General features: G+C 38.6%; 115 protein-coding genes, 3 pseudogenes and 1 riboswitch (1 of these 119 running past the window's edge). Of the genes and pseudogenes, 27 read left to right on the forward strand and 91 right to left on the reverse strand.

Annotation, left to right across the window (positions count from 1 at the left end):
* Nucleotides 1-121: 121 nt before the first annotated feature.
* Nucleotides 122-1,516, reverse strand: coding sequence for a branched-chain amino acid transporter BcaP (gene bcaP / locus ACIQXU_RS11625; protein ID WP_402989426.1), 1,395 nt, complete (start codon nucleotides 1,514-1,516; stop codon nucleotides 122-124).
* A gap of 457 nt (nucleotides 1,517-1,973) precedes the next feature.
* Here bcaP and ACIQXU_RS11630 point away from each other — a divergent pair, with 457 nt between their 5' ends.
* Both ACIQXU_RS11630 and ACIQXU_RS11635 read left to right on the forward strand, forming a co-directional pair.
* The gene (locus ACIQXU_RS11630) at nucleotides 1,974-3,047 is read left to right on the forward strand and encodes a DUF3900 domain-containing protein (protein ID WP_402989429.1); all 1,074 of its coding nucleotides are present in this window, start codon (nucleotides 1,974-1,976) and stop codon (nucleotides 3,045-3,047) included.
* Nucleotides 3,048-3,464: 417 nt separating this feature from the next.
* Entirely contained in the window at nucleotides 3,465-3,710 is a 246-nt protein-coding gene (locus tag ACIQXU_RS11635; RefSeq protein WP_402989432.1) for a hypothetical protein, read from the forward strand.
* 490 nt (nucleotides 3,711-4,200) lie between these two features.
* On the opposite strand, the gene ACIQXU_RS11640 is transcribed toward ACIQXU_RS11635, so the two are convergent.
* Nucleotides 4,201-4,449 carry a hypothetical protein gene (locus ACIQXU_RS11640; RefSeq protein ID WP_402959074.1) on the reverse strand — a complete coding sequence of 83 codons (249 nt, stop codon included), beginning with the start codon at nucleotides 4,447-4,449 and terminating at the stop codon, nucleotides 4,201-4,203.
* A 223-nt stretch (nucleotides 4,450-4,672) separates the two neighbouring features.
* Here ACIQXU_RS11640 and ACIQXU_RS11645 point away from each other — a divergent pair, with 223 nt between their 5' ends.
* Nucleotides 4,673-5,083, forward strand: coding sequence for a hypothetical protein (locus ACIQXU_RS11645; RefSeq protein ID WP_402959076.1), 411 nt, complete (start codon nucleotides 4,673-4,675; stop codon nucleotides 5,081-5,083).
* A gap of 709 nt (nucleotides 5,084-5,792) precedes the next feature.
* On the opposite strand, the gene ACIQXU_RS11650 is transcribed toward ACIQXU_RS11645, so the two are convergent.
* The 40 genes and pseudogenes from ACIQXU_RS11650 to ACIQXU_RS11845 form a co-directional block, all read right to left on the reverse strand.
* Nucleotides 5,793-6,080, reverse strand: a complete 288-nt coding sequence (locus tag ACIQXU_RS11650; RefSeq protein WP_402989435.1) for a hypothetical protein — start codon at nucleotides 6,078-6,080, stop codon at nucleotides 5,793-5,795.
* 205 nt (nucleotides 6,081-6,285) lie between these two features.
* On the reverse strand, nucleotides 6,286-6,834 hold the full coding sequence (locus ACIQXU_RS11655) for a hypothetical protein (protein ID WP_402989438.1): 549 nt from the start codon (nucleotides 6,832-6,834) through the stop codon (nucleotides 6,286-6,288).
* A gap of 121 nt (nucleotides 6,835-6,955) precedes the next feature.
* Nucleotides 6,956-7,243 (reverse strand): annotated as a pseudogene (locus ACIQXU_RS11660) (IS3 family transposase); the annotation flags it as partial.
* A gap of 138 nt (nucleotides 7,244-7,381) precedes the next feature.
* The gene (locus ACIQXU_RS11665; RefSeq protein ID WP_402989440.1) at nucleotides 7,382-8,233 is read right to left on the reverse strand and encodes a methyl-accepting chemotaxis protein; all 852 of its coding nucleotides are present in this window, start codon (nucleotides 8,231-8,233) and stop codon (nucleotides 7,382-7,384) included.
* 382 nt (nucleotides 8,234-8,615) lie between these two features.
* Nucleotides 8,616-8,753, reverse strand: coding sequence for a hypothetical protein (locus ACIQXU_RS11670; protein ID WP_402989443.1), 138 nt, complete (start codon nucleotides 8,751-8,753; stop codon nucleotides 8,616-8,618).
* A 735-nt stretch (nucleotides 8,754-9,488) separates the two neighbouring features.
* Complete coding sequence (nadE, locus tag ACIQXU_RS11675) at nucleotides 9,489-10,319, reverse strand: ammonia-dependent NAD(+) synthetase (RefSeq protein WP_402989446.1); 831 nt, start codon at nucleotides 10,317-10,319, stop codon at nucleotides 9,489-9,491.
* Between the two features lie 29 nt (nucleotides 10,320-10,348).
* On the reverse strand, nucleotides 10,349-11,818 hold the full coding sequence (locus tag ACIQXU_RS11680) for a nicotinate phosphoribosyltransferase (RefSeq protein WP_402989449.1): 1,470 nt from the start codon (nucleotides 11,816-11,818) through the stop codon (nucleotides 10,349-10,351).
* A 49-nt stretch (nucleotides 11,819-11,867) separates the two neighbouring features.
* A complete protein-coding gene (locus tag ACIQXU_RS11685; protein WP_402989452.1) occupies nucleotides 11,868-12,422 on the reverse strand; it encodes a cysteine hydrolase family protein in 555 nt (184 codons plus the stop codon).
* A 13-nt stretch (nucleotides 12,423-12,435) separates the two neighbouring features.
* Nucleotides 12,436-13,200, reverse strand: coding sequence for an NUDIX domain-containing protein (locus tag ACIQXU_RS11690; RefSeq protein WP_402989455.1), 765 nt, complete (start codon nucleotides 13,198-13,200; stop codon nucleotides 12,436-12,438).
* Between the two features lie 238 nt (nucleotides 13,201-13,438).
* Complete coding sequence (locus ACIQXU_RS11695) at nucleotides 13,439-15,184, reverse strand: methyl-accepting chemotaxis protein (RefSeq protein WP_402989458.1); 1,746 nt, start codon at nucleotides 15,182-15,184, stop codon at nucleotides 13,439-13,441.
* Between the two features lie 264 nt (nucleotides 15,185-15,448).
* Complete coding sequence (locus ACIQXU_RS11700; protein ID WP_402989461.1) at nucleotides 15,449-16,978, reverse strand: acyl-CoA carboxylase subunit beta; 1,530 nt, start codon at nucleotides 16,976-16,978, stop codon at nucleotides 15,449-15,451.
* Nucleotides 16,979-17,001: 23 nt separating this feature from the next.
* Nucleotides 17,002-17,784 carry an enoyl-CoA hydratase gene (locus ACIQXU_RS11705; RefSeq protein WP_402989464.1) on the reverse strand — a complete coding sequence of 261 codons (783 nt, stop codon included), beginning with the start codon at nucleotides 17,782-17,784 and terminating at the stop codon, nucleotides 17,002-17,004.
* Nucleotides 17,785-17,803: 19 nt separating this feature from the next.
* Complete coding sequence (locus ACIQXU_RS11710) at nucleotides 17,804-18,703, reverse strand: hydroxymethylglutaryl-CoA lyase (protein ID WP_402989468.1); 900 nt, start codon at nucleotides 18,701-18,703, stop codon at nucleotides 17,804-17,806.
* A 17-nt stretch (nucleotides 18,704-18,720) separates the two neighbouring features.
* Nucleotides 18,721-18,933: an acetyl-CoA carboxylase biotin carboxyl carrier protein subunit gene (locus ACIQXU_RS11715; RefSeq protein WP_402872747.1), complete on the reverse strand. Its 213-nt coding sequence runs from the start codon at nucleotides 18,931-18,933 to the stop codon at nucleotides 18,721-18,723.
* 57 nt (nucleotides 18,934-18,990) lie between these two features.
* Complete coding sequence (locus ACIQXU_RS11720) at nucleotides 18,991-20,340, reverse strand: acetyl-CoA carboxylase biotin carboxylase subunit (protein ID WP_402989471.1); 1,350 nt, start codon at nucleotides 20,338-20,340, stop codon at nucleotides 18,991-18,993.
* A 12-nt stretch (nucleotides 20,341-20,352) separates the two neighbouring features.
* Entirely contained in the window at nucleotides 20,353-21,990 is a 1,638-nt protein-coding gene (locus ACIQXU_RS11725; RefSeq protein WP_402989800.1) for an AMP-binding protein, read from the reverse strand.
* A gap of 110 nt (nucleotides 21,991-22,100) precedes the next feature.
* Nucleotides 22,101-23,243, reverse strand: coding sequence for an acyl-CoA dehydrogenase (locus ACIQXU_RS11730; protein WP_402872737.1), 1,143 nt, complete (start codon nucleotides 23,241-23,243; stop codon nucleotides 22,101-22,103).
* Between the two features lie 65 nt (nucleotides 23,244-23,308).
* On the reverse strand, nucleotides 23,309-23,986 hold the full coding sequence (locus ACIQXU_RS11735) for a TetR/AcrR family transcriptional regulator (protein ID WP_402872735.1): 678 nt from the start codon (nucleotides 23,984-23,986) through the stop codon (nucleotides 23,309-23,311).
* Nucleotides 23,987-24,135: 149 nt separating this feature from the next.
* Entirely contained in the window at nucleotides 24,136-24,594 is a 459-nt protein-coding gene (locus tag ACIQXU_RS11740) for a staygreen family protein (protein WP_402872733.1), read from the reverse strand.
* A gap of 70 nt (nucleotides 24,595-24,664) precedes the next feature.
* Nucleotides 24,665-25,417, reverse strand: a complete 753-nt coding sequence (locus tag ACIQXU_RS11745) for a hypothetical protein (protein ID WP_402989474.1) — start codon at nucleotides 25,415-25,417, stop codon at nucleotides 24,665-24,667.
* A gap of 28 nt (nucleotides 25,418-25,445) precedes the next feature.
* On the reverse strand, nucleotides 25,446-26,492 hold the full coding sequence (locus ACIQXU_RS11750; protein WP_402959104.1) for a cytochrome d ubiquinol oxidase subunit II: 1,047 nt from the start codon (nucleotides 26,490-26,492) through the stop codon (nucleotides 25,446-25,448).
* 16 nt (nucleotides 26,493-26,508) lie between these two features.
* On the reverse strand, nucleotides 26,509-27,870 hold the full coding sequence (locus ACIQXU_RS11755; protein WP_402959106.1) for a cytochrome ubiquinol oxidase subunit I: 1,362 nt from the start codon (nucleotides 27,868-27,870) through the stop codon (nucleotides 26,509-26,511).
* Between the two features lie 650 nt (nucleotides 27,871-28,520).
* A complete protein-coding gene (locus tag ACIQXU_RS11760; RefSeq protein WP_402989477.1) occupies nucleotides 28,521-29,030 on the reverse strand; it encodes a hypothetical protein in 510 nt (169 codons plus the stop codon).
* A 98-nt stretch (nucleotides 29,031-29,128) separates the two neighbouring features.
* On the reverse strand, nucleotides 29,129-29,782 hold the full coding sequence (gene sigH / locus ACIQXU_RS11765) for an RNA polymerase sporulation sigma factor SigH (protein WP_402989480.1): 654 nt from the start codon (nucleotides 29,780-29,782) through the stop codon (nucleotides 29,129-29,131).
* A 342-nt stretch (nucleotides 29,783-30,124) separates the two neighbouring features.
* Nucleotides 30,125-31,561, reverse strand: coding sequence for an alanine/glycine:cation symporter family protein (locus ACIQXU_RS11770; protein ID WP_402989483.1), 1,437 nt, complete (start codon nucleotides 31,559-31,561; stop codon nucleotides 30,125-30,127).
* Between the two features lie 284 nt (nucleotides 31,562-31,845).
* The gene (locus ACIQXU_RS11775) at nucleotides 31,846-33,138 is read right to left on the reverse strand and encodes a Na+/H+ antiporter NhaC family protein (RefSeq protein WP_402989486.1); all 1,293 of its coding nucleotides are present in this window, start codon (nucleotides 33,136-33,138) and stop codon (nucleotides 31,846-31,848) included.
* Nucleotides 33,139-33,338: 200 nt separating this feature from the next.
* Nucleotides 33,339-33,443, reverse strand: a riboswitch (SAM riboswitch).
* Between the two features lie 155 nt (nucleotides 33,444-33,598).
* Entirely contained in the window at nucleotides 33,599-34,792 is a 1,194-nt protein-coding gene (locus ACIQXU_RS11780; protein WP_402989489.1) for an ABC transporter substrate-binding protein, read from the reverse strand.
* Between the two features lie 27 nt (nucleotides 34,793-34,819).
* A complete protein-coding gene (locus tag ACIQXU_RS11785; protein ID WP_402959114.1) occupies nucleotides 34,820-35,527 on the reverse strand; it encodes an ABC transporter ATP-binding protein in 708 nt (235 codons plus the stop codon).
* Nucleotides 35,520-36,284 (reverse strand): ABC transporter ATP-binding protein, encoded by a 765-nt coding sequence (locus ACIQXU_RS11790; protein ID WP_402989492.1) that lies wholly within the window; start codon nucleotides 36,282-36,284, stop codon nucleotides 35,520-35,522. Before ACIQXU_RS11790 ends, ACIQXU_RS11785 begins: the two co-directional genes overlap by 8 nt.
* Nucleotides 36,285-36,286: 2 nt before the next feature.
* Nucleotides 36,287-37,282 carry a branched-chain amino acid ABC transporter permease gene (locus ACIQXU_RS11795; protein WP_402872698.1) on the reverse strand — a complete coding sequence of 332 codons (996 nt, stop codon included), beginning with the start codon at nucleotides 37,280-37,282 and terminating at the stop codon, nucleotides 36,287-36,289.
* A 1-nt stretch (nucleotide 37,283) separates the two neighbouring features.
* The gene (locus tag ACIQXU_RS11800) at nucleotides 37,284-38,147 is read right to left on the reverse strand and encodes a branched-chain amino acid ABC transporter permease (protein WP_402959118.1); all 864 of its coding nucleotides are present in this window, start codon (nucleotides 38,145-38,147) and stop codon (nucleotides 37,284-37,286) included.
* A 595-nt stretch (nucleotides 38,148-38,742) separates the two neighbouring features.
* Entirely contained in the window at nucleotides 38,743-40,437 is a 1,695-nt protein-coding gene (locus tag ACIQXU_RS11805; protein WP_402989495.1) for a sigma-54 interaction domain-containing protein, read from the reverse strand.
* A gap of 122 nt (nucleotides 40,438-40,559) precedes the next feature.
* Nucleotides 40,560-40,961 carry a MaoC/PaaZ C-terminal domain-containing protein gene (locus tag ACIQXU_RS11810; protein ID WP_402989497.1) on the reverse strand — a complete coding sequence of 134 codons (402 nt, stop codon included), beginning with the start codon at nucleotides 40,959-40,961 and terminating at the stop codon, nucleotides 40,560-40,562.
* The gene (locus ACIQXU_RS11815) at nucleotides 40,958-41,410 is read right to left on the reverse strand and encodes a MaoC family dehydratase N-terminal domain-containing protein (RefSeq protein ID WP_402872688.1); all 453 of its coding nucleotides are present in this window, start codon (nucleotides 41,408-41,410) and stop codon (nucleotides 40,958-40,960) included. Before ACIQXU_RS11815 ends, ACIQXU_RS11810 begins: the two co-directional genes overlap by 4 nt.
* A 19-nt stretch (nucleotides 41,411-41,429) precedes the next feature.
* Complete coding sequence (locus ACIQXU_RS11820) at nucleotides 41,430-42,194, reverse strand: SDR family oxidoreductase (RefSeq protein ID WP_402872686.1); 765 nt, start codon at nucleotides 42,192-42,194, stop codon at nucleotides 41,430-41,432.
* Between the two features lie 19 nt (nucleotides 42,195-42,213).
* The gene (locus tag ACIQXU_RS11825; protein ID WP_402872684.1) at nucleotides 42,214-43,389 is read right to left on the reverse strand and encodes an acyl-CoA dehydrogenase family protein; all 1,176 of its coding nucleotides are present in this window, start codon (nucleotides 43,387-43,389) and stop codon (nucleotides 42,214-42,216) included.
* 26 nt (nucleotides 43,390-43,415) lie between these two features.
* A complete protein-coding gene (locus tag ACIQXU_RS11830; protein WP_402872681.1) occupies nucleotides 43,416-44,567 on the reverse strand; it encodes an acyl-CoA dehydrogenase family protein in 1,152 nt (383 codons plus the stop codon).
* A gap of 597 nt (nucleotides 44,568-45,164) precedes the next feature.
* The gene (gene parC, locus ACIQXU_RS11835; RefSeq protein WP_402872678.1) at nucleotides 45,165-47,609 is read right to left on the reverse strand and encodes a DNA topoisomerase IV subunit A; all 2,445 of its coding nucleotides are present in this window, start codon (nucleotides 47,607-47,609) and stop codon (nucleotides 45,165-45,167) included.
* On the reverse strand, nucleotides 47,599-49,584 hold the full coding sequence (gene parE, locus ACIQXU_RS11840) for a DNA topoisomerase IV subunit B (protein ID WP_402872675.1): 1,986 nt from the start codon (nucleotides 49,582-49,584) through the stop codon (nucleotides 47,599-47,601). The genes parC and parE overlap by 11 nt, the downstream gene beginning before the upstream one ends.
* A gap of 404 nt (nucleotides 49,585-49,988) precedes the next feature.
* Complete coding sequence (locus tag ACIQXU_RS11845; RefSeq protein WP_402873203.1) at nucleotides 49,989-50,372, reverse strand: CoA-binding protein; 384 nt, start codon at nucleotides 50,370-50,372, stop codon at nucleotides 49,989-49,991.
* Nucleotides 50,373-50,840: 468 nt separating this feature from the next.
* Between ACIQXU_RS11845 and plsY the strand changes: the two genes are divergently transcribed.
* Entirely contained in the window at nucleotides 50,841-51,428 is a 588-nt protein-coding gene (gene plsY, locus ACIQXU_RS11850) for a glycerol-3-phosphate 1-O-acyltransferase PlsY (protein ID WP_402989500.1), read from the forward strand.
* An 84-nt stretch (nucleotides 51,429-51,512) separates the two neighbouring features.
* On the forward strand, nucleotides 51,513-51,656 hold the full coding sequence (locus tag ACIQXU_RS11855) for a YycC family protein (RefSeq protein WP_402872669.1): 144 nt from the start codon (nucleotides 51,513-51,515) through the stop codon (nucleotides 51,654-51,656).
* A gap of 256 nt (nucleotides 51,657-51,912) precedes the next feature.
* Here the strand turns inward: ACIQXU_RS11855 and ACIQXU_RS11860 are convergent, their stop codons facing one another.
* Complete coding sequence (locus ACIQXU_RS11860; RefSeq protein ID WP_402989503.1) at nucleotides 51,913-52,398, reverse strand: NUDIX hydrolase; 486 nt, start codon at nucleotides 52,396-52,398, stop codon at nucleotides 51,913-51,915.
* 92 nt (nucleotides 52,399-52,490) lie between these two features.
* Between ACIQXU_RS11860 and ACIQXU_RS11865 the strand changes: the two genes are divergently transcribed.
* The gene (locus ACIQXU_RS11865; RefSeq protein WP_402872660.1) at nucleotides 52,491-52,787 is read left to right on the forward strand and encodes a HesB/YadR/YfhF family protein; all 297 of its coding nucleotides are present in this window, start codon (nucleotides 52,491-52,493) and stop codon (nucleotides 52,785-52,787) included.
* Nucleotides 52,788-52,835: 48 nt separating this feature from the next.
* Here the strand turns inward: ACIQXU_RS11865 and ACIQXU_RS11870 are convergent, their stop codons facing one another.
* The 6 genes from ACIQXU_RS11870 to acnA form a co-directional block, all read right to left on the reverse strand.
* A complete protein-coding gene (locus ACIQXU_RS11870) occupies nucleotides 52,836-53,129 on the reverse strand; it encodes a hypothetical protein (protein ID WP_402989803.1) in 294 nt (97 codons plus the stop codon).
* Between the two features lie 25 nt (nucleotides 53,130-53,154).
* Nucleotides 53,155-53,571, reverse strand: coding sequence for an acyl-CoA thioesterase (locus ACIQXU_RS11875; protein ID WP_402872658.1), 417 nt, complete (start codon nucleotides 53,569-53,571; stop codon nucleotides 53,155-53,157).
* A 164-nt stretch (nucleotides 53,572-53,735) separates the two neighbouring features.
* Nucleotides 53,736-53,879 (reverse strand): acid-soluble spore protein N, encoded by a 144-nt coding sequence (locus ACIQXU_RS11880; protein WP_402872655.1) that lies wholly within the window; start codon nucleotides 53,877-53,879, stop codon nucleotides 53,736-53,738.
* 163 nt (nucleotides 53,880-54,042) lie between these two features.
* Entirely contained in the window at nucleotides 54,043-54,171 is a 129-nt protein-coding gene (locus tag ACIQXU_RS11885; protein WP_402872652.1) for an FbpB family small basic protein, read from the reverse strand.
* A gap of 265 nt (nucleotides 54,172-54,436) precedes the next feature.
* On the reverse strand, nucleotides 54,437-54,970 hold the full coding sequence (locus ACIQXU_RS11890; protein ID WP_402872649.1) for a TlpA disulfide reductase family protein: 534 nt from the start codon (nucleotides 54,968-54,970) through the stop codon (nucleotides 54,437-54,439).
* 209 nt (nucleotides 54,971-55,179) lie between these two features.
* Nucleotides 55,180-57,891: an aconitate hydratase AcnA gene (acnA, locus tag ACIQXU_RS11895; protein WP_402959126.1), complete on the reverse strand. Its 2,712-nt coding sequence runs from the start codon at nucleotides 57,889-57,891 to the stop codon at nucleotides 55,180-55,182.
* Between the two features lie 384 nt (nucleotides 57,892-58,275).
* Here acnA and sspO point away from each other — a divergent pair, with 384 nt between their 5' ends.
* Complete coding sequence (sspO, locus tag ACIQXU_RS11900; protein WP_402872644.1) at nucleotides 58,276-58,428, forward strand: small acid-soluble spore protein O; 153 nt, start codon at nucleotides 58,276-58,278, stop codon at nucleotides 58,426-58,428.
* Nucleotides 58,429-58,533: 105 nt separating this feature from the next.
* On the opposite strand, the gene ACIQXU_RS11905 is transcribed toward sspO, so the two are convergent.
* On the reverse strand, nucleotides 58,534-58,797 hold the full coding sequence (locus ACIQXU_RS11905) for a hypothetical protein (protein ID WP_402872642.1): 264 nt from the start codon (nucleotides 58,795-58,797) through the stop codon (nucleotides 58,534-58,536).
* A 114-nt stretch (nucleotides 58,798-58,911) separates the two neighbouring features.
* Between ACIQXU_RS11905 and ACIQXU_RS11910 the strand changes: the two genes are divergently transcribed.
* The gene (locus ACIQXU_RS11910; protein WP_402872640.1) at nucleotides 58,912-59,049 is read left to right on the forward strand and encodes a small acid-soluble spore protein P; all 138 of its coding nucleotides are present in this window, start codon (nucleotides 58,912-58,914) and stop codon (nucleotides 59,047-59,049) included.
* Between the two features lie 61 nt (nucleotides 59,050-59,110).
* Here the strand turns inward: ACIQXU_RS11910 and ACIQXU_RS11915 are convergent, their stop codons facing one another.
* The 3 genes from ACIQXU_RS11915 to ACIQXU_RS11925 form a co-directional block, all read right to left on the reverse strand.
* The gene (locus ACIQXU_RS11915; protein WP_402872638.1) at nucleotides 59,111-59,851 is read right to left on the reverse strand and encodes a hypothetical protein; all 741 of its coding nucleotides are present in this window, start codon (nucleotides 59,849-59,851) and stop codon (nucleotides 59,111-59,113) included.
* 213 nt (nucleotides 59,852-60,064) lie between these two features.
* On the reverse strand, nucleotides 60,065-61,123 hold the full coding sequence (locus ACIQXU_RS11920; RefSeq protein WP_402872636.1) for an acyl-CoA dehydrogenase family protein: 1,059 nt from the start codon (nucleotides 61,121-61,123) through the stop codon (nucleotides 60,065-60,067).
* 282 nt (nucleotides 61,124-61,405) lie between these two features.
* Nucleotides 61,406-61,942: a DUF4242 domain-containing protein gene (locus ACIQXU_RS11925; protein ID WP_402989506.1), complete on the reverse strand. Its 537-nt coding sequence runs from the start codon at nucleotides 61,940-61,942 to the stop codon at nucleotides 61,406-61,408.
* Between the two features lie 134 nt (nucleotides 61,943-62,076).
* Here ACIQXU_RS11925 and ACIQXU_RS11930 point away from each other — a divergent pair, with 134 nt between their 5' ends.
* On the forward strand, nucleotides 62,077-62,517 hold the full coding sequence (locus ACIQXU_RS11930; protein ID WP_402872632.1) for a winged helix-turn-helix transcriptional regulator: 441 nt from the start codon (nucleotides 62,077-62,079) through the stop codon (nucleotides 62,515-62,517).
* A gap of 228 nt (nucleotides 62,518-62,745) precedes the next feature.
* Here the strand turns inward: ACIQXU_RS11930 and ACIQXU_RS11935 are convergent, their stop codons facing one another.
* On the reverse strand, nucleotides 62,746-63,555 hold the full coding sequence (locus ACIQXU_RS11935; RefSeq protein WP_402989509.1) for a helix-turn-helix domain-containing protein: 810 nt from the start codon (nucleotides 63,553-63,555) through the stop codon (nucleotides 62,746-62,748).
* 177 nt (nucleotides 63,556-63,732) lie between these two features.
* Here ACIQXU_RS11935 and ACIQXU_RS11940 point away from each other — a divergent pair, with 177 nt between their 5' ends.
* Nucleotides 63,733-65,691, forward strand: coding sequence for a primary-amine oxidase (locus ACIQXU_RS11940; RefSeq protein WP_402959134.1), 1,959 nt, complete (start codon nucleotides 63,733-63,735; stop codon nucleotides 65,689-65,691).
* Between the two features lie 168 nt (nucleotides 65,692-65,859).
* Entirely contained in the window at nucleotides 65,860-66,282 is a 423-nt protein-coding gene (locus ACIQXU_RS11945; RefSeq protein ID WP_402989512.1) for a hypothetical protein, read from the forward strand.
* 81 nt (nucleotides 66,283-66,363) lie between these two features.
* On the opposite strand, the gene ACIQXU_RS11950 is transcribed toward ACIQXU_RS11945, so the two are convergent.
* The 6 genes from ACIQXU_RS11950 to ACIQXU_RS11975 form a co-directional block, all read right to left on the reverse strand.
* Nucleotides 66,364-67,128 (reverse strand): ABC transporter permease, encoded by a 765-nt coding sequence (locus ACIQXU_RS11950; RefSeq protein WP_402989806.1) that lies wholly within the window; start codon nucleotides 67,126-67,128, stop codon nucleotides 66,364-66,366.
* An 8-nt stretch (nucleotides 67,129-67,136) separates the two neighbouring features.
* Nucleotides 67,137-68,093 carry an ABC transporter substrate-binding protein gene (locus ACIQXU_RS11955; protein WP_402989515.1) on the reverse strand — a complete coding sequence of 319 codons (957 nt, stop codon included), beginning with the start codon at nucleotides 68,091-68,093 and terminating at the stop codon, nucleotides 67,137-67,139.
* A gap of 14 nt (nucleotides 68,094-68,107) precedes the next feature.
* Nucleotides 68,108-68,890: an ABC transporter ATP-binding protein gene (locus tag ACIQXU_RS11960; protein WP_402872623.1), complete on the reverse strand. Its 783-nt coding sequence runs from the start codon at nucleotides 68,888-68,890 to the stop codon at nucleotides 68,108-68,110.
* Between the two features lie 235 nt (nucleotides 68,891-69,125).
* Nucleotides 69,126-70,847 carry an ABC transporter ATP-binding protein gene (locus tag ACIQXU_RS11965; protein WP_402872621.1) on the reverse strand — a complete coding sequence of 574 codons (1,722 nt, stop codon included), beginning with the start codon at nucleotides 70,845-70,847 and terminating at the stop codon, nucleotides 69,126-69,128.
* A gap of 9 nt (nucleotides 70,848-70,856) precedes the next feature.
* The gene (locus tag ACIQXU_RS11970; protein WP_402873187.1) at nucleotides 70,857-71,648 is read right to left on the reverse strand and encodes an ABC transporter ATP-binding protein; all 792 of its coding nucleotides are present in this window, start codon (nucleotides 71,646-71,648) and stop codon (nucleotides 70,857-70,859) included.
* 113 nt (nucleotides 71,649-71,761) lie between these two features.
* Nucleotides 71,762-72,754 carry an ABC transporter substrate-binding protein gene (locus ACIQXU_RS11975; protein WP_402959140.1) on the reverse strand — a complete coding sequence of 331 codons (993 nt, stop codon included), beginning with the start codon at nucleotides 72,752-72,754 and terminating at the stop codon, nucleotides 71,762-71,764.
* Nucleotides 72,755-72,872: 118 nt separating this feature from the next.
* Here ACIQXU_RS11975 and ACIQXU_RS11980 point away from each other — a divergent pair, with 118 nt between their 5' ends.
* The 3 genes from ACIQXU_RS11980 to tnpA all read left to right on the forward strand — a co-directional run bounded on the left by ACIQXU_RS11980 (nucleotide 72,873) and on the right by tnpA (nucleotide 75,634).
* Nucleotides 72,873-73,913 carry a FecCD family ABC transporter permease gene (locus ACIQXU_RS11980; RefSeq protein ID WP_402872618.1) on the forward strand — a complete coding sequence of 347 codons (1,041 nt, stop codon included), beginning with the start codon at nucleotides 72,873-72,875 and terminating at the stop codon, nucleotides 73,911-73,913.
* Nucleotides 73,913-74,926, forward strand: a complete 1,014-nt coding sequence (locus ACIQXU_RS11985; RefSeq protein ID WP_402872616.1) for a FecCD family ABC transporter permease — start codon at nucleotides 73,913-73,915, stop codon at nucleotides 74,924-74,926. The genes ACIQXU_RS11980 and ACIQXU_RS11985 overlap by 1 nt, the downstream gene beginning before the upstream one ends.
* 225 nt (nucleotides 74,927-75,151) lie before the next feature.
* On the forward strand, nucleotides 75,152-75,634 hold the full coding sequence (gene tnpA / locus ACIQXU_RS11990) for an IS200/IS605 family transposase (protein ID WP_402872613.1): 483 nt from the start codon (nucleotides 75,152-75,154) through the stop codon (nucleotides 75,632-75,634).
* A 205-nt stretch (nucleotides 75,635-75,839) separates the two neighbouring features.
* Here tnpA and ACIQXU_RS11995 read toward each other — a convergent pair whose 3' ends face one another.
* The 11 genes from ACIQXU_RS11995 to fbpA all read right to left on the reverse strand — a co-directional run bounded on the left by ACIQXU_RS11995 (nucleotide 75,840) and on the right by fbpA (nucleotide 85,498).
* A complete protein-coding gene (locus tag ACIQXU_RS11995) occupies nucleotides 75,840-76,589 on the reverse strand; it encodes an SDR family NAD(P)-dependent oxidoreductase (protein WP_402989518.1) in 750 nt (249 codons plus the stop codon).
* A gap of 4 nt (nucleotides 76,590-76,593) precedes the next feature.
* Nucleotides 76,594-77,772, reverse strand: coding sequence for an acyl-CoA dehydrogenase family protein (locus ACIQXU_RS12000; protein WP_402989521.1), 1,179 nt, complete (start codon nucleotides 77,770-77,772; stop codon nucleotides 76,594-76,596).
* A gap of 114 nt (nucleotides 77,773-77,886) precedes the next feature.
* Complete coding sequence (locus ACIQXU_RS12005) at nucleotides 77,887-78,633, reverse strand: SDR family NAD(P)-dependent oxidoreductase (RefSeq protein WP_402989524.1); 747 nt, start codon at nucleotides 78,631-78,633, stop codon at nucleotides 77,887-77,889.
* Between the two features lie 36 nt (nucleotides 78,634-78,669).
* Complete coding sequence (locus tag ACIQXU_RS12010; RefSeq protein ID WP_402989527.1) at nucleotides 78,670-80,322, reverse strand: AMP-binding protein; 1,653 nt, start codon at nucleotides 80,320-80,322, stop codon at nucleotides 78,670-78,672.
* A gap of 18 nt (nucleotides 80,323-80,340) precedes the next feature.
* Nucleotides 80,341-81,141 carry a 1,4-dihydroxy-2-naphthoyl-CoA synthase gene (menB, locus tag ACIQXU_RS12015; protein WP_402989529.1) on the reverse strand — a complete coding sequence of 267 codons (801 nt, stop codon included), beginning with the start codon at nucleotides 81,139-81,141 and terminating at the stop codon, nucleotides 80,341-80,343.
* Nucleotides 81,132-81,560 (reverse strand): hotdog family protein, encoded by a 429-nt coding sequence (locus ACIQXU_RS12020; RefSeq protein ID WP_402989531.1) that lies wholly within the window; start codon nucleotides 81,558-81,560, stop codon nucleotides 81,132-81,134. Before ACIQXU_RS12020 ends, menB begins: the two co-directional genes overlap by 10 nt.
* Before the next feature lie 16 nt (nucleotides 81,561-81,576).
* The gene (locus ACIQXU_RS12025) at nucleotides 81,577-82,731 is read right to left on the reverse strand and encodes an acyl-CoA dehydrogenase family protein (RefSeq protein ID WP_402989534.1); all 1,155 of its coding nucleotides are present in this window, start codon (nucleotides 82,729-82,731) and stop codon (nucleotides 81,577-81,579) included.
* 387 nt (nucleotides 82,732-83,118) lie between these two features.
* Nucleotides 83,119-84,456 carry a sigma-54 interaction domain-containing protein gene (locus ACIQXU_RS12030; protein ID WP_402989537.1) on the reverse strand — a complete coding sequence of 446 codons (1,338 nt, stop codon included), beginning with the start codon at nucleotides 84,454-84,456 and terminating at the stop codon, nucleotides 83,119-83,121.
* Nucleotides 84,456-84,887: a hotdog family protein gene (locus ACIQXU_RS12035; protein ID WP_402989540.1), complete on the reverse strand. Its 432-nt coding sequence runs from the start codon at nucleotides 84,885-84,887 to the stop codon at nucleotides 84,456-84,458. Before ACIQXU_RS12035 ends, ACIQXU_RS12030 begins: the two co-directional genes overlap by 1 nt.
* A gap of 187 nt (nucleotides 84,888-85,074) precedes the next feature.
* A complete protein-coding gene (locus ACIQXU_RS12040; RefSeq protein WP_402989542.1) occupies nucleotides 85,075-85,275 on the reverse strand; it encodes a Fur-regulated basic protein FbpA in 201 nt (66 codons plus the stop codon).
* Between the two features lie 61 nt (nucleotides 85,276-85,336).
* On the reverse strand, nucleotides 85,337-85,498 hold the full coding sequence (gene fbpA / locus ACIQXU_RS12045; RefSeq protein ID WP_402872581.1) for a Fur-regulated basic protein FbpA: 162 nt from the start codon (nucleotides 85,496-85,498) through the stop codon (nucleotides 85,337-85,339).
* A 331-nt stretch (nucleotides 85,499-85,829) separates the two neighbouring features.
* Between fbpA and ACIQXU_RS12050 the strand changes: the two are divergent.
* Both ACIQXU_RS12050 and ACIQXU_RS20950 read left to right on the forward strand, forming a co-directional pair.
* A pseudogene (locus ACIQXU_RS12050) lies at nucleotides 85,830-86,150 on the forward strand (glycosyltransferase family 2 protein); the annotation flags it as partial.
* A gap of 228 nt (nucleotides 86,151-86,378) precedes the next feature.
* Entirely contained in the window at nucleotides 86,379-86,573 is a 195-nt protein-coding gene (locus tag ACIQXU_RS20950; RefSeq protein WP_483878351.1) for a hypothetical protein, read from the forward strand.
* 34 nt (nucleotides 86,574-86,607) lie between these two features.
* Here the strand turns inward: ACIQXU_RS20950 and ACIQXU_RS12060 are convergent, their stop codons facing one another.
* Nucleotides 86,608-86,838, reverse strand: coding sequence for a GDP-mannose 4,6-dehydratase (locus ACIQXU_RS12060; protein ID WP_402872577.1), 231 nt, complete (start codon nucleotides 86,836-86,838; stop codon nucleotides 86,608-86,610).
* 201 nt (nucleotides 86,839-87,039) lie between these two features.
* A pseudogene (locus ACIQXU_RS12065) lies at nucleotides 87,040-88,258 on the reverse strand (sugar phosphate nucleotidyltransferase); the annotation flags it as partial.
* A gap of 670 nt (nucleotides 88,259-88,928) precedes the next feature.
* On the opposite strand from ACIQXU_RS12065, the gene ACIQXU_RS12070 reads away from it, so the two are divergent.
* Nucleotides 88,929-89,129: a cold-shock protein gene (locus ACIQXU_RS12070; protein WP_402872572.1), complete on the forward strand. Its 201-nt coding sequence runs from the start codon at nucleotides 88,929-88,931 to the stop codon at nucleotides 89,127-89,129.
* Between the two features lie 140 nt (nucleotides 89,130-89,269).
* Here ACIQXU_RS12070 and ACIQXU_RS12075 read toward each other — a convergent pair whose 3' ends face one another.
* Nucleotides 89,270-89,542 (reverse strand): HU family DNA-binding protein, encoded by a 273-nt coding sequence (locus ACIQXU_RS12075; RefSeq protein ID WP_402872569.1) that lies wholly within the window; start codon nucleotides 89,540-89,542, stop codon nucleotides 89,270-89,272.
* A 233-nt stretch (nucleotides 89,543-89,775) separates the two neighbouring features.
* Between ACIQXU_RS12075 and ACIQXU_RS12080 the strand changes: the two genes are divergently transcribed.
* Nucleotides 89,776-89,937, forward strand: coding sequence for a Spo0E family sporulation regulatory protein-aspartic acid phosphatase (locus ACIQXU_RS12080; RefSeq protein WP_402989809.1), 162 nt, complete (start codon nucleotides 89,776-89,778; stop codon nucleotides 89,935-89,937).
* A 126-nt stretch (nucleotides 89,938-90,063) separates the two neighbouring features.
* Here ACIQXU_RS12080 and ACIQXU_RS12085 read toward each other — a convergent pair whose 3' ends face one another.
* The 7 genes from ACIQXU_RS12085 to ACIQXU_RS12115 form a co-directional block, all read right to left on the reverse strand.
* Complete coding sequence (locus tag ACIQXU_RS12085; RefSeq protein WP_402989545.1) at nucleotides 90,064-90,396, reverse strand: hypothetical protein; 333 nt, start codon at nucleotides 90,394-90,396, stop codon at nucleotides 90,064-90,066.
* Nucleotides 90,397-90,724: 328 nt separating this feature from the next.
* On the reverse strand, nucleotides 90,725-91,393 hold the full coding sequence (locus ACIQXU_RS12090) for an SOS response-associated peptidase (RefSeq protein ID WP_402989547.1): 669 nt from the start codon (nucleotides 91,391-91,393) through the stop codon (nucleotides 90,725-90,727).
* Between the two features lie 23 nt (nucleotides 91,394-91,416).
* Nucleotides 91,417-91,572 (reverse strand): hypothetical protein, encoded by a 156-nt coding sequence (locus ACIQXU_RS12095; protein WP_402989550.1) that lies wholly within the window; start codon nucleotides 91,570-91,572, stop codon nucleotides 91,417-91,419.
* Nucleotides 91,573-91,793: 221 nt separating this feature from the next.
* Complete coding sequence (gene ggt, locus ACIQXU_RS12100; RefSeq protein ID WP_402989553.1) at nucleotides 91,794-93,866, reverse strand: gamma-glutamyltransferase; 2,073 nt, start codon at nucleotides 93,864-93,866, stop codon at nucleotides 91,794-91,796.
* A 264-nt stretch (nucleotides 93,867-94,130) separates the two neighbouring features.
* A complete protein-coding gene (locus tag ACIQXU_RS12105; protein ID WP_402872552.1) occupies nucleotides 94,131-96,119 on the reverse strand; it encodes a TRAP transporter permease in 1,989 nt (662 codons plus the stop codon).
* Nucleotides 96,112-96,633 (reverse strand): DUF1850 domain-containing protein, encoded by a 522-nt coding sequence (locus tag ACIQXU_RS12110; RefSeq protein WP_402989556.1) that lies wholly within the window; start codon nucleotides 96,631-96,633, stop codon nucleotides 96,112-96,114. The genes ACIQXU_RS12105 and ACIQXU_RS12110 overlap by 8 nt, the downstream gene beginning before the upstream one ends.
* Before the next feature lie 61 nt (nucleotides 96,634-96,694).
* Nucleotides 96,695-97,666, reverse strand: coding sequence for a TAXI family TRAP transporter solute-binding subunit (locus tag ACIQXU_RS12115; RefSeq protein WP_402989559.1), 972 nt, complete (start codon nucleotides 97,664-97,666; stop codon nucleotides 96,695-96,697).
* Nucleotides 97,667-97,981: 315 nt separating this feature from the next.
* Between ACIQXU_RS12115 and ACIQXU_RS12120 the strand changes: the two genes are divergently transcribed.
* Nucleotides 97,982-98,887 carry a LysR family transcriptional regulator gene (locus ACIQXU_RS12120; RefSeq protein ID WP_402989814.1) on the forward strand — a complete coding sequence of 302 codons (906 nt, stop codon included), beginning with the start codon at nucleotides 97,982-97,984 and terminating at the stop codon, nucleotides 98,885-98,887.
* Between the two features lie 143 nt (nucleotides 98,888-99,030).
* Entirely contained in the window at nucleotides 99,031-100,053 is a 1,023-nt protein-coding gene (locus tag ACIQXU_RS12125; protein ID WP_402989562.1) for an NAD(P)H-dependent amine dehydrogenase family protein, read from the forward strand.
* Nucleotides 100,054-100,330: 277 nt separating this feature from the next.
* On the opposite strand, the gene ACIQXU_RS12130 is transcribed toward ACIQXU_RS12125, so the two are convergent.
* The 6 genes from ACIQXU_RS12130 to ACIQXU_RS12155 form a co-directional block, all read right to left on the reverse strand.
* On the reverse strand, nucleotides 100,331-101,629 hold the full coding sequence (locus ACIQXU_RS12130; RefSeq protein ID WP_402959171.1) for a hypothetical protein: 1,299 nt from the start codon (nucleotides 101,627-101,629) through the stop codon (nucleotides 100,331-100,333).
* A 193-nt stretch (nucleotides 101,630-101,822) separates the two neighbouring features.
* Complete coding sequence (locus ACIQXU_RS12135; protein WP_402989565.1) at nucleotides 101,823-102,584, reverse strand: class II aldolase/adducin family protein; 762 nt, start codon at nucleotides 102,582-102,584, stop codon at nucleotides 101,823-101,825.
* Between the two features lie 84 nt (nucleotides 102,585-102,668).
* Nucleotides 102,669-103,328, reverse strand: coding sequence for a hypothetical protein (locus ACIQXU_RS12140; protein WP_402989568.1), 660 nt, complete (start codon nucleotides 103,326-103,328; stop codon nucleotides 102,669-102,671).
* 15 nt (nucleotides 103,329-103,343) lie between these two features.
* Nucleotides 103,344-104,138 carry an ABC transporter ATP-binding protein gene (locus tag ACIQXU_RS12145; RefSeq protein WP_402989571.1) on the reverse strand — a complete coding sequence of 265 codons (795 nt, stop codon included), beginning with the start codon at nucleotides 104,136-104,138 and terminating at the stop codon, nucleotides 103,344-103,346.
* A gap of 8 nt (nucleotides 104,139-104,146) precedes the next feature.
* The gene (locus tag ACIQXU_RS12150) at nucleotides 104,147-105,013 is read right to left on the reverse strand and encodes an ABC transporter permease (protein WP_402959180.1); all 867 of its coding nucleotides are present in this window, start codon (nucleotides 105,011-105,013) and stop codon (nucleotides 104,147-104,149) included.
* A gap of 14 nt (nucleotides 105,014-105,027) precedes the next feature.
* Nucleotides 105,028-106,035, reverse strand: a complete 1,008-nt coding sequence (locus ACIQXU_RS12155) for an ABC transporter substrate-binding protein (protein ID WP_402989574.1) — start codon at nucleotides 106,033-106,035, stop codon at nucleotides 105,028-105,030.
* Nucleotides 106,036-106,542: 507 nt separating this feature from the next.
* On the opposite strand from ACIQXU_RS12155, the gene ACIQXU_RS12160 reads away from it, so the two are divergent.
* The 7 genes from ACIQXU_RS12160 to ACIQXU_RS12190 all read left to right on the forward strand — a co-directional run bounded on the left by ACIQXU_RS12160 (nucleotide 106,543) and on the right by ACIQXU_RS12190 (nucleotide 112,113).
* Nucleotides 106,543-107,076, forward strand: a complete 534-nt coding sequence (locus ACIQXU_RS12160) for a flavin reductase family protein (RefSeq protein ID WP_402989577.1) — start codon at nucleotides 106,543-106,545, stop codon at nucleotides 107,074-107,076.
* Complete coding sequence (locus ACIQXU_RS12165; RefSeq protein ID WP_402989580.1) at nucleotides 107,073-108,536, forward strand: 4-hydroxyphenylacetate 3-hydroxylase family protein; 1,464 nt, start codon at nucleotides 107,073-107,075, stop codon at nucleotides 108,534-108,536. The genes ACIQXU_RS12160 and ACIQXU_RS12165 overlap by 4 nt, the downstream gene beginning before the upstream one ends.
* A 34-nt stretch (nucleotides 108,537-108,570) precedes the next feature.
* Nucleotides 108,571-109,116 carry an FAD synthetase gene (locus tag ACIQXU_RS12170; protein WP_402959190.1) on the forward strand — a complete coding sequence of 182 codons (546 nt, stop codon included), beginning with the start codon at nucleotides 108,571-108,573 and terminating at the stop codon, nucleotides 109,114-109,116.
* A 38-nt stretch (nucleotides 109,117-109,154) separates the two neighbouring features.
* Nucleotides 109,155-109,586 (forward strand): RidA family protein, encoded by a 432-nt coding sequence (locus ACIQXU_RS12175; RefSeq protein WP_402959192.1) that lies wholly within the window; start codon nucleotides 109,155-109,157, stop codon nucleotides 109,584-109,586.
* Nucleotides 109,587-109,665: 79 nt separating this feature from the next.
* On the forward strand, nucleotides 109,666-110,355 hold the full coding sequence (locus ACIQXU_RS12180) for a DUF1028 domain-containing protein (protein WP_402989583.1): 690 nt from the start codon (nucleotides 109,666-109,668) through the stop codon (nucleotides 110,353-110,355).
* Nucleotides 110,356-110,371: 16 nt separating this feature from the next.
* Complete coding sequence (locus ACIQXU_RS12185) at nucleotides 110,372-111,649, forward strand: Zn-dependent hydrolase (protein WP_402989586.1); 1,278 nt, start codon at nucleotides 110,372-110,374, stop codon at nucleotides 111,647-111,649.
* A 38-nt stretch (nucleotides 111,650-111,687) separates the two neighbouring features.
* Nucleotides 111,688-112,113: a GlcG/HbpS family heme-binding protein gene (locus ACIQXU_RS12190; protein ID WP_402969145.1), complete on the forward strand. Its 426-nt coding sequence runs from the start codon at nucleotides 111,688-111,690 to the stop codon at nucleotides 112,111-112,113.
* A gap of 475 nt (nucleotides 112,114-112,588) precedes the next feature.
* Here the strand turns inward: ACIQXU_RS12190 and ACIQXU_RS12195 are convergent, their stop codons facing one another.
* The 4 genes from ACIQXU_RS12195 to cysI form a co-directional block, all read right to left on the reverse strand.
* Nucleotides 112,589-113,536 carry a hypothetical protein gene (locus ACIQXU_RS12195; RefSeq protein ID WP_402989591.1) on the reverse strand — a complete coding sequence of 316 codons (948 nt, stop codon included), beginning with the start codon at nucleotides 113,534-113,536 and terminating at the stop codon, nucleotides 112,589-112,591.
* 251 nt (nucleotides 113,537-113,787) lie between these two features.
* The gene (locus ACIQXU_RS12200) at nucleotides 113,788-113,955 is read right to left on the reverse strand and encodes a hypothetical protein (RefSeq protein WP_402989596.1); all 168 of its coding nucleotides are present in this window, start codon (nucleotides 113,953-113,955) and stop codon (nucleotides 113,788-113,790) included.
* 248 nt (nucleotides 113,956-114,203) lie between these two features.
* The gene (locus tag ACIQXU_RS12205) at nucleotides 114,204-114,767 is read right to left on the reverse strand and encodes a recombinase family protein (RefSeq protein WP_402989599.1); all 564 of its coding nucleotides are present in this window, start codon (nucleotides 114,765-114,767) and stop codon (nucleotides 114,204-114,206) included.
* 467 nt (nucleotides 114,768-115,234) lie between these two features.
* On the reverse strand, nucleotides 115,235-115,343 hold the end of the coding sequence (cysI, locus tag ACIQXU_RS12210; RefSeq protein WP_402989602.1) for an assimilatory sulfite reductase (NADPH) hemoprotein subunit. Its footprint extends 1,622 nt past the window's final position; the window shows 109 of its 1,731 coding nt (coding positions 1,623-1,731); the start codon falls outside the window, past its right edge; it ends in the stop codon at nucleotides 115,235-115,237.

A 115,343-nucleotide genomic window follows, 5' to 3' on the forward strand; every position in this document is an offset into this window, starting at 1 on the left:
AAGCATCTTTATCACCTCAAGTTTTAATACTTTTATTTTAAAATAAAAAAGACTGTAGGCAAAGTCGATTTTCATCGAGTTTGTCTACAGTCTGAACACTCCGTTAGAGTGTTTTTACGATTTATTGATTCAGATTGGAGTGTTTTCGTGAATATACAAAGTACACGATAATACCGAGGACCATCCAAATCAAGAAACGAATCCATGTATGGCTCCCTAATTGGAACATCAGAAACACACAGAAAACGATTGCTAATCCTGGTACGAGAGGCACCCATGGGCAATAAAAAGCACGTTTCAAATCTGGTTTGATTTTTCGTAATACGATGACTGCAGCGGATATCATAGTAAACGCCGTTAGTGTTCCTATATTGACCAACTCAGCTAAATCACTCAATGGAATAAATGCACCAAGCAACGCGGCAATGATTCCGAACATCCAAGTAACGGCATAGGGTGTTTTATATTTCTTGTGCAGTTTAGATAATGGCTTCGGCATTAAACCGTCACGAGACATCGCAAACATGATACGGGATTGTCCAAATAACATAACCAGGATGACCGTCGTCATTCCAATAAAGGCTCCAACATCAATGAATCCTGCAATCCAATTTTGTCCTACAACTTGTAAAACCAAAGAAATTGGATGATCCAACGCAGTTCCGAATTGTGCATACGGTACCACACCAGTCATGATTAAACTAACAACCATATATAAAGCAACACAGATGATCAATGAACCAATGATTCCTCGGGGTAAGTTTTTTCCGGGATTTTTCGTTTCTTCAGCTGCGGAAGCTACTGCATCGAATCCGATAAACGCAAAGAACATCAATGCGGCAGTTGAAAACACACCACTTATTCCAAATGGCATAAATGGTTGCCAATTCTCTGGCTTCACATAGAAAATAGATGAAATGATGAACAATGCTACAACAATCAATTTAATGATGACCATGATGTTATTCACTCGTTTGGTTTCTTTGGTACCTCGGGAAATTAATAACGTGATTGCTATGACGATTAAAAATGCCGGAAGGTTCATATACGTTGTGGTGCCTTCAATAGAACCAGGTGCTGCAGTAATCCCTTCTGGTAAGTTAATCCCGATTCCATGTAAGAACGATTGGAAATAACCAGACCAACCGGCGGATACCGCGCTAACTGCCAAGAGATATTCAAGAATTAGGTCCCACCCGATAATCCAAGCAGCGAATTCACCAAGTGTTGCGTAAGCATAAGTGTAAGTCGAACCCGAAACTGGAACGGAGGATGCAAATTCAGCATATGAAAGAGCGGCAAATAAACAAGCTAGACCTGCAATGACAAATGAAAGGGATAGTGCAGGCCCGGCGTGGACCGCTCCAGTACCCGTCAATACAAAAATGCCTGTCCCAATAATGGCGCCTATACCTAGCATCGTTAAATCCCAAGCACCTAGCTCCCTCTTCAAACCATTGTTATTGGAACCTGTGTTCAATAAGTCCTCGATGGACTTCTTTCTAAAAATGTTCATCTTTTCTCCTCCATAAAAAATAAAAAACATTCAATAAGTAAATAATAGAATGGCTAAAAATATTGTTTAGTTAAGATAAATTTCGACAAAACTCAACAAATCCTGAATTATCAGACTTTCAAATTATACGCATTACCCTTTTACCCGTCAATGGTTTTATTATTGTAATAGTATAATTTTTAAAGAATACTATCCTTATTTTCATTAAAGCTTACAAGATTTATATACACTATTAATATACTCACAAAATATTAGACATTTAATATTTCTTAATTATAAGGCAACTTTCACTAGTAATATGTATATAAATTTACTTCATTACAGGGCTCACCTTCGGAGCATAATGTCCTAATACCATGTTCAAGGTGACTAGATTAATATTGACGGATGAGACTGGCATCTCTATACTTATTAAGTCTTAAAAGAGGAAATATATATAATGGAGTAGGTGACTTTCATGGATTTTGCGATTACCTATCTGTCTTTTTATTTAATACAAGTCGAAGGAAAAGGCGATCAGGCGGACAAACGTTTTAAACACTTTCAAACACTTGATACCCAGGAATATGAAGATAGTCCTTTAAAGGATTTTCTAGATGGTGAATTGATGAAAATCTCCAAACGAAAAGTGGACCGTCATCCTAAAACTGAACAAATTCCGACGAAAATCGGTTCATTTATAGTAGAAGAAGGTCATGCGCTCGACTCAAACCCAAATTACAATGCATTCAATCGAGTCCGATATGCACGATCAAAAGAAGAGTTTCAAAAGGAAAATGAACTTTTTGCCCAATCTTATATAGATACAAGTGCTGTACGTGGCGGGGTTTTCCTTATTGCTTCGGCTAAGTTGACGCAATATCTTGATGAACCTTTCATCTTTCTATTGAAATGTGATTTCGAGCCAAAAGTCGCTTCCATTTCCGACGAACGAACATTAATTCGACATGTGGAAATGGCCATTACCACAAAAAATATGAAATCGATTCAGTACCCCTTCATGCCCGAAGAAGGAATTGTCGAAGAAGGTGAACTGAAAATCCACCAGGCTTCACATGCCCGCTACTTCGAGGATTTCCTTAAGTTCGTAGAATATGGGGAATCCATGCCAGAAATTATGAAAAACCAGGTCATTCATATGGTCCATGAACATGTATCTGCACAATTCGAAGAAAACAGCGACGAACTGCAGAAATTCGAGCAAGACCTCGAAATCTGGGAATCAAGTGAAAAACGGGAAATCCAGGAACGCTTAGAAACCCACCAGGTCGTCGAAGCAACTGCCCAAATCGTCGAACATACACCAGAAGCCGAACTGCGCATGAAGCTTGGCAGTACCTCCGTTAAAGGACTTCTAGCCGATTTCGGGGAAAGCATTCATTTAGGCAAGATTAATGGGAAGTATGTATTAATGATAGAAGCCGACACGATTCAGTTCGATAAAGGCGTTTCACCGATTGAATTCCATAGGCCAGATGATTTGATGGAGATTGTGGAGCGGATTAGTAAGAAGAGTATTGGAGAGTATTGAGGGGTTTTATATAGAGTTTGAAATTTTGGTTTCCTAACGCCAACAGTATGAATATAACTATAATTTCTCGCATTTTTGCGACCGCAGTTGTGATCATAAAAAATAAAAATTAAGGATTTAGGGCTTATATTTTAAAGGATTTCATTTTATAAAATATCATTCTAGCCACTCCGCTAAAAAAGCAGAGTGGTTTTTAGCTATAGAATTTCATTTTAAGCGAATCATTTGGATCCTCCACGGTTTGATTTCAACCTGACTATTGGCCTTCTTTGGAAACTATACTATCAGAGATTGTTAACTGTCCATTCAAAGCTAACTACCCCCCTTTGATTGTAGAAGAGACCAATAATAATTTGCATTGCCATCCAATGCTTACCAACATATAATAGAAGTAATACAGTTTAAGGGGGAATATAAATGAGTGAAAGTAGAGATCCAATTGGTACTACGCTGGCTTCTCATTTAAACATGCGACTCACTCGTTTAGCCAAAGAAAGGGATATCCAGATGGAAAAATTGCTGGATAAGTCTGTGGAATTACTACTTGAATATATGGAAGATCATGAAAACCTTAACGATCATATTAAATTAAATAATGTGGAAGCCATCAATAAAAATAGGGAAATTATCCTTCAAAGCAGGCAATTATTAAAGGATAAATAATACAAATAAAAGCACAATACCCGTAGGTAAGGTGCTTTTTTCTTCACTACAAAATTTTAGCTCCTTCGCAAAAAATCTTACAAAATAGTCTTTTTTAATCCAAGTAAAAAGGCAGTCCAAGAACTGCCCTAAAAAATATTCATTCACCTAATGATGAAATGATATTAGTAGTAATAACAACTTTTTTTATTCTTTTTACAAGAACAAGGTCTTTTTGGAACCCAGACTGAATAAGGGTCATTCTCCTCATAGCATTTTTTCACAAAGCAGCAATTTGTACTCATAACTATCTCCTCCTTACTAAATTATATGCATGTACTTATCGGAGTGTGTGGACAAGTTGCTTATATAATTAGTGAGAAATGGTGACAAGAGTACATATTGATGTCTGTTTCTTAGGCGTACAAGACAATCACCTAAATAAAGAATGGCTTTATATCACCCTTGCAGGAGAAATCCTTGAATATGAGAAGGTCACAATATTTTCTGCTCAGTTAAATTCACCTTTATTATACCGATTAATCAAATTATCCCTAACAAATTCTCTACTGGAAGGTGTTAGCTTTGACCTTTCTGGATGGATCAAATCTCCAAATGGTCTCTCCCGAACAAACTTGATTTCTCCTTCAAACTCCACTTGTGCATCCGCATCATATCCTACCACTTTCACGAAACAAGTGTTATGTCCCGTTTTTATAAAATCGATTACATTTAAAATATGTTGGTTTTCACGATTCATATTTCTTCCCCCAAAGCTTGGTTGTTATTTGTAAAATATACATATCAAAACGGTTCGTCCTACCCATATTTAAGATATTACACCTTCCCTCTATTTAAGCAATGATAAAATAAATTGAATTTGGTAATCCTATTAAAATCTGTTTGATGTACCCTTTTTATATCCTTAATCCTTCTCTATGAAATTACAACCTGCTATAATTTAGAAATTGGAGGTGCACTATTTGAAGGAAATTATTCTGGTTTTAACCGAGATCATCAATAACATTCATGATTTCATCCTGATATTTGTAAGTGATACACTAAACTTAAATGCTACGGATAAAGATCTACACTTTTGGATAATGGGCATTATAGGGATTATCATATTCATCTTTGTGCTAGTTTTATCTAACATCATATCAAGACTACGATTTGGCATTACCATACTTTCTTTCATTTATACATTCACCGTCATGGTGGTATTGGTTTTTGCAATTGAAATACAACAGGCGTTAACTAGTAGAGGGAATATGGAATTTCAAGATGCTGCCATAGGTCTCTGGGGTTTCATCGTCTTTTTCTTAATTTTCGTTGTTCTATCATTTTTATACTTATTCATTAAAAGAATTTTGAAACAGACTAAAAAAAGATAACAAGATACAAGCCTGAATATATCTCCACCACAATGAGAAAACGTGCACGCTTGAAAGCGCGTTTTTTCATTTTTTCCTTTCTTCTACAATAACTTCCTATCAAATTACATCCGTTTCATCGTCTTATCTATGTAACATCTTGTCGCCCCCCTATTTTATTAATGTATATATAATCACTAGCCACCAGAAGAATGATATTAGTAGATACTTAGCGATATTATTCAAAAGTTTGAAAATGAATTTCATTTATTACTCCCCAAACCTTATTAATTATCTATCTACTATTATGTATGTAAAATGCAAGTAAATAGTTTGTACAAATATGTTAATTGGACTTGCCAATGTAATCATTCTGGATGAATGTTGGGTACGTTCGAATCGATAAAAATGTATGAAATGTAAGTTTTAATTCAGTTTCCTCCATGGAACATTTAATTATCTACTAAATTTTAACTTAGATGTGTGGATCCCCTATGCTATAAAACATCTTATTACCTCTTGTATTTTTATTATGTATTCTATCGAGGACTATTTTGGAAGATATTATACGATTTTATTAACTAATTATTCTTGGTTCATAGGGACACGCTGGTGTAGAACCTATCATAAATAATAGTTTGAAAAACCCCGGCTAACTAGTGAAAATTACTGTTAGCATAAGAAAAAGCCACCGCTATGGTGACTTAATTTATCCTAGGAATATCATTACTTAACTTGCAATAAACCCTCTATCTTTTAAAATCGTTTCAGAAAGATCATCCACAGCTACGTATTCTTTTTCTAATAACTCATTCAAATAAATTTTATTATAAATAAACATGAATATAAGACCAGTAAAACCGAAGGTAAAAGATGCAGCTAAAAAAATGATAATCCCCCATTTCCAATCTCCTCTAAAAAGAGGAGGTAAAAAACTAAAGAAAAATACTGTCCAGCTAAAACCCACTTTCACTGTTTTAACCATATTCGTTTCTGGATGCTTTAAATTAACTTTCACTTATCTCACCTTTTCTATTATATTATTACTCCCGTACACATGGCTTTTCTATCAGTTTACTAATACATCATTCTCATTACAGTTACCTATTATACCATTTGAAAACGGTTTTGGAAGAAATAACATAAATCTTTTGGACTATTATTTATAACTTGAAACGTATTTGGATATCTTCGGTTGATTCGTTGTAAAGTTAGATAAGCGTTCAATTAAATGCTTCATTTATTAATAGATGTATTTTGCTTATATTACCTAAAACCATATCATTGCTATAAATCCTTATCCCGACATCTGAGAGTAAGTAAATCGTTGCGTTTGGATCTAAATCAGTATTGTTTTTAAGTTTATAATTATCCTCCATATTGTACGAAATAATCTTATGAAGATGCATCTGTTGACAATCACATACTAACCCGTAACATCCATTGGTAATACAAAAAAGTATATAAGGCATCAATAACTTTAAATCCCTATTACTTTGTACTTGGAAAACTTTCAAGCTTATATTTTCTATATCATTTAAATGAACCAGCTTGGATAGTTTTAAGTGTTCAAAATCTTCATAAAAACCCATGCCATCATTCATTACAATAAAGAAAGGGAAGTTCACAGTATTCAATAGAAAAGTATAGGTTAAACCATTATTTGAATCATCTCTAAAAAAGTATATAAGATCTATTGGAGGATTATAGATCCTATCCAATACTTCATCCTTTTCTATGGATTCACTCACTTCGTAATCAAATGTACGCATTTTTCTCCCTCCTTTATCTTACCATCCAGAAAGCGGTTAGGAACTTTTCGTTAGGGGGCGACTGCTATAGAATTAGGATATTGGGTGTGGCTTTCCCTATTGCCCCTCTAAATAATTGTATTTTATGTTCCTCATAAATAGCTTTAATTTCCACCTTTACATCAACATTTGGAATGGAACAATTCATACACTTCACTAAATCATAATACGTACTACGCGGACTCCCAGCTTTACGAGTCAGTCAACGGATATTATACCTTAACTCTTAGACTATTTGTGCTTGTCCTGTTTGGTGATTTTTCCTTATTTTGAACTAAGGCATTCAATTTTTTTATGTATCGTTACCCATACGTAAACAGTCAATTTCAGTATGAAGCGCTTCAATAGAGCCTTCCACTAATTTTGTTTTTTAATATCTTTCTTCATGGATATCGTTCAACAACCTGTGGTTTTTTCTGCATTAAAATTAGACAAAAAACTGCAACGCCAATTGTTAAAAGGGTGTCTAGCAATTGGGGTGCAGTTCAATGCAGTGTTTTTTATTTTATCATTTTCCCTTTAACATATCCTGTGCCATTTCTGCCAAATAACTTGCATGAGAACTGATGTCCATCATGGTTGCTGAAATTTCTTCTGTTACCGCCGATTGATTTTCTGTTTCTTCATTTATGGACGTAATGGAGGTACTTAGGGTTTTAATCAGATCTTCAATATTGTTGACGGATTTCTTTATTACCTCTGTATGGCTTCTGGAATTCCCTGCCAATTTTCTGATTTCATTTGCAACTACAGAAAACCCTCGCCCAAACTCTCCAGCCCTGGCTGCTTCGATTGAGGCATTTAAACCTAGAATATTGCTAAGATCAGAGACTTCCCTTACCATCTTAGACACTTTCTCGATTTCACTAACACTTTGCAAAACAGAACTCGATTGATTGGAAATATGCTGCATGCTCTCGGATAAAACAATAGTGCTGGCAGCAAGCTCTTCAATTGTCCCGGTTACTTGTTCGACTGCTTTTGATAATTTAGAAGCAATTCCAAACAATGCATGATATTGCTCCATACTTGCACCAAGTCCAATTCCGCCAATCACCTGTCTCTTTTCATCAAAAAGAGGGATTGCACTTGCAATAATCGGGACACCGAAAACTTCTTCTGGTACAAAAACTCTTACAGTTCTTCCAGTTCTAATGGCTTCCGTTATAGCATCATTTTTTTGAAGTGGATAGCCCGGCTCGATACCAAGGGAAAAAGTCTTGCCCGGTACACTTAACAAAAACTTTTCCGTATCGCATACACCAATTGTAATGTCTTCAGGCATTAACTCGTTAAGGAGTGGTGCGATTGATACAAAAGCTTCCAACTGCGGTTGTAAAGAATAAAGACCCATTTTCATCGTTGCACACCTTTCAATTATAAGTTAAATATGAGTCTTTTTTGAATAATATTAAATTAATAAAAATTTGTTACTCAGTATAAAAGAACCCTTGTTTTTTATCGACCAAAACCAAAATGTATTTATGATAGCAGTAGAAGTTTAAATATTCTAACTATTAGAAACTTATATTCACACAAACCTTACCTAAATAGAACCTATCCTCATGGAGTAAGGTTCTATTTTCAAATCCTTCGTTATCCTATATAAAGTTTGTTTGCCTCTTTTGATGTTAGATACCCATACTTTATTGCCTTTTTTAATAATCCTCTATTTATCGCACATAAGCGAGCATCTGTGCCTTCGTTATTAAACTACTACGTGTATATCTTCATATTTCAAGTTAAGCTTCTAATTTATAAGTTAACCACGCAACTAAACCTCCTGTAATTGCGCCTACTACCATCCAAGCTACATTACCGTTCGGATTCACATTCATAACCGGATAATTATTCCCATACGTATACCCATTCTGTGACAACGGCTCCTCATCGTCTCCTGGATGTGGATCTAGGGCTAAAATGTTCCGTGCTCTGAGTTATGGTTAATATAAACCCTTTTTTCTTTACAACTTCCATATCCAACACTTCATCGGTATAGAAGTATTCATGAGTTGTATCACCCACTTTTTTGGTTAAACTCAAACCATTTTCGACATAGGTGTTTGAACACTTGTTATGGGCTGTGCTTCATTCATATTTTGTGCTCATCTTGTAATAATTTGCCACCTGCATCACATTGGTAGGCTGTATCATATTGCTTTTCTTTGTTTAACTTCATAATTATATTAAAAAGAATCGGGATCAGCTTTTTAAGCAATCGACTCTTAAAACTATCTTTTTGATATTTTACGTAATAAATATATACCGTATATAATTGCAGGTATAGCTATTAACCGAAGAACTATGTCCAATATTCCAAAAATCGCATACAGAGGGGAAACGCTTACATCGATACTCATTTTATCATCGCTCCTTGTTCTAATCGCTTACCATTAAGGATTCTATAAATGGCTTTAAAGTTAATAAATGGACATTTTGTACTATGAAATAATCAATAAATCATCTTCCTTATATGTGAAGTTTTTATCTTCATAGTATTCCTCTTCAGTAATCCCGACTGAGTCAAAAAAACCGCACACTCTTAGTTAAAAGAGTTGTACGGTTTTTTTGGGGCTCTATATTGAGTCATTATCTAGTATGGCTACCTTTTACTATCATTTCCACCATGTATCATACACATTAATGGCTTCATTTCGTTTGTGTTCCGTTTTTGTATACCAGCCTTCAATGATTTCGGCCGCTTCTGTCCTAATATCTTTACCTTCTAGGTAGTCGTCAATTTCATCATAACTTACCCCTAGGGCAACTTCATCAGGAATCAATGGTTTATCATCTTCTAAATCGGCTGTTGGAATTTTCATATATAGTCGTTCAGGTGCTCCCACGAATTTCAGGATTTCTTTGCCCTGTCTTTTATTCAAACGGTAAAGCGGAATGATATCAGCTGCACCATCTCCATGTTTGGTAAAGAATCCCGTGATGGCTTCTGCTGCATGATCTGTACCGAGGACTACACCTTTATACAGTCCTGCTAAATCATATTGGACCTTCATTCTCTCGCGTGCCTTTGCATTGCCTCTTAGGAAGTGTGTCAATTTTTTTCCTGTCGCTTCCTCTACTGCACGTACAGATGCGTCAACCGCGCCCTTAATGTTGACGGTTACGGTCATGCTTGGCTTGATAAATTTCAGAGCTAGCTGCCTATCTTCTTCGTCAGCCTGGATACCGTAGGGGAGGCTGACAGCGATAAATGTATACTCGATGGTCTTCAACTCTTGATTCAATTCATTGATCGCTACTTGGGCCATGTAGCCAGCTATGGTTGAGTCCTGACCACCTGAAATTCCAAGTACGAAACTTTTTAGAAATGAATTCTTCTTCAAGTAGTTCTTTAGAAGATCGACGCTCTTCCGGAATTCAATTTCTGGATTGATCGTTGGTTGAACAAGTAATTTTTCTATGATTTCTTTTTGTAATGGACGCACTGTATAACCCCTCTTCCCAAATAGATTCGTTATTTTGTAAGCTTTCTATCCACATTGGCTTTCACTTCATCTATATTTCTCATTTTATTATCCCAACATTCCTGGCTCAGGTCGACGGGGTATTCTTCCGGATTTAAGGCCCTTAAGTATTCTGGCCACAATACTTGAATGTTTCTTAACGTAAAAGCTTTAATTTCATCAATCGATGGCAATTCGTACGTTAATGTACCATTTACAAAAATGTCTTCGTGCAGGTCAATTGCATCGAAATCTGTGACAAATTTACTTAAGAAAGTGTGCACGGGATGAAACATTTTTAGTTTTTCCTGTTCCTGTGGCTTTTCAAATTCCATCGCCAAGTAATCACCTTCTGCATGGTGGTTGACCTTATTAATGATCCGATAGATCCGTTTAAGACCAGGTGTCGTTACCTTTTCAGGGTTGGAAGAAATTTTGATGGTATCTCTCATATTCCCGCTTTCATCTTCTATTGAAACCATTTTATAAACGGCACCCAATGCAGGTTGGTCAAAAGCGGTGATCAATTTTGTACCGATACCCCAAATATCAATCCGCGCTCCTTGTTGCTTCAGGTTGATAATCGTATATTCATCCAAATCATTCGATGCTACAACTTTTGCATCTGGGAAACCAGCTGAATCAAGCATGCGTCGTGCTTCTTTTGAAAGGTAAGCTAGATCCCCGCTATCAAGACGGACTCCGATGAAATTGATTTTGTCCCCCAATTCTTTAGCAACGCGGATGGCATTTGGTATGCCTGAACGCAATGTATCATAGGTATCGACCAAGAACACACAGTCTTTATGAGAGCTTGCGTATTTATGAAATGCTGTGTATTCGTCTTTATAAGCTTGGATCATAGAATGTGCATGTGTGCCTGATACCGGTATTCCGAATAGCTTTCCTGCACGGACGTTGCTTGTGGAATCAAACCCGGCGATATAGGCAGCACGTGCTCCCCAAATGGCTGCGTCCATTTCTTGTGCACGGCGTGATCCGAATTCCAGTGCAGACTCATCGCCAATAACCTGCTTAATTCGTGAAGCTTTCGTAGCAACGAGTGTGTGATAGTTCACAATGTTCAGCAACGCCGTTTCAATGAGTTGTGCTTCACCAAGAGGTGCCTCTACACGTAATATCGGTTCGTTGGCAAATACAAGCTCGCCTTCCTTCATGCAACGTATCGTCCCAGTAAATGAAATATTCTGCAAATAATTCAAAAAGTCCTCTTCGTAATGCAATTCTTTTTTCAGGTATTCAATATCGCTTTCTGAAAAGCTAAAGTTCTGAAGATAATGGACAATCTTTTCTAGTCCCGCAAAAATTGCATACCCACTATTGAAAGGAAGCTTTCTAAAAAAAATTTCAAATACTGCCTTTCTGTTATGGGCATTATCCTCCCAATATGTTTGAGCCATATTGATTTGGTATAGATCAGTGTGTAGCGCGTAGCTATCGTCATTATATTTGTTTTCCATGATAGTTCCTCCCAAAAGAGAAGCGGTACCTCCCTTTTTTTCTGTGACGTTACTTTATGATCGTTGCGCCTAAGACCCCTTCGAAATGGGTAAGTGCCCAATCGTGTCCTGTCTGATTAAATGAAGCGATTGCATTTTCATAAATGAAAATATTATAACCTAAATTGTAAGCATCCATGGCTGTGTGAAGAATGCATATATCACTGCATACTCCGACTAGGTATACATCTGAAATATCCCGCTCCCTGAGTTTGATATGCAGGTCCGTGCCTGCAAAGGCCGAATAGCGTGTCTTATCCATATAATGTACATTTATTAGATTTTTATTGATTTCATATTCATCTTTAAGCTTTCCATATAAATCTCTACCAATTGTACCCCGAATATTATGAGGGGGAAACAAATCCGCTTCAGGATGATAACCGTCTCCTTTTTCATGAAGATCGATCGCAAAAACTGTATAATCGCCTTGTCTAATAAACTCTTTTGTAATACTGACAAGTGCATCTTCTATCTCCTGACCAGGCTTACCACAAGTCAATGCACCATGATCGGCTACAAAGTCATTCGTATAATCGATATTAATCAATGCTTTTTTACCCATTTTTCATTCCTCCTCAATAATAAATCGAGTCCGTGACTATCTCAGCATTAAATCGGTAAAGTTGTGAGGGACGAAATGAATTACGTTTCGTTTTCTTCTGTAATCCCTTTTCATCCAAAACCTTTTCCAAGAATGGGAGCTTTGGAGCTTTAGAAAAAAACAATGAATCTGCGCTGATTTTTGCATCATCCCGTACTGTCAATAGAACTCGTTGTAGCTCCGAAAGCGTAAATTCATCCGGCAAGAAGTTTTTTGCAATGGTCGTTTGCATCATTTCTTTTTTCAGTAGTTCAATCGCTTCATTAATGATTTTATAATGATCAAAAGCCAAATCCAGTTGTAAGACTTCCTTAATCGTAAATAAGTCGACCTCTGCGGCATCATCGTTGGCCTTCCTTTGATGGAGAAATTTCTCCTGAACAATTGCATAAAAAGCATTTGAGATGATCCACCCTCTCGGATCACGGCCCGGTTGGTCATACATACCAAAATGTTTCACTTGAAGTCCTGAGACTCCAGTTTCTTCATTTAACTCCCTTTGTGCGGCTTCATAGGCCGTTTCATTAGCATTTACAAAGCCACCGGGCAAGGCCCATTTATTGCCTTCAACATTTGGATTTCCTTCCTTATCTGTAGTCGCTCGTTTAATTAATAATAGTTTCAAGAACATTTCAGGTGGTGCTTTTTTCTCGGTTTTTTTAGCCGTTATCGTAAAGATAGCAATGTCTGCAGTGTATCCATCTGGAGTGATATATTTCTTTTTACCTTGCTGAACCATGGCAGCTCTCACTTTCTTTCTTTTAAATAAATGGATGAGTAATTAGTAAATCCTTAATTACTAATTATAATACTCTCGTTTTCACTTTTTTGCAACATTTAACATTTAATTATTTCCATTTTTAAGGACAATTATTTTCTATTGCTTCTGAAAGTTGACTCGTAGCTTTACAGTAGTAAAATTGTTGACATACAAGAAAGAGACTGTCTCATTTAAGGGACAGTCTCTTATTGAATTCTTAAACTGAGTATTGATTACTCATTTCTTCTAAATCTTCAGAAGCAACGGCCAAATTGGAAACTAACTGTTTCATCTCTCCAGTCATTGCGTTAATTTCTTGAGCAGATGCTGATACTTCCTCGATACCAGCAGCATTTTCCTCAGATATGGCCGCAACTTCTTCAATGGACCCTTTCATTTTTTCTTCTTTATTTGTCAACAGGATTAACTGTTTTACCATGGAATGAACCAATACATTCATAGTGGACAATTCCGTAGAAATATCATCGAAGGTTTCACCTGTCTTATGAAGGTTTCCTCTTCCCTCATCCACTTTCTCTAAGCCAGATGTAAGGATTTCCACCATGTTTTTTGAGTTATTTTTAACGTTACTGACTATTGTAGAAATGCCGTTTACAGAATCAGAAACTTGTTCTGCAAGTTTCCTTACTTCATCCGCTACCACCGCAAATCCTTTACCCTGCTCTCCTGCTCGAGCCGCTTCAATCGCTGCATTTAAAGCGAGTAGATTCGTTTGATCAGCTATATTGCTAATGAGCGTAACAAGCGTGGTTACTTCTTTATTTTGCGATTCCAAAGTTTTCACCTGATTTACTGACTCCGAGACAATATTATAGATTTCCTGCATTTTCTCAATTGATGAGCTCATTAATTTCATGCCAGTCTGTGAATCATTAATTACTACTTCTGTTGACTGGGTAATTTCTTGACCTTGCTTATTTGTTGCGGCAATGATTTCGGAAAACTCTCTCATATCCACCGAAAGTGTAGAGGCTAAGTTAGCTTGAGACTCTGCACCAACCGCCATTTCATCCATCGTGACAGACACTTGAGTTGTCCCTTCATTTACTTCGTTAGAGGAATTATTCAATTTACTGCTCTGCTCATGTAATGATGATGATAGACCATGCATTTTTTGTATCATTCCAGATAAAGTCTCCGTCATTTTTTCAAAAGATGTATAGAGTAATCCTATTTCATCTGTAGATTGTATTCTATTTTCCCGCGTTAATGTCGAGGCCTCTTCAAGCTGCCCCTTCGTAATAGCATTTGCAATATCTGATAGTCGCTTGAGAGGATTAAGCTTCTTACCAAGATAATAGTAGACGATTCCCAATATGAGTACAGTAAAAATAATCGAAATTGCAATGACAATCGGTAAAAGGCTGGATAGTACGCCATTTTTAATCGATTTAATAGTTTCGGCCTCCGTATCGACACCGAGAATGCCTATGACCTTTCCATCTTTGTCTTTAATGGGTGCGAAAGATGACATATAGTTTCCGTACTTTTCATCTTTAATGATATCTGTACTCAACGTTTCACCCATCAAGACAGGTGATAACTCTTCATAAGTAATCGTCTCTATAATTTCCCCAATGGGTGACCCTTCACCAGAATCTAAACCGTTGATCATCATTTTGACCTTGTTGTCTTCCACTGCATATGTATATACATACAGAACACCGGACTTAATTCGAAAATCATTTAATTGATTTTTAATTTGATTGTATGTGTCATTGACTTTGGGCTCATCAAGAAATTTCTGGTAGAGGACTGGATCGATATTTGAAGCTACTCTTGTTGCGTCTTTTATACCTGTTTCCTTAAAGGTTTGTTCAACCGATTGGGAAGAATCATAGTATAATGTTGCCAGATTGAATAGTAACAAACATGCTATTAAAACAAATAACAACTTAATTAGCGATGTTTTTATAGATTTACCTTGAAATATATTAATCAAGATGTTTCACCTCATTATATGATTTAAGAACAGTAGGATGAGTACGTCTTATACCTATTTATCGTCTCTGTGAAAATTATATGAAGATTATTGAATGGATTTCAGATTGGAAAATAATGGAGTTAAAAACGAATATATAGTAAAGCGAGGTTTTCCAAAACATAGGAATACCCCCACTTATCAAGCTATTAGTGGAGGTATTCTCATCACATTTTAATGAGCATTACCACTATTAATAAAGGTGCTTTTATTAATAGTGATTAATTAAACCGGATACACCCCGTGTTTCCGATCAGTAAATGTTAGCTGTTTACTGCTATATGCTTCAAAACGATTACTTAATTCATCACGCAAATCATTAGGCTGGATGATTGCGTCGACAATCATCTCGGAAGCCAAACGATAGATATCGATATCTTTATTATATTCTTCTCGTTTTTGTTGAATAAAAGCAGGTCGTTCTTCTGCTTCCAATGCGTTAATTTTATTAGCGTAGACTGCATTAACAGCAGCTTCCGCACCCATAACGGCAATTAATGCGGTCGGTAAAGCTAATACACAATCCGGTTCGAAAGCAGGACCGGCCATTGCATACAATCCAGCTCCATAAGCTTTTCGGACCACTACAGAAATCTTTGGTACTGTAGCTTCACTCATGGCAGAAATCATTTTTGCGCCGTGTCGAATGATGCCCGCTTGTTCCACCTTGGTACCAATCATGAAACCTGGAATATCCGTAAGAAACAGTAGCGGGATATGGAACGCATCACATAAGTTAATGAACTTGGCTGCCTTATCAGCCGAATCATGGAATAATACCCCCCCTTTGACTCGTGGCTGGTTAGCGATGATCCCGATTGATTGACCATTCAATCGGGCGAGACCTGTAATCAATTCAGGTGCGAATAACTTCTTAATTTCACAAAATGAGTCACGGTCTATGATCCTGTCGATTAAGTCATACATATTGAATGGTGCATTCTGATTTTTGGGAATCAAATCTTCAATCGTTTTTTCAAAATCAGCAGGCAATTCTGATTGGCACGCTTTTGGCTTTTGTTGATAATTCCCTGGAAAATAACTTAAGTACCGACGGGCAAAGGCAATTGATTCTTGTTCTGACTGTACCAGAACATCGCCACAACCTGAAACGGAACAATGCATTTTTGCTCCTCCCATTTCCTCCTCGGTCACTTTTTCTCCGATGACCATTTCAGCCATTCTCGGTGAACCTAAGTACATCGACGCATTTCCTTCAACCATGACAACAATATCGCAAAAAGCTGGAATATATGCCCCACCAGCGGCTGAAGGACCGAACAGGAGGCAAATCTGTGGTACTTTACCGGACAGTTTTACTTGATTATAAAAGATCCGCCCAGCCCCACGGCGTCCTGGGAACATTTCGACTTGATCCGTGATACGGGCACCTGCTGAATCCACTAAATACAGAAGGGGTACCTGTAACTTATCGGCCGTCTCTTGAATACGGATGATTTTTTCAACCGTTCTTGCTCCCCATGATCCGGCTTTCACAGTTGAATCATTGGCCATGACACATACCGTCTGGCCATTGATTTTTCCAATCCCTGTGACAACTCCATCTGCCGGAAGGCCATCACTCGTACAATTGGCAAAAAAGGCATCCTCAATATCTATTCCATCGTCAAATAACAGCTCTAATCTTTCACGGACGAACAGCTTCCCTTTTTCTGCATTTTTTTGATGATATTTCTCCAAACCGCCCTTACTTATTTTTTCAACATGTTCACTTAGTTTATCGGTTGTTACCATTTATCTTCCTCCTTCAACTGAAGTTAATGACCAGTAAATATCGGTTTGCGTTTTTCCTTGAAGGCCGTCAGACCCTCCAATCGGTCATGGGTTCGTAGCGTCGTTTGATAACAGTCCTGTTCGATTTGCAGCCCCGTCTTTAAATCTGTTTCTACTCCCTGGTTGATCGACATTTTTGCAGCTCGCAGGGCCAAAGGGGCGTTGACAGCGATTTCCTTCGCCAGTGTTCTTGCTGCTTCAAGCAAGAGCTCGGAATCGACCACCTGGCTGATGATTCTCATCTGTTTTGCTGTTTCGGCGTCCAGTCTCCTTGCCGTATAAATCAGTTCTTTAGCTGTCGCTATGCCAACAATCCTAGGGAGACGCTGGGTCCCCCCGCCCCCCGGAATAATGCCAAGTGAGGTTTCCGTTAGCCCCATCTTTGCTGTGCTTGATGCAATACGAATATCACACGCTAGAGCTAACTCGAGACCTCCACCAAAAGCGGATCCATTAATCGCAGCGATGACAGGAACCGGAAGACTTTCAACTGCCGATATCGTGTCACCGATCAGTTTAAGCGTTTCCTTGACTTCCGCCTCATTCATCCCAGCCCGTTCCTTTAAATCTGCGCCTGCGCAAAAAGCCTTATTTCCAGCCCCTGTTAAAATCACTGTCCGAAGATTGGACAGCATTTTCAATTCATTCAGAGTTTCATATAAATTATGAAGAAGTTCCCTGGATAACGCATTGGCTGCATCCGGCCTATTCAATGTCACAATGGCTATTCCATTTTCCTCATGGCTAACCTTTACATTCGATAACATTACTTCACCTCTCGTGCGTTTATTGTGCGTTGTAAATGGCCATCTGATGGCTAGGTAAAGGCTTTTCCAAACAGGATTGCATCATAGAGGCTGACTGGATCAGTTTTTTGGAGTCGATTCCCGTATCAATGCCCATATTATGAAGCATGTGAACTAGATCATCTGTGGCCACATTTCCACTCGCACCCGGTGCATATGGGCATCCCCCAAGCCCTCCTAGCGCCGAGTCGAACGTGTCAATTCCATAGTCCAAAGATTTGAGGACATTGGCAAGGGCCATCCCTCTAGTATCATGGAAATGGAGGGCCAGACTGTCCTTGTCATACCGTTTCACCGCTTGCTCTAGGAAAACATCCACTTGTCTAGGAGAAGCGACACCAATCGTATCTCCTAGTGATAGCTCATTGATCCCATACTCGAATAATTGATCGCATACCCTGAATATCTGATTGATATCAATTGGTCCTTCATAAGGGCAACCAAACACAGTGGAAACATACCCTCTTACCGTCTTTCCTGAATCTTTTGCTGCATCGATGACTTCCTTTAGAACAGGGAATGTGTCAGAGATTGTTTTATTAATATTCTTCAGATTATGGGTTTCACTGGCTGACATGAAAACCGATATTTCATTCATATTCGCTTCAAGGGCAGACTCTAATCCCTTTCGGTTCGGAACGAGGGCCGCATATGTGATAGTTGGATTTCGCTTAATTCCTTTACCTACCTCCAAGGCATCCCCCAATTGAGGAATCCATTTAGGATGAACAAAAGATGTCGCTTCTATATAAGTAAGACCGGTTTCGGAAAGCTGATCGATCCACTCTATTTTTCTTTGCGTCGGGATAATGACCTTCTCATTCTGAAGTCCATCCCGAGGGCCTACTTCCTTAATAGTTACGCTTTCAGGCCATTTCATCCTATCCCTCCGTCCCTTTATTCAATGACGGCCAAAACATCGCCTTCATTCACAAAATCTCCTTCATTTACTTTAAGTTCTTTGAGTGTGCCCCCCTTTTCTACTGATATGGGAATTTCCATTTTCATAGATTCCAAAATGATGATATCCTGTCCGTCAGCAACACTTTGTCCCTCACCTGCTACGATTTTCCAAACGCTTCCTGCCATGCTCGCTTTTAATTCTCCCATTTTAATTCCTCCTGTTCTCTTAATGAAAAGTATAAGACCCAGTAGGCCTCACCCAACTTATACCGTGATTTTTTTAATATACTTATTGATGAAGTCCGTCGTCGTATCCCCTTTATGGAAAGCCGCATGTTCAATGATTTCCTTGAGCAAGGGAAGATTCGTTTTAATTCCTTCTACTTTATATAAATTCAATGCTTCTTTTAATCTATCGATTGCAATCTCACGAGAAGCTCCGCTAACCACCAACTTGGCGATCATCGGGTCATAAAAGTGGGAAACGACCGAGTTATCCTGAACCGCGAGCTCATGACGGATCCCTTCACCTTCAGGTAAGGACAAACCGGTCATTGTTCCTGGTGCTGGATAGAAGGTCTTAGGGTCTTCTGCATAAATCCTCACTTCTATGGCATGCCCCTGTCTTTTAACATCCTCTTGTGTAAAAGAGAGTTTTTCTCCGTTGGCTATTTTGATTTGCTGTTCCACAAGATCAAGACCCGTAATTTCCTCTGTGACCGGGTGCTCCACCTGAAGTCGTGTATTCATTTCAAGGAAATAAAATTTCTTGTTGGCATCAACTAAAAATTCCAATGTACCAGCATTGTGGTAACCGATGCTCTTTACAGCTTTTATAGCCGCTTCACCCATTTTCCTTCTTGTTTCCTCATCAAGAAAAGAAGATGGGGCCTCTTCCACGACCTTTTGATGACGTCTTTGTACCGAACATTCCCGTTCCCATAAATAAACGGCATTCCCAAATTTGTCAGCCAGCACTTGAATCTCGATATGACGTGGTTTTTCAATTAACTTTTCAATGAACATATCCCCATTACCAAAAAATAACTGAGCCCTTTTTTGATTGCCTTCGAATGCTTTCGAGAGCTCTTCCTCGTTAGTAATCATCTGCATACCGATGCCCCCGCCTCCGGCTGACGCTTTCAGCATAATAGGATAACCAATCTTTTCTGCAACAGCTGCCGCCTCAGCACTATCGATTAATGGGCGCGAAAAACCTGGGACTAATGGGATCCCCGCTTGTTCCATCTTTTTTCTGGCTTCTACTTTATTGCCCATCTGTTGAATGACATCTGGATTGGGACCGATGAAAATCAGACCTGCTGCTTCGCATGAGCGTGCAAAATCTGCATTTTCGCTAAGAAATCCATAACCAGGATGTATGGCATCAACCTTGGCCTCTTTAGCAATTTCTAAGATTTTTGGGACATTCAAATAACTTTCCTGAACGCGGGATCCTCCTAGAAGATATGCTTCATCTGCATATGAAACAAATGGAGATTCGGAATCAGCTTCTGAATAGACGGCAACAGTCCCTATACCCAATTCCTTACAAGTACGAATGACACGCGAAGCAATTTCACCTCTGTTTGCAATAAGAACCTTTTTAATCATCCAATTACCTCCTTATTTAGTCTGTTCCGCTAATAAATCAAGAGTCTGCTCCCGTAACTTATACTTTTGGATTTTTCCGGATGCAGTCATTGGATAGACATCCGTAAAATGAATGTGACGTGGTATCTTATGATGAGATATTTTCCCTTTGCAGAATGTCCTCAGCTCCTCTGCAGTCAGGCTTTCTCCTTCTTTCAAGATGATCCATGCCGTTACCTCTTCGCCATATTTCTTATCCGGTATACCCAAGACCTGAACATCGACTATTAAAGGGTGCCGATAAAGAAACTCTTCAATTTCCCTGGGGTAAATGTTTTCTCCACCTCTTATTATCATATCTTTCAGGCGACCGGTTATCTTGCAATACCCGTTTTCATCCATTACCGCTAAATCTCCTGTATGAAGCCACCCCTCCGGATCAATGGCCTCCTTCGTTGCCTCTGGGTTTTTATAATACCCCTTCATGACATGATAACCTCTTGAACAAAGTTCTCCCTGTTGGCCCCGCTCTAGTTCCTCTCCGGTAGCAGGATTTATGATTTTCACTTCCACATTTGGCAACGCCCGACCGACGGAAGAAACGCGAAGTTCAATGGGATCATCTGTACGGGTCATCGTAATTCCTGGTGACGATTCCGTTTGACCATACGTAATCGTGATTTCTGAAATCCCCATCTTATTCACTACAAGTTTCATGACTTCAATCGGACAAGTGGAACCGGCCATGATTCCTGTCCGCAATGACCGCAAATCATACTGATCGAAGTCATCAAGGTTCAACTCGGCGATGAACATCGTCGGTACCCCGTGAAGCGCAGTACATTTTTCTGCCTCCACGGTTTGAAGTACTGTACGTGGATTGAATTCAATAACAGGCACCATCGTAGCCCCAACAGTAACGGAAGCCATCGTCCCAAGGGAACATCCAAAACAGTGGAACATCGGGACCGGGATACAGAGCCGATCTTCATTTGTGAGTTTCATGCAAGACGCAGTATTCAACCCATTATTGACCAGATTTGAATGGGTCAACATGACCCCTTTAGGGAAGCCCGTCGTACCCGATGTATATTGCATGTTGATTACATCTTCCGGCTTCAGGTCCTTCATCCGATTATCGAGCATTTCCTCTGAAATCTGATTACTTCCACTTAGGACATCCTCCCATGAAAAAGTACCGGGATAACGAATTTCACTCAGCATGATGATATTTTTCAACTTTGGTAGTTTCTCAGATTTTAATTTACCAGGCTCCGCAGTCTTTAGTTCAGGAAGAATCTCATAAAGTGTCTCTATATAGGAGTGATCCCTATATTTATCCATCAAAATGATTGTTGTCGCATCCGATTGCCGGAGGAGATATTCCAGTTCACTCGTCCGGTAATTCGTATTGACCGTGACGAGCACCCCACCCATCTTGGCGGTTGAAAATTGGGAAACGACCCATTCAGGCTTATTGGTAGCCCAAATGGCAATATGTTCACCTTTCTCAATACCAAGTGACATAAAACCGCGCGCTGCCTGACGACAAACCTTTTCGAATTCACTATAGGTATATCGTAAACCTAGTTCATGATATACCACCGCTTCATTACTCCCGTATTCAGTAGCGGTCTTTTCAAGCAGTTTGCCAATCGTAATATCTTGCAGATCTGACATCAAACTCCTCCTATCAAATAAAGGTAAGATGAACGCTTTTTATTAAAAGTGATAAAATCTGCAGGACTCCTCTAAGAACCTAGTTTCAGCTTCCCCAAAGATCAGCAACCCAATTGTCTAGCTATTACCATTCTTTGAATCTCGGAAGTACCTTCCCCAATCTCTAGCAGCTTGGCATCTCTTAAGTAGCGCTCCACTTCATATTCACGCATGTACCCTGATCCTCCGTGGATTTGAATCGCTTGATTGCTCGTACGGAATGAGGTTTCACTAGCAAAAAGCTTGGCAAATGCCGCTTCTTTCGCAAATGGCTTTTTATTATCCTTTAGCCACGCAGCTTTATAGACCATATTTCTCGCCAATTCTATTTCCATTGCCATATCAGCCAGTTTGAACTGAATCGCTTGGAAGTTGGAAATCGTTTTACCGAACTGAACACGTTCTTTTGAAAACGCCAAAGCCCTGTCGAACGCCGCCTGTGCTATTCCGACTGCTAATGCAGCGATGGAAATCCTTCCTCCATCCAAGGTAAATAAGAATTGTTTGAATCCCTTTTCCGGATCACCCAACAGATTCTTTTTTGGCACCCGTACATTATCAAGAATGATTTCACATGTATTAGAAGCTCGCACTCCCATTTTTTCGTAATTACTATTTATCGTTAATCCCGGTGTATCTGTTGGGACGATGAAAGCCGAGATGATATTTTTCCCCCTGCTATCTTTCCCTGAAACGGCTGTAACTGTGATGGTCCTTGAATAGCTTGCGTTCGTTATCCAGGTCTTCTCGCCATTGATTACATATTCATCACCTTCCACTACAGCCGTCGTTCTCGTACCACCCGCATCGGAACCTGCATTCGGTTCAGTCAAACCAAATGCTGCAAGTGTCTCACCAGTGGTAATCGGGATTAGGTATTTTTGCTTTTGCTCCTCGGTACCAAAGTAATAAATTGGGCTCGCCCCTAGCGAAACGGCCGCAGCATAGCTTAATCCTGTCCCTCCACAAGCTTTACCAATTTCTTCAACAGCAATCGCATAGGAAATCGTGTCACCGCCTGAACCCCCGTATTCCTCCGGGAATGGAATACCAAGTAACCCGAGTTTCCCCATCTTTTTGAAAACGTCTTCTGCAAACATGGACTTCGCATCCAGTTCTATAGCAATTGGTTTAATCTCTTTTTCTGCGAATTCCCTTACCATTTCCTTGATCATTTGCTGCTCTTTCGTTAGTGAGAAATCCATTTATTCATTCCCCTTTCATAGTGAGACCAACTAGTCGGTCTGTATCGAATGTAAACGCTTTAACTTTAATCGATATCCATTTGATTCTTTAGTAAATAAGGTTGGATGCTTGCATCATTTTTGAATTCTTCAGTTAATAGGCTCTTTAAAATTAAATCGACATAGATTCGTCCGATTTCTTCGATTGTCTTTCCGCCGTCCCGTTTATACCATTTGTAGGTCCAGTTCACCATGCCTAGGATGGACATCCCGGTAATTTCCACCGGTAACTCGCTACGGAATTCTCCCTTTTCAATTCCTTCTTGAATAACGGAGAATACAATTTCTTTATACTGGTGACGTTTTTTTTTGATTGCTTCTACATAAGGTGGTTTAAGATATATGCTTTCTTGATAGAAAACCGAAATATGTGGTTTATAGAGGTCAAACACTTTAACAAACGATAGGATGATCTTTTGCATTTTTGCTGAAGGGTGTATGTTATCTGAGGTGGCTTCCTGTGCTTTCGTTAAAACATAGGATATAAAGCAATCATGAATGACAAATAAGAGCTCATCTTTAGAGGAAAAATGGTGATAAAACCCACCCTTGCTAGTTCCGCATTCTTTCACGATTTCGTTCACAGAAACTCCGTGGTATCCATTTTGTTCAAAAAGGTTCAATGATGTTTCAATGATTTTATCTTTTAACTCCGTAAGGCCATCACTCCTTATGTATCCGCTTACATAAAATCCATTAAACACAAACGTGTTTGTTCACCAAGTGGATTTAATTAGATTTTACCAAATATTATCAGTTTGTCAATTTTTTAATATATAATCCTAGTGGATGATTCGAATCTATACATTGAATCCCCCACTTAACTCATGAAAAGTGATAAGCGGGGAACAATTCAATTGATCCAATAGCATCGAGGTGTGTCGTAAAAGATACGCTGATTGAATTCGGGGAAACCGGATTGAAATTGAACATGAATCGGGCAATCAATCAACCATGGGAAAAAGCAATAAAATTCTTTATCTCCATTAATTATCGCCGTAATAGCTAAATCCAGGTTTTGCTGAAAAATTGTATATCGGGCTTTTGCCTGATCATACTCATTTTCCAAACCATCTACAAACACATTGACCGTTAAGAGATATTGACCAAGAGATGCATCCCAATTAGCCAACACTTCATCTCTTTTTTTTGCATCCAAGGCAGAACACTCATATTGCGTACCGATGGTAAGGTATAGATCACCTGTTTCATCAGAATGAGTCAGTGTATATTTCCTTCCGTCTACAGGGAGACATGGGGTCGTGGGTGGCATAAACTTAACCGTTAATTTTTCCGGATGAAATTCTGGCATCCCTTCATACTCCTTTTGAAAAATACAGGTTTACCTTATACTATGACAGTCGCCCATCCCTGGTGAATATCTACTTTTTCTTGACGGGTTTCACCACTGTTTTCATCAATTTCCACCCATTATTATATGACCAAACCGATTTGATTTCTAACAATGGATCTCTCCCATCCATTCCCATTATATATTGGACACCCGATAATCCCTTCCCTTTTCCAAAGATAGTCTTTGGTTTCAAAGAAGTGTATGAATGAACCAATAACTCCGTCGACTCATTTAACATGCCATCCTGATAAATCCCCAACTCTTCATACTCTCTCTTCCTTGAACTGACATCTACAATCACAGGCTTTTTCCCTTCAATTTTGAATTCCGCTTTGTACCCATCGAGAAATTGGGCGGTGATTGGAACGGACGGCGGAACATCCAAATCCTTGGCCTTTCCATCTTTGAATGTATAAGCATAACACTTTAGTGTACGCTCTATCCCTTCCGTCAGGACAGTAACAAGCACATCTTGTGTCCCATCTTTATTCAAATCGACCAGTGAAAGTTCCGGCTTATACCCGGCTTCGAGTGGGACAATGATTGAGTTGCGATTACTTTCTACTCGCAACTCGATTTTTTTAAGGAACTTGCTACCTTTGTCGAAAGGTGTGCCTTGGACCTGGATTATGTCAATTTTTTTATCCCCCGTAACATCCCTTTTCGAAGAGATATAGGTCCCATTCTCTGGGAAATTTTTATCATGTGCTTCGACCGCTTGATAGCTTAAAAAGATTGAAAGTACTAAAACCGAGTATTTTAGTAATTTTAACTTTTTCATGGCAATTCCCTTTCTTATATCAAATTGACTAATTCGAAATATTCCGCTTTTTGAACTTTCTTCGTTGATCTTTCATGAAAATGGACCAGAAGTAATAAAAACCAGGAACTAATATCGCAAATCCCACAATATAGGTAGCGAACACGGCCCTGAATGAAGTCGGGTCTGTAAATGCTTCCATTATCCTGACATTCGGATAGATGATATATGGTAAATGTGCGACCCCATAGACATAGCTTCCTATCATATATTGGATGATAATCGCTATTACGGCGAGCCTTGGCATTCCCTTTACCTCTTGTTTGGAAAAATAGGGTAGGTAAAGAGCTACACCACTAATGATAAAAAAGACAAGGGAGACCAATAGCAGTGTGGAGTTCTCCATCATTCCTTCGTAAATCCACGATGCTTCTTTTTTCAGTGTGAACATTACGAGAAATGCCATGATTAACACCAATGGACCTGTAATCATTGCGTCACGGCGGTAGATCTTATACGACTTTAGCTCATCAGCCTGTTTCGAATAATCAGACAGAAGCAAAGATGAGAGAAACAATGTACTTAAAATACCAAAGCCTAAAAAGGCATATTCATTTGCGCTAGTGAATAGTTTAACTAAATTTAATTCCTCATTCCCCCCTACATTCTCGAGAAATCCAAGATGGGTAATCGGTAAAACACTGATTAATAGGCCAGGTATAATGAGACCCGTTATTCCAGATATATAAGTCAACATCTTTGCATACTTGTCCAGGCTGTGAGAGAAGACGAGAAAAGCACTTCTAATGCAAAGAAGAAGTAAAATTAAACTGGCGGGGACAATTAATGCAACTCCAATAGAAAATACAGCACCTGGAAATAGGCTATAAATGGCAATGACAAGGCCTACAACAAATGTATTCGTCACTTCCCAAGTCGGAGATAAATAACTATTTGCTATCTTTGTGGCATTCGTATGCTCTTTCTTGATATAGATCATTGCCCAGAATCCTGCACCAAAGTCCATGGACGCCATGATGGCATACAAGAAAATAAAGCCCCACACAAGCGTTATCGCTAGAAGTGCTTCATTCATTCACTATTCCTCCTTTTCATGAATTGGAATCGAATAACTGGACATCCTTCTGTTCAGCTTTATAAAGATCATCCGTTATGGAATGACGCTTGAAATAATAGGTAAGTGTAAATACAACAGACACACATAATATGATGTAAACGATAATGAATAATGTGAATAGGTACCCCAGATTTTCATAGGTGGTTACCGAATCTGCCGTGGTAAGCATTCGATAAATTGTCCATGGTTGCCTTCCCGTACATGCGAATATCCAACCACATTCGATGGATAGTACGGCCAATGGTCCCGAAGCCACAAACAACCATAAAAGCCACCTTGGATATCGCGCTTTCTTCAAGACCTTATTCCACACTAATGCGAACAAGGACAGTACTATTAATCCCCCCCCAATGATCACCATTGCATTGAATAATGTGTGAACATATAGCGGAGGCCAATATTCCTCTGGAAAATCATTCAAACCGGTAACTACCGTATCAAAACTATTTCCTGACAAAATACTCAGTACCCAAGGAAATTCTATGCCATATTTCACTTCCCGTGCTTCTCGGTCTGTCCAACCGAATAATGTGAGACCTGCATGATCCTTCGTTTCGAACAGGCCCTCCGCAGCTGCTAATTTTTCTGGTTGTTCCCGATATAAATGTTGGGTCGTCGAGTGACCATTAAGTGCGGTCAAGAATGAAAAGACCAACCCCAATACAATACTTAACCTTAACGCCTTTTGGTGGAAATTATACTCGGTGGATCCATACTTATTTTTAAGCATTTTATAACCAGCAACAGCCGCAATCGCAAATGCTCCTGTCATATAAGCAGTGAGCGCCGTATGTCCTGCTGTTACGAAGAAACTCGGATTGAAAAAAGCTGCCCACGGATCCACATCGACGATTTCACCATTTTCGAACCGGAAACCAGCAGGTGTCCCCTCGAAAGCATGGACATTTGCAATAAGAACAGCTGACGCCAAAGCACCAAATGCGACAAAGGATAAACTCAATATTCTAGCCCATGGCCTGATTTTTTCAGCTGCATATACATAGATGGACATGAATAGTGCCTCAACCATAAAAGCATAAATCTCAATTTGGAACGGAAGGGCCATAACTCTACCTATGACCTCCATAAATCCAGGCCATAAAAGAGAAAGCTGCACACCGGCAATTGTACCTGTCGGGATTCCCACTCCCAACAGAATCCCTAGTGTTTTGGTCCAGCGTTTAGCCATGACCACATATTGTAGATCTTTCGTCTTTTGATACATCAATTCCGCTGCCAGCATCATCATAGGTAATCCCACACCTAGAGTGGCAAATATAATATGTACGCCCATATTAGTCCCGAACATCGCCCTTGCCATTTGTAAGTGATCCATACTTATTTCCTTTCTAACCTAATTTATTCTTGTTAGCTTCTCCACACAAAAGGAAAATATTAAAAAAAGTTCCATACATCTTCTTTATCTTTTGTTACTGACATTTTTTTCTTATTTTAAATCCTATTTATTCTGACGAGGTTTATTGTGAGATACTTATAATCTTGTTTTTTCGGAATTATATATATACTATCGAGGTCGATTGTAAGATATAACATAGAGGAGCGACCTCGAAAAATAACGGGTTTGTTGCTGGATGCTATACCATAGGTTTACGCTGTTCCCCATAAAAAAAAAAAAAAAACACCGTTCAAAGTGAACGGTGTAAGCAATTGAACAATATTGAAAACTCCATTGCATAAATAGAACAAAATAGTCTTCCTCTTTCCTCACTATCGTTATGAAAGATTCATGTACCTACTTTGTCGATTTTTATCATTTAAAGTAGATAAGTAGTTAATAAAAATGATATGCCGTTTCAAGGACATACCATACAAGGTGAGTTTTTGGCTTAAAACTGCATGCATTTCCCTCAATATTTTTTTATGATCCTGATTTTCACCCATAAAAAAGACAACCAAAAAATATTTAACGATAGGATTTTATATTATCCTAATTTTCAATTATCTCAATGGTCATTTAACCAGTTTTCATTCTTGTAGTTTCTTTTCTTTATTCCAGTAGTCATATATAGCTTCTTTCAATATCCCATTTAGATTTTTTCCTTGCTTCGCTAACCATTCCGTCTGATCTATCGGTAATAGTAGTTTAAGGTTTATTCTTTCATTTGGCATTTCCACTTTTCTTATTTCTTTCAGAGTAATGCCCTCTTCAACATTCGGGAAGGATGTTTCATTCTCATGTACTATCTGGAAATCTTCATAGCCTTCTAGATCATATATCTCACAATATAGGTTAAGCTGGGGCAATCCTTCCCCCACTAAACCACGCAGATGCATAATCGCACTGATTTCTTTACCATCTTCCAATTTTATTTCGATAATTAAATTTTCGTTATTGCCGAATTTTTTTAACACTATTTCACTCACTATTATATCCAATTCCAATGTATACCTTGAATCTGTCTCGAATATATATATAGCACTATTAAACATAAAAACACTTTCGCCATCTATTTTTACTGACTTAACCTTGCGCATACACACTCCACTTTCAAGTATTATTCTCCATGAATTAAATGACGGTTATCATGATGATAAAGAAAATCTATAATTTAAAGTGATGCTCACTGTATTACCTATTCAACCATCAACCGTGATTCCAGATACTTATCCAACTTCTTTTTTACACGTTGAAGTGCATTATCTATTGTCTTTACTTGAACATTCAATTCTAGTGAAATTTCCAAGTAGGTCTGTCCGCCCATATACAAGCCCACGACTGTACTTTCCAGGTCACTAAGGAGTTCCGTTAATTTCAGTTCAATTTCACTGAATTCTTCTAATCCTATTAAAATGGCAACCGGATCCATCTGCTTTTGCTCAGGAACGACATCAATAAGAGCTTGCTCCGATTCCCCTTGGTAAATAGGTCTAAACAGTGAAACATAGGTATTCAAAGGAGAATGCTTTTGTCTAGTGGCCGCTTTGACAGCAGTGATAATTTGTCTAGTAATGCAAAGTTCAGCAAATGACTTAAAGGAAGCCGAATTTTTGCAATCTCGATAATCCCGGATAGCCTTATACAGTCCAATCATGCCTTCTTGAAAAACATCTTCCTTATCTCCACCCGTTAGAAAATACTTCATTGCTTTAGTTTTGACAAGACCTTTATACTTCGTAATTAATTGATTCAGTGCCTCATCATCACCATCTTGAAATTTGCCTATCAATATTGCATCTTCCATTTGTGTAGGGTTTTCTACTTTTTCCTTATCGAGGATCATACTCATTTTTATTCCTCCACTCACTTAGTTGAGCACCAAATAACTACAAGGTTGCGTTTTAGCTTCAAAATATTGGTAGAGCCTTATAATATTATAGTATCTCAGCTACATAATTAAAGATACCCTTAAATACCGACATTTTCCAACATTATTATATATTACCAATAAATAAATAGGAATATTGAATTATAAATTGGTCCATTTTATAAAGGTATTTATTCACAGGGTAATAGAATATTAGAAAGAGACATAACCTGGATTAAGATGTGTGGTTATATTGGGCTATCAAGAGGTATAAAAAAAGACCTCGAAATAGTATCGAGGTCCCTTTTGTCCATAATTTAGATTCTATTTGAATTCCTTTTTACTGGATTCTTCCACGTAATCGGTTGGTTCACCCCAGCATTCAACATTTTTCAATCCCTTAATGTTACTTACATGGAAAACGGGATTCTTGCCATCTTTCTTTTGCTTTTGATAATCAGCAAGTGCGGCGAAAGCTATTTTCCCTAGCAAGGCTATGGCTATCAGGTTTATGATGGCCATTGATCCCATCAACAAATCTGCTAGATTCCATACAAACTCGAGCGAAGCCATTGATCCGAATATGACCATTCCAACGACTGCTGCACGATAAATATTTATCCAAACTTTCTTTTCATTAATAAAACTGATATTGGATTCTCCATAATAGTAGTTTCCAACAATCGAACTAAACGCAAATAATAGGACAATAATGGCAAGAAAAATCCCAGCCCAAGATCCTAAACTCTCGCTAAGAGCATTCTGCGTAAGAACAATTCCATCCGTTTCCTTTGATGAATATAGGCCGGAAAACAAGATGATAAAGGCCGTCGAGCTACATATGATGAGCGTATCAACAAAAACGCCTAGTGACTGGATTAGACCTTGTTTTACCGGATGGGTGACATCTGCTGTAGCACCCGCATTAGGTGCGCTCCCCATTCCAGCCTCATTTGAGAACAAGCCACGCTTGATTCCGTTCATCATGGCTGCACCCAGTGCACCACTAGCAATCTCCCTTAATCCATCGAATGCACTTTCAAAGATTAAAGCAAGAACACTAGGTAACTCGGTTATATTTAATATGATGACAACTAAAGCTACTAACACATAAGCTCCTGCCATGATTGGCACGATGACTTCAGACACTTTAGCAACCATCTTAATTCCGCCAAAAATGATAACAGCCGTTATGATAGCCAAAATAAGTGCAGTAATCCATTTATCGACCCCAAAAGATGCTTGGAATGCGCTTGTAATCGTATTGGCCTGTACAGAATTGAAAGCAAGTCCAAAAGTCAATGAAATCAAAACAGCAAACGTGATACCCATCCAACGTGCATTTAATGCTTTTTCCATATAATATGCTGGACCACCACGGAATGCTTCTCCGTCTTTGACCTTGTAAATTTGAGCAAGTGTACTTTCAATGAAAGCAGAAGCAGATCCGATCAATGCGATTAACCACATCCAGAAAACTGCTCCCGGACCACCAGTTGTTATGGCTATAGCCACACCTGCCAGATTCCCCGTTCCTACCCGGGAAGCCGTGCTGATACAAAAGGCCTGAAACGATGATACACCTTTCTTATCTGCTGTAGCACCTTCTCCTAATAACCTAATCATTTCTTTCACCATTCTAAATTGTACGAATTTAGTCCGAAAAGAAAAATAAATGCCCATTCCAATTAATAATATAATCAGTATAGATGACCATAATAAATCATTTGTTTCAGTAATAAACTTTTCTACTATCTCCATTTTTAAACGAACCCACCTCTAATTATTTCAATACAATACCTTTAGAGTTCCCGCTTTTACAAAATAGTAAACACTTAAGAATAAAAATGACTCCGTATATTGTATGTAATTATACTATTTTAATATTATTGAAGGAGGTTATTAGTTTTTTGGAATATTAAAGAATTAAAGATTTCGTCTACACTTTCCATTCGAAGTCACTTACCTTACCCTAAAAAAGCCCTGGAGACAATGCTCCAGGGCAACATTCATGATTCATCGATACTCTTCCAACCATACTATTTTTATTTCTTCTTAGAGAACCGGGGAAAACCTATTAAAATGGCTATGATTCCTGAAATCCCGATCAAGACTGGATAGAAAGAATAGGGTAGGATACTGATAGGAGAGATGTGTGCAACACCGGCAGCTAAAAGTAGTTGTGCCCCGTATGGCAATAATCCTTGAATACTACAAGCGAAAACATCGAGCAAGCTGGCAGATTTCCGGGGATCAATTTCATACTTTTCGGCAATGTTTTTTGCGAGTGGACCAGCAATGATGATGGATATGGTATTATTTGCCGTTGAAAGATTCGTTAAAGCAACCAATCCCGCGATGCTGAACTCTGCACTTTTTTTTGATTTGCTCTTTCTCGTCACGAGGTTCAGTAGATAATCGATGCCACCGTTATGTTTGATAACCGAAACCATGCCTGCAATCAAGATTGCTAAGAAGGAGATTTCATACATCCCAGCCATTCCATCTCCTGCTTTTTGAATAACCTCCATTGCATGATAACTACCATCCGCTAAACCGATGATTCCAGCAAAGACAATGCCGATAGAGAGAACCAAGAATACATTGATTCCCGCTAATGCTGCCACTAGAACACAAAGGTAAGGTAGAATTTTGACCCAACTGTAGGCTTCTCCAGAGATTGTAGCTTGTTCACCCATTGTCAGAAAACCAAGGATAACACATGTAATTATCGCAGCAGGTAAAACAATAAAAAAGTTCACTTTGAATTTGTCTTTCATTTTCGTTCCCTGTGTACGTACAGCTGCTATAGTCGTATCCGAAATGAAAGAAAGATTATCACCGAACATGGCGCCACCAATGACCGCAGCCATGGAAAGGGCAACTGAAATATCGGTTTGTCCACTAATTCCTACTCCAATTGGTGCTAAAGCTACTATCGTTCCCATACTTGTCCCCATAGATAATGAGATAAAACAGGCGATAATAAATAACCCCACCATTAATAGATTTTGCGGAACGATCGAAAGTGCTAGATTCACCGTAGACGCTACGGCTCCCATCCCATTTGCCACTTCCGAAAAAGCCCCAGCCAATAGGAATATGACAACCATCAACATAATATTTGAATCCCCGGCACCTTTACAAAAGATTTCTACTTTGTGATTGAATGATTCCTTTCGATTCATTGCCAGTGCCGCAGCAGATGCAATGGCAATGGCAACAATCACTGGAAATGTGTAAAAATCTTTTGTAATAACACCTGAACCTATAAATAATATCAAAAAAACGATAAACGGCGTTAAAGCCCATGGATTCCCTTTATTGTCTAAACTCATGATGTACACCTCTTTATTATTTTTGCATGGTAATGGATACTCTTTTTGGACTCTCTAAATTTTCCGGCATCCCTTCATTTTAATATGGGCTTGATTATAAAATCAGTAACATACCATCAAGAACAGATTCCTATCCTATGAGTACAAAAAGACCTCTTCCGTTTTATTACAAGAAGAGGTCTTTTAATCTATAAACACTCCTCTTATCTTTCAGGTCGATCGCCTGCTGGATTTGGCACAGCACTCTAAATAAGTCTGCTGCCGAGACATCTTCGGGCCAGTCCCTCAGTCTCTCTTGATAAGAAGTAAGAAATATTCATTTTTTCAAAGCAAATATAAGAGTACAGCATTTTAAGAGTTTTCGCAAGGTAAAGTATTAAAGATTTTTATAAACTTATTGAATGCATTAGTTTTTAGTCTTCGGGGCGTAAAGGTAGCTAGTGTGAAAGCACATGACACTTCACTCTTCTACACTGATGGGTACTACTTTCCCATCTTCTACCGCTCCTACAACGACTTTTGCTGCGAATCCACCATTTTCGTCAATCGAAGGTATATTATAAATTTTCTGTTCAGGTGCCGTATTTGTCAGCCCATCCTGCATATGTTCACGGATGGCTTTCACATCATCGACTGTTCCTGCCGCTTTCATTGCCTCCACAAAGGCATACATAGCAATGTAATTCAACCCCACTTCAGAACTAGCATCTTCCTTATAAATTTTTTTATATTTATCAATGAATGCCGGTGCTGCTTCTTCATTGGAGTTGATAAGCGGAAGAACACCTATCGAACCTTCCAATGTTTCGTATGAACCGGCAATAGGCTTCATTTGATCCAGTTTCGCCTGGTCCATAATAATGAAACCGCCTTTAAAACCTAGTTCTCTTGCTTGTTTTGCAACCTTGGCCGTAGGCTCTGACGCCCCACCGATGAAAAGGACATCAGGCTTTTCTTTTAGAGCATTTGTAACAGTCGTGAAGAAATCCGTTTCTTTAGAAAAATCAATTGAGGCATTATAGACGACTTTACCACCTTGTTTTTCCCAATGAGGAAGTAGGTTTTCCGCCCAGTCTTTCCCGTACTGGGAAGATGGTGGCAATGCCGCAATCTTTTTGCCGAAGTTTTCCATTGCATACGTAGAAAACGGTTCAATATACCCTTCATAATTTGGCGGGATCCTCACTGTTAATGAATTTCCGCTTTCCGTGATAGCTGGTTCACTCGAATAGGCACCGATGATGAAATTCTCTTTTTCGTTAAAAACCTGTAGGGCGAGTATCCCTCCGCTATGAGGAGTGAAAATAATCGGAGTTTTATATTCCTGGATTAAACGTTTAGCATTTGAACCCGTTTCATTCGGTAAGTACTTATCATCCAACGAAACCAGGTTGAGCGTATATTTTTCCCCTTCCACTTCGAATCCACCGGCATCGTTTATTTCATTTACAGCCATCTCCATACCATTTAACGTTCGTTTTCCATATAAGGCTGCTGCTCCACTCAAAGGGCCGCTAAAACCGATATTGACAACATTCTTCCCTTTACTGGCCTTTCCTCCCCCACTTGATGCAGGGCTGTCTCCCTTGTTACACCCCACTAGTGCCGTTAGGACGAGTAATAGCATTACAAAGAATACACTCAACTTTTTCATAAAAATCCCCCATTCATTTTTAAACTCTTATGCTCCGATATAGGCTTTCCGTACTTCATCGTTAGACAATAATTCTTTTGCGGTCCCTTCAACGACAATTTCCCCATTTTCAAAAACATATCCTTTATCTGCAATGCTAAGAGCAGCATTCGCATTCTGTTCGGCTAGTAGAACGGTTATTCCTTCCCGGTTTATTTCTTCGATGACTTGGAACATCTGTTCAACAATCAAAGGAGCGAGGCCCACAGAAGGTTCATCTAGCATCAAAAGCTTCGGTTTAGACATCAAAGCCCTGCCAATGGCCAGCATCTGTTGTTGTCCACCACTCAGGCTTCCGGCTTCATCATGGAGTTTTTCTTTTAAAATAGGAAATAAATGATAGACATTTTCCAACGAGGACTTGATTTCCATCTTTTTTTTTCGATGTACGTAAGCTCCCATCTTCAAGTTTTCCTGGACAGTCATCTGAGGAAACAGTTTCCGCCCTTCTGCACATTGCACGATTCCAGCTTGGACATTCTTATCCGGAGCCCTACCTCCGATAGCCAGTTCCTCAAAATGAATTTCACCCTGAGCCAGCTTGCTTATGCCGCTGATAGAACGGAATGTCGTGCTTTTACCTGCTCCATTCGCCCCCAATAGAACGACAATTTCTCCCTTTTCCACTTCAATATTCACTTGCTTAATCGCAGTGAAGCTCCCATAACATACAGTAACATCAGTTAACTTAAGCACTAGCACTACCTCCTAAATAGGCTTTAATAACCGCCTCATTCCCCCTGATTTCTTTTGGAGTGCCCTCAGCAATTTTTTCCCCGTAATTCAGGACCATGATATGGTCAGCTAAGTTCATGATCATATGCATCTTGTGCTCGATCAAGCAAATCGTGAAGCCTGACTGATTTAACTCCTTGATCAGTTCTGTAAGCCCTTCTGTTTCATCAGGGTTTATGCCGGCAGCCGGTTCATCAAGAAAGATGATTTCCGGATCCGTCGCAAGGGCAAGGGCAATCGCCGTCCTCTTCTTTTCCTCTTGAGAAATACTCGAGACCATCTTATTTGCCGCATCCATTAAGCCGACAATTCTCAAAACTTCCATCGCTTTATCACGACAGGTCTTTTCCTCCCGTTTTAACCTCTTCGTCCTTAGGATAGCATCTACCAAATTCGATTTAGTGCGAAGCCTATGTCCGACAATCACGTTATCCAAGATGGTGGATTGTTCAAAAAGACTAGTCGTTTGGAATGTTCTTGCTATGCCAAGTCCCGCTATTTCATTGGCAGGAAGCTTCGTGATGTCTTTCCCTTTGAAGAGGACTGCTCCAGAACTTGGACGATGGAAGCCGCTGATCAAGTTGAAAAACGTAGACTTCCCGGCTCCATTAGGCCCGATAATCGCATTGATCTTTCCTTTTTCAATGGTGAAATCCACATTTTTTACAGCTGCCAATCCCCCGAAACTCTTTGTTAAATTCTTCGTTTCGATAAACATCTTCATCCCTCCTCCGCATTAACCGGAACGTCCTTACTCATAATCAGTTGTTTCTTATCTCTTCGTTTAATTTTCCAATCAAAGAATGCACCCGAAATACCGCGTGGATAGAAAATGATGATCAACGTAAGTAAAGGTCCAAAGATCAACATTCGATACTCTTGGAGAAATTGTAGATTCTGGGATAGTATGACGAGAAGCAAAGTTCCAACCAAAGGTCCCGATAGAGTTCCTATTCCGCCGACCAGTAGATACATCAACAAGTCGAACATTATGGCCGTAGACCCGATATCCGGTCCGATAAACCGCACGAATGAAGCATATAAGGCACCTGCCAAGCCTGCAAAAAATGTAGAAAGAACAAATGCGGTCAACTTATTCTTCATCGTGGATATGCCTATCGTTTGGGCAAGTTCCTCACTATTCCTGATGGCCATATAGGTTCTCCCTGTCAACGAATGAACAATACGATACATGACCAAAATGACGCCAAGTAGGAAAATGAGCACCAAATAATATTGTGAAGCGGCCGTCTCGAAAGTGATGGGTCCGATATTTCCAGGGGCCGGAATCCCAATCAAGCCTCTAACTCCTTCTGTAAGACCTTCCCATTTATCGATGACCAGGTAGATGATATATCCGACGCATAAAGTATAAATTGCGAAAAAGTGTTCTTTTGTTCTCAATGCTATTAAGCCGACCAAAAAACCAAGCGCCCCTGAAATTAGGCAAGACAAGACCAGTGCCAACCAAAAGTTCATTCCCGCTTTTACCGTCAATAACCCCAATGAGTACGCCCCAATGGCAAAGTATCCAGCATGGGCAAGCGAAAGATAGCCCGTATAGCCCGCTAACAGATTAATTCCATATACCGCGATTGCCCAGATGAAAGACAACGTTAACATATGAACGTAATAGTCATTCTGCGCGATGATTGGAAATAAGAAGGCCAGGATGATCAAAATTAAGATGACATTTCGTTTTGATAAGATATTCAAACTACCTCTCCCCCTTTGCGAAAAGACCCGTCGGTTTGACCGTTAAGATGACTACTAAAAGGAAGAAGGCTATGATATCCTTATAATCATTGGATATATAGGTTGCGCCAAGGCTTTCACTGAATCCAAGAATATATCCACCAACGATTGCACCTGGAACGCTTCCCATCCCTCCTAGGATGATAATCACGAAAGCCTTTAATATCACTAAATGACCCATGCCTGGAAAAACTAGATTGATGGGAGATGCAAGGGAGGAAGCAATGGCGGCTAGCCCCCCAGAAATCATGAAGGTCAGCATGGCAACTTTATTGATGTTAATCCCGACTAGCGAAGCCCCTTCACGACTTTGGGACATCGCGATGATCGTGGAACCTGTATACGTCTTCTTTAAGAACAGATAGAGAACCGACATGACCACGATTGCCGCCACAATAATCAACAAACGTTGCATCGTGAACGTCAAGCCCATGATATTGACTACTTGTCCATAAGGAGATTGCATGGTTTGAAAATCAGCTCCCCAGACAAATTGTGCAAAGGCTTCAAGAAAAAGTAAAATTCCAATGGCTGCAATTTTATCATGCAACGGTGGAGCATCCCTTAACAAACGGAATACGAATCTTTCCAATAAAACCCCAAGAAGGCCCACGACAATAACGGACACGAACATAGCAATCCAGTAATTCAGCCCAGATAACGTCATCATCGACAACGTGACATACCCTCCTATCATATAGAGAGCACCATGGGCAAAGTTAGGGATATGAAGAATCCCATAAACCAATGTCAACCCAAGGGCAACTAGGCTATATACGCTTCCGATCGTTAAACCATTAAACAATTGCTGAACTAAAATCTCCATTTCCTGCCTCCCTTATCCCAATGAATTGTTCGTAGGTAATCCTTTACTTTAATACAACACCCCTAACCATAAGGAACTCTTCTCCATGACCCTATCGAATTGTTAATGCCAACCTTTTTGTTAGCGCTTTCATTATTTCATCGCGTAATCCATCGAAAGGCTACCCGCTTCTTCTGTAACCTCGTTTCGACCCATTTTTCCGTAATCTTTATCTACTTTTTAAGTTGTCTGCGTCCCATTTTATGATTTCATGAATACTATCTTCATATCTGTCAACTGAATAACGCTGTGCAATCGTCGGAAACGTTCCACAGTCACCTCACATTCCCCATAAATCATTTGTAAAGCATTTCCTTAATAACAATGCAAGTACTATGCCATCTTGAAAAAGCCATACTAAGTCACTTTACGAAATAAGAATGATTCACTTTTGATTCAAATAATTGAATCCACATGGCATGACCATCATTCACTTTTGACTGAATGAACCACTTTTGAATTAGAATGGATTGTCTTTGCAAAAATAGATTTTATCCAGATGACTACTAGGGAAGAAATGAAAAGGGGCATTCCCCTTACGGAAATCCCCCTTTGCTTACCTATTCTTTTCACTGACTCTCAAGCCATATTTTTTTAGTTTCCTGACAATAGTAGCCTGGCTTGAATCAAGAGCTTCAGCAATTTCATATGTGGTCTGATAAGTTTGCGCTGCTTTTGTCAATATTTCTTTTTCAGCTCCCTCCACCGCTTCCTTTAGAGACTGAGAATCACGAGAGTTGGTTTGGCTCATGTTTTCTTGCTGATATTCTACAGGCAAGTCGCTTACCGAGATGACGGAACCATTCGTTAACACGACCAGTCTTTCCACTATATTAATCAGTTCTCGGACATTTCCCGGCCAATCATAATGAAAAAAATAATCTTTTAACGCTGAATCTAACTTTTTGGTCAATTTATATTGGTTGTTGGCCTTGGTTAAAAATAAATCAGACAATGCGAGGATATCTTCTCTTCTTTCCCTAAGAGGTGGAATCACAATGGGGATGACATTCAGGCGATAATATAAATCTTCGCGAAATTCTCCCGCTTTGACCATATCCAATAGATTTCGATTTGTGGCCGCGATAATACGAACATCGAATTTCTTCGGTTTCGTTCCTCCGATTCTTTGTATTTCCCTTTCCTGAAGAACACGAAGTAATTTTACCTGAAGCTGAAGTGGGAGTTCACCGACTTCATCCAAAAATAATATTCCGTTATCAGCTATTTCGAACATCCCCGGTTTCCCCTTGTGATTAGCCCCGGTAAACGCTCCCCCCTCATAGCCAAACAGTTCAGACTCCAATAAATCGGCAGGAATCGCCCCACAGTTTATCTTAACGAAATCCCCTTTTTTTGAACGGATGCTCCCGTTAAAGATATTGCGGGCCAATACGTCCTTTCCCACACCCGTTTCCCCTAATATAAGGACTGTCGCGTCAATGTCTGAAATCCTTTCAGCAATTTCGTAAATCTTCCTCATCTTTTCACTAACAAAAACGACTCCATCTTGATTTGTAATCTTTCTTAGCTTTTCGATTTCCTGCTTATACTGATTGTTCAATTCATTCACTTTCGTCAATTCATGCATCAGTTCATTCAAATCGGATAAATCACGTATATTCGTAACGATCTGTTCAATCTCCCCTTCACCATTAAACACCGGGCTTCCCGTGATCAGCGTCTCTTTTCCGGCGAAGTTATCCTGTACGACTGATACAGTCCTCCTCTGCTTTACCACTTTATGTGTAACCGAGGCATTCAGTATTCCACGCTTAATCAACTGATTTACTGATTTGCCGATATAATACTCTTTAGGAATCCCCGTAATTCTCTCAATAGCCGGGTTTGTATATATTGTCACTCCATCAGGATCGGTGATATAAATGCCATCATAGGAATTCTCAATGATGGCATCCAATGCTCGGTTCATTTTTTTGGTTTCCCCGAATTCTTCCATTACATCATCGACATATGAAGTTTGACCCCCTACATATAAATGCTCGCCTTTTTCCAATTGCATCACTGAGATAAATACATATCGATTGGTGCCATGGTATGCTGTTGCCAGCCTATTATTATCAAAAAATATCCATCTATCAAATAAATCTGAAAGGGTATTTCTATTCTGCATCTGTTCCTTAAAATATTGGCTCCATTCTTTAATCTTGCCTTCATCATCAAGGATAATGGCAGGAAATGGCCATTCTTTGATCCATTTGATCTGGGAATCCTGTTTCAGTTGATTCAATACATTCACCACCGCAAAAGAATTCTTTCTAATTCAATTCTCGATATCTTTCGAATCCCCTTTAATAATGTCGAAATTCCAATAAAAAATAGTGATGAAATAACTTCATCACTACCTATCATTCAATATACTTTGAATATGACCTCCCCACTGATTGTTTCCTTGCCTACTTGATTGACGGCAACTACAACAAAATGGTACGTATCTTCATTTTTCTCTTTTAAATAGGCTTGAAGCGTGATGACATCATCTAGAAAAACCATACTCTTGAATCGTATTTTATACTCTTCAATAAATCCGATGTCATAAGAATCACTGAATAACTTTGCAAGGTTTCCCATCGTCCACATTCCATGGGCAATGATTCCAGGTAGACCGGCCTTTTTAGCTTCTTCATCAATGGTATGAATGGGATTGAAGTCACCGGAAGCACCAGCGTATTTAATGAGATCTAGGCGTGAAACAGGATCCAACTTTATCGATTGTACAGAATCTCCAGGATTCAATTCTTTTAACAAACTCATCGGCTCCCCACCGACTTTCTTACCGTATCATTGATGATGACCAATTGATCGGCAGTAAATACTATCTCACCATTTGCATCGGTTCCATAATTTTTTAATGCTAGAAACCCCAAATCCCCCTGTTTTCCACTCTTCTCATAATAATCCTTCACTTCTGTATAACACGTGATTTCTTCCCCTACCAGAAGGGGCCGCTTATAATGATAAATCTGCTCGCCGTGAATTAACCCTTTAGCAGGGAGGTTCAACCCTTCAATCACTCCATAATCAAAGACCCGTGGGAATGTAGGAGGGGCAATATTCGTGCCGTACCTTGATTGTTTTCCTATCTCTTCATCAATGAAAATAGGATGCAAGTCACCGATTGCTTCCGCGAATTTTTTCACGGCCCCACGTTCGACTGAATTTTTGACCGGTTTGGAACGTTTTTCGATACAATCTTTAAACATATCATCCCCACCTAATCAGTTAATTTTTTGGACCACCTGCAACGTAAAGAACTTGACCATTAACAAAGGAAGAAGCTTCATCAGCAAAAAAAGCAACAGCATTTGCGATATCACTTGGCTTCCCGCTTCTAGCAACTGGAATCTTCTTCACACTTCCCTCAACGAACTGCTCAAAACTGACCCCCACACGACGTGCAGTTTCTTTCGTCATCTCCGTTTCAATGAATCCAGGGGCTACCGAATTAGCTGTGATTCCATATTTACCGAGCTCAATCGCTAACGTTTTCGTTAACCCTTGCAGCCCCGCCTTTGCAGCTGCATAATTCGATTGTCCTCGATTGCCGAGAGCCGAAGTGGACGAAATATTGATGATTCTTCCATATTTTCTTTCAACCATGTATTTCTGAGCAGCACGGACTGAATTGAACGTACCCTTCAAATGTACATCCATGACTGTCTGCCAATCCGAATCGGTCATTTTGAATATTAGGTTATCGCGAATGACCCCCGCGTTATTGACAAGGATATCAAGTGAACCGAATGTTTCCGCTATTTCCTTGACAGCAGTTTCCACCTCTTCTGCCTCGACTACATTTGCCACTTTTGTATAAATGGTATAGCCTTGGTCACGTAGTTCATTTCCCGCTACATTCAGGACCTCTTCATTAATATCGATGATTCCTACCTTTGCTCCTTCACTTGCTAGTAGTTCAACGATTGCCCTTCCAATCCCCCTGCTTCCACCAGTTACTAATGCTGTTTTTCCTAAAAATCTTCCTGTCATGTTTGTTCCTCCTCATCTATTATAAAAATTGTCCTAGTTTAACATGTCCTTTAATTAAGTTCCTTGAAATGATCATACGCTGAATTTCATCTGTACCATCGTATATTCTCCAGAGCCTTGCTTCACGGTACCAACGCTCAATAGGCAGTTCTTTTGTATAACCCATGCCACCATGGATTTGCAAAACACGATCGACGACTCGATTCCCCATATTCGAGCCATAAAGTTTAGCCATCGAGGCTAGATGACGATTGTCTTCTCCATTATCAAGTGTGAAAGCTGCATTTAAGACTAACCACCTTGCCGCTTCAATTTCAACAGCAGAGTCTGCAATCTGCCATTGAATGGCCTGACGTTCCGCAATAGGCTTCCCGAAAGTTACCCGCTCCTTTGCATAGTCGATGGCCATTTGGAGTAATCGTTCAGCTGAACCCACTGCCCTTGCCCCAACAATCCATCTTGCAAAACCTATCCACTCGAGACCCAATTTGTAGCCACCATGTATTTCCCCTAATATATTCTCCTCAGGTACCCGTACATTGTCGAACACTAAACCGGCAGGTCCCCATTCGCCCATCGTATTGATATATTCTGATTTCCATCCCATGTCCCGATCCACGATGAAACAGGTGACGCCTTCCGTCCCCGTTGCCTGGTGACGTTCTTTGTCCGTAACCGCAATGACCATGACAAAATCTGCATCATTTCCACCGGTGATGAACGTTTTTTCGCCATTCAGCACCCACTCGTCTCCATCCTTAATGGCCGTCATTTTTATGTTGCGTGTATCGGATCCAGCCCCTGGTTCCGTCATCGCAAAACAAGACTTCTTCTCCCCATTGATCGTTGGAATCAGATATTTCTTCTTCTGTTCTTCATTTCCATAATACAGAATATTATCAGCTGATCCACCGAAACTGAAAGGAACGAATGTCTTCGAAACTTCCATCAGCACGATGGCCATCATCATTTGCCCTAAATCAGCCCCACCATATTCTTCAGGTGTATTAACTCCCCAAAACCCCGCCTTTTTTGCTTTTTCCTGTAATTCCTGTAATGTCTCTGCAGGTAAACTGGGCTTTCCGGCTATTTCATTCCGGAGCACTTCATTTTCCAGTGGAATCAGTTCATTTTCGACAAACTTACGAATCGTTTTTTGCACCATTCTTTGTTCATCCGATAAACGTAAATCCATTACAATCCCTCCAGCTTCCATTAAAATTATTTTGAATGCGCTTTCTTCAATTGCCCTGTAATGATGTTTTTCTGGATTTCCGACGTACCTTCATAAATTCTAGTAATTCTTGCATCCCGAAAGAAACGTTCGATAGGAAAATCCTTAATATATCCGAGTCCTCCATGAATCTGGACCGCTTTATCCGCCACCCGATTATATACTTCCGAACCGAAAAGCTTCAGCATGGCCGCTTCCTTAATGATTTTCTCTCCCTGATCGACCATCCAGGCCACTCTATAGGTAAAAGAACGAAGTGCCTCTATTTCCATTGCCATCTCAGCTATCATATGGGATACAGCCTGGTGTTCAATAATCGGTACATCAAATTGTTCCCGTTCCATTGCATAATGAATGGATAAATCCAATAAGTACTGACATGAACCTAAATTGCGTGCTGCGAGTCCTGCTCGACCGTTTGCCAGGATTTTAAGGGCATTGACGTATCCTTGGCCAACTTCCCCCAGTACATTTTCCAAAGGAACCTCGCAATTTTCAAAAATCAGTTCTGCAGAATGGGAACCTCGTAGCCCCATTTTCCTTTCCATACTACCTACTTGGAATCCTGGGAATCCCTTTTCTACGATGAATGAAGTGATTCCTTTTGCTCCTTTTTCCTTATCCGTAACAGCCATGACGGTGAAAATATCTGCCACATCCGCATTCGTTATATAGTGCTTTGTTCCATTCAGGATATATCTATCACCTGATTTTACCGCGGTCATTTTTAAATTTGTGGCATGTGATCCTGCAGCTGGTTCCGTTAAAGCAAATGCTCCGATTCGATTTCCACTTGCCATGTCAGAAAGATACTTTTGCTTTTGTTCTTCATTCCCCATCTCCACAATACCGACTGTTCCGATACCGGTATGGGCTCCTATCAACGTCGTATACCCATTATGCGTTTTTCCTATTTCCTCATATAAGGCACATTTTTCGACCATACCGATACCTAGTCCATCATACCTCTCAGGGATACTAAGACCGAATAAGCCCATTTCTTTAGATAATTGAATGAGAGAATCAGGGATACGGTCTTCCTCTTCAATCTGCATGGCAAATGGTTCGATTTCGTCTTGAATAAATTGCCGGATATTTTCTTTCAAAAGTAGAGTCTCTGCATCAAAGCGAAAGTCCATGCCGTTAGCCCCCCTTTTTTTAAAATTGGTTTCTGCCGATCGAACCTTTTTCACATGAGTTGTTTCTTAACTTAAAGCACTATGTATAGGCTTTTGTTTAAATGAACCGCAGTTTAATAGAAATACGAGTCGAAGATTAAAAAATATGTCTTTTTGACGAGCATGTAGGAAGGTCATTTCAATTTTTTTCAAGATTAGAATTCTTGTTATAAGATCTATCCATTTTTGCTCCCTTTCCTAATTCACAAAAATCAAGAAGATACAATTATCATATGCAAGTAATGTGCCAAATTAAAAACGCTACCAGGCTAGCAATCTGGTTTCATTAAAATTCAAATTTGAATTAATCATCCAATTATTGAGATTTTCTCATGGACACTACAACGATTTAATTTTGACTTAATCATTCACTTTTGAATTAAGAACATATTAAGTAGTTAGTGAGTAAAGAAGGCATCGGGGTAAATGTAAATGGTGTTATTTGACTACACGGACAGTAAGGGACGAATGAGCCTAGATTTGAACACAGATCAACCATAGAAATAAAGAAAAGGGATGCTGACCAAGTCAGCATCCCTACTATAAAATGAATGGATGTTACGAATCTTTTACAGATTCATCTTCTAATGAAATTTTCCATAATTCTTTTGCTTTTCCGCTTTCCGTTTCGTCAAAAATAAAGGAACCATTTGTGTAGCGATCATGATTTTTCAATGATGATGCATGAACGGTTTCAATTTTGCCTTTTTCAGAAAGAATGAACAAACTATCGGTTTTATTGACTGTATCAAATCCAATGACACGATGAGGATTTGATTTAAGTTCCCTTAATACGACAACCCCACGTTTAGCACGGCTTGTTTTTTCGAACTCCGTCAATTTCATTTTCTTGATGGCCCCGCGTTGTGTGACGATCAAAATGGATTCCTTACTATCCTTGGCTAATATCTTACCGCCAATGACATAATCATCTTCTTTTAAATTGATTCCCTTCACACCAGCAGCACGGATGCCTACAACACTCACTTCTTCTTCATCAAACCATAAGCCATAACCATTGTGGGTGACTATGAATAGATCAGCCTTGCCATCGGTGTGGTGAACATCAATCAATTCATCATCACCCTTTAAATTGATGCCTACTAGGGTTTTGGAATGACGCTGTGCTTTATAGGAAGCTAGTTCGGTCTTTTTGACCATGCCATTTTTCGTTATGAACACTAAAAACTCTGGTTGATTGAAATCTTTTATTGGAATGGCCTTAATGATTTGCTCATCCCGATCTATTGGGATGATATTCGCGATATGTTGGCCCGTTTCTTTCCAACGAATATCTGGAAGCTGATGGACTGGACAATATAGGAAATTACCTTTGGAAGTGAACAACAGCAGTACGTCTGTCGTATTCATTTCCAGTTTCTGAAGCATGCGGTCTGAATCCTTCATGCCAAAATCAAGCCCACCGGATGCCGAATAAGATCGTAGCGATGTACGCTTGACATAGCCCTCTTTCGTTACAGTGACCATAACGTCCTCACTTGCTATCAAGACTTCAAGATTGATCTTGATTTCTTCAATCTCATTCTCGATTTTCGAACGTCGGCCGTCATCAAACCCTTTTTTAATAAATCGTAATTCTTTTTTAATGACTTGAAGTAGAACCTTCTCACTACCAAGTATTTTAGTCAATTCCTCAATCTTACTGTTTAACTCTGCTGCTTCAGCTTTTAGAGCTGTAATGTCCGTGTTGGTCAAACGGTAGAGCTGTAAAGATACAATGGCTTCGGACTGAGCTTCGGTAAAGGTAAACTTGGCAATCAGGTTATCTTTAGCATCTCTTTTATCCTTAGAACCTCGGATGACAGCGATGACTTCATCTAAAATGGATAGAGCCTTTATTAAGCCGTCTACAATATGTGCCCTATCGTGTGCTTTTTGAAGTTCAAAACGAGATCGGTTAATTATAACCTCTTTACGATGGTCAATATATGCATCAAGCATTTTAGGCAGGCTCATCAATGTCGGCCGTTTTTTATAAATCGCCACCATATTAAAATTATAAGAAACCTGGAGATCGGAATTTTTATATAAATAATGCAAGACACCATTTGCATCTGCTTCTTTTCTCAATTCAATTACGATTCGAAGTCCCGTACGGTCGGTTTCATCACGAACCTCCGCAATTCCTTCAACTTTACGATCAAGCCGGAACTCATCTATTTTCTTTACAAGATTCGCTTTATTGACTTCATAAGGGATTTCCGTAACGACAATTTGTTGCTTTCCTCCACGTATCGTTTCCACATCAGCCAAGCCACGGACGATGATTTTACCTTTGCCGGTTTCATAGGCTTTACGAATGCCTTCGATTCCCTGAATGATACCGCCTGTTGGGAAATCGGGACCTTTGATAACTGTCATCAAATCCGCGACTGTCGCTTTCGGGTTATCGATCCTCATAATGGCTGCATCAATGACTTCGCCTAATTGATGTGGAGGAATCTCCGTTGCATAACCAGCAGATATACCTGTCGAACCGTTTACGAGCAGGTTCGGGAACATTGCCGGTAATACGATAGGTTCTTCGGATGTATCGTCAAAATTGGAGACAAAATCAACAGTCCGCTTGTCTATATCACGTAACATCTCGGAGGCAATGGCTGAAAGCCTTGCTTCCGTATAACGCATTGCAGCTGGTGGGTCACCATCGATACTACCGTTGTTTCCATGCATCTGAACCATGACCTTCCGCAACTTCCAATCCTGACTCATCCGTACCATGGCCTCATAAACTGAGGAATCACCGTGTGGGTGATAGTTACCAATAACATTACCGACCGTTTTGGCAGATTTTCTAAACCCTTTTTCCTGGGTATTCCCTTCTACAAACATGGCATATAAAATCCGGCGCTGAACCGGTTTTAATCCATCTCTTGCATCTGGTAATGCACGATCCTGAATAATATATTTACTATAACGCCCGAAGCGATCTCCAATAACCTCTTCTAGCGGTAAATCACGAAATGACTCTTCAAATACCATCGTTATTGACCTCCTCTTCAATCGACATATTTTCATTATCTAAAATATTCGATTCCTCTTCGAGACCAAAAGCAACATTGGCTTCAATCCATTTACGGCGCGGCTCTACTTTGTCACCCATTAACGTTGTTACACGTCTTTCAGCACGTGCCCCGTCATCGATTTTGACGCGAATCAATGTTCTTGTTTCCGGATTCATGGTCGTATCCCATAGCTGATCGGCATTCATCTCACCAAGACCCTTATAGCGCTGGATCATATAGCCTCTGCCTATTTTATCAATTGCACCCTGAAGTTCATCATCGCTCCAGGCATATTCTATAATCTCTTTCTTTCCCGTGCCTTTACTCACTTTATATAATGGCGGCAAGGCGATAAATACCTTTCCTGCCTCTATTAATGGCTTCATATAACGATAAAAGAATGTAAGCAGTAATACTTGAATATGTGCTCCATCCGTATCGGCATCAGTCATGATGATGACTTTATCATAATTGGTATCAGGGGTATTGAATTCCGCCCCCACTCCTGCACCTATGGCATGAATAATCGTGTTTATTTCTTCATTTTTGAAAATATCGGCAAGCTTAGCCTTTTCGGTATTGATGACTTTACCCCTTAGCGGTAGCACCGCTTGAAAACGTCGATCCCGACCTTGCTTGGCAGATCCTCCTGCAGAGTCCCCTTCAACAAGATATAATTCATTTCGCTCGGGATTTTTCGATTGGGCTGGCGTCAATTTCCCCGAAAGATTACCATCGGATTTTTTCCGTTTCTTTCCGCTTCTAGCATCTTCCCGAGCTTTTCGGGCCGCTTCACGAGCTTGGAAAGCTTTGATGGACTTTTTCACTAATAGTGTGGTAGTCGTCGGATCTTCTTCAAAAAAGTATGCTAAATGCTCTGAAACGATTGAATCGACAGCAGACCGCGCTTCACTGGTACCCAGCTTGCTTTTAGTCTGACCTTCAAATTGCAGGAGCTCTTCCGGAATGCGGACAGAAATAATTGAAGATAATCCTTCTCGTATATCCGATCCTTCAAGATTTTTATCTTTTTCCTTTAATAACCCCATCTTTCTGGCGTAATCATTAAATGAACGTGTCATCGCTGTCTTAGCCCCAATTTCATGGGTCCCGCCATCTTTCGTGCGGACATTATTGACAAAGCTTAGGATGTTTTCTGAATATCCATCATTAAATTGAAAAGCCAGGTCGACCTCAATTCCATTCTGTTCCCCTTCTAAACTGACAACATTATGGAGCGTCTCTTTTTCCTCATTTAAATATTCTACAAAAGCTTCTATCCCAGTTTCATAATGGAATATTTCATGCTCATTTTTCCGTTCATCTATCAACTCTATTTTCATGCCCTTTAAAAGAAAAGCAGACTCACGAAGTCTTTCAGAGAGCGTATCATAATTAAATGTGGTAACCGAAAATATTTTAGGATCCGGCTTAAAATGAATTCTTGTCCCGGATTGATTGGTTTTGCCGATTTTCTCCAAGGTGGTTTCCGGTTTACCCCCGTTGAAGAAACGTTGTTCATAAATGAACCCGTCTCTTTTAATCGTGACGACAAGCCATTCAGACAATGCATTCACAACTGATGCACCAACCCCGTGCAGACCGCCACTTGTTTTATATCCACCTTGTCCGAACTTACCTCCGGCATGAAGAATCGTCAAAATGACTTCAGGTGTAGGTTTCCCCGTTTTATGCATACCTGTAGGCATCCCCCGACCCTTATCCGTTACACTTACACTATTATCTTTATGTATTTTCACACTAATGTGGTCTCCATAACCGGCCAAAACCTCATCTACGGAGTTATCCACAATCTCATACACTAAATGATGAAGTCCACGTGCATCCGTACTGCCGATATACATACCGGGACGTTTTCTGACCGCTTCGAGTCCTTCCAGTACCTGAATTGCATCATCATTGTACTCGATTGTCTTTACTTTCTTTGCCACAGAAATTCCCCTTTCCTTACTAAACACAATTTCCGGGCCAAATCATACTGCAATGAAATGACTCTTAACCTTAAACCAAATAATTTATATGTTCGTTATCTTTACATAAAGTATAATGGTTTCGAACAAAAAGAACAAGTGTTCTATTTTTTTCGTCCCTTTATTAAACGTTAATATTCTTGATCGGAATTTATCATGTTCGTTTTATTGTAAAATCTATCTGATCCACCGTTCTAATTGTAGCCGTAAATTTTCATTTGGCAAATAGCGTTTTACTATTTCTCTTAAATTTTATATGTAGTTTAATTGCGATAACTATGTTTCGTTTTCAATTCAAGCTATGTTTTCCAAAAAATTTAATTCCCCACTTATAAAAAAAAGAGCGGAAAAATCCGCTCTTTACTTTATTTTGTAAGAGCGTGTTCAACTTTTATACATCGATTCATAATAACAGTATAGCCTTTTTCTTTTAGAAAATTATATGCCTCTTCGTTTTCAACCCCTAGTTGTGCCCAAAAGATATCCGCATCAATTTCTGCGAATTCTTTTGCAATCTCCGGTAGGTATTCAGAGCGGCGAAAAACATTGACGATATCGACATGTCCAACAATATCTTTTAGTGATGCAACCGCCTTAACCCCCATCACTTCGGATACGGCAGGATTGACCGGAATGATTTCATATCCATTATCCTGCATAGCTTTTGAAACCATATATGAAGTTCGATCAGGATTATTCGATAGTCCTACCACAGCAATCCGTTTCGATTTTTTTAACATCTTGCCCATTTCTTCCCTACTAGGATTTTCAATCACTTTTATCAGTCCCCTTTAATATAAAATACAATACTAACGAATAGTTTTGCCTCATTAAGAATATTTTACAAAGAAAAGCAGTTTAATACCATTATTAAGAAAACCATTATACAAAAATTCATTCTTACCGAACAGATATTTCGTCGATTAATTTCATTTCAGACATAAAGGAATGGTTATCCCGATACTTGGATGGAAGTACATGTTACATTTCTTATATTAACGATAAACCCTTCTTATAAACCATTCAAATCATAGAATTCGAAGATATATCAAAAAAATTCATAAGGATTTTTCCAGACAGCCATGCCATTTTATCATGAAAATGTTACAATAAGATAAACTTATCAGGTATTTGAGGCTGATTTGGTCCTTCTATCACTTTCAGCCTGTTCATGCACGATAAAATATGAATATTCTTCTTTAAGAAAGGGTTATCGAATGCTTACAATCATCATTATTCTGGCTGCCTACTTAATCGGATCGATTCCATCAGGTTTGATAATCGGAAAAACCTTTTACAACATTGATATTCGGGAGCATGGCAGTAAAAACTTAGGTGGCACGAACACCTTCAGAACGCTTGGTGTCAAGGCTGGGCTGACCGTAACGATCATGGACATACTTAAAGGTACATTAGCCACGCTCCTCCCATTCTTCCTAGGTGCGGATATGCCTGAATTACTAGCTGGAATTTGTGCAGTAATCGGTCATATGTTCCCCATCTTTGCGAATTTCCGGGGTGGAAAAGCAGTTGCAACATCAGCTGGTGTCATACTGGCTTATGAACCTTTATTTTTCCTTTTTGCCGTTCTCATATTTTTTATATCCTTATACATAACCAAATATGTATCACTATCATCAATGATTGCTTGCCTACTGGCCCTCATATACAGCCTAGTATTCCATTTCGGCGACTGGGCTCTTATCATCGTGATCGGTATACTGACCGTTTTCATTTTTTACCGTCATCGTGCCAATATTAAACGAATTATCGATAAGACGGAACCGAAAGTGAAATGGCTATAATTCAGCAAGAGAAAAAGCCCATTAGATGGGCTTTTCATCACTTTTTCACCATTAAATATTGAATAGAAGATTAGGAGAGAAACCGTGAAACCTTTACAAATCTCATCAGATACCGCAATAAAGCTATCTGAGACACTTAACCTACCTTTAGAGCAAATTATGCATATGCCTACACCCATCTTGTTAAAGAAACTAGCCGAGGCCGAAGAAAAAGAAAACAAAAAATAGCATGATCCGCAGGTACGATTTAGGCATGTTTTCTTTTTGCATGGAAAGCATGCCATCTTTATCAATATCCATTACATAATTCGATTCCGAAAAATACATCCCTATAAAAACACCGTTTTTTCATCTCTCACTTCTCCGTACCCTTAACTCCCATGTGTGATGTTAGGAATTCTTCATTACCCCTACTTTTATATTCATCTACATATGTACAGGAAAATTCATTTTAGTGCATGATTCATAAATAAAAAATGCTCTTTTATTTAGTAAGTAGTAGCGGATAATTATCAGGTAAGGATTTTTTTTCAAAGGAAAGTAGTCGTTCATTTTCATATGTCAAAGCAAATTCGTATAAAGACTGCTCAAATAAAATTTCATTTAAATAATATTTAATATTCGACACAGCTTCATCAGTCTCCATGACCCACTCGTAGGGCTTCCAGGCAAGTTCACCTTCATCACAAGCAATGAGTTCTCCACCTGTGTCTTCGGCCCGATAAACGTACATTCCACTCGTCTCGTTCCATGTTACGATACCACGGAAACACAGATTGTTCACTTTCAGCCCTGTTTCTTCGATTATTTCTCGAGCCATCGAGTCATTGATGGTCTCTCCTTCCTCGATTTTTCCACCAACGCCATTCCATTTATGTTTATTAGGTTCATTATTACGCAAAAGCATAAGAATTTCGACCCTGCCTGATCTTACTCGGGTAATAAAACAAATCGTATAGGGTATATTCATTCTTGATTTTCCTCCACAACATACTTTATTCGCATCTTTACTGCATTTATCTTATAATGAACATGTTCAATTAAAGGGAGGAGGTTCACTTTTTGAAACTACAAATTTCCGACCGGGCTGCCAAATGGTATATCGATGAGTTAGAATTGCCTGAAGGGGCTTATCTGCGCTTTCATGCACGATACGGAGGGGTAAGTACTGTCCAAAGCGGATTTTCATTGGGCATCATTCAGGAAGAACCTGAAGCCATAGCAGCTTCAGATACAATGAGATCAATCACCTTTTATGTAGAAGAAAAAGATACATGGTTTTTCGATGGACATGATTTATTAATCACTTTCAATGAGAAATCTGCTGAACCTGAATTCGTATACAAAAAAGGAGCTTGACCATGCAGCAGGGAACCCTGCTGCTGTCAGTTTCCCTTGTTTCGCCTTTTACTTGACTAATCTTTCTTTGATATCCTCAGCTTTAAGAATGTCTCTTTGCCGATCCCCCAACAGGTCAAAGTGGGAATAACCATCCTTCCTGTGATGAATCCATTCTTTTCTCAAACCATATTTATCTCCCCACTCCGCTAAACGATCCATGTCCTTACAGCCGACTTTGGTCACTGTCTTGCAACCAGGAAAACGATCATCAAGCCAATAGTGAGTTAAAAACGCAATTTTTCCTTGGTCGATTTGACGTTTCCAGTTAATAACGTCGACCCGCTTAATCCCGAACGCCATACTGTTCACCTCGGTTATGTAAATATCACTTTTTATTTTTTTCATAGGCTTCATGCCACGCTGGAAATAGCCTTCTGATGGACACAGGTTTAAAGTTTTCCTTTTTTACGCAAACATGCACAGATTGGCCGGTTGCCGCCACTTTATTATCCTGGTTCATGATTTCATATCCATAAACGACACGGAGCCCATCATATTCTTCAATCCATGTCTTGATCAGTACTTTTTCACCGTAACGTACAGGTATTTTGTAAGTAGCCTGTATATCCATCACGGGGGAAAGGATGTTCTCCGCTTCCATATCTGCATAACGGAAACCTAAATCATTAATTAATTTCGTCCTGCCAAGTTCCATCCATACAAAGTAATTAGCATGATACACGACTCCCATTTGGTCCGTTTCAGCATACCGAACCTCTATTTCATTTTCTGCTATCCACATTTTGTTTCCCCACTTCCTTTTCAATCGTACTGTCATCATCTTATCATAATTGCAGAATACCTTTAAAGAATAGCGTCTCCGTTCTTATTCGGTTATTGAAATAGAAAAGGTAGAGAAAGAATAACTCCCTTCTCCACCTAGCCTTTAAAGACATGAATTCTTACTTACTCACCTTTAGTTTGAATGACTTGGGCATGCTTTCCTGAAGTATCTTGCATTTGCTTTCCTTTATTTCCTCCACCTGTTCTCGGTTGTGTACCCAGATGGCTCGGTCTAAAGTGTTGTGAATCTTTTTTTGGGTTACTCATTATAAATCGCCTCCTATTTTTAGGATGGTTTTAAAAATGAAATTCATGAGTTCCAGTTTTTGAGTGGTTTTCCGAGAATTCAAATGTTTTTACCACTGCATGTAAAAAAGAGCCAACAATGAAATATTCATCGCTAGCCCTTCTTTTTCATACCCTTATGCTATTATTCAGCCTTTTGCATATGTTTTTGTTCAAGTCGTTCTTCAAGTCTCTCCATCAGCTTTGTATCCATTAACAATTCCTTTTTATTTTCATTAATCAGTTCTTCAAAAGATCGTTTTCTTTTCTTCATATTTTCACCTTCTTACTATATAGTGTATATTCCATCTTTTCCAAATTAACGTAAAATTATGACTATACAGACAGTCTGATATAAAGTCTGAATAATCAGTCATTTTAGTTCGTACCAAACTCATTTCACGCGTCTTCTATACTTTAACCCAAATTGGCGGAGTGTAATCTATTTTTTGCAATGTTTTTTGATTTTTCTAAAAACTTGTGACAAATTAGACACATTTTTTAAATCCTACTAAATAAACGGAATCTTATTGATTCCGTCATTTCATACTATTGATGTTTTGTTCCATTTCATTAAATTGCATCGCTTTAACCATTTTATTTCGAATAATGCCCTCACTGTCAATAAAGTATGTTGTAGGTATGGCCATAACCTTATATTGATCGTTTACCGGTTGTTTAGCGCTTTGACTGTCCAATGGAATGGTAAATGTTATCCCATTATCATCAATAAATGCCTGCACATCATTTTCTGGATCAATGTTAACAGCCAATATAACGACATCTTCCCCAGCCTGCTTTGAGTATTTCTCCATATCTGGCATTTCTTTTTTACAAGGAGGACACCAAGTTGCCCAGAAATTCAACATCACTTTTTTTCCTTTATAGTCAGATAAATTCACCTGTTTCCCATTCAAAGTTTCTAAGGTGAAATCAGGTGCTTTGGCACCAATTTTCAGCCCCCCCATCGAATTTCCTTCTTCATTTTTATCAGGTTTATCATCCATTGCTTGAACGATTGCCACCGCTATCAGCGATAGTAAGACAACCGAGGCAATAATTTTCTTTAACATGACCCCGTCCCCCTAATTCCGTTACAATAAAAATATTCATTCGCCAAAAGAAATAGTACATATTCCATATCTGTCAGCCTCTTACATCATCTTACCAATAAAATCATGCTCAGAAAAGGTAAAATCGAAGTCCCTTGTTATATTTCATAACTTTGACACAAAAAAAACGACAAACCTGACAGGCAGGTTTGTCGTCTTCTAAAAGTTAATTAACCTTTAAGTTTGTTACGTAATACCATTTGAAGGATACCACCGTGACGGTAGTAGTCGATTTCGATTTCAGAATCGAAACGAACCAATACATCAAATTCTTTTACGTTGCCAGCTTCATCAGTAGCTGTAACAGTTACCATATCGCGAGGTTTAACTGTTTCGTCGATCTTAACAGCAATCGCTTCTTTACCAGTTAAGCCAAGAGTCTCAGCGTTTTCTCCTTCTTTGAATTGAAGAGGAAGAACACCCATCAATGCAAGGTTAGAACGGTGAATACGCTCGAAGCTTTCAGCGATAACTGTTTTAATGCCTAGAAGGTTCGTACCTTTTGCAGCCCAGTCACGAGAACTTCCCATACCGTAATCTTTACCAGCAATGACAGCAAGACCTGTTCCATCAGCTTTGTATTTCATACATGCATCATAGATAGCCATTACATCGCCTGTAGGCCAGTAAGTAGTGTAACCACCTTCTGTACCTGGAGCAACTTGGTTACGGATACGGATGTTGGCGAATGTTCCACGCATCATCGCTTCGTGGTTACCACGACGAGAACCATAAGAGTTAAAGTCACGTGGTTTCACTCCGTTTTCACGTAAGTAGATACCAGCTGGAGTATCTTTACCGATTGCACCTGCAGGAGAGATATGGTCAGTTGTAACTGAATCACCGAATTTACCAACTACGCGCAATCCAGTAAGTGGGTTAACTGAACCTGGTTCAGGTGATAATCCTTCAAAGAATGGAGGATTTTGAATATATGTTGATTTAGAATCGAAAGCATAGATAGCTTCATTGCTTGTTTCGATATCATTCCAACGTTTGTTATCGTTGAATACAGTTTCGTATTCTTTACGGAATAATTCCGGTGTAACTGTTGATTTAACAGCTGCGTTAACTTCTTCTTGTGATGGCCAGATATCAGCAAGGTAAACATCGTTACCGTCTTTGTCTTTACCAAGAGAATCATTATTAAGATCGAAGTCCACAGTACCAGCAAGTGCATAGGCAACAACCAATGTTGGAGAAGCAAGGTAGTTTGCTTTCACTAATGGGTGAATACGACCTTCGAAGTTACGGTTACCAGAAAGTACAGATGTTACAAGAAGATCTGCTTCAGCAACTGCTGCTTCGATTTCGTCTGCTAATGGACCTGAGTTACCGATACAAGTTGTACATCCGTAACCAACGATGTTGAATCCTAATTGATCCAAGTATGGTTGAAGACCTGCATCACGAAGGTAACCAGTAACAACTTTAGAACCTGGTGCTAATGATGTTTTAACATAATCAGGAACAGTCAAGCCTTTTTCAACCGCTTTTTTAGCAATAAGACCTGCTCCAAGCATTACGTATGGGTTAGAAGTATTTGTACAGCTTGTGATTGCAGCAATAGCGATCGCACCTGTTTTCATAGTAGTTTCTTTGCCATCAGCAAATTTAACTGTTACTTCTTTATCCAATTCAGCATCAGTCATGCCAAAACCTTGGTTACCCATAGGTGCATTGATTGCTTCAAGGAAAGATTTTTTCATTTGAGAAAGTGGAATTAAATCTTGTGGACGTTTAGGTCCTGCAAGGTTTGGCTCAATAGCTGAAAGGTCGATTTCCACAACATCATTGTATGCTGGGTCTTCGTTTTCAGGAGTATAGAACAATCCATTTTCTTTGCAGTATGTTTCAACCACTTTAATTTGTTTTTCATCACGGCCTGTTAAGCGCATGTAATCGATTGCTTCAGCATCAACCGGGAAGAACCCAACTGTAGCACCGTATTCTGGTGCCATGTTAGCGATTGTTGCACGGTCAGCAAGTGGAAGGTATCCAACTCCTGGGCCGTAGAACTCAACGAATTTACCAACTACGCCGTGTGCACGAAGAACTTGAGTAACTTTCAATGCAAGGTCAGTAGCAGTTGTTCCGTTAGGAAGTTGACCAGTAAGTTTTACTCCAACTACTTTTGGAACTGGGAAGTATGAAGGTTGTCCAAGCATACCTGCTTCAGCTTCAATACCACCGACACCCCATCCAAGAACACCGATACCGTTAATCATTGTAGTATGTGAATCTGTACCGAATACAGAGTCAGGGAATACTTCAAAGTCTCCGTTTGGTGTTTCAACAGCATGGACTACGTTCGCAAGGAACTCAAGGTTTACTTGGTGAACGATACCAGTTGCTGGTGGAACAGCACGGTAGTTGTTGAATGATTTTTGAGCCCAGCTTAGGAACTGGTAACGCTCTGCATTACGTTCAAATTCAAGATCCATATTGGCATCAAGAGAATCAGAAGTTCCTGCTTTATCAACTTGTACTGAGTGGTCAATTACAAGGTCAACCGGAATTTCCGGGTTAATTTTATCAGGATCTCCACCAAGTGCAGCGAATGCATTACGTAGAGAAGCTAAATCTACGACTACTGGTACACCAGTGAAATCTTGTAGGATAACGCGTGAAGGCTTGAATGGAACATCTATATCTTGTTGCTCGCTTGTTCCCCATTTAGCAAGGTTTGCAACATGTTCTTTTGTAATAACTCTTCCGTCCACTTGGCGAAGTACCGCTTCAAGTAGGACTTTAATGGAATATGGTAGGCGTGATACTTTGCCGTCCCCTGCTTTTTCAATAGCATCTAAGCTGTAGTAGTTGTAGCGTTGTCCTTCAACTTCAAAAGACTTACGCGCTTGATATACGTCATTCTTTGTCATGAATATTACCCCCTATTAAACTGTCAGAACAATTCTGCACATAAAAGTAAAACCTGGTCATTAAAACCATGTTTACAATGGATATAAGTAAAAAAGTTAGTTTGATGAAATTTATCTCTCTTCTCCCACCCTAACTCTTCCTTCTACCTAATAGTAATATAGAATTCAGCATAAGTAAATAACAAGAAAGTTATTGTTTTTGATAAGTTTAGCTTATGTGAAATCCCTTACTTCTTATTAAGATGCCCATAGCACGCCCATTAAAGGCTTCATCATTCTTAGCTTTTCGCAAAAACAAGCTGATAAATTATTCCAACAAAACATATTTGAAGTTAATACATAATCATCGTTCCTTATGACACTCTATGAAATGGAGGTGATCTAATGGCAAAGCAAAAAGCAAATCATGTAATACCGGGAATGAACGCAGCAAAAGCACAAGGCAATGGCGTGGGCTACAATGATGAATTAGGTAATGAACCACCCTTAACCGAGGTACAAAGGCAAAACAATAAAAAGCGCAAGAAGAATCAATAAATAAGAAGGAATCCATAAAAGAGGCTTTTTGAAGGTGCTAATCTTCAAAAAGCCCATTTTATTAGGTAAACGCACATCTAAATCTGGGCCTATAGGATTCCTTTTTCAATAGTCATCTGAATTGACTTCGTTCACGATTTCCTGTATATCCTGTTCATACTGCTTCAATTGTTCACGCTGGTGTTCAGATGCGTTGACTAAAGCAGATTGAATTTGCTGATAAGCTTCATTCACTTCCTGTTTCACATGTTTCAGTTCCGTTCCATAATTCGGTGCCGTCTTTTCAATCGAAGAATAGGCATCATTTACTTGTTTGTAGCTTTGCTGGGCTTCTTGAAAAGATCTCCGCTTATCTTGTTTGTCCTGCATCAAATTCAGCTCCTCAATAAGTTTTCATCTTTAGGATGTACGATGCTTTTATAAATATGCTTGTGAATAACTTTCAACGAACTGATTATCTTAATAAGTAGGAGGGGATATCATATGACTAAAAATGATGGAAAAGGCATGCAAAAGAATCAAGGAAAAAAATCAGGTCAGCCTGAACCTCTAAGTGGTTCTCACAAAGTGAAAAACAGACAGCACTCTCGACAAAAACATAACAGTAGTCACGATATGTAAACACCCGTTTTAAGAAAAAACGGTGCAGCCACTAGCTGGACTGCACCGTTTTTTTGTTTGTTTACTTCACCTTTATTTTATATGCTCCGCTCCCATATTGAATCAGAACATGATAACTCCCCTTTGGTAAAGACAAGCTGAATGAACTAGTACTAGGTTTTTTAACATGATAGTCGGTGTGTACCGTTTTATAGACCTTCCCCTTCGCATTCACTATCAAGATATCTCTTTGTTCTTTGGGTGTATTGTTATAAGTGATTGACACTTTCCTTTTATTCTTCACGGTGAACTTCAAATAATCTTTATCCGTAAATTCTTGTAGGGCACCATAATAGTTTTTACCTGTTTTTATCGTGTTTGCTGTTTTTACTGTATTGTTACTTTCCCTTTCATAATACTCGCTTGCTTTGAACTTAGCTTGCACCTTGTAAGGCTTATCTTTATTTCCGGAGATGACAATATAGTATGTACCCTTCTTTAATCCGATTTCGTTGGTTTCGGTACCATTGGTTGTTTTTGTGTAATAGTCATCAAGTCGGCTGCCCTCGCTGTCCAAGACTTCAACATACCAACTTCTACTTTTATACGTTTTAACAAAAACTTTCAAATTTCCATTTTTCTTGAGTTTGACTTTGAAAACCTGTTCATAATTAGTAATAGATAGCTGTCCCGTATAGTTTTTGTCAAGGCTTATCGTCTTCGCTTTTTTCAAATCCGTCGCTGCTAAAGCAGGTTGCAAACTCGTTAGCGATAGCACAAGGACGGCTAACGCACAAAATATACTTTTCCAATACTTTTTCAATGAAACATCCCCCTTTTCGGGAATAAATTAGATAATATTCCCAAAATTAAAATAACCCATTTTCCCATTTACCACACTAATCTTCTTGTACTATTTTAGTTCTGATCCTTTATCTTTTTTAAAAATGCCGGGCCTTTATACCCATTTAAGATGTAATAGAGTTGTTTTCTTCACTAAAAACCCCCATGAGTAGAAAATCTCATGAGGGTTAGGTTATACAGTAAGGACTTTTTCCAAATGTTTAACTGTCGGTGTCAAGTTTGCAAAGAAATACGCTTCCCTAAGTTTCCTCGATGGTGCGCTGTCTTTCAGATAACCGGCACTCCCATTATGAAGCATATTCGTTTGAACAGCCTTAAGGGTTAGGTAAGCGGTTTTAAGGCGAATATCTGCAATCTCTTTCCAGTCAAGTGAATCATTATTGAATAAGGTTAAAATCTTTTCCTGTATGTGTCGCTCTTCTTCTTGCAGTTCATTTGATTGGGTTCTCAAGAATTGATTACAGCCATTCTGCTTTTGACATACCTTTTCAATCGCCATGATAGATGATTGGGTGACGCCCAGGCCGAGAGGAATTTGATAGGCAATAAATGCCGGACGAATTTTTCCCACGAACAAATCGGCATTTTCAGACAATACCCATTCTTTAGGTATAAATACATCATTAAAGGAACATGCATATGTAGAACTCCCGTTAATCCCCAGGTAATCTACCTTTTCTTTTAGCTTTAGGCCGTCTAATTTACAAGGAACCACGGCCATTATTCGTTCATTTTCGCTAACACCTGCGATTAATCCAAACCAATGGTTCTCTCCAAGATTGGAAACGGACGCCAATACACCATTAACAATATAGCCACCTTCAGTCGGTTTCGCGCTCAAATTCAGTTTTTCTAGCCCCGCGTAATACTTCATTGGATTGGATAAACCTGTTGCCCCTAGGACTTCACCGTTTTCAAAAGCTGATAATAACCTAGTTTTCATTTCTACATTATCGGTTTTTCGGATATAGGTTAAGGCAGCCAAATGACACCAGAGACAAAACGCTGTTGTCATGCATACTTTAGCTGTTTCTTTAACTACATACATTTCATCTAATAAAATTTCTTTTTCCGTTTTATTAGTGGAAGAAAACAGACCGGCCTCACCGAGCTTTTTCAAAAATCCTTCAGCATAAAAAGCCTCAGCATCTATTTTCTTTACGAATGGTCTTAACTCCTTTTCAATTAATTGTTCGATCATAGGTTTTTTATCCACTACGCATGATTCCATGACCACAACTCCCCTATTTTCATTCCGCCTTTGTATAAAACCTTAAAAGTAATGACTTTAATGATGGTTCTTTTATGTATAGGATCGGACGACTATATTAACCTGTATTTTTTAAATGCTTTGGAAAAACACTTATTCATATTAGTTTAGTCGGTTTAAGGTTATTTTATTATACTGTATATAAAATTGCAACCATCCAATCAAAATTTTCAGATTATAATTTTAAGTAAAAAAGGACACCCAAACTTAAAGTTTAGGCGTCCCTCGTTTCTCAAATAAAAATTATTTAGTTTCTGTATGAATTTCGGTAATGGAAGTAATGGGTGTTTGTACTGCTTCACGAGCACGCTTAATTGCAGCTTCATCAGGTGCATCATAGAAGCAAAGACATTTAGTCATATCTTCACACACATACGTTCTTGAGAATGCCACTTCAGGCACCTCTTGATAATGTACGGAATTCTTTTTCTTTCTTGCCAAGTATTGATCCATCGTAAGATTTTCCGGGATATTCCATTCAACTAAATAATTGACGACTTCATTGTTTTTCTTCACATCTTCTAATTCCTTACCAACTAGGCGAACTTCTTTCACAAGTTCCACAGGAATACTTGAACCTTTTAATGTCTCAGTTGCAGCATTTTGGTCTTCCCCTTCAATAATGAAGAATGAACGGGAGAAATCTTTCGATAGTTGAAGCTCCACTAATGAAGCGTTTCTCTCCTTTAAATCCGCTTGAAGTTTTGACACCTTTTGATCCAGTTCTTCTTTACTTGACACGATATCTTTCAATGATGATTCAATTAAAAATAGTCCCATGATAAAACCCTCGCTTTGTATTTTTTAAGTGGAAATCTTTATAAGGTTATTTTATTATACTTAGTTAAAAAAAGCAACTTTGTTGTTTTTTAACTAACTATGGTAAAATCAAATCAAACATTGGAGGGATACTTATGAAAACTAGGTACGATTTGCCTTGTAATATCGCACAGTCACTTAATATCATCGGTGATCGATGGACCTTATTGGTAGTACATGAAATACTAAACGGGCATACCATGTTTAACGAAATAAAAAAAGCGCTAAATGGAATTTCTTCCAATCTTTTATCAGAACGGTTGAAGTACTTAGAAAAGGAAGGTCTCGTTACAGCAGAACTTTATACGGACCACCCTCCTCGTTACCGTTATACATTGACTAAAAGTGGCGAAGAGTTAGAAGATGTCTTCAATTCACTTATCATTTGGGGAAGCCACCATCTGCAAAAATGCTATAAACAACTAATCGACCCTGTAACAGGCGACGAAGTGAGCATAGGCTATTATTCTAAAAAAACGGGAGAACTAGTTCAGGACATAAAAGTTGTTCCAGTAGAGAAAGAATTTCAAAGGTAAGCACTTATCCATCACCATAAAAAAAGAGAACGTCCTAACACTTGAAAAGTATCAGGACGTTCTCTTTTTATCTTCCCCAAATAGCCAATCTCTCGTTGGCTTAATCCAACCTTTATTTTCCCGCTATACATTCAATTTATCTTTCTTCTACAACACTTAAGTGCTGTATAACACGCTAGACTTCATTTACATAAAAAAAGAATAATAGAACACTTTGAAAGAACCACTTTAAGAAATAACTTCTTTTAGTAGCTTTCTATATTCGAAAGGCGTCATTTGGGTGAATTTTTTAAATTTCTTATAGAAATGAGAAGTATCATAGGAACCGCTTTCGGCAATATGCGTTTCTAGATTAAATGTGCCACTATAGATTTCTTGAAGCGTGTATTGGAAATTCAACAGTTCCAAAAAAAGTTTTGGTGGTATCCCGACCTCATTTTGAAAAAGCGTACGCAAATAACGCTCAGAGTACCCTGTATGCGCTTCAAAATCCTTGACGTGTATATTACCTTTCGAACGTATGCTAATGTCCATGCAACATTTCACAATAGCACTATTAGGTGAATGGGAAGTACAGTTACTTAGAAGAAATGATTCGAGTGTGTGTAGTTTTTCCTTTAATGTAGAAATTTCTAGGAGTTGATTATAAAGTACGGAAAAGGAAGGGGCAACCTCAAATAAGGCTAACTGAATATACTGGTTGATTTCTTTCATAGATAATACAAAAGAAAACAATGTCTGGAGTGGAAGTGAACGAATGCCAAAGTATGTCGTGTTTGTTTTAAAGCTATAGGCCTGCCTTATTTTGGGACTTGGAATCAAGAAACAATCGCCCTGATCCCCCTCCATATTAAAGATAATATCGACACACCCATCAGGTATTCCGGGTAATAAAACGGTTGGTTCTACATTTGATGACACTTTAAATTGGTATACATATGCAACAGAACTTTTTAAAAATAATGTAGGTTCGAGCAAGTTGATATGTTGTAATCTTTGATTCCACTCAGGTTGAATAGGCTTAAATACTGTATCCATAGGTTATACCCCTCTAGAAATATATTTTTAAGGAAATTTTATATTCATGTCAAAAATACTGACTATTTTCTTTGGGATTTTCAATCTACTATTAGATACTATTAGTTCCGTTTTTTACATTGTAAACTAAATATTCTGACTATAGAATAAATTTATATACGAAAGGAGATGTTACATGTGGATATTTTAAAAGAAAAAACTTTAAAGGTAAATCACCCGTTAGCACCACTTACCGTTGAAGAGATTCAAAAAGCTGTGAGCATAGTGAAAATCGAGAAGAATTTAAGCGAAAAGGTGCGCTTCCCAACAGTAACATTACATGAGCCTTTAAAAGAAGTAGTATTAAATTACACTGATGGAGATGACTTCGAACGAGAAGTTTTTATAGTATTACTAGATAACGAATTAAAGACAACGTTTGAAGTCGTTGTCTCATTAAATACATCGTCCATTGTTCGATTTGAAGAAATCCCAGGTGTACAGCCGGGAATAATGCTTGATGAGTTCTTAGAATGCGAGAATTTGGTTAAGGCAGACCCTGACTTTAAAGTAGCTTTATCTAAACGGGGAATTGATAACCCAGATTTAATCATGGTAGACCCATGGTCGGCAGGATACTTTAATATTCCTGAAAATGAGGGTAAACGGATCGCTCGTGCTATCTGTTGGCAGAAAAAATTCGCGGATGATAATGGGTACGCTTATCCATTAACAGGAATTGTCGCGTACGTTGATTTGAATAAAATGGAAGTTGATCGTATCGAAGACTACGGTGTACGTGAGATACCTACTGTTGATGCTAACTATTATCCTGAAACAAGTGATTCAATAGAGTTTAGAACGGACCTGAAGCCACTAGAGATCATTCAGCCAGAAGGTGCAAGTTTTACGGTAGAAGGAAATTTAATCAAATGGCAAAAATGGAGTTTCCGATACGGGTTTACCCCTCGCGAAGGACTTGTGCTTTACACTGTGAATTACAATGATAAAGGAAAGGACCGGCCCATCCTATATCGCGGAGCATTGTCTGAAATGGTCGTTCCTTATGGAGATGCATCCTTTGCACATAACACACAAAATGCTTTTGATGCCGGAGAATATGGAATGGGTCAATTAGCTAATTCGCTTGAGCTAGGTTGTGATTGTTTAGGACACATTCATTATTTCGACGCGGTATTAACGGATGGGGCTGGCAGTCCTCGTACGATTAAAAATGCAATTTGCCTACACGAAGAAGATTATGGAATCGGATGGAAACATACAGACTGGCGTACTGACCATGTAGAGGTACGTCGCTCACGGCGCTTAGTCATTTCATTCTTCTGTACAGTAGGAAATTATGATTATGGTTTCTATTGGAGCTTCTATCAAGATGGTACGATTGAGGTTGAAGTTAAGCTAACAGGTATATTAAATACCGGTACATTTAACGAAACCGGGCAATCAAAATACGGTACGGAAATTGCCCCTGGCTTAAACGCTGTACATCATCAACATTTCTTTAACTTCCGGTTGGATACATTGCTCGATGGTGTGAAAAATTCAGTGGTGGAAACCGAAACACTTGCTGAACCAGAAGGTCCGAACAATCCATATTCAAATGCATTTTATCCAGTATCACGTACATTCCAACATGAAAAAGAAGCTGTACGTATTTTAGATATGCCAACCCAGCGAACATGGAAAATCATCAATAAAAACTCAAAGAATGTCGTTAATCAGCCGGTTGGTTATAAAATTATGGCTGGTGAGAACTGCCTTCCATTTGCGCATGAAAGCGCAAGCGTCATCAAGCGCGCAGGATTTATCAAAAATCATTTACATGTAACACAATTTAACCGTAATGAATTGTATGCAACAGGAAATTACCCCAATCAACATAAAGGTGGAGACGGGCTCCCCAAATATATTCAAGCAAATCGATCGATCGATAATGAGGATATCGTTGTATGGTATACAATGGGACATCATCATATTACACGTCCGGAAGACTGGCCGGTTATGCCTACTGCCTATATAAATTTCCAATTGAAACCTGTTGGCTTCTTTGATCGTAACCCCGCGCTTGATGTACCGCGTGCCGCAAAACAAAATTCATGTTCCGTCAAGAATACTTCTTCAACCTGTTCACATTAAGAAACCATTATTTCACTTCTTACACAAACTGAATGGAGGAAGTTTATGATAGGACTAGTCAGTCTTAGTATTGTTGTAATTTTAACGGTGTTAACTGGCTTCACCTTTCGACAACATTATAAACAAAATCATATGGCTAGTTGTTTAGCTATGTTTGTGACAATGACCATGAGTACAATTATCGGAATTTTAGTAGCTATATGGATTCCAGACATGGTGCTATCCACCATAATCGCTATGATAGGAAGCTTGGTTTTAGTTATAGCATTAACCTATAAGTTGCCTGTAAAAATATTCATCGAAAGCCTAGGGGCACTATTTATGGGAGCGATGATGGGAGCAATGCTTAGCTTTATGACAACAAATTATCTAGAACTAAGTATTGTATTTTTTACAACAATCTATATTGCGAGCGTAATCATGGCAATCGGGCTATGGAATAAAGAAGAATACCCCATTTTCAGGAAAGCCATTCCTTCCACAATTATTGTGACCGTGTCGTTGGCTGTATTAATACTAGGCGTATCCACAGTAGCTACAACTTTAGGTACGTCTGACGAAAAGGAAAAGATTGAGCAGCACCATCACTAAGAATATCATAGACGAAAAAACTGAAAGAAAGGCTTAGCACTGGGCTAGCGTTTCTTTCAGTTTTTGAACTATAATCACTGTTTAATTTGAAAAGCTTCCCCAGTGCTTGCCTACCCAGCGCTCAAACAAACCAATCAATCGATCCAATAGAAAGCCGCAAACACCGATGAAGACAATTCCAGCCAATACATAATCAAGATTTAATGTATTCCTTGCATCCACGATTAAATAACCAAGACCTGATTGGGCACCTACCATTTCACCTGCAACCAAGAAAATCCAGGCCGTACCAAGCGCAAGGTGAAGACCACTCACGACGGAAGGAAAAGCCGCTGGAAAAATAATCTTCATCATTAATTGCAGCTTCTTGATTTCTAGGTTTTCCGCGATTTTCAAATAAGAACGATCAATTTTCTTGACCCCCGCTACAGTCGTTAATAGTACAGGATAAAACGCTGCTATGAAAATGATCGCAATTGCTGGCATGTTTCCGATGCCAAACCATAGGACGATAAATGGGGACCAGGCTACCGGTGAAACCGGCCTCAGCACTTGTACGATGGGATCCACTATATTCCAGAGACGAGGAGATCTACCTAGGAACATTCCTAAAAGAACCGCTGGAATGACCGCCAATAAATAACCTGCAATAAACCTCCCGAGGCTCACTTTTAGGTGGACAAATAACGTTCCATTAACTATGAGAGCAACGATCGCTTTACCAACACTTAAAGGTGTAGGTAAGAGGGCTTCTTCATACCCCCCTATCCAAATGATCAATTGCCATAGTAGAACTAATACAACCATTCCGATAAAAAAATTCATTAGTTTTTTTAATAGTTCCATCATCATAATCACATCGCTTTATCAATATATGTATTGTCCACGAATTCTTCAAAAGATGGCGGGTTTTCAAATAAATCCATCTCGATCACTGAATTGCGGAGCTTATTGTATTCATCTTTTTCAATGCGTAATCCATCAAATGATATCCATTCAAGTGATAAGTCGAGTACTTCTTTCTCTACCTTCATATATTGATCAAATGAATTAAATAAATCTTTATCTTTATGTTCTGCCTGTTCACTGGTTTTTACGTATTGTGTCACCAGTGATTGGGTGGCGGTTTGGTTGGATTGAATAAAGTCATTCCTCAAAACAAGTACACAACAATACGAATTAGGCCATATTTCATCCGATTGGTGTAGCACTTTCCCTTTATCAAGTTGAACGGCCATCGCTCCAAACGGCTCGGCTACTGCATAACCCGAAATTCGATTTTCGGACAGTGCTGCCGGCATCTCAGCAGGAGGCATCTCGACAACGTCCACATCCTCATAGTTCAATCCTTCTTTTTTAAGCATTTTATTCAACAAAATATTCTGAGTCGAGTATTTATGAGGAATCGCAAATGTTTTACCTATTAAATCTTTTGTACTTTCAATCTCCTTCGATGAAATGATAACATTCCCATCTTTATGACCGAGTGCAACAGCTTTTAAATCAATACCTTTCACTTTCGCCTTCATAGCTAGCTCCACTAAAACAGAGGCACCTTCCACCCGACCCGTATTTAAGGCATCCATTAAATCGGGCCAGGAGCTGAACTTAACAAGCTCGATATTGTACTCTGCAAACTCCCCACCATACAGGTGGTTATCCATATAGAGAACACCAGCATGAGTAATGGGAAGATAGCCAATTTTAATAGTTGGTTTGCCTGCTGGTTGCTGTGTAGGCTGTGCACATGAAGTCGTAAACAGCAAAATGAAAGCCATTAGTATCGAAGCACCCCACCTTTTCTTGCTCAAAACCCCACTCCCTCTCAGATGTTATACTCCGGAACGAATTGATTACCACTCAACTTGAATTCTTCTAGAATCTTCTTTCGATAATAATGAAAATCCCCATGTGCCCGATCACGTGGTTTTACAAGCTTAATAGGAATATCTTTAAATATTCTCCCTGGGTGTGACTCCATGATCAATATTCTGTCCGACAAATAGACAGCTTCATCTATATCATGAGTAACAAGTAAAATCGTCGTCTTCTTCTTTTCTTGTATTCGAAGAAGTTCGTCTTGTAAATGATACCGGTTGAATGTGTCCAGTGCCGCGAAAGGCTCATCCATTAAAATGACATCAGGTGCAATGGAAAGTGCACGTGCAATCGCAACACGCTGTTGCATCCCGCCAGATAATTGATGTGGAAACTGATGCAGATGTGCTTCAAGCCCTACTAACTTCAATGCTTCCATCACCCGTTCGTTTTTTTCCTCATTAGATAGCTTTTCTCCAGTAAGACCAAGCTCGACATTTTTCAGAACCGAACGCCATGGAAGGAGATTGATTTGTTGAAACAGCATGACACACTTTTTAGTTGGGCGATTTATAGATTTACCATCTAGAATCACGCTTCCTTCATCCGGCTTTTCAAAGCCTCCAACCATATTGAGAAGTGTACTTTTTCCACATCCGCTTTTTCCGAGTAACGTGACGATTTCCCCTTTTTCCACATGGAAAGAGACTTGATCAAGAACATGAATTGTTTGTTTATCAGTTAAAAACGATTTATTTACATTGGTTACTTCAATGATTTGCTGTTGCAAGAGCTATCCTCCTAAAATATATAAATATTCCAATTAGTTTAGTTGGTTTTAAGTTATTTTATTATACTGCATTCAAAATTACAACCTTAATTTCTGTTTATTTTCAATAATCCGCATATTTAATAGGAATCAAAGTGATTCCCATTTAAATGTTCTACTACAAAATGCTTTTTCTTTGCAATCAAAAAAAAAGGATTCACCAATATCCTGGTGAACCCTTTTTTAGAGCGCTATATTATACGGTTTGAGCAAGAATCAATTTCTTATATGCTCCTTCGTGATGAATTAATTTTTCATGAGTTCCTTGTTCTTTTATTTGGCCGTTTTGGACGACGATTATCCGATCAGCATGCTTAATCGTCGCTAGCCTATGTGCAATGATAATGGTCGTTCGATTTATAGAAAGACGCTCCAATGCCTCTTGAACGGCCTTCTCTGTTTCGGTATCCAATGCCGAGGTGGCTTCATCAAGTATTAAAATGGGAGGATTTTTCAGGAAGATACGGGCTATTGAAACCCTTTGCTTTTGCCCACCTGACAATTTCACACCGCGCTCCCCGATTAGCGTATCCAACCCCTCAGGCAAATTATCAATCACACTCATTAATTGAGCATCCTCGATTGCCTTGTTCAATTGTTTGTCTGTAGCATTCGTGTTCCCATACATGATGTTCTCACGAATCGTTCCTTCAAAAAGGAATACATCTTGCTGTACGATTCCGATATGCTTTCGTAAAGAACTTAATGTGAAATCCCTGATATCCATGCCATCAATTTTTATGCTACCTGATTGAATATCATAGAAGCGAGGCAATAAACTGCTTATCGTGGTCTTTCCACCACCAGATGGTCCTACCATGGCAATCGTCTCCCCAGCTGGCACACTGAAGGTAATATCGTTTAGGATGTTTCTATTTGAGTCATACCCAAAAGAAACATTTTCAAATGTCACATCACCTTTAACCCCCTCGATGGTTACTGCCCCATCCCTGTCTTGGATGTCCGGCAGCATATCAACCAATTCGAGGTACCTCTTGAACCCTGCATACCCCTTTGGTAACGTTTCAATAATGGCGCTTATTTGTTGAATCGGCGCTACGAAAATATTGGATAACATAATAAAGGCTACAAATTCACCGTACGTCATTTTCCCGTGAATCACATACCACGCACCACAGCCCAATACTGTTAGGGCGACCAATTTCATCAGAAGGAAATTTATCGAGGTACTCCATGACATGATTTTATAGGCTAACAATTTTGTATGACGGAATTCTGAGTTTGAGCGGTTAAATAACTCTATTTCGTGAGATTCCTTGGTGAAAGACTGAACAACACGAATGCCACTAATATTATTTTCAATACGGGCATTGTAATTTGCAATGTCACCAAACATGGAATGGAACGCCTTAGTCATCTTACGGCTGAAGTATACCGACAAAACGATTAAAAAAGGAACAACGGCAAATACGATGACCGCTAGCTGCCAATTGATTTGAAACATGACGAAGAATGCACCAAAAATGGTCATGAATGCAATGAATAAATCTTCAGGACCATGATGGGCAACTTCTCCTATATCCATTAAATCACTCGTCATCCTAGAAACTAAATGACCCGTTTTATTATTATCAAAGAATGTGAAAGATTGTTTTTGAAGTTTTGAAAATAAATTTTTCCGAAGGTCCGTTTCGATATTAATTCCAAGTTTATGTCCGTAATATGTTACGACATAGTGCAACCCTGTACTCAACAAGTAGATACCAAGGAGCCCTACACAAGATAGGATGATGATCCTCCAGTTATTGCTCGGTAGTAATTCATCAATAACCTGGTTTACGGCCAAAGGGAATATCAATTCCAAAAGGGCGATGAAAACGGCACTTGAAAAGTCAATGATGAATAGTCCTTTATAGGGTTTATAATAAGCAAAAAAACGCTTGATGACCAAAAACATGCTATCACCTCATTTATTCCGAATTAAATCATACGTCATGCATAATGGTTTTCCTGTACGAGGATCCTCTACGATCTCCGCATCAATATTGAAAACTTCTTTCAATATTTCTTTTTTCATCACTTCTTCACTCAGCCCTTCTTTTACAAGGACACCATCTTTTAATGCAATCATGTTGTGTGAAAATCGCGAGGCATGGTTTAGATCGTGCAGTACCATTATAATCGTCCGATTTTGCTTTTCATTCAAATCTTTCAACAGCTCGAGTACCTCAAGTTGATGTGCCATATCCAAATATGTTGTCGGCTCATCCAAAAAGATGATTTCCGTTTCCTGAGCTAATGCCATCGCAATCCAGACACGTTGCCTCTGTCCACCGGAAAGAGAATCGACGGGGCGAAATTTGAATTCTGCCGTATTCGTGGCCTCCAGGGCCCAATCTATTATTTCATAATCTCTTAAAGATAATTTACCAAACCCTTTTTGGTATGGAAAACGCCCGTAAGAAACGAGCTCCTGGACAGTTAAACCAACAGGAGCATCTTGGGTTTGCGGCAGGATGGCCATTTTCCTTGCCAATTCTTTAGTATTTTCCTTTGCTATCGACTGACCATCTAGCAACACACTTCCTCTCATATGAGGAATGATTCTAGTGATAGCCTTAAGCAATGTAGATTTTCCGCATCCATTCGGCCCAATTATAGTAGTGATTTCGTTACTCTTGAATTGAAGATTCATATTATCGACGATGATGTGATCTTGGTAGCCTACATACAAATCTTTTGTTAATAAGTGGCCCATATCATGACCTTCTTTCAGTAGATATTCACTCACAAAAACAGGAAGAGCAATTACACACTTCCGCAAAAAATAAAGGCTATCCTCGCAAAAGTGATAGCCTTTATTACACTATACTATTTTACTAAACTTTTTAAAATATTATCAATGATTTGCCCGTTAGCAATGGCACCTGTATACAACCAGCTTTCATTAGGAGAGAACTCATGAACATTCCCAGCCTTGACAGCAGGTACGCTTTTCCATAACGTATCGCTTAAAGCTTTTGAACCAGCGGAATCATCACTATTGATCAAAAATAGGTGTTCAGCATCCAACTCAACTAGTTTCTCTAAAGAAATTTCACTCCAGTTCCCAGTTGCGTTAGCGGAGATTTCCTTCACAACATCCGGTTCTTTTAACCCTAAGTCACCGTACATGACAGCTCCACTTGAAAGGTTATCGCTGACAATGAAGAATTTCCCGCCAACTAACCAAACTGCAGCTACAGAAGGATTCCCCACTTTTTCCTCAAGGGTTCCCTTTGCTTCTTTTGCTTTTTTATCATAATCCGTCAAAACCTTTTTGGCTTCGTTCTCTTTGCCGAATACTTCCCCGACGCGTTTCAATTCATCTCGCCAGTCATTATTAACTTCGTTTCCGATTACATATGTAGGTGCAATTTTATTATATTGGTCATATTTACCGCCTTCAACCATGGTGGCAGAATCCATAATGATTAAATCCGGTTCCACTTTTTGTACGGATTCAAATGGAAGATCATATGGAATGGTTGGAACGTCCTCTAGTTCACTTTGTAGATATCCTTGAACTTCTGCTCCATCACTTACACTCCATTGAGCGGCTGGCTTGATACCAAGAGCCACCAAATTATCTTCAAGATATGAAGCGATGATACGTTTCGGATTAGCTGGAATGACCACTTCATTTCCCATGGCATCCGTCAGTGTTTTTGATTTAACTGCTTCTTTACTTGATGTTTCATCTGTTTGACTTGTCGAAACATCGTCTTTAGTTGCATCATCGTCACCACATGCAGCTAAAGATATTGCTAATAGGCCGGCGCCTAGTAATTGAATGATTTTTTTCTTACTCATGACATTATACATTTGAATCCCCCTAGAGATATGATAGACTATTATTTGTTTGGTAATGATAATTGTTATCAACTAATTTAATTATAGAAAGGTAATATTGTCAATCATTTTTTAGAGAGTAGTTGTTAATATGGATTCAAAACTAAAGGAACACACCACATTGCTTCATACGAATAAGAATCTCTTTGTGAGTATGGTTATCTTACTAGTAGGTTTGGGCGGTATGGTCATTTCCATTATCTTGTCCGTTAATTTTGGAGCTGCAGATTTAAATTATCGCGATGTGTTTAATGCCTTATTTGAATTTGATCAGAATAATTCATCTCATGTCATCATTAGAGAATTAAGATTTCCCCGGGCCATTGCTGCAGTATGCGTAGGAGCTGCCTTAGCCGTATCTGGAGCCATTATGCAGGGTATGACAAGAAATCCATTGGCCGATCCTTCCATTATGGGAGTAACCGCAGGATCTTCCTTTTTAATAGCGATTGCCCTCGCTTTTCTGCCTGGCATGACCTATATAGGTTTAATGATGTTTTCTTTTGCTGGTGCAGGATTGGGTGCTGCCATTGTCTTCGGAATCACATCGCTTTCCAGGGGTGGAAGTACTCCAGTCAAGTTGGCGTTGGCCGGTTCAGCCATTGCTTCCTTACTAAGTTCCCTTTCCACAGCGATTGGTATCAAATTTAACGTCTCAAAAGATATTAGCTTTTGGTTTGTAGGGAGCATCTCGAGCGTCCAACCACAGCACATTTCATTTGCTCTACCCTTTATTCTGGGAGGGCTTTTGTTGGCTTTATTCCTTTCACGTTCCATATCCATCCTTAGCCTGGGTGAGGAAGTGGCACGAGGGCTTGGGCAAAACATTCCCCTGATAAAGTTCATTGGTACGATTGTGGTGTTATTATTAACAGGTGCAGCAGTATCGATTGCCGGAATGATCGGCTTTATTGGATTGGTCATCCCGCATATTGTGCGATTTTTAGTAGGAAATGATTATCGTTTGATCATTCCTTGCTCTGCTGTTTTGGGCGGAACCTTATTGCTAATTTCGGATATCTTAGGACGCTTGGTTAACCCGCCGTTTGAAACACCTGTTGGAGCCATAACGGCCATCATAGGTGTCCCTTTCTTCCTATATTTAGCTCGTAAAGAAGGGAGCGGAATGTAATGTACAAAAAGGGGAATCACTTTAAGTCTTTGCTTATTACAAGCATCCTTTTAATCGTACTTGTTTTTTTCATCAGCATTAATGCAGGCTACATAAAAATTCCTTTAGGGGATGTTATCAAAACTCTATTGGGCGATGGCACCCCTCAGAACGAGTTAACCATTTTTGAATTTCGTTTGCCGCGTATAGTCATGGCAATACTTGTCGGAATGGGAATTGCCATTTCAGGGGCCATTTTACAAGGACTTTCCCAAAATCCCTTAGCAGACCCCGGGATTATCGGAATCAATTCAGGCGCAGGGTTTGCCGTTGTATTGTATATGTTCTTCTTTCGGGGAACTACTTTCTTAACGGGCTGGGCATCCATATTCATCATGCCTTTCACCGCTTTACTTGGTGCATTTCTTGCCGCTTTCTTAATCTATGTACTATCGTGGAAAAATGGAAGAGTGACACCTGTAAGGTTATTGTTGGTCGGTATCGGTATAAATGCAGCATTTGGGGCAGGCTTGGTCATTTTTCAGATGAAAATGGAGCCAAATGATTTCATGAAGACCATCGTTTGGCTGGCAGGGACCATTTGGGGGACGAACTGGACATTTGTTTGGGCTTTATTACCATGGTTGCTCATCCTGATTCCGATAACCTTCTATAAATCAAGAATACTTGATGTTATGGGATTAGGTGACCAAATTGCCATAGGGGTTGGTCTCCCTATCGAAAAAGAACGCAGACTATTATTGCTTATTTCAGTGGCCTTAGCAGGCGCGTGTGTATCCGTTGGTGGCGGTATTACTTTCTTAGGCTTGATTGCTCCACACATAGCCCGAAAATTAGTGGGACCAAGGCATACGAGATTACTGCCAATGACGGCAGCATTGGGCGGTCTTCTTCTGTTATCCGCTGATACGATAGGCAGAGTCATCCTGGCCCCTATGGAACTTCCAGTAGGTATCGTTGTCTCCATTTTGGGAGCACCTTATTTTATTTATTTACTAGTTAAAAGCATGTAACAATAACAGGATCATAACTCCATTAAATAGAAAAACGAACTTCTATGCCAGCAAGTTCGTCAGGCTGTCGAGAAAATCTCGACAGCTTTTCTTTTGTAGAAAAGAAAACCCTAGGCTAGGCCTAGGGTTCTAAAAAGCTTTCAGCATGGTATTAAAAAAACTCTCCCATGGTGCTAAAATATTTTTGGTTCGCCAACCAAAATATCAGCATCACGGAGGAGTTTTATGTCAAAAGACACTAATAGTTTAGCACACACTACCTGGAATTGTAAGTATCATATCGTATTTGCACCGAAGTACAGAAGACAAGTGATTTACGGAAGGATAAAAAAGGACATCGGTCAAATATTGCGCACGCTATGTGAAAGGAAAGGCGTGGAAATCATTGAAGCAACGGCATGTAAAGACCATGTACATATGCTCGTGAGCATTCCACCAAAAATAAGTGTATCTTCATTTGTGGGTTATTTAAAAGGGAAAAGTAGTTTGATGGTATTTGACCGTCATGCCAATTTGAAATACAGGTATGGAAACCGAAAGTTTTGGTGTACGGGATATTATGTAGATACAGTTGGACGAAACAAAAAGGTAATAGAAGAATACATACGGAACCAGATACAAGATGATATAGTCGCGGAACAATTAAGTATGATGGAATATATTGATCCATTCACAGGTGAAGAGATACAGAAAAAGAAAAGGAAGTGAGTGGAAGGCCTTTAAGGTCTGGCCAGTAAAAGTAGTACATTTGGCGAACCAATCAGGGGCCCTTTAGGGCCTGGTCAGTAATAAAGGCTTTCAGCCGCAGAGAAAACCACCCGTTATCACGGGTGGTCGTTATTTTCCCTAGTAAAATGATGAAGCCTGCTTTTTATGAACACCTTTAAAGGATACAGAGTTACCCGCATATTTTCTAACCGATCATACTATGTCCTCCGTTTACAGGAATAACCTGACCGGTTATCCAATCAGACCAATTGGACAACAAAAAGAGGGTAATTCCAATCACGTCATCCACCTTTCCTAATCGTCCCATCGGGTATTGCTTGATTAGCTTTTCTAACATGACGGTATCAAATGATTGACCTTGATCGATTAATCCTAGTGAAATGGTATTGCACTGAACATTGCTCTTGCCTACTTCTTGGGATAGGGATTTTAGAAAAGAGATAGTCCCACTTCTCGCTGCACCTGATATGATTAGGTTCTTATCACCAGTCCGGGCGGAGTCTCCCACTATATTAATGAATTTGCCCTGATTGTTATCCATCATATCCGGCATAAATGTATGTGCCAAATGAAGGACTCCATAAAAACAAACCTCCATTTCCTTTTTCCATTCACCCGGTTCATATTTAAAAAATGATTTAAATTGTGTCCATCCTGCATTATTAATGACACCATCAATGATTCCCAGTTCACGTTTAGTGACCACTTTCATTTCTTGGACTTCCTCTAACCTGGAAAGGTCAGCCTGTACAAGTACAAGTTTCACTCCACATTTTTTAATGTTTTCTGCTGTTTCTGCTGCCTCTTTCTGTGATTCATGGTAGTGGAGAGCAATATTGGCACCAGCTCTTGCCGCTGCTAAAGCAATTTCCTTACCTATCCCTTTGGCTGCACCCGTTATTAAAACATTTTTCCCCTTAAGGTTAAGATCCATAGCTCTATACCCCTATCCTTTGACTCCCTGATTTTCTTTGGTATTGCTTATGCAGCTGTGCCGCTATGATATTTTTTTGAATTTCAGAAGTCCCTTCATAAATCCTGGTAATACGTGCATCCCGATAAAAACGTTCGATTGGATATTCAGATATATAGCCAATCCCTCCATGTATTTGGAGAGCTTTGTCTGCCACCCGATTATACGTTTCCGACCCTAATAATTTAACCATGGCTGCTTCTTTAATAACGTTCCTTTTTTGATCTACCATCCACGCTACACGATAAGTCATTGAACGGAGAGCTTCCGTATCCAATGCCATCTCGGCCAAGTAATGTTGAATGACTTGCTGCTCAAAGATTGGCTTGTCGAATTGAATTCGCATATGAGCAAATTCAATCGACATCTCAAGTAACTTATCACACGAACCTAAGTTTCTTGCTGCCATTCCCGCACGTCCATTTGCTAAAATTTTCAATGCATTAACATACCCTTGCCCTACATCACCCAAAACATTTTCAACAGGCACCTCACAATCTTCGAAAAAAATCTCTGAAGAATGCGATCCATGAAGACCCATTTTCTTCTCGATTTTTCCTATGTGGAATCCAGGAAAATCTTTTTCGACAATAAAGGAAGTGATGCCCTTTGCCCCTTTTGATGGGTCCGTAACTGCCATGACTGTAAAAATGTCCGCAATAGGCGCATTGGTAATATAATGCTTGCTCCCATTCAAGATATACTTATCACCTCTTTTAATCGCGGTCGTTTTAAGATTGGTAGCATGCGATCCTGCGCTGGGTTCAGTTAAAGCAAAAGCCCCGATTCTTTCACCCGATGCCATATCGGGAAGATATTTTCGTTTCTGTGCATCATTTCCCATCTCTACTATTCCGACGCCACCGATCCCCGTATGTCCGCCAATGACAGTGGTATAGCCGTTATGCGTTCTCCCTAGCTCTTCCAGAATGGCACATTTTCCCACCATATCAATTCCCAGTCCACCATATGACTCAGGAATACTAAGACCAAATAGACCAATTTCTTTGGACTTCCGTAAAATGCTTTCTGGAATTTCATCACTTTCTTCAATTAACATAGCATGTGGCTCTACCTCATTATCAATAAACTCTCGGATACCCTGTTTTAACAAGGTGACCTCGTCTGAAAATTCAAAATCCAAAAAATCCACTCCCTTCATAAGTCATTCCCTATCTAGTTTCCTTCCATTCTATGAAACATGCATTCTTTACAGGTCATTCAACTCTACAAGGAAAACCCTTACTCATTGGGCTTGTTAAGCCATCGTTAATCCTCCATTGACAGATAGGGTTTGCCCTGTGACGTATCCCGCTTCATCCGAAACAAAATACGCAACAGCACCCGCAATATCCTCCGGTTGAGCCAAACGACGGAATGGTATCGCCTTTACCAAGGCCCCTGTGATCCCTTCATTGTACGAACCAATCTCTTGAAATAATGGAGTGTCCGCTGGTCCTGGGGCAATGCAATTGATGTTAAGCTTATAACGGGCCATTTCTCTTGCAATTGTCTTCGTGAAAGCAATGACACCACCCTTTGCTGCGGAATAGACCGCTTCCCCGCTAGAGCCGACCCTTGCAGCATCTGAAGCAATATTGACTACTTTCCCATAATTATTTTCTATCATAAGCGGTAAAATTTCCTTACACGTATGAATTTGGCCGAGTAAATTAATATCGATGAGTCTTTTCCACGTGCTTGGATCACTTTTTAAGAACGGTTCTACCTTGTCCCACCCTGCGTTATTGACCAATACATCAATCTTTTTATAATGGCCCACCGAATCTTCCACAGCTTTTTTTACACTATCCAAATTCGTTACATCACAATAAACGGATTTAGCTTCATGCCCCTCCCGCTCGATTAAAGTAACCGTTTCATCCGCATTCTGACTATTGATATCTGCCACAATCACTCTCATATTTCTTGAAGCCAGTTTTTTTGCGATTTCTCTACCTATGCCACTTCCGGCCCCCGTGATAAATGCGACTCGTTTAGTCATATCAATCCCTCCAATTTCTCATTATCTTTTAATCGATCATTTACCCTGGCCATAAATGTTGTCTCCAATCTTTTCATTTATCATTTCCCTCAGACGAAACTTCTGAATTTTCCCGCTTGGGGTACGTGGAAATTCCGTCAAAATTTCGAGCTGTTCTGGCCAATATTGTTTAGCTAAGCCTTTCTTCGAGAGAAATTCCTTCATTGAATCCATTGTAATGGGAACCTTCCCTGGTTTCATGCTGATACAAGCGCATGCTTTTTCCTGAAGGCGTGTATCAGGTACAGCAATAACCTGTACGGTTGAAACATCGGGATGTTCGTATAATACGTTTTCTACATATGCAACCGGAATATTTTCTCCGCCTCGAATGATGATGTCTTTATTTCTACCGGAAATTCGGATATATCCATCCTCGTCCATTACCGCCCGGTCCCCGGTAATGAACCAACCATTCTTATGTTCCGCTATGGTGTCTTCCATTCGTTTGAGATACCCGACAAACATCGCAGGGCCTCTTGCGAGTAAATCACCTTCTACATTAGGAGGACAACTTTCTCCTTTAAAATCGATTATCTTGAGTTCCATATGGGGAAAAGGGGCTCCATCCGTACTCGTTAACTTTTCTTCCGAATCATCAAGTCTTGTCAATGTCACTAAACCATTTTCCGTTTGTCCCCATCCCGACAATATTTTGAATGGGACTTTTTCTTTCGCTTCTCTCACAAGCTGTCTAGGAATTGGGGCACCTAAAGCTACAAAGGCTCGAAGAGATTGAATATGACCCCTTTCTATCCCTTCCAATTGAACGGTATCTTGCAGGAAGGGTGTTGCACCCGCAGTAAACGTTATCTTCTCCTTCTCGATCCACTCAATAAACTCATTCGGGTTCCAAATGTCTTGATAGACACCAGTACCTCCAAAATGGGTAGGTAACCGCACACCATACCCAAATCCCGTTTGATGGGCAAAGGTGGATGCCATGAAGAGCACGTCATCCGATGTTAAACGCAGATGGTCAATCCAATAATTTGTTGATACACAAAGCGTATTATGTGTATGCATGACCCCTTTTGGACTCCCGGTCGTTCCCGAGGTGAAGATGATTTCTGTAATATCGTTCGGATCATGCTTGATGGCATCTAGAATGGAAACATCCATCCGCTCTTCCCATGGTTCCTCAAGTAGGGAAGAGAACGCTTTCATTCCATTCGGTACTTCTTCACCGACCACAAAAACATGCTCTAATGAAGGCCACCGATGAGCTAGCCTCTCAATCATGTCAGGATAATAGTAGTCACGGAAACGATCCGGAACCACAATCATCTTAGATTCCGCCATCTCCACCATGAATCCAATTTCCCTATCACGATAAATGGGAATCAAGGGATTGCTTATCGCCCCTATCCGAGTGACGGCATAATGGAGAATAATGAATTCATTCCAATTTGGTAGTTGAAAAGAGATGACGTCTCCCTTTCCCATTCCTATATGAATGAGACCTAAAGCGACCCGATCGACCAGCTTTCCTAACTCCTTATACGTATAACGGCTTTTTTTATCAATGATTGCCGTCTTCTCCGGATTGTTCTCTATCACATCATGTAAATAATCCAGAATCGTTCGATTTGGCCAAATAGATTGGTATTTTTCCACATATTCCTGACTCAAAATCGTATCGAATTTCAATAGAGTTCATCCCCTTCATCATCTTCTGAATTGTTTAAAATCCACTGGCCTTTTTTCAAGAAAAGCATTTTTTCCTTCTTCTGATTCTGGTGTGTTATAAAACATCGCTAAACTACCCATCGATAACTGGGATATCCCTTGGATGTTTGCACTATCAGCATTAAAGGAATACTTAAGCATTTTCAATGCAGTCGGACTCTTCTCAAGAATCTTCATCGCCCATTCTTTTGCCGCATGTTGCAACTGATCTGCAGGGACGATTTTATTCACAAGTCCCATCTCTTTTGACTCCTGTGCGGAATATTGTTCACACAAATACCAAATTTCCCTCGCTTTCTTTTCACCGACTATCCGGGCAAGATACGCAGAACCAAATCCTGCATCATAACTCCCTACTTTTGGGCCACTTTGCCCGAATTTTGCCGTTTCTGATGCAATTGTCAAGTCACAGATGACGTGTAGGACATGGCCTCCTCCAATGGCATATCCATTCACTGCCGCGATGACAGGCTTTGGGATGTTTCGAATGGTTTGGTGCAGGGTTTCAATTTCTAATCCCATCCCACCTCCTAAGCCACCGGAATGATCATACCCTCCTTCTTCTCCTTTTTCTTTTTGATCACCACCGACACAAAACGCCTTTTCACCGGTCCCTGTCAAAATTACTGCACCAATTCTGTTATCATCCCATGCGTCACGGAAAGCCCAGATTAGTTCCTGGATCGTTCTTGCACGAAAAGCATTGTAGACTTTAGGACGGTTAATCGTAACTTTTGCTATGCCCTCCATTTTTTCATATAAAACATCAGTTAATTCCATCGTTTAATTCCTCCCTCACTTAATAGCTTTATCATGATTTTCCCTTGAATGACGTCAATACGCTGTTCATTCATACATCTCACTTTCATCGTTATCCAATGTCGCTGGATATCGACATCAATGATCTCTATTTCGGCAGTAATCGTGCTATCTATTTGTACCGGTTGAATGAACACCAGTTCTTTTTGAATGATGACACATGGTCCTTCAGGTAATTCCTTACTGATTGCCTCCGTAATGAGCCCCTCACTTAAAATTCCTGGGACCATCGAGGACCTTCCATCCCTTTTAGAAATATCAAGACCATACACATCATTGTAATCATGTGTCAGTGAGCTCCACCCTGTCACATCATCTTCTGTAAAGGTTTTTTGCACTCTGGCGATTTGACCGATAAAATAGCGATTTAAATGATCCATTCCTTCGTCCACTATCCTAATAAGACCGGAATTCTTTTCCGATAATGTCTTTTGCAATGACCATCATATTGGCTTGTGCAGTTCCATCACCAATCTCTAATCCAATCACATCCCGCATACGTTGTTCTAAGGGCATTTCCTTCGTATAAGCATAGTGCCCATTCAACAATAGGCACTCATGAATGGCTTCCACACTATATTTGGGGCCTAACCACTTTACGGAAGCCGATTCTTTACTATGTTTCAATCCTTGGTCACGAAGCCAAAGTCCACGATAAGCCTGCCATCTCACCAATTCCAATTGGGTAAAATGAGTCACGATGGGGAATGAAACCCCTTGATATGTCGCCAATGGTTTACCAAAAGATTGTCTTACTTTAACGTGTTCAATCGTCTCATCGAGACTTTGCGAAGCAGCCCCTACACATTGCAGCCCGATTAATAAACGACTTAGGTCAAACCCATTCATCACTTGGGAAAAACCTTTATTTTGAAGTCCAATCATATATTCCTCTGGAACTTCAACATCATTCAAATAAATGGAGCCCCTGCCAATTGGTATATTCCCCATGTCTTTGTACCCTTTGCATTCCACTCCAGGAAGATCGGATGGAACAATGAATGCACTTATTCCTCGATTCCCCAAATCAGGTTCTGTCTTGGCGAATAAAACGAAAGCATCTGCACAAGTCGCTACACTTATTCCCGACTTTTCACCATTAAGGACATATACATTTCCATTATGTACCGCAGTTGTTTTGATTCCCCCGGCATCTGTACCCGCTGAAGGCTCCGTAATGGCAATGCCAACAATCTTCTCCCCACTTGCAATCTTGGGTAACCATTCGTTTTTCAATTCTTCTCTAGCATGATTGGTTATAATTTCGCCAATCAATGCATTCAGCATGACTGCATAGGTTAGATTGAAATCCCCACGCCCTATCTCTTCAGCAGCAATCCCGGTGGTGACGCAGTCAGCTCCGCTACCCCCATACTTAATGGGGATGCGCAAACCATTTACCCCTAATTCACCAAGCTTCTTCCACAAATGCCTTGGCGTGACTTCTTCTCGGTCCCACTTAGTATAGTGTGGCAGCAATTCTTCTTTTGCGAATTCCTTCAACATTTTTCGAAAATACTCTTGTTCTTCCGTAAATGTAAAATCCATCATCTTATTCCTCCCTTTTTTCAGAATTGTAAGTCTGGTGAAAAACATCAACTGTTCAAAACGAATCTACATATCCCTCTTAAACGGAAGAGAGAATTCCCCCTTGTTGCTATTCTATATTGCAAGATGCGTGCCAAGATGGATTTGTGCTTTAGAGGCTTTTAAAAGAAAAGTATTTTATCAGTTTCACTACTTTTCGCAAACTTGCAAAACAGAAATGCGAAACACAAAGGGGCTGTCCCAAAAGGTGTAATTACACCGAAATTGAATAAATAGTAAAAGGCAGAAACGTTGATTTAACAACATTTCTGCCTCTTTGTTTTTGCGAAATTCACTGGAATAAGGACTTATTAGACAGCCCCTTTGTGTAAAAACCATTTAATAACCATGCTATTTCAGGTTATACTTCGATATTTTTCTGTATAAGCTCGCAATATGAATCTTAAGTTTTTGAGCGGCTAAAGAACGATCTCCGCCACACTCCTTTAATGTATGCCGGATAGCCAATGCTTCAGCATTTCTTACCACTTCATCCAAACTCCCAAAGTAAGCGTTTTCTTTTGAGCCGTCATATGAGTCTCGCACATTCATGTGAGGAGCCAGAAGTGAAGAATCCATTTTCAATGTCGCCCCCTCAGCAAAATTCATCCCGCGTTCGATAAATGCTTGATACTCACGGACATTCCCAGGCCAATTATAGGAAGTCAACCATTCTTGAAGCGTGGGATCTATCTCCCTTACATCACATCCTAAAATCTTATTGAAGTGATTGATAAAATAATAGCCTAATGGAAGAATATCTTCCTTTCGCTCTCTCAATGATGGAAGTTTCAATTCAAACACATACAAACGATAATATAAATCCTGACGAAACTTTCCTTCTTGTATGAGCGTTTTTAAATCCCTATTCGTTGCCGCAATAATGCGAACATCGATATTTTTACTCCCTGTTCCACCCAGTCTTTCTACTTCCCGTTCCTGCAAAACACGTAAAAGCTTTCCTTGGGCCTGGTAAGGAAGCTCTGATATTTCATCCAAGAAAAGCGTACCGTTCTGAGCTAATTCTATTTTCCCTGGCTTCCCCTCCTTTTTTGCTCCACTAAAGGCACCAGGTTCGTACCCAAAGACCTCAGATTCAAATAATTCGTCCGGAATGGCAGCACAATTTATGGGTATGAAAGGGTGGGCCTTTCTTGTACTCAAACCGTGTATTGCTTGAGCAAACAGTTCTTTTCCTGTTCCCGTTTCCCCAGTTATGAGTACAGTTGAATTGCTTATTGCAATTCTAGCCGCAAGTTCCTTAATCCGTTCGATTGCAGGACTATTTCCTATAATCCCTTCGAAATCATACTGATTTGTTTCAACACTGGATTTTTTCCTATTTTTGTATTTTTCCAATGCATTTGCATAAAATGACAAATCGGTATATTCTAACTCTTCTTGCCGTATGATGACGTGATAAACGTTATTTTGATCTTTTCTAGTAATCTTAATAAAACACGCATGTCCAAAAATGACACCAGAGAAGACTTTCCTCGGATCACGACTTTCTAAAGGACTTTTCAGAGAGGTTTGAATGATATTCATGATTGATTTACCTATTACCTCATCCTTCATTACACTAAAATGTTCTAAAAAATCTGGACTAGCACCAAGTACTTTCCCTTTTAGGTTCACTTCTATTGAGCCCCAACTTTTTAATTCATTTATCACTTTTTCCATATACATCACAAAACAACTTGATCATTTTTTAAGAGTAGAATCACAACTTGTCCTTTAATCACTTCGATTCCCGTTTGATTATAGCAAGTGACCTTTTGTGTAACCCAATTTCTATCGATATTAATATCAATTACTTCAAGTTCCGCCGTAATTAAATCACCAACGTGCACTGGATGATAAAAGATTAATTCCTTTTGTAATAAAACACAGGCACTACCCGGAAGTTTTTCACTAATCACTTGGGTGATTAACCCTTCCGTTAGGAGACCAGGAATGACTGGCTGGTCGTAATTGCTTTTCCACTCCTCTTTATTCAATTGATAAATCGGGCTATAGTCATTTGTTAATTCACTACATATCCTTACGTCTGAAATACTAAATGTACGTTGCAACCTTGCAATCTGCCCGATGAACATTTCAGAGATCGATAAGTTCATGCTTCCCCTTCTTCCTATTTGAACTTTCAAAATATTCAATTATATAACAATAACTATACATGGTTTTCAAAACAAAGGAAAGCCGAAATAGAATGCAAATTACAACGTTCCGAACAAATAATAAAGCAGCATCCTTAATGGATGCTACCTATCCAGGCACAGTAAGAAAGCGTTTACAAAAATGAGTTTATTTCTTTTTCGACCAGCGAAGAGAACCTACATCATTATGTGGATGGTATTCTAACAAAAGTTTGCTATGCATATTTTCTAATTCAGTTAAAGATAACTTCAACAGTTGCTCCATGCTTTCATCTTGATAAGCGATACACAGTTTATTAATTAACTTTTTTCGTCTTTCTTCCATACCCTTCCTTATCGTATCCCCCACACAACCCTCTCCTTTTTTATCACATATTTAAAATACCTACATGTATTTCCACGTCCATAATCTATTTATTTTCTTGGATTTGAATTTTAAGATACTCTTCTTCTAATTCACATAACCTTAATTCATATAGATGTATATTATTTTTTTTATAAATGCCTTTACTTATTAATTGATCAATTAGAAACTTTTTCTTTTCTAAAGTCTTTTCAAGCAATATCCCCAATATTTCTTTCCTCCTTTGATTCGTCCTTTGTTCCCATATGAATTTAATCATTCAAAGGCATAAAAATGCAAAAGGCTTTCCATTCAACCATTAATCCTCTTGAATGGGAAGCCTCCAGTAATCTGGTCAGCAGTCTTAATAATTGTAAGTAAATACTAAACTCATTAAACCCATTTGTCAAGTATGGATTACAGATTGATGCATGATCTTGTCCTAAGAAATTTCTATCTTTTCCACCTATATCGCTTAACGAACACCTGGAAGGATTCACTAAATCTTTAACGCCCACATATATTTAATTGAATATTAACTATGAAAGGTGGAGGTAATACTGAAAACCAGTATTGTTATTCTCACATATATCGAATTACCTTTAACCAAACAGTGCCTTACCAGCATTAAAAAACATACCGATGACAAAGATATAGAAATTATCGTCGTTGATAATGGCTCTTCAGATGGGACAGTCGACCATTTAAAAAGTATTCCCTCTTTAAAGACCATCTTCAATGAAAAGAACGCTGGGTTTGCAAAAGGCTGTAACCAAGGACTTAATATTGCAACGGGCGATACGGTTTTATTTTTAAATAATGATACAATCGTGACACAAAATTGGCTACAATCCATGCTCACCTTGCTTTATAGTGACGAAAATCCCCTACATAAATAACAGGCTAGGCTAGACCATATTCTATTTGGCAATTCGAGCTGAAAAATCGCTCACAACAAACCCTTCCGCTTGACCAGTCCCAAAACGATTAAAGGGTCTAACATGTACTAATGCTAGTTTGTTTTTCTTCGCTAATTGCAGCCCCACTTCACCAGCTTTCTATCCGAGAAGTCCTTACGGATTAGCAAAGCTATACAGTCATTGGATTTCATGGATTCAAATAGTATCGAAGAAATTTTAAATAAGGTGGATTTAGATGCAATCAGGAGTGGATTCGGATTGTTTTTCTTCTTGGATCAATCCAAACATCTCGCTTGTCGATGCTTGATAAACTTTACGGCAGGATTGGTAAACCATATCGCTTCCAATAAATTGACGACACCACCCCTGTTACATCTGCTGTAAGCATAGGTTATTCCCATTATTTTCCAATGAAACTCTATGCTGCTAAATTATACAATTCATCTGTCTTGGAAATTTCCATCGCCTTTATTAAATAAGCTAGGTCAGTCATATCTCCTTCAATTAATTCCACTTCGTCTTGAATTTCCAGAAATGCTAATCTCCAAATTGTACTTGTACTTCTCCGAGCCATTAGCCCATATACTTTGTTTAATAAAAAGCGAGCCAAATAAGCTCCATCCTGCCCAGTAATTATTGCACTTTTCATCTGCTTCTTCTACAAATCGTATGCTTTTTTAGTTTACATAAAAAAATCATTCGGCTTTAACGATAACAGTCAATAAAAATAAGCAGAAGGTAACCTTTATATATGAATTTATTACTGTTGAATATCTGGAGTTTAATTAAGGAGAGGGGAGACGTCCATACTAACCATTAACCTTCTGCTTTGAATGGAAGTAGGACTATAAAGAACCCGGATTATATCATTAAGAACAAATAACCCAGTTCCATTGATAATTGTCCAGACTTCGCTACGATGGAAGTGTCTCTGATAACTGATGTTTTTATTAGCTGTTATACCAATTCTCTTAGTTAGAACTTCATTGGCTTCATCAAATTTTGTATAATCCAATACATGGTACCAACCCCATCGACGCTCTTCATACATCGGACGCTCTTCAATTTGAAGAGAAATTTCCTTGACTCTTGGGCTGGCCTCTTTATCTGTAACAAGAATTCCATCAGGGCTAACCACCACAACAAGATCTGAAACACCCAAAACAGATACAGGTATATCCAATTCATTAATCACATGGACATTTCGACAATCCGGACCAATACTTCCTTTGCCAACTATCGGCGTTTTCATTTCCTCTGTAAGAGTATTCCAGGTTCCAAGATCTTTCCATTCACCGTTATAAGGGACAACAATAATATTATTTGATTTTTCAACCACTTCATAATCAAAAGCTATTTTTCGGTAACCGATTAAACTGGTTAAATACTTCAGCATAGCTAAGTGGAAGTCCCTGCGTTTTAATATAATTTAATAAAAATCCCAGCTTAAAGGCAAAAATCCCACCATTCCATAATGCTCCCTCTTTTATCAATTGCTTAGCTTTGTCATGATTTGGCTTTTCTGTGAAATAACTCACTCTTTGAAAAGCTTCTTCATGTTTTGTATTTTGTGAGGCAATAGGAACTATATAACCATACTTTTCTGATGGGTAAGTAGGTGCAATACCTACTAAAGCTAAATCAGCCATTGATTGTTGCAAAACCTTCTCTAAAGTAATCATATGCTCGAAAAACTCATCTCCTGCAAAAGGATCGACGGGCATAACTCCAACCACTTCCTCAGGGTCTACACTTTCTACTGAATATAAATATAGAGAGGCTAAAACAATAGCCGGATAAGTATCTCTTCGACTTGGTTCCATAATCAGAGGTACATCATTACCTAATTGGCTAATTATCATATCAACCTGAGATTTATTTGTGGAGATAATCGTACGATCAGCTAGATTGACGTTTTCCAGTTGGTTCCACACACGTTGAATCATAGATACTTTTGAATTTGTTTTTTGCTCAGATGGCAATAGTCTTAAAAATTGTTTAGAACGGGAACTATTCGACAAAGGCCAGAGGCGCTTTCCCGAACCTCCAGATAATAAAATAAGGCGCAAATCTTTCACTCCTATAGACATTTAGTGTAAAACGTTTCACATTGATATGACAATTTACCTCTTCTGATATAGAAAGAGCAAATTTGAATTTCTCTGAATTATGTATAATATACTTCTCCTGCTTATATTTTATATATTGTCATTCATTTTTCACATTCATAGCTATTTTCCAATACTATCTAGCCTAAATACAAAAAGGAAGATCGCCCACTAAGGGATATCATCCTAACATTAGAAGCTTATTAACAAGGTCTTTCTCTAATTTGAATGAGGCGATGAGCTGACCAAACAATACTATTATCATCTCGGCCTAAATCAATTCCTAAAGTTACCCCATCAGATTCATAAAATAATCCGACGAAATCTCCAGCATTTAATAAGACGTCACCTGCTAATGTCACTGTTCCATTGCCAAGAATCGCTATTAATATCTAATACCAAGGCAACGTTTACATGGTGTTAAACCACTTATCAAATCAGTTACGAATGGAATTTATTACATTTCATTTTATAACGTTCAAAAAAATACTTCATCATAAGAAGAAAAAGTAAAGAAATGATCTACCTTTATTTGAAGGAAATTTATTTTTTAAGTTTAAATGCTTTTAAAATGGATATTATAATGATGTAAGATAATAATGCAGGTTTTACCATGCTAGGAGGTACTTAAATGGAACGTGGAAAAGTAAAATGGTTTAATAGTGACAAAGGATTTGGATTTATCGAGCGTGAAAATGGAGACGACGTATTCGTTCATTTCTCAGCTATTCAAGGGGAAGGGTATAAATCTCTTGAAGAAGGCCAGGAAGTTGAATTTGAAGTAGAATCAGGTCAACGTGGGCCTCAAGCAACAAACGTAAACAAACTTTAATTAAACTAATAAACAGGCCCTGAAAATCAGGGCCTGTTTTTATGCTCTAAATCAATAAAATCCACTTATGTAGCAATTAAAAAACAAAAAAATCTCTGGAGACTAACTAACTCCAGAGATTTGAAAATAAAGGGAACCCCTTATTTTACGGCTTCTTTTAATTCTTTACCCGCTTTGAATGCAGGAACTTTGCTAGCTGCAATTTGTATTTCTTCACCTGTTTGCGGATTTCTACCAGTACGTGCTGCACGATCGCGTACTTCAAATGTACCAAATCCAACTAATTGAATTTTTTCTTCTTTGGCTAGCGTAGTCGTGATTGTCTCAAACAATGCATCCACTACTTTTTTAGCGTCGTCTTTTGTTAATTCTGCTTGTGCTGCTACAGTTGTGACTAATTCTGTTTTATTCATATTAAAACACCTCATCCTTTTAATTCTATAAAGTATGTAGAAAACACACCATACCATATTAACTAAAGGTCTGTCACTTAATATGGCCGAAAAAAGGAAATTTAATCCTTATCTTATGCATTTTGATGGTAGAAATCAATTTGAAGCAAAATACCGGCAAGTCATCCTAATTTATGTAATAATAGATACATGACAAAAAAGTATAAGAACTTGAGGGATTTTCATTGGAAAGTATGGAACTACTACATACAAAAATAGAAATTTTGAGGAAGGAATTAATCTATACAGCTTTTAACCATGGATTCACCGCTCCAAAAACTTTACATATAAGCCAAGAACTTGATAAGCTGCATAACTTACTTTTACATAACCTTTACATAACCAAGAACCAATAAGCTATCAGTAAAATAAAACGTTTTATATCTATGTATAGGCAACAGGGCTCTTTCCATTACAAAATTACATACTCTAGACTCTCTTCTGCTAGAGTATGTAACCATCTATATTTCCAGGTGTCATCTTTAATTTTCGATTTGCAGCCATTGATAGATTGTATCCATATCAATATCTTCTTCCAAAAGGGCAGCCAAGAGGTCATACGCTTCCTCTCGTCGCTCTGAATCACTTTGCACATTATCCTTTACTTCATCCAACCCTTTTTCCCGACGAATTTGATTGAATAAAGACCTAGTAAACAGACGATTATGAAAGATGCCATGAAGATAGGTGCCCATGATTTTACCATCACTGGAAATAGCCCCGTCTCCTCTTCCATCCTCTAACAAAAGGAAAGGAGTTACACTTGAAGATTCTAATGAGGTTCTCCCTAAGTGTATTTTAAAGGCTTGTCCCATATACAACTCATTTCAATATGTGTGTGGTATCTAAATAACAGTGAACATCCTTGATTTGAATTTTACTACATAGGCAAAAACAAAACCCTAACTGCAAGAGTTAAGGTTGAATTAACTAGATATGAATGATGAATGTAGTAATGATCTACACTCCCATTTATCTTATTGAAACAGAAAACACTACCGGTTTAAACCGGATTGTCACATAGATAATTTTTTTCTGTCAACTATATCATATAACAACTTTTCAGCAATTCAATAGGCTAGAATTGGTATGGACCGATTTCTATCAAAATATGCCGTATATTGTTTTACATAATAAAAGTTCTCAACAAATCCGTTCTATGAGGTTGGAGGAATTGTTTTTAGGAGAATTCACATCCGATGATACCTCAAACGCTTCCATTTGTTCGGCGTCAAAAGACTTTAGGAATTGTTGGAGATAGTTCGTATTCTGAATGGTCGGGTCAAGCCAAACCTTTTCATCTTCAGGATTAAGAATGACCGGCATACGATCATGAATGCTTGTCATCAATTCATTTGACGTCGTGGTGATAACTGAACAAGAATAAACCGTACCTTCCTTTGATTTCCATGATTCCCATAGACCTGCCATTCCAAATGGAGCATTATTCTTAAGTTTAATCCGCATTGGTATTTTACGTTCAGGATCCTTCTTCCACTCATAAAAGGAGTCGGCAAGAATCAAGCACCGTTTCTTTTTATAAGCATTCCTGAAACTGACTTTCTCGGCAATTGTCTCGGACCTGGCATTTATCATCTTGTAGCCAACTTTTTCATCCTTAGCCCAGAACGGAATTAATCCCCATCGGAGATATCCTAACCGGTTCTTATTACCATCATTAATGACAGATAGAACGGAATGCGTCGGAGCTACATTATAGCTTGCCTGGTACTCTTCATTAAAAGCAGACTGTATATCAAAGCGATCAATGATTTCTTCAATGCCCGTAAAAAGGGTAAACCGTCCACACATACTATCACCTACTGTATTTTATGTTAAAGCTCTAAAATATTAATATCGGTAAATGATTGATTGAACAATTCACTGTTAATCAATAGTGTACCTAGAACTTCCCTTTCATCTTCAGCTTTGATAACATCCGTCAGAATTACCATACTTCCATTCTTCACTGTCACTTTATATTCATTCATAATAAGTCTCCCTTCAATTGGTTGTTACCCGTATTATATACATTATCCACCAAAGGTAAAAACAAAACGAATTAGTGATCGTCCCCCTTGTTTCATTGCTCCTTGTTCCTTTTCAAATTGGACAAATATGACCATGTTTCCAGGACCCATTCCTTATCATTGGGCATGAAAAAGCCCTCCATAAAAGCATGGCTGGCTTTAATGGAGGGTTTTTAATCAACTTAGTTTGTGATGGACCCATCATCGTCTATATCCTCGTAATCAGTTGGATCCTTTTCCAATAATACTACTTTATCTTCTTCGTTCCACTCCACTTTAAATCCTGTTACTTTTCCGACCCTTAAAACGGGTAGGAATGATTTTTGATCTGGTTTATAGGTCTTTAAATCTTTTGTGCCTATTACGCCTAAACCAAGTAGCAATTTATCCGATTGAATATAAGGCTTACCATCTATTATCTTCATTTGTTTAGCTGTATACGGAAAAGGTACACCATTTACTTTTAATGTGAATGGACCTGGCTTCTCTTCTTTAATTTCTGGAGCTTTTTTCGACTTATAGTATCCCTTATCTACTCCAAGAACTGTTCCTTCTCTCGTATTATCCGCCCCACCATACATTTTTCCCGTTTCATAATCGAATACGACGGCCTGCACATTTCCAATATGCTGAGGTTTTTCTTCATAGACATGACCTTTTGCCATTAACTCCAATTTTGTATTTTGTTCAATTCCCGGCTCCCATCGAACAGTGGGATAGTTCGCTGAGTATATACGAGGTGATAAGATGGCTTCTTGGATTGGTAGCCCATGATCGATTACATTCATGATGGTCTCAGACACGGATGCAATAATGGTAGCTCCCCCAGGAGAGCCCAAGGCAAGAAAAGGTTTTCCATCTTTTAAGACAAAAGTTGGTGACATACTGCTTCTAGGGCGTTTTCCTGCTTCTACCTGATTAACGCCCCCCGGTGTAGCATCGAAATCTGTCATTTCATTATTTAGCATGAAACCATAATCCGGTACCATTATGCCAGTACCGAACACTTGTTCAATCGTAGTCGTATATGACACCATATTCCCCCACTTATCCATCACCGAGAAATGGGTGGTTTGACCTTCAGGATGATTCTCCACCACAGTTGGCATGGAAGAAGGTTCTTTTCCTTCATATTCCCATGGATCTCCTTCTTTTACTTCTGCAGTTGATCTATTAGGATTAATTAGTTTTCTTCTTTCCTTTATATACTCCTCATCTAAAAGCCCTTTTTTAGGAACTTCATAAAAATCTTCATCAGCCATGTATGCTGCACGGTCGGCAAATGCCAAATGCATGGCTTCCGTTAAATAATGAAGATATTCAGGGGAATTAATTCCCATCTTCTTCACATCATACCCTTCCATCAATTCTAAAATTTGTTGGACCGTCAAACTACCTGAACTCGGCGAAGCGGCACCCACGACTTCAAATCCCCTATAATTCGATTGAATCGGTTCCCTTTCTTTCGCCTCATACCTTTTCAAATCATCCGTGGTCATGACGCCCTCTCGTTTTTTAACTTCCTTGACAAGCGCTTCACCGATTTCCCCTGAATAAAGTGCATCCGGCCCTTGTTTCTGAATAATTTTGAATGTCTTGGCAAGATCCGGTTGGATGAGCTTATCACCTTCTTTTAATGGTTCTCCCCCGGGAATGAACACTTTGGCAGCTGCAGGATTATTTAGAAGCTTCGCTTTATTTTCATCAATATATTGAGCTGCGGACCAATTTACTTTCACTCCTTTTTCCGCTTGTTTGATTGCAGGATTTATTACTTCTGATAAACTCATCGTGCCATAGTTCTCAAGAGCCATCTCCATTCCCTTTAAAGTTCCAGGGACCCCTACCGCCTTTCCTGTAATATGACGTTTACTGAAAGGTACAACTTTTCCGTTTTTATCTAGAAAAAGTTTAGGTGTAACGTTTTTTGGAGCCGTTTCACGGCTATCAATCATCGTAATTTTATCTTCCTCTTTACTGTAAATCATGATGAAACTCCCTCCGCCAATTCCCGACATCATCGGTTCCACTACATTTAATGACAGCTGAATGGCTGCTGCTGCATCAACAGCATTTCCGCCTTGCTCTAAAATCTTTCTACCAGCTTCCGCTGCTATGGGATGGGAAACCGAAACGATTCCCTTTTTTGTTCCTTGCTTCATTGACTTATCTACCCCGGGCACACTTGCAATAACGGTAGAGACAACTAAAAAGATACTGAAAACAGCTATAATTAAACTCTTAAAATAGGTCATATAAAGTCCCCTTTCAAAACGGATATTAATCCTGTTCACTTAGAAAAACCTATACCTTTCTTCTGGTTAAGATTCTAAAGTTGGAGACAGTTCCTATGTGTATCATGGAGATAACTCAAGTAGACTTCAGACTTTTTAAACATCAAAATTATAAACTATATAAATTAAAGACGGTGGCTCAACCTCATATTACACACTCACCTCCTTAACTGATAAATGATGTAGTTGGGTAAAAGCCACCGTCTAGTGTCTTCAGTCCATTACCTAAATATTATGATTATTATCTAAAATGGTCGGCATGTTCCTTTTGTCTTGCTTCTTGAAATATTGGAAAGCAAGCAAGACGGCAAAGGAAGCTAATCCAATGATATCCGTAATGGTTTCAGGATAGATTAATAGTAAGCCGATAATAATGGCTGGGAATCTTTCTAACCAATGCATTCCGCGTATCCAATAACCGATGACCCCGGCCCCGATAGCAATCATTCCAGTCATTGCCGTAAAAACGACCCATACCACTTCCATCCAAGTTGAATCAATCATCAGCATTTGTGGGGATAGTACGAAAATGTAAGGAATAATAAAGGCCGCTATGGCTAATTTAGACGATTGGATCCCCGTCTTTAAGGGATCTCCACCAGAAACCCCGGCTGCTGCGAAAGCGGCTAATGCCACTGGTGGTGTTATATCTGCAATAATCCCAAAATAGAAAACGAATAGATGCGCGGATAAATCCGGTACACCCAGTAAAATGATGGCAGGTGCCGCAATGGTAGAGGTAATTACATAGTTAGCAGTTGTCGGTGACCCCATTCCCAATACTAAGGCCGCGACCATTGTAAGCATAAGTGTTGGTATTAAGTAGCCACCAGCCAAATCGATTAATCCATTCGCCAGCTTTAGACCTAGCCCTGTCTTTGTGACAATCCCTACGATAATACCCGCACTAGCCGTTGCAGCCGCTACTGCCAATGCCGTTCGAGCCCCATCTACTAGGGCATGAATGATATCACTAAATTTCATCCGTACATCTTTGTTAATGAACCCTACAATAATCGAGATAAGAATGGAATACAATGCGGCATGTGTAACTGTTATATTCGACATCAGTAGGAGAACGATAGCAACGATTGGTATCAATAAATAAACTTTTCTTATCACTTCTCTCTTGTTCGGCATTTCTTCTTTCGTCAATCCCCTTAATCCAAGCCTTTTTGCTTCAAAATGGGTCATGATCCAAATCCCTGTAAAGTAAAGAATGGCTGGAATGGTGGCTGCTTTTGCTATATCCCAATACGTGATGCCATTCCCAATAAACTCCACCATTAGAAACGCTGCCGCTCCCATTATCGGTGGCATTAATTGTCCACCTGTTGAAGCAGATGCCTCTACTGCCCCAGCAAATTCCTTTTTGTAACCCAGATTTTTCATCATGGGAATCGTAAATGACCCTGAAGTGACAACATTCGCTACCGAGCTACCGCTGATTGTTCCTTGTAATGCACTTGAAAAAATGGCAACCTTCGCAGGTCCGCCGACTCTTCTACCTGCAATCGCAGTTGAAAGATCATTGAAATATTGACCAACCCCGGTTCGTATAAGGAAGGCACCAAATAGTAAAAATAGGAAAATGAAGGTAGATGAAATCGCCAGCGGTGTTCCTAAAATCCCCTCTGTAGAGAAAAACATCGTTTGGACCATCCGTTCGAAAGTTAGACCGCGATGCGAAAGGAAACCAGGCATATATTGACCAAATAGACCATATAAAATGAATAGCACCGCTATTGTCGTTATAGGTATCCCTACTGCACGCCTCGTTGCCTCTAACACCAGTAAAATGGCCAGTAAACCAACCGTGAAATCCAACGTACCTAAACGACCGACATTCATGACCAAATCGTCGAAAAACAAGGGCCAGTACGCTCCGACTCCGATACTTAATACTGCTAGAATCATATCGTACCATGCTATTTGAAGCTTGCCTTTTTGGCGTTTCTTCCGATTTGCAGGAAATAATAAAAAGATTAAAGATAGCGCGAAACCTAAATGAATCGTCCGTTGAATTTGTGCTGTAAAAACCCCAAAGATGGCTGTATACAATTGGAATAAAGAAAATGCTAAGAGACCGAAAAAAGCAATATACCCCAATATGCCTTTTAATTTCCTGGTCCCTGCTTCAGGATCGTATTTCTCTAAAAGTTTCTGCTGCTCTTCCTCCGTTAAGTACTGCACTTTTCCTTTATCATCATCCATTGATATTCACCCCATCCAATTGCTCCCAAAAGGAAATTTTTTTAGTTGAAATTCTGATCCATGTTCCCGGCTTAATAAATCGTGATAATAATACAGTTTGTTTTCTATAGATTAAGCGATGATTGGCCTCAACCTGCCCTATTCTTAAATCAATATATTCAAATGTTCGATTCATATTTTTGATATGATATACACCGTCTTTTTCTTCAAAGACTTCCTCTCCCTCTGCATTAGAAGGCATGCCTACAGCAAAGTCTTCATATGCCAGCTCGGTTTGCTTAATGGAGTCCCTTGATAGCTGATAGGTTTCAAAAACGTCCGAGAGGTGAATGGAATGTGTATACTCTATTTGAAACGTCTTTTCTCTTTTCAAAGGTAAATAAGCCAACAACTCTTCTTGATCTTGATAGGAAAACGCAAGGACTTGTTTATATGGTATGAAACCAAGTAAGGCACTGAACAGAAAGAGAGGGATAATAAAAAACACGAATCTCTTAAAAAAATTGCTGCTCATCGAAACCTCCAAACTTCAAGAAACAACGAAATCGATAGCGAACTATCGATTATCGTAGCATTTATTTGGTAATTCCCTTTTCTTCGAAATATTTAGCTGCACCAGGATGCAACTCCATTTCCCCTAATCCTTCAAGTGCCGTCTCTGCCGTAATTAATTTTCCTTTTGCATGCGTGATTTTGTCTGTATTGTCATAAATAGCCTTAGTCATTTCGTACACCAAGTCTTTGTCCATGTCTTTTCTTACAACCAACATGGCTTTCACGGCAACGGTCTTTACATCTGATTTAATCTTATAAGTGCCGCTCGGAATGGTATCCTCCGCATAATATGGATATTTCTTAACCAACTCTTTAATCTTTTCATCCGCAATTGGTAGGACAACAATATTATTTTGAACAGAAAGTGCCTCTACTGCACCAGTTGGAGTACCTGCTGTTATAAATGCTGCATCAATATTCCCAGCTTGTATTCCGTCCGTTGACTCGTCGAAGGAGAGGTTTTGGGCTTTTATATCTTTAGCTGATAACCCATGAAGTGCTAGAATTTGCATGGCATTAATGTATGCACCTGATCCAGGGGCACCGACCGATACTTTCTTTCCTTTTAAATCTTCCACTGATTTAATCCCACTTTTAGCTGTTGTTACAAGCTGTACAGTTTCTGGATATAAAGAGCTAATTGCCTGGATATTATCAATGGGGTTCCCCTTGAACATTTCTTTGGCCTCAACTGCATATGCAGCAATATCCGTTTGCGAGAAAGCTATCTCAGCTTCTCCAGCTCTTAAGGTTTCCATGTTTTCTGCAGAAGCCCCGGAGGTTTGTGGTGTAATATTCGCATTGGTATTATCCGTGATGATATTTCCGATTTGACCACCGAGTGGGTAATATGTACCACCAGTCCCACCTGTTAATAGACTCAAGTTTTGTCTTTCGTCTCCAGAGGCCCCTTCATTCCCCTTACTGCAAGCAGTAATAAGTAGTAAGGACATGATCATTCCGAATAAAAAAAGGCTTTTACATCCCTTCACAAAAATCCCTCCTTTTTCAATTTCATCATCTTTAAATGCGACGATATTAATAGTATTCTGTGACCAACTCTAATTTCCTTCATTTTACATATGGGAATTTAACCCATATCCTTACAGTCATAAACGCGCGTTTTTTAACCAACTTTATATTTTACTAAATTTTCAGTTTTTTTACATCCTTCTTTAAAGATAATATTGACTCTTGCATTTGAGAAATATATTATTGTTATAAACTTATAACTATTGATTATAAAATACCTTCTTATTGGCTGTATCCAGTTATTCTGATACCACTTAAACAAAAGGAGTGATTTTATCAATTTCCTATCCCTACGTTATTTTATTGAGGTTTCAAACCACCTTAGTTTCAGCAAAGCCTCCAAGGTCCTTCATATCTCCCAACCTGGCTTAAGCCAACAAATCTCATCACTTGAAAAACAATTAGGTTTTAAGCTTCTAAATCGCACAACAAGAAAAATCACATTGACTGAAGAAGGGGAATATATCTACAAGAAGCTCGCTCCTTCCTTCGATGACATCGAAAAAACAGTTAGCAATATCGTTGAAAACAAAATTGTCCCCAAACCAAAAATAAAAATTGCCACAATACCATCAGCAGCAAGTATTTATATACCAAATTTATTGAAAAAGATACGTATTGAATTTCCTGAAGTAGAAGTGGATCTTCAAGAGACAACCTCCGCAAGAGCAGTCAAGCTAGTCAAACAGCAAAAATATCAAATTGGTTTTATCCGAACACCCATACATGCCAATATACTGACAAATGAAGGGCTAAATATGATTGAATTCAACAAATCTCCATTGCAATTAGTCGTTTCTTTTGAACACCGGTTAGCTCAAAAAGAATCCATACATTTAACTGAGGTAAAGAATGAACCCTTTATTCATTATCATGCAGTACAAGCCCACTCTCTTCAATTTCTTTTGGAAAAGGCATGTTCGATTGCTGGGTTTTCTCCAAAAAAATTATGTGAAGGATCTGAGCTATTAACGATTGCAAACCTAGTTTCGAATAATTTAGGTGTTGCCCTCATGCCCAAAGATATGATTGATTTGTTAGGGGCTAAAAAGGTGAAGGCCTTAAACATCAAAAATATGAATCTGTCTAGCTCAATATCAGCTGTTTGGAAAAGTAGCGAACATACACCTTTCTTGATAAATCAAATCATACATACCCTCCAATCCAATGCTTCGTTGTGAGTTATAAGGATAAAGAACTAAAGTAAGTACAACTTGTCCCTTTTATAATCAAGGTTTATATGTATATAAAAATTTACTATTTTTGTTATGTTCCCTTCAATGTTAGCATTTGGTTATACAACATTTGAAAGGATGATAAATAAATGGTAAGTGGTATTTCGAAATTTTCCGTATTTGGCTTGGGTCCTATCGGCATGGAAATTCTGCGTAGTGCATATCTTACAAATCCTCAATCGATTATTGGTGCTGTAGATATTGATCCCCAAAAGGTTGGAAAGGATATTGGGCTGATCATAAATGAAAATAAAATGGATGTACATGTGGTCTCCAGTATTCATGAAGTAAAAACCAGTGTAGAGCATCCAATTGCCCTTCATGCGACCGGTTCCAATGCAAACCACGTTTGGCCACAAATCAAGGAACTTTTAGATCATGGGTTCTCAGTGGTTTCTACCTGTGAACAGCTTTCTTTCCCGTGGCAGCGCTATCCTGAGCTGGCAAAGGAGATAGATATATATGCAAAGAGCAAAGGGCTCAGTGTCATCGGGACTGGCATTAATCCAGGTTTCATCATGGATACCATGGCAATCTGTTTTTCAACGGTTGTTACAACGGTAAACAGAGTCCTTGTCAATCGTAAAGTGGATGTTTCGAAACGCCGCCTCCCCTTACAAAGAAAAGTTGGAATCGGTATGACAAAAGGAGAATTTGAGGCACTGGCTGAACAGGATAAGATCGGGCATGTTGGGCTTGAAGAATCTGTTAGATTAATTGCATATGGGCTAGATTGGGAACTTACCAGTATAAATAATACCATTGAGCCAACAATTGCCACCGAAGTTATAACCGTTCCACTTACGTCTCTAAAAAAAGGGGCGGTTAGTGGGCTACACCAAGTATCAAGAGCTTTGACCTCTACCGGAAAGGAAATCTGCTTGGACTTGAACATGTCTGTAGGAATTAACCAAGAGGATGAGATTATAATTGAAGGAAACGAAACACAAAGATTAATCATACCAAATGGAGTATTCGGTGATACTGCTACTGCCTCCATGGTTATTAATACAGCTAAACAAATTGATGCGATTCGAAAACCAGGGTTACTTACCATGGCTGACATCGGCCTGCCAAGAAACAGTCAGCAATCTGAATTTGTACCAATATGAGTCTAGACAAACGACATATCCATTTATAAGTAACTGCTATATGAATGTCTCTGCTATTCTTTAAAAATATCCTAACCTAAAGATAGCGTAAACCATGGAATTGTCGCATCGTACGGGATAAGCAGCTTTTCTATCTCCAGTTCATTACTTTTATTTATATTTTTTCCAGACATATCCCCCCGGCGACTTGCCGGGGCACTCTTATATATGAAAGCGGTAAGAAGAGAATATAAAGGTCAACTTCTTCAAGTAGCCTAGTAGTTTTGAAAATTATAGTTTACATACTATTAATCCTATATATCTTCCGTGGTCGTCCTTTTGATATGGGAGCTTCTTCTCCAATTATTTCAGCCATATCTTGTTCTACCAAATTATTAAGTATACGTCGTGCATTTCTTGGCGTCATTTTTAGCCATTCTGAAAGAAGTGATGCTGTTATAGAATGATTACCGGTTCTTTTCTGAACTGACAATATCTTATTAAATGTAGTAATTGTCACCCCACACAGTTTAAGTTTTCCACTCATTTCTCGGTCTTCTATTCTATAACTAAAAGAGATGCTTTCCTGTTCCTGAAGGGGTCCCTCTATCATTCCTTGATCGTCAACAAGAAATGCACAAAAAGAAGCATACGTTTGCGCATTAAGTAAGGCTATTCTTGCGTGCTTCTCTGCTGCTAAGGCTGTATCACCATATCCAATACCAATATGTGTAGGATAGTCGGTTACTAATGAGACCTTATCCAATAAGTCTACTACATGTTCTGATGACTCCTGTAAAGAGCCTCTCGTTGAAAAAATGATAAAGCTACCCATTCCAAGGTTTACAATTGAACCTGAAAGAGATTCAGAAAAATTAACAATGACTGACTGTAATTGTAAATTCAATCGATACTGATTATAAGATAATGTAAGTTTATCATTTTCTTCTCCATCAGTAATCTTAATCAAAATAACGGAAATTTGAGATTCCTTAAAATACTTTGTTTCCCAATATTGAATCGCATTTGTTAATGTTTCACGAATATTAGTACGTGTAGGTGTGATCCAATATGAAGGTATATCTTCCGATTGTAAATTTTCAAATATAGCATACAAACATGTTAAACAAGTATCTACTTTATTTTCGTTATATAATTTTTTATGAAAATCAAGTAGCTCTTCTATAGAAATACCCTCATGAAATTCCTGAGAATAAATAGATTGACTCGACAAATTAAGATCTTCAAAAGTCTCATATACATCACGTTTAGGTATAATATCTATACTCATATTTTGCAAATGTCGCTGATCACTATAACCGATTTCAATCATTGCCTTTGTCAAACTCGCACCATCCAATTGAAGAAAGAAAAAAGGTTGGTTAGACCCACTTGCTCTTACAAAAGGATAAAGAACTGGTCCACCAAGCACCCAAATATCAACTTCACTTTGTTTTTGTTGTATTATGGATGTTGTTTCTTCAGGATTCTTATAAATAAAAGGAATGACCTGTAAACGGTCCTTATAATCCTCTGCAAGTTCTACTACCATTTTTACTGTACTAGATGGACCAACTATCCCGGCTCTTGTTATCAATTTTCTTTCCCTGCCTTCCTCTAATCACTATGTATATCAACATTCACATAGTCATTATAGTTAAAAAAGGCACCCTCTCTTGAATGTATATCAATATTACTTGAAATACATTTAGAAAGAAGCCTTCTCATTTAAATTATTATACCAAAATATACAAAAAAATTAAAAACACACCATTTTCACGAAACTTACTTTACAACAATAAATCAGGTTCTTCCTTTACGATTTTGTTCCATAAAGGTTGGAAATTAAGCCATCCTTCATACTCTGTTCCAGTCTGCTCAGCAGCTATTAAAGCACTTTTTTCATCAATCAATATTGGTTTTTGAACTGATTCTGCTAATATTTGCGACTGACATAATCGTTCCATTGTAATAAACCACCAAGCTGCTGAATCAACAGATTGCCCCACTGTAAGTAAGCCATGGCTTCTCAGGATAAGCGCCTTATACTTGCCTAATGTTTCTGCAATGCGCTTCCCTTCTTCCGTTTCATACACTAATCCTGTATAGTCATCAAAGAGCGCGTGATCGTTGTAAAACTGGCACGCATCTTGAGAGATTGGATCTAATAATCTTCCAAAAGAAGCCCACGTTTTTCCATATAAGGAGTGTGCATGTGCTGCAGCTATAACATCTGGTCTAGCTTTATGAATTTCAGAGTGAATAGCAAATGCTGCTCCATTTAATGATTTTTCTCCTTCCACAATATCACCATTTTCATTTACAAGAATCAAATTAGATACAGTAATCTCACTGAAATGCTTGCCATACGGATTTACCCAAAAATGATCTGTATATTCTGGATCTCGTACAGTAATATGTCCTGCCACCCCTTCACTAAAACCAAACTTTGAGAACAGTCGAAAAGCACCTGCAAGTCTTTCTTTCCGATGCTTACGTTCCGCTTCCATATTTTCAAACTTTATGGGATTTAAATACGTAACATTCGACATACACATTTCTCCTTTTCATATTATTTATACCTAAAGGGTTTCAACAGATCGAACCATTTAGAGTTACTTAGTATTTAAAAATTCTCAAACAGTTTGATTATTGGTTTCATAAATATCATTATAAAACTTCATCATTTCATCTCGAAAACTACGAATTCCTTCCGTTGCGTTTATAATTTGTTCTTCTGTAACCATGTACTTTGCAATGATGGTTTCTCCTAATCCCACATGGAAATTTTCATCCTTTTTTATCTTTTCATAACACTTCGCTAAATCCTCCAAACCAATCCGTCTGCAACTTTCAATGACGACATCATGTGTAGTTGTCGTGGATGTCTCTGAGCAATTCCAAACAGCAATTGCACAAACTGCATCTTTCTCAAGGGCTGCCCAATGTATTTCCTCCCACCCTTTGTTCAATTCTGAAGTTGCAACAGGCGCTGTATAACCATGTTTTTCTAAAACACGACTAAGAATTTCATAATGATTTGCTTCTTCTAGCATATGTCTGCATAAAGCTGTAACAATTTCTCTATCAAACTCGTTCCAGTATTTAATGATCTCTGTTCCGAGGAATATAACATACTGCATTTCAAGCCAATCTCTCTCCCTAATAGCTTCAAATACTTCCTCATGGGTAAGATCTTCCCTTGTCCAGAATTCCAAAGCCCTCACGTGTGCATGTTCCTTAAGCTCTTGTTTAATTTGATTAAACTCAACCATAAAATCCTCTTTCGTTACCATGTATATTCCCCCTTATTATTTAACTTCTAATTCCATTGCTTTCAAACTTTCATCTCGAATTAATTCTGTCAGTTGTGCTTTCAAAGTAAGAAATTCTCCTTCTGTTTTAATCTTATAAGAACGAGGATGCACTAAATTTATCGGAATATCTGCTTTAATGCTTCCTGGTCTTGATGTCATTGTGATAACACGACTACCAAGAAAAATGGCTTCTTCTACATCATGGGTAATGAATAAAATCGTTTTATGTGTTTTCTCCCATATTTCAAGGAGTAGCTCTTGCATAATCAATCTCGTTTGATTATCAAGTGCCCCAAATGGTTCATCTAATAGTAAGATTTCGGGATCATTTGCAAGGGCACGAGCAATAGCCACACGTTGTTGCATCCCTCCTGATAATTGTTTTGGATAGTGATGCTCGAAACCTTGTAAGCCTACTAGCTCAATATATCGTTTGGTAATATCTTTTCTTCCCTGAGGATCCATTCCTTTGATCTTTAAACCATATTGAATGTTTTCTTCTATGTTGAGCCAAGGGAACAAGGAATACGCCTGAAACACCATCCCTCGATTAGCAGAAGGTCCAATAATTTCTTCCCCTTGCAAGTAGATTGCACCTTCTGTTTGTTCTTCTAACCCTCCAATCATCCGTAACAATGTAGATTTCCCACAACCAGAAGGTCCTAAAATTGTAATAAATTCATTTTTGATTATTTTTAAGTTAATGGTATCTACAGCGAGGACATCGGGTTTCTTACCAGTTCCTTCATACACTTTTCTAACATCTTTTACATCCACTAAAAGCTCCATATATCTCCTCACCTCCCGTAATTCCAAGAAAACATTTTTTTACCAAAAAATTTCAAGATTAAATCCGATAGTAATCCAAGCATACCAATTGTTAATATTCCAAAAATGATATTGCCAATTCGAAACATCCTTTGTGATTCAATGATGACACTACCAATACCTGAAGCCGTCGCAATTAATTCAGCAACTATGATATAGGACCATGCCCATCCTAAAACGAGGCGAATTGCATCTAAAATACCGGGCATCGAGGCTGGCAATATGACGGATCGTAAAACACCTATATTAGAAGAACCCAGTGTATACGCAGCTTCTAATAATTCACGGCGAACACCACTAACTTCTACTGCAACCATTAACACAATGGAAAAGATACTACCGAAAAAGATGACGGATATTTTTTCTAATTCACCTACACCAATCCATAAGATGAAGAGGGGGATAAATGCTGAAACAGGCATATAACGCACAAATGAAATGATGGGTTCAAAAAAGGCTTCTACTACTTTATAGCTTCCCACGAAGATGCCAAGGGGGACACCAATTAGTAACGCTAATCCAAATCCTACAAGTACCCGACTAAACGTTACGAAGATATCATTTACAAAGTTAAATTGTGTAAAAAGAGTAATACCAGAGGTTATAATGCTTGTGGGTGTTGGTAAAAACAGTGCATCTACAATATTTGTATAGGTCAATAAAGACCAGATGCCTAGCAATAAGATGAAGCTACTCATAGTCAATTTGAAATATAAGCTTTTGGGTATCGGTTTTTGCGGTTCAAAATAACGGAATTTTTTCTTTTTCTTCTTTTTCGTCTTCACAGATTCCTCTAATATGACAGTATCCATGTCCAAGATCTTGTTCCTTTGCATGTCTACCACCTCCTTCATTCAATAAAAGAATAATCTATTAAATCTTCAATGTTCGGCTCTTTATCAATAATCTTTTGTTCTGTCCATAATTCAGCGCCCAATTTTGTTAATTCGTAAAGTTGACCTGGATTTTCTTTTGTACCAACGTATTCGCGTGCTTTCTCTTTATCGTATAGAGTAACGCCACTTAAAGCTTCCTTAAATTCCCCATCAGTTTGTCCCATTGCTTTTGCCATTATCGAAATAGCATCTTCTTCATTTTTCTTGAAGTATTCAATGGCATCAAACCAAGATTTCACAAAACCTTTTACCTGCTCTGGATTTTCCTCTACATAATCTTGCTGAAGAGCAAAGGAACTAGCAATGATTCCAGGTGTTTCTGCACTAGTCATTAACACATGGCCAAAATCTGTATTCTTTACATTCGTTAACCACGGTTCCCAAGTAATAGCTGCATCTACTTTATTTGCGATAAACGCTGCACCCGCATCGCCACTACTCATACTTTGGATATCCATATCACCCATGCTCATGCCTTCTTGTTTCAGCAAATAATTAAACCAAAAGAAACTAGCTCCTCCATCTGTCTGTACAGCTACCTTCTTACCTTTTAAATCTTTAAAACTTTTAATCTCTTTCTTGGCAACAATACCATCACCACCACTTGATTCTTCCGTACTAATTACTTGCACCAGTGGGATATCACGTGCCGCAGCTACTACCTGAGAATCAATCGTTCCACCAATTCCTTGTATTCTATTAGCTGCTAATGCACTCAAACGATCTGATGAGCTTTCAATCCGCGTTATCTTAACATTCACACCATTTTTTTCAAAAAATCCTTTTTCCTCTGCAATATAGAAAGGAGCATACCCAACCCACGTTGAGAAAGCGATACTAAGCTCCTCTTCATGACTGACTGAATTTTCAGTCTTTTTTTCTGTTGAAGAGCTACTAGATTGACAACCGGCACTAATTAGCAGTAATACAATCAATGTTATGAATAGAAAAGATTTATTCATTCTTTCATCCCCCTCTAAATTAAATCATTCGTAAAAGGAAATATTCCGACCACGAATCCACTTTTTACTATAGCTGAAATACAGAGAAGGTTGAAAATCATTAGATTTAGTAGAATTCTTCACAAACTGCTGTATTAACTAGCGTCACTCTAAACATGTAATATTTAATAACATTATTTACAAAACAGGAAAATAAACAACCTCCTTTACAAATAGGCTATAAGTACTGTTGATGCAGATTTTCCAGATTGTATATTCCAATATTGGAACATAAAGGGAAATATTCTTAAATTATTTATACTTCTTCAAAACTGCTTTGTCAATCATATTTGTAATGTTTTATAACATAGAAAATAATTTTGTTAATTTTTATGACATTTAAAAATTAATAAACTTAACACGAATTATATTGACTGTATTTTCAGAATTTTATATATTTAATTTAAGGAACAATTAGAGAATTATTCCTTAAATAATTATAAATGGAAAGAGTGGTGAAAAACGTACATGAGTGCTAACCAAGCAACAGGCAATGTTACTTCCGAAACTTTTAAACCCATAATAAGTAATTTCGCAACTGGTGTTTCTATTATTACAGTACGACATAATAAAAAAGATTTCGGTCTAACAGCAAGCGCTGTTTGTTCCGTATCATTGGATCCTCCCATGCTTCTCATTTGTGTCAATCAAAATACCGGAACACAAAAAGCTATTATGGAGGCCGGATCGTTTAATGTTCATATTTTAGGAAAGCAACAAGGAGACTTAGCATTAAAATTCTCAAAATCCCATACTGACAAGTTTGAAGACCTTGTATACTCATATAGCGATTTGGGAAATCCTCTTTTACCTAACGTAGTAGCTCAAATTGAATGTCAACTGCATAAAGAGATGTATGGAGGTACACATTCTGTCTTTTTAGGAAAAGTTCATTCAGCTAAGTCGATAACAGAAAATCCATTACTCTACCTTAAAGGTCAATTTGGTGAATTTACACATCTAAAACAAGAAACTTTTAAACCGAAGGAGGAGACAGTATGACTTTAATGACAGGAAAAGATTACAAAGAAACTTTAAATGACGGCCGTGAAGTCTACATAGACGGTGAAAAGGTTACAAACGTAGCTGAACATCCAGCATTTAAACCAATTGTTGATGTAAAAGCTAGAATGTATGACATGGCATATGAGCCACATCATAAAAACATCTTAACCACTACATTAAAAGACGGCGAAATAGTTTCACGGGCGTACAAAGCCCCAAAGACAAAAGATGATCTATCAGCCATCCGCACACATGTAGAAACCATTCTTGATGACCTTGGTGGAGTTGTTTATCGAGTCGGTGATGAAACAATTGGCGAAATGTGGTCATTATACGATGCTAAGGATAAATTGAATGAAATTGATCCGACCTACGCTAAAAATATCGAATACCATATCGATCGTGTAGCAAGAAAAGATTTATTCCATGTATCAGCCAATACAGATCCAAAAGGGGATCGAAGTAAATTATTTGCTGGAAAAAATGGCGGTACACTCCTTCATGTCGTGGAAGAAAATGATAAAGGGATTATCGTCAAGGGGGCTAAATTTGAGACTGCTGCTGCCTATGCTCATCAAGCATTCGTCAAACCCACTATATTAGATTGGAATGCCGGTGAAGATACAATGGCACCTTTTGCATGCGGCTTCATTTGCGACATGGGCTCTCCTGGATTAAAACATATTTGTCGTACCTCTCTTGGTCAAGATAAAAACCCTACAGACTATCCAATCTCTACAAAATTTGAAGAAATCGACACATTACTCATTTTTGATCACGTTCTAATCCCTTGGGAAAATGTCTTATTTCATCGCTCATTAGCATCTGCTGCCTATATCCGTTCCACGCTACATCGTTACTCAGCTTTTAACTACGTCCTTAGAATGTTGCGAAGAGCTGATTATTTAATTGGGACAGCTGCATTAAATGTAGAACAAACAGGGCTCACACAATTGCAAGCAGTAAAAGAAAAGCTCTCTCAACTAATCGGCTATAGAGAAGGAATCAATGCTTTTCTAACAGCAGCTGTCGCAAATGCAGAACAAAGTCCTGGCGGATTAATGATGCCAAATCAATCACTCCTATATAATGGTAGAGTATTCGCTTTATCACAATTCCCTGCCATGGCACATTTAACTAGAGAACTAGTAGGCGGCCAATTAGCTGTTACACCGGACTACAATACTATGTCTGATCCCGTCATCAAAGATTATATCGATGAATATTACGCTGTGGGCGATTGGGGTGCACAAGAAAGAGGGAAGTTATTGTACTTTGCGAGAGACTTATTAAATTCCTCTTATGCAGGTCACAGAACAACCTTTGAACTATTTGCTCAAAGTCCTCCATTCGCACAACAACTAGCAGCTTTCACTAATTTCGATATGGAGAAACAACGCGAATTAGTTCGTAAAGCAGCAGACTTAACCCCCTCTATCCCCGTGACTAGCGCCTAGGAATCGAATGGGATCCGAAAGGAGACGGTGTCCAGTGGAAATTCATGATCCAGGCAATATTAAGCTTCCCGAATCCATTCTTACTATTGGTGCGCTAGATGGTATCCATAAAGGGCACCAATTATTATTAAACACAGCAAAAGAACGCGCCAAAAAACTTGGCGTTCCCTTTGTTGTATATACCTTTGATCCACCTCCGAAAGTCTATTTTACCGATTGTTCACTTTTAACTACGTTAGAAGAAAAACTTCAGCTCCTTGAACATTTAGGAGCTGAGCATGTCATAATCGGAAAATTTAACGAGGCTTTTACTAGACAGGAAGTTCCCATATTTATTGAAGAAGTAAAACGACTTCATCCAATTGAAATATGGGAAGGACCTAACTTTATGTTCGGTAAAGATCGAAAAGGAAATAATGACGTTTTACGACGCTATTTTAGAGTGGAAGTTCTACCCCCTCTTAAATGTATAGATAATAAAATGATATCTTCATCACGTATCCGTCAGCTATTAGATGAAGGTCGATATTCTCAAGCTCAAGATTTGCTTGGATGGGATACTTTACGCATTATCCTATAAAAACTTATAGCCTCTGAAAATAGAAAGGAGAATATCTAATGGAAATTAAACGATACCATAAATTCGAGACAAATAAATTTTATCCTTCCAACATGGGTGAAGAATCTCACCATGTAACAAATGAATTTAGTATGGTCGTCCGTGCTGGAAATCATATTTATATGAGAGGTCAAACAGCTTTTGATTTAGAAGGTAATTTTCATGGGGAAAATGATGTTGTAGAACAAACAGAAAACGCCTGTCGTTGTATAAAGCAGCTTCTTGAAGAAGCTGGCGGAAAGATGGAAGATGTTTGTAAACTAACTACCTATGTAACAGATCGTTCTTATCGAAAAGAAGTATACAGTGTGATTGCCAAACACTTTAAAGGTGTGTATCCAGTTAGTACTGGCCTTGTCGTTCAAGGCCTAGCACTTCCAGAAATGTTGGTAGAAATTGATGTTGAAGCCGTAATTAGCGATAAAGAATAGTAAAATAGAAAAATTTTATAGAACATACGAATAAAAGAGAAGTAATCATTTCTTGCTTCTATTGGAAGGAGGATTTTCCATGAAAATAACTAGCACATTTTCCATTGCAGGACGTTGCGAGTCTACAAACGCTTTAGGCGCTATCGTTACCTCAAGTAGTCCAGCTGTTGGAGCCAGATGTCCTTGGATTAAATCCAATGTAGGAATAGTACTAACCCAAAATGTAACAGACCCTCGTCTAGCAGACATTGGACTTTCTACTTTAGAGCAAGGTTATAATGCACATGCCGCAATTCGAACAATGAAAATTGCCTCAGATTTTCCAGAGTTTAGACAACTAGCTGTCGTAGACTCTAATGGCGAAGCTAGTGTGTTTACTGGTGAAAAAGCCCTCGGGATTCACGGAGAATTTTATGCAAAAAACGTAGCATGTATTGGAAATCTTTTAAGTGTTGCGGTAATACCAACAGCGATGGGGAATTACTTTATAAAAAGGACAGATCTTTCTCTAGCCGATCGCTTAATAGCATCACTCGAAGTTGGTTTTGACATGGGGGGTGAGTTAGATCAAGAACGCTCCATCTCCCTTCTTGTTTATCTACCGGATATCCCTTTTGCTTATATAGATTTACGTGTCGATGACAGCGACCATCCTCTTAAAGATTTAAAAAAGCTATGGGATATTTATAAACATCAAGCCGAAGACTATAAAACAAGAGCAATCCAACCAGAACAAGCCCCTTCCTACGGTGTAATAGGTGATAAATAGATTAGGAGAATTGCAGGTGAAACACTTGAGGAATTTAACAAACAAAGTAGATGTTCAGATAAATAGTAATAGATTATTGTCTGACATCCATAAATATGCACAATATGGAAAAAACCTTCAAGGTGGTGTGACACGACCTAGTTTCTCTATAGCTGACCAAGATGTACGAACTTTATTTATCCAAGAATTGGAAAGTATTGGATTAGAAGTAAACATAGATGGTGCCGCCAATATATGGGGAATAAAAAAAGGAAATCAAAAGAAAAAAGGCAGCATTGTTATCGGCTCCCATTTAGATTCTGTTCCCAATGGAGGGGAATATGATGGACCCTTAGGTGTTCTTATGGCAAAAGAAATAATACAAACATTGATTGACCATAATATTACGCTTAATCATGATGTTGAAATTGTCTCTTTTACTGCAGAAGAAACAAACGATTTTAATCTATCCACTTTTGGTAGTCGATCATTTGTGGGGAGCTTAACAGCTGACAAATTACAGAATATCTATGACACAAAAGGAAATTCACTTCATTCGGAACTTAAAAAAGTTGGCGGGGATCTTAATCAATTTGCAAAAATGGAGGAAATGCGAAAAAGTAAAAAGGTGTTTATTGAACTTCACATCGAACAAGGTAAGAGATTAGAAAGAAATAACATTGCCGTGGCAGTAATAGATAAAGTGGTTGGGACGTATCGAAGTAAGGTAAAAGTGATTGGAGAATCGAATCACTCTGGAACAACATTGATGGAAGATCGGAAAGATGCACTAACAGCTACAGCAGAAATGATTCTTTCAATCGAACGTTATTGTAATAACATTGACAATGGTGTAGTCGGAACGGTCGGTACATTGAATGTATCTTCAAATACAGCGAACATTATCCCCGGATTAGTTAACTTTATCTTTGAAATAAGAGGAAGTTCAGAAGAACAAATAGAGAAGGCGATACAAACAATTCAAGAAAGTTGGCAATCCATCGCTAAAAAAAGAAAAGTAAACGTTCACCAGGAAGTTTTCCTAAATCAAAAAACGGTTGTTTTAGATTACGACCTTGTTCACATCCTCCAGAAAACAGCACAGGAGATGTCAGAACCATATATGACTTTCTCGAGCATGGCCGTACATGATGCTGCACATATGTCAACAATATCAAAGTCAGTCATGATTTTCGTTAAAAGTATTGATGGAAAAAGTCATTGTCCAGAAGAATATAGTCATGCTGATGACATTGAAAAAGCCGGTAACCTAATGTTACAAAGCATCCTTAAGATTGATCAAGAACTAGTGTAACAATCCATTATATTTTAAGAATTAATAGGAGGATTCTCATGAATAAATTAACTTTAAAATTAGCAAAGCATTTAATTGCCGCAGCAGAACAAAAAGCAAATAACCTTAATCTATCTATGGTAATCTCTATTGTAGATGAAGGTGGAAATTTACTTGCTGTTCATCGTATGGATGACGCTTGGTTAGCCAGTATAAGTATAGCTCAAAACAAAGCTTGGACTTCTGTAGCATTAAAAATGCCAACATCAGCATTAGCCAATGCCACTACTCCTAATGCTGAACTATTTGGCTTAAACACAACCAATAATGGAAGAATAGTCGTTTTTGGTGGAGGAATCCCACTCGTTAAAGATGGAAAAGTCATTGGTGCTGTCGGCGTAAGTGGCAGTAGCGTCCCAAATGATATTCAAGTTGCCGAGGCAGCAATTAAAGCTTTTGAAGAACTAGCATTAGTTAGCAATTAGTATCATCACAAAAGTTCATGATATAACTATTTTAATTTTAACCGAGTATCTTTGGTTGTAATCGTCATAATAGCCATACTAATGTCTATGCAAGAGAACCAACCTTCTCTTCGCAACATTAAAATAATAAATAAGCTATATATTTCAAAAACACTCTATGATGCCAATTAAAAAAGCTACAGTGACAAAGACCTTATACCTTGTGAAAGATAAATTATACTAATGGTTCTAAAGAAATTGGATTATAAAGGTGCTATCCCAAAAATCATTATCATGACACTTGGGACAGCACCTTACTTTTTGAGAGTGTTTATAACATGTATTATGTAAACTGAATTGAATAAACATATTAGGAAACGAAACTACTCAAATTAGTTGATAAATTTATATATAATCTCAGAGTAGTTCCCACACTCAACGTCTCTTAAGTGATGAGAGTGGCATAAAATTAAGAATTAGAATAGTTTAACTCTAACTACTTATTAAGTTCTTTAAAGGTTTCATCTAAATTTAAAATCTTTATGTTCGACATAGCAGTATTGAATTTAGAAAATATTTTATTTCCATTTTTTACTATAATTATACCTTTAGTTCCTTCTTTATTATCAATTGCTTTTTGCAACCTATCCACAGCTTTATTTACAGCCATTGTATGGACAGTTCCACTCCAAACTTTAACATCAATTAGTATATCTTTATCAGCAATTTTATAATCATAAAAACTATTCTCACTTGGTGTTATATTAAATTTTCTATTTAACTGTCGTACAACTTCCTTTTCGAACGCGATGCCCTCATCAATCACTCTAGTCATATGATTTATAGGTAATATATCTTTTGAAGACTCCTTAAACCTTAAAATAAATGAAATTATTAAAGTTATAAGTGTACTTACGAGAAAAGTTAAAGAGATGATAGTTCTATCTAAATTTAATCCTATATTTAAACTAGAATTTATCAATAATGCTAATAGTGGTCCTAGTAGAGCAGTTGAAATAGGTAATAGATATACTGAAAATCCTCGCTCTTTTTCTGCTTTTATTTTTTCATCTTCATTTATTTCTAATTCCTTTAAATTCAAGATTAAAGAAGTAATTTGTTCAATAACTTTTTTTCTTTGGTTAACAGATAAAAAGTCTGTTTCTAATATCTTGGTGAAAACTGAATTAAGTATTTGCTCTTGCGAATATAAATCTGCTACCTTAATTTTAAAATCCCTGGACTTCCCTTCCATTAACCAATACATATCTCGTAGAGTAATTTCAAAATCTTCATTAACCATTCGTCTTATTAAAATCTTCACAATTTCTTCATTTGCATTAATAGTTCTTTCCTTCTTAGCTCCTATAGTCTGCTTATAAGTTAAAACGTATATTATTATTGATACCACTATTCCAGCGCCACTAAGTATGTAATCTTGCATCTCTTACTCTCCTACTCTTACTGACTTAAGAATCAAATCTTGCAATAAATAAATTATCCGTAGTTTTATTAATCATACTTTTTAAGTATAAAATGCTTCTTTCCCCAGTTCAGCCCATTTATTATATATGCATTTGACAAAGATCTGTAATTACCAAAATTAGCTTTATATTCAACACTAATTCTACCTTCTGGCATAATTAACATATTATAATCAATTTGTTCATCATTTAAAGATTTATTTGAACGAATCTATTCTCCTGTGTTGTAATCGGTAACGGCTACACTATCAAGCTCCTCTTCAATATATTTATCAACCCACTGAGTTGGGGGAACATTCTTATTGGCAAAACATTTACTAGCTGGTGTATGTATGTGTAAATCGGTCCTATACCATCTTGCACCCTTAATACTCAACATTTAAAATCCCCCTTTACTTCAACCTAATTCTACCAAACTTTCATAGTGTAGTAAGAAAAAACTTTCAAATATATATACGTTTTTCATTATCTTCCTTATACTACTTCTTGATTAAACTTTGTAACAGTTAATATTCTGGTTCCAACTACGTATATATTCTTACCCTTTAACGAGTTTCTTCTATTATATTGTCCTATTTTAAAAGTGATTTCCTAACTCTCCTATAAACAATAAATAGAAAATTTAAATTAAGATAAGTTTGCCTTTTGCTTTCTTTTAGCTCTTATAAGAGTACTCTTAGAAATACCAGTCATGTTTTCTACTTGCTTATAGGAATTTGTTTCTAATAACTGTAGCGCATGTTCAATCTGTTTCTTACTAAATTTATTCGGTCTACCTTCTCTAAAATCCTCACGTAGTTTGGCAATGGCTTTCCCTTCTTGAGTTCGTTCTACAATCATATCTCGTTCAAATTCGGCAAAAGCACTCATCACACTAAATATCAATTTTCCCGTTGGTGTATTCTCTACTAGACCCATATTCAAAATATGTACCTTGACACCTTTTTCAAACAAAGACTTTATTGTCTTGAGGGCATCCACCGTTGATCTCGCAAAACGGTCCAGCTTAGTAACAACAAGTGTGTCCTCAGCTTGCAATATAGAAAGTAATTCTTGAAATTGTGGGCGATCAGATTTCGTGCCTGTAAACTTCTCGGAATAGATTTTTTCACATCCTTCTTTTTCTAATGCTCGAAGCTGCGCTTCTAAATCCTGGCTGACTGTACTTACCCTTGCATACCCATATTTCATGTATTTCTTCCCCTTTTTACGCTTTATTTATGACCCTATATTATGACACCGAATAATACCTTGATATTACTACACTATCAAAACAGGGTCAATTCTTTTGAGTTATGCCACCAATCAAAAAAGCCAATTTAATTCATCTTGGATTATTCAATCAATTATGGAGGTACGTTTAATATATTTATATAAGGTCGATTCCCTAACTACAAAGATAAATACAGAAGTCAAAATAAGAAATACCAATTCTATCAAGATACGGAGGAAGGAAAGTTTTACAATAAAAATCGAACTACTCAACGCTACCTTTACCCATTTCAATTTTTTAACCGCCTTATGATTGGGCTTATTGAGAACCAAGTTCAAATGCTTATTGTTCAATAATCGGTCTATCTTCGAGTTTATTCAATATCGGTTTTTCGACAAATACAAAAAAGAGACAGGCACAAGTCCTGTCTCAAATACATATTTGATTATGCATGAAAATTCATACCGTCTGTTGTTGCTTTAATGACTCCCGTGCGGACGACGAAGTTTCCAAAGTGTTCGCCTTCTTGTCGTTCTTTTGCATAACGTGAAAGC

Source organism: Peribacillus sp. NPDC097284 (assembly GCF_044761765.1).
Lineage (GTDB): Bacteria > Bacillota > Bacilli > Bacillales > DSM-1321 > Peribacillus.

What these genes read in the sequence shown, in the direction of transcription:
- ACIQXU_RS11845 (WP_402873203.1), bottom strand. Translation starts at nt 50,372, where the DNA reads ATGGGCAAGATGTTAAAAAAATCGAAACGGATTGCTGTGGTAGGACTA.
- ACIQXU_RS11965 (WP_402872621.1), bottom strand. Translation starts at nt 70,847, where the DNA reads ATGTTTTTGGTCATCAAGCGTTTTTTTGCTTATTATAAACCCTATAAA.
- ACIQXU_RS12150 (WP_402959180.1), bottom strand. Translation starts at nt 105,013, where the DNA reads ATGCAAAGGAACAAGATCTTGGACATGGATACTGTCATATTAGAGGAA.
- ACIQXU_RS11810 (WP_402989497.1), bottom strand. Translation starts at nt 40,961, where the DNA reads ATGAGTTTGTTAAAAGAATTGAATCCTGGAGATTCTGTACAATCGATA.
- bcaP (WP_402989426.1), bottom strand. Translation starts at nt 1,516, where the DNA reads ATGAACATTTTTAGAAAGAAGTCCATCGAGGACTTATTGAACACAGGT.
- ACIQXU_RS12035 (WP_402989540.1), bottom strand. Translation starts at nt 84,887, where the DNA reads ATGAACTTATCGATCTCTGAAATGTTCATCGGGCAGATTGCAAGGTTG.
- ACIQXU_RS12125 (WP_402989562.1), top strand. Translation starts at nt 99,031, where the DNA reads ATGGTAAGTGGTATTTCGAAATTTTCCGTATTTGGCTTGGGTCCTATC.
- tnpA (WP_402872613.1), top strand. Translation starts at nt 75,152, where the DNA reads ATGTCAAAAGACACTAATAGTTTAGCACACACTACCTGGAATTGTAAG.
- ACIQXU_RS11820 (WP_402872686.1), bottom strand. Translation starts at nt 42,194, where the DNA reads ATGACAGGAAGATTTTTAGGAAAAACAGCATTAGTAACTGGTGGAAGC.
- ggt (WP_402989553.1), bottom strand. Translation starts at nt 93,866, where the DNA reads ATGACCTATTTTAAGAGTTTAATTATAGCTGTTTTCAGTATCTTTTTA.
- ACIQXU_RS12200 (WP_402989596.1), bottom strand. Translation starts at nt 113,955, where the DNA reads ATGTTGAGTATTAAGGGTGCAAGATGGTATAGGACCGATTTACACATA.
- ACIQXU_RS11975 (WP_402959140.1), bottom strand. Translation starts at nt 72,754, where the DNA reads ATGTATAATGTCATGAGTAAGAAAAAAATCATTCAATTACTAGGCGCC.
- ACIQXU_RS11710 (WP_402989468.1), bottom strand. Translation starts at nt 18,703, where the DNA reads ATGAAATGGCCTGAAAGCGTAACTATTAAGGAAGTAGGCCCTCGGGAT.
- ACIQXU_RS11880 (WP_402872655.1), bottom strand. Translation starts at nt 53,879, where the DNA reads ATGAGTAACCCAAAAAAAGATTCACAACACTTTAGACCGAGCCATCTG.
- ACIQXU_RS11770 (WP_402989483.1), bottom strand. Translation starts at nt 31,561, where the DNA reads ATGGAGATAGTAGAAAAGTTTATTACTGAAACAAATGATTTATTATGG.
- ACIQXU_RS11995 (WP_402989518.1), bottom strand. Translation starts at nt 76,589, where the DNA reads ATGGATCTTAACCTTAAGGGGAAAAATGTTTTAATAACGGGTGCAGCC.
- ACIQXU_RS11985 (WP_402872616.1), top strand. Translation starts at nt 73,913, where the DNA reads ATGTACAAAAAGGGGAATCACTTTAAGTCTTTGCTTATTACAAGCATC.
- ACIQXU_RS11800 (WP_402959118.1), bottom strand. Translation starts at nt 38,147, where the DNA reads ATGGAGATTTTAGTTCAGCAATTGTTTAATGGTTTAACGATCGGAAGC.
- ACIQXU_RS12090 (WP_402989547.1), bottom strand. Translation starts at nt 91,393, where the DNA reads ATGTGTGGACGGTTTACCCTTTTTACGGGCATTGAAGAAATCATTGAT.
- ACIQXU_RS11775 (WP_402989486.1), bottom strand. Translation starts at nt 33,138, where the DNA reads ATGAGTTTAGACAATAAAGGGAATCCATGGGCTTTAACGCCGTTTATC.
- ACIQXU_RS12075 (WP_402872569.1), bottom strand. Translation starts at nt 89,542, where the DNA reads ATGAATAAAACAGAATTAGTCACAACTGTAGCAGCACAAGCAGAATTA.
- ACIQXU_RS12005 (WP_402989524.1), bottom strand. Translation starts at nt 78,633, where the DNA reads ATGACTAAACGAGTCGCATTTATCACGGGGGCCGGAAGTGGCATAGGT.
- ACIQXU_RS11630 (WP_402989429.1), top strand. Translation starts at nt 1,974, where the DNA reads ATGGATTTTGCGATTACCTATCTGTCTTTTTATTTAATACAAGTCGAA.
- ACIQXU_RS12095 (WP_402989550.1), bottom strand. Translation starts at nt 91,572, where the DNA reads ATGAATGAATATAAAGTGACAGTGAAGAATGGAAGTATGGTAATTCTG.
- ACIQXU_RS12190 (WP_402969145.1), top strand. Translation starts at nt 111,688, where the DNA reads ATGAATAAATTAACTTTAAAATTAGCAAAGCATTTAATTGCCGCAGCA.
- ACIQXU_RS11860 (WP_402989503.1), bottom strand. Translation starts at nt 52,398, where the DNA reads ATGAATATACCCTATACGATTTGTTTTATTACCCGAGTAAGATCAGGC.
- sspO (WP_402872644.1), top strand. Translation starts at nt 58,276, where the DNA reads ATGGCAAAGCAAAAAGCAAATCATGTAATACCGGGAATGAACGCAGCA.
- ACIQXU_RS11830 (WP_402872681.1), bottom strand. Translation starts at nt 44,567, where the DNA reads ATGGACTTTCGCTTTGATGCAGAGACTCTACTTTTGAAAGAAAATATC.
- ACIQXU_RS11680 (WP_402989449.1), bottom strand. Translation starts at nt 11,818, where the DNA reads ATGGAAAACAAATATAATGACGATAGCTACGCGCTACACACTGATCTA.
- ACIQXU_RS11885 (WP_402872652.1), bottom strand. Translation starts at nt 54,171, where the DNA reads ATGAAGAAAAGAAAACGATCTTTTGAAGAACTGATTAATGAAAATAAA.
- ACIQXU_RS11870 (WP_402989803.1), bottom strand. Translation starts at nt 53,129, where the DNA reads ATGGCGTTCGGGATTAAGCGGGTCGACGTTATTAACTGGAAACGTCAA.
- ACIQXU_RS12155 (WP_402989574.1), bottom strand. Translation starts at nt 106,035, where the DNA reads ATGAATAAATCTTTTCTATTCATAACATTGATTGTATTACTGCTAATT.
- ACIQXU_RS12070 (WP_402872572.1), top strand. Translation starts at nt 88,929, where the DNA reads ATGGAACGTGGAAAAGTAAAATGGTTTAATAGTGACAAAGGATTTGGA.
- ACIQXU_RS11720 (WP_402989471.1), bottom strand. Translation starts at nt 20,340, where the DNA reads ATGATTAAAAAGGTTCTTATTGCAAACAGAGGTGAAATTGCTTCGCGT.
- ACIQXU_RS12135 (WP_402989565.1), bottom strand. Translation starts at nt 102,584, where the DNA reads ATGTCGAATGTTACGTATTTAAATCCCATAAAGTTTGAAAATATGGAA.
- ACIQXU_RS11740 (WP_402872733.1), bottom strand. Translation starts at nt 24,594, where the DNA reads ATGCCAGAATTTCATCCGGAAAAATTAACGGTTAAGTTTATGCCACCC.
- ACIQXU_RS11685 (WP_402989452.1), bottom strand. Translation starts at nt 12,422, where the DNA reads ATGGGTAAAAAAGCATTGATTAATATCGATTATACGAATGACTTTGTA.
- ACIQXU_RS11910 (WP_402872640.1), top strand. Translation starts at nt 58,912, where the DNA reads ATGACTAAAAATGATGGAAAAGGCATGCAAAAGAATCAAGGAAAAAAA.
- ACIQXU_RS11790 (WP_402989492.1), bottom strand. Translation starts at nt 36,284, where the DNA reads ATGTTTATCGAAACGAAGAATTTAACAAAGAGTTTCGGGGGATTGGCA.
- ACIQXU_RS11700 (WP_402989461.1), bottom strand. Translation starts at nt 16,978, where the DNA reads ATGGTAACAACCGATAAACTAAGTGAACATGTTGAAAAAATAAGTAAG.
- ACIQXU_RS12060 (WP_402872577.1), bottom strand. Translation starts at nt 86,838, where the DNA reads ATGAAAAGTGCAATAATTACTGGGCAGGATGGAGCTTATTTGGCTCGC.
- ACIQXU_RS11665 (WP_402989440.1), bottom strand. Translation starts at nt 8,233, where the DNA reads ATGAAAATGGGTCTTTATTCTTTACAACCGCAGTTGGAAGCTTTTGTA.
- menB (WP_402989529.1), bottom strand. Translation starts at nt 81,141, where the DNA reads ATGGAATTAACTGATGTTTTATATGAAAAAATGGAGGGCATAGCAAAA.
- ACIQXU_RS11705 (WP_402989464.1), bottom strand. Translation starts at nt 17,784, where the DNA reads ATGTTATCGAATGTAAAGGTTAGCCATGAGGAAAATGGAATAGCCATT.
- ACIQXU_RS11815 (WP_402872688.1), bottom strand. Translation starts at nt 41,410, where the DNA reads ATGTTTAAAGATTGTATCGAAAAACGTTCCAAACCGGTCAAAAATTCA.
- ACIQXU_RS11760 (WP_402989477.1), bottom strand. Translation starts at nt 29,030, where the DNA reads ATGCGCAAGGTTAAGTCAGTAAAAATAGATGGCGAAAGTGTTTTTATG.
- ACIQXU_RS20950 (WP_483878351.1), top strand. Translation starts at nt 86,379, where the DNA reads ATGGATTCAAATAGTATCGAAGAAATTTTAAATAAGGTGGATTTAGAT.
- ACIQXU_RS11715 (WP_402872747.1), bottom strand. Translation starts at nt 18,933, where the DNA reads ATGGGAGAATTAAAAGCGAGCATGGCAGGAAGCGTTTGGAAAATCGTA.
- ACIQXU_RS11905 (WP_402872642.1), bottom strand. Translation starts at nt 58,797, where the DNA reads ATGCAGGACAAACAAGATAAGCGGAGATCTTTTCAAGAAGCCCAGCAA.
- ACIQXU_RS12140 (WP_402989568.1), bottom strand. Translation starts at nt 103,328, where the DNA reads ATGGTAACGAAAGAGGATTTTATGGTTGAGTTTAATCAAATTAAACAA.
- ACIQXU_RS11935 (WP_402989509.1), bottom strand. Translation starts at nt 63,555, where the DNA reads ATGGATACAGTATTTAAGCCTATTCAACCTGAGTGGAATCAAAGATTA.
- ACIQXU_RS12025 (WP_402989534.1), bottom strand. Translation starts at nt 82,731, where the DNA reads ATGATGGATTTTACATTTACGGAAGAACAAGAGTATTTTCGAAAAATG.
- ACIQXU_RS11750 (WP_402959104.1), bottom strand. Translation starts at nt 26,492, where the DNA reads ATGAATGAAGCACTTCTAGCGATAACGCTTGTGTGGGGCTTTATTTTC.
- ACIQXU_RS12175 (WP_402959192.1), top strand. Translation starts at nt 109,155, where the DNA reads ATGGAAATTAAACGATACCATAAATTCGAGACAAATAAATTTTATCCT.
- ACIQXU_RS11640 (WP_402959074.1), bottom strand. Translation starts at nt 4,449, where the DNA reads ATGAATCGTGAAAACCAACATATTTTAAATGTAATCGATTTTATAAAA.
- ACIQXU_RS11690 (WP_402989455.1), bottom strand. Translation starts at nt 13,200, where the DNA reads ATGGTTCAGCAAGGTAAAAAGAAATATATCACTCCAGATGGATACACT.
- ACIQXU_RS12030 (WP_402989537.1), bottom strand. Translation starts at nt 84,456, where the DNA reads ATGTATATGGAAAAAGTGATAAATGAATTAAAAAGTTGGGGCTCAATA.
- ACIQXU_RS11780 (WP_402989489.1), bottom strand. Translation starts at nt 34,792, where the DNA reads ATGAAAAAGTTGAGTGTATTCTTTGTAATGCTATTACTCGTCCTAACG.
- ACIQXU_RS12195 (WP_402989591.1), bottom strand. Translation starts at nt 113,536, where the DNA reads ATGCAAGATTACATACTTAGTGGCGCTGGAATAGTGGTATCAATAATA.
- ACIQXU_RS11730 (WP_402872737.1), bottom strand. Translation starts at nt 23,243, where the DNA reads ATGGATTTCTCACTAACGAAAGAGCAGCAAATGATCAAGGAAATGGTA.
- ACIQXU_RS12110 (WP_402989556.1), bottom strand. Translation starts at nt 96,633, where the DNA reads ATGAGCAGCAATTTTTTTAAGAGATTCGTGTTTTTTATTATCCCTCTC.
- ACIQXU_RS11980 (WP_402872618.1), top strand. Translation starts at nt 72,873, where the DNA reads ATGGATTCAAAACTAAAGGAACACACCACATTGCTTCATACGAATAAG.
- ACIQXU_RS11950 (WP_402989806.1), bottom strand. Translation starts at nt 67,128, where the DNA reads ATGGAACTATTAAAAAAACTAATGAATTTTTTTATCGGAATGGTTGTA.
- parC (WP_402872678.1), bottom strand. Translation starts at nt 47,609, where the DNA reads ATGGTATTTGAAGAGTCATTTCGTGATTTACCGCTAGAAGAGGTTATT.
- ACIQXU_RS12105 (WP_402872552.1), bottom strand. Translation starts at nt 96,119, where the DNA reads ATGGATGATGATAAAGGAAAAGTGCAGTACTTAACGGAGGAAGAGCAG.
- ACIQXU_RS12085 (WP_402989545.1), bottom strand. Translation starts at nt 90,396, where the DNA reads ATGGGACAAGCCTTTAAAATACACTTAGGGAGAACCTCATTAGAATCT.
- plsY (WP_402989500.1), top strand. Translation starts at nt 50,841, where the DNA reads ATGCTTACAATCATCATTATTCTGGCTGCCTACTTAATCGGATCGATT.
- ACIQXU_RS12160 (WP_402989577.1), top strand. Translation starts at nt 106,543, where the DNA reads ATGAGTGCTAACCAAGCAACAGGCAATGTTACTTCCGAAACTTTTAAA.
- acnA (WP_402959126.1), bottom strand. Translation starts at nt 57,891, where the DNA reads ATGACAAAGAATGACGTATATCAAGCGCGTAAGTCTTTTGAAGTTGAA.
- ACIQXU_RS12205 (WP_402989599.1), bottom strand. Translation starts at nt 114,767, where the DNA reads ATGAAATATGGGTATGCAAGGGTAAGTACAGTCAGCCAGGATTTAGAA.
- ACIQXU_RS11970 (WP_402873187.1), bottom strand. Translation starts at nt 71,648, where the DNA reads ATGGGCCACTTATTAACAAAAGATTTGTATGTAGGCTACCAAGATCAC.
- ACIQXU_RS12180 (WP_402989583.1), top strand. Translation starts at nt 109,666, where the DNA reads ATGAAAATAACTAGCACATTTTCCATTGCAGGACGTTGCGAGTCTACA.
- ACIQXU_RS12165 (WP_402989580.1), top strand. Translation starts at nt 107,073, where the DNA reads ATGACTTTAATGACAGGAAAAGATTACAAAGAAACTTTAAATGACGGC.
- ACIQXU_RS11655 (WP_402989438.1), bottom strand. Translation starts at nt 6,834, where the DNA reads ATGCGTACATTTGATTACGAAGTGAGTGAATCCATAGAAAAGGATGAA.
- ACIQXU_RS11635 (WP_402989432.1), top strand. Translation starts at nt 3,465, where the DNA reads ATGAGTGAAAGTAGAGATCCAATTGGTACTACGCTGGCTTCTCATTTA.
- ACIQXU_RS11925 (WP_402989506.1), bottom strand. Translation starts at nt 61,942, where the DNA reads ATGGGACTATTTTTAATTGAATCATCATTGAAAGATATCGTGTCAAGT.
- ACIQXU_RS11875 (WP_402872658.1), bottom strand. Translation starts at nt 53,571, where the DNA reads ATGTGGATAGCAGAAAATGAAATAGAGGTTCGGTATGCTGAAACGGAC.
- ACIQXU_RS11920 (WP_402872636.1), bottom strand. Translation starts at nt 61,123, where the DNA reads ATGGAATCATGCGTAGTGGATAAAAAACCTATGATCGAACAATTAATT.
- ACIQXU_RS12020 (WP_402989531.1), bottom strand. Translation starts at nt 81,560, where the DNA reads ATGGATCATTTAAATCGCTATTTTATCGGTCAAATCGCCAGAGTGCAA.
- ACIQXU_RS12145 (WP_402989571.1), bottom strand. Translation starts at nt 104,138, where the DNA reads ATGGAGCTTTTAGTGGATGTAAAAGATGTTAGAAAAGTGTATGAAGGA.
- ACIQXU_RS11755 (WP_402959106.1), bottom strand. Translation starts at nt 27,870, where the DNA reads ATGGATCACTTACAAATGGCAAGGGCGATGTTCGGGACTAATATGGGC.
- ACIQXU_RS11930 (WP_402872632.1), top strand. Translation starts at nt 62,077, where the DNA reads ATGAAAACTAGGTACGATTTGCCTTGTAATATCGCACAGTCACTTAAT.
- ACIQXU_RS11825 (WP_402872684.1), bottom strand. Translation starts at nt 43,389, where the DNA reads ATGGATTTACGTTTATCGGATGAACAAAGAATGGTGCAAAAAACGATT.
- ACIQXU_RS11890 (WP_402872649.1), bottom strand. Translation starts at nt 54,970, where the DNA reads ATGTTAAAGAAAATTATTGCCTCGGTTGTCTTACTATCGCTGATAGCG.
- ACIQXU_RS12080 (WP_402989809.1), top strand. Translation starts at nt 89,776, where the DNA reads ATGGAACTACTACATACAAAAATAGAAATTTTGAGGAAGGAATTAATC.
- ACIQXU_RS11945 (WP_402989512.1), top strand. Translation starts at nt 65,860, where the DNA reads ATGAGTACAATTATCGGAATTTTAGTAGCTATATGGATTCCAGACATG.
- ACIQXU_RS11745 (WP_402989474.1), bottom strand. Translation starts at nt 25,417, where the DNA reads ATGAAAAAGTTAAAATTACTAAAATACTCGGTTTTAGTACTTTCAATC.
- sigH (WP_402989480.1), bottom strand. Translation starts at nt 29,782, where the DNA reads ATGAGTATGATCCTCGATAAGGAAAAAGTAGAAAACCCTACACAAATG.